We start from the raw sequence: 115,343 nt of genomic DNA on the forward strand, positions 1-115,343 counted from the left end.
TCGAACCCACCGAAATCGAAACCGTCCTCACCACCCACCCCCACATCACCCAAGCCACCCTGTCGACCCACCTCGACCACCACAACACCCCGCAGCTCAGCGCGTACGTGGTCGCCACGGACCCCGAGCTGGGCCCGCAGGACGTGCGGCTGTGGCTGCGCACCCTGCTGCCCGACCACATGGTCCCGGCCTTCGTCGTCCTGCTCGACCGGCTGCCGCTGACCCCCAACGGAAAGATAGACAAGCGTGCCCTCCCCGCCCCGCAGGCGGTGTTGAAGGCCGGCGGCCGCACCCCGCGCACCCCGCTGGAGCAGCAGGTGCACGCGTACTTCACGGACGTGCTGAACACCTCGGCCCCGCTCTCGATCGACGACGGCTTCTTCGACCACGGCGGCCACTCGCTCCTCGCCGCCCGCCTCACCAACCGCATCTCCACCACCCTCGGCGTCACCCTCACCCTCCGCGACGTCTTCCAGCACCCCACCCCCGCCACCCTCGCCCAGCGCATCGAGACCTTGCGGCAGTCGGCGCCCCAGGCGCCCGCGCGGGCCAGGCCGGCGCTGCGCCGCCGCACCCCCGAGCAGGAACGGAGTTCTTCATGAGCCACGACCAGTACGACGCCACCCCCGCACCCGACGACGTGGTCTGGGACCTGCCGGGTGAGGGCCCCCAGCGCACCTCGCTGCTCGTCCTGCCGCACGCGGGCGGCAACGCCCACGCCTACGCCGAATGGCGCGCGTACCTCCCGGCGGACGTACGGCTGCTCATCGGCCAGTACCCGGGCCGCGGCGCCCGCTTCGCCGAGGACCTGCCGCGTGACGTCACCGACCTGGCCGGCCCCGTCGTGGCCGCCCTGCCCGCCGGGGCCACCGACGACCTGGTGGTCCTGGGGCACAGCATGGGCTCGCTGGTGGCGTTCGAGGTCGTACGGGCCCTCCAGGCGTCCGGCCGCACCCCCCGGGCTCTCGTCGCCTCGGCCTGCCGGGCCCCGTACCTGGCCAACCCGTGCGCCGTGTACCCGGAGCGGCTGGACGACGACGAGCTGGTCGCCGCCATCAAGGAGCGCGGCGGCACCGACGACGGCATCCTCGACGAGCCGGAGCTGCGCGAGATCATCCTGCCCTCCATCCGCGCGGACTTCGCCATCGACGACGTCTACCGCTGCGAGGAGTCGGCGGCACGGGTGGACTGCCCCGTGACGGTGATCGGCGGGGACGCCGACCCGGTCGCGCCGGCCGCCTCGCTGGGCCGCTGGGCGCAGATCACCGACCACGCGTTCGCCTCGTACGTCCTGCCCGGCGGGCACTTCTACTTCCAGCAGCAGCTGCCGGAGTTCTTCGCCGTACTGGCCCAGGTGGTCGGCGCGCCCGCCACCGCCGCCGTCTGAGCCGCTCGTCCGGGCCGCTTGGCCGAGCCGCTCGTCCGGGCCGCTCGTCCGGGCCGCTCGCCACTTTCCCGACTCCGCACCGTCCTAAGGAGCTTCCCATGACCGCTTTCGCTGACGCACCCGCCACGACCGGCATCGACCCGGTCCGCGAGCCCGGCAAGCCCGTCGTCGTCCACACCCCGGCCGGCGCCGACCTCGCGTCGGCCGTGGACTGGCTCACCTCCCACCGTGCCGCGATCCAGGCCGAGTTGCGCCGCAGTGGCGCCGTGCTCCTGCGGGGGCTGCCGGTCGATGACGCCGCTTCCTTCGCCGCGGCCCGCGACGCCCTGATCGAGCGGCGCGCCGGCTACAAGGAGAAGGCCACCCCGCGGACCGACTTCGGCGAGGGCGTGTTCTCCTCCACCGACCTGCCGGCCGTGCAGCCGATCCGGCTCCACAACGAGAACAGCTACACCCTCGACTTCCCGGGCGTGCTCCTCTTCGGCTGCGTGATCGCCCCCGAGGAGGGTGGCGCGACCACCGTCGGCGACATGCGCGAGGCCTTGCGCCTGCTGCCGACGGAGCTGGTGGAACGCTTCGCGCGGGCCGGCTGGCTGCTCGTGCGCAACTACTCGGAGCTGGCCGGGCTGCCCTGGTACAAGACCTTCGCGACGCAGGACAAGGCCGTCGCCGAGGCGTACTGCGAGGAGAACACGGTCGGCTACGAGTGGGTGGACGAGGACGACTCGATGATCACCCGGCAGCGCCGCTCCGCGATCGTCACGCACCCGGTGACGGGCGAGAAGACCTGGTTCAACCACTTCGCCTTCTGGAACAGCCGCACCCTGGACCCGGACGTCCGCGAGGTGCTCGTGGAGACGTACGGGGAGGACGGCCTGCCGTTCAACACCTACCTGGGTGACGGCTCCCGGCTGACCGACGCCGAGGTCGACGCGATCAACGCCGTCTACGACCGGGTGACCGTACGGGAGACCTGGCAGCAGGGTGACCTGATGCTGGTGGACAACATCCTGTGCGCGCACGGCCGCGAGGCGTACAAGGGCGACCGGAAGATCCTCGTCGCCATGGGCGAGCCGGTCGCGCTCGCCGACTGCTCCCCCGAGACCCAGCCGTCCACCACCGTCTTCGCCGGGGAGTGACCACCATGACCGCCGTACTTCCCGAGCGTTCCCGTACCCACGAGGGCCCTGACGCCCCCGCCGATCTGCTGGCCCGGCTCGCGCTGGCCCCCGCCGCGCGCCCCGCCGTGGTGGCCGGGGACCGTGAACTGACCTTCGCCGCACTGCGCGCGGAGGCCATGCGCATCGCCGGGCGGCTCGCCGCCCGCGGTATCGGGCCGGAGAGCGTGGTCGCGCTGTGCCTGCCCCGTGGTGCCTCGCTGGTGGCCGCCCTGATCGGCACCCTGACCGCGGGGGCGGCCTACCTGCCCGTCGACCCGAAGCTGCCGGCCGAACGGCGCCGCTACCTGGTGGAGGACTCGGGCGCCGACCTGGTGGTCGTGGCCGATGCGGCGGCCCAGTCGCCGGCGCCCGGCGTGGCGGCCGTGACGGTGGCCGAACTGACCGCGCCGGAGGGGGCGGAGGCGGCCTTCGCCCCCGTGCCCGTGACCGGTGACACCCTGGCGTACGTCATCTACACCTCCGGCTCCACGGGCCGGCCCAAGGGCGTCGAGATCGGCCGGGCGGCCGCCTCCGCGCTGCTGGCCGAGCTGGAGGGCGCGGGCATCGCCGCCACCGAGGGCGGCCGGGTCGGCTGGAACGCCTCGCCGTCCTTCGACGCTTCCGTGCAGCAGTGGGTCCGGGTGTGCCGGGGTGACACCCTGGTGATGATCGACGACGAGACCCGCGCGGACCCGGCGCTGCTGGCCGCGCTGATCGACGAGCAGGCGCTGACCGATCTGGACATCACGCCCTCCCACGCCGACCCGCTGCTGGACCTGCTCACCGCCGACGGCGGTCCGCGCCCGCTGACGCTGCTGGTCGGCGGTGAGGCGATCAGCCCCGCGCTGTGGCGGCGTCTCGGCGAGCGCGGGGCGCAGGGGGTGCTGCGTACGGTCAACCTGTACGGGCCCACCGAGTGCACCGTCGACTCCACCGCGGGCTGGGTGGACCCGGCCGACGCGCCGCACATCGGGAGCGTGCTGCCGGGCCTGCGGATGCGGGTGCTGGACGAAAAGCTCGGCCCGGTGGCGGAAGGTGAGAGCGGCGAGCTGTACCTGGCGGGCCCGCGCGTGGGCCGCGGTTACCGGCGCCGTCCGGGGCTCACGGCGGAGCGGTTCGTGGCGGACTCCGGGGAGGCGGCCGCGTACGGCGGCCGGATGTACCGTACGGGTGACCTCGTGCGGCTTCTGCCGGGCGGCCGGCTGGCCTATCTGGGCCGGGCCGACGGGCAGGTCAAGCTCCGCGGCCACCGGATCGAACTCCCCGAGATCGAAGCGGCGTTGACCGCGATGCCGGAGATAGCCGAAGCGGCCGTCGTGCTGCGGGACGACGTCCACGGAGCGCCCGGTCTGGTCGCCTACCACCGCGGTTCCGTCAGCGGGTCCGAGCTGCGCTCCCGGCTGACCGCCGCGCTTCCGGCCTACATGGTCCCGGCGGCCTTCGTCGCCCTGGGCCGCTTCCCCACCACGACCAACGGCAAGCTGGACCGGGCCGCGCTGCCCGCCCCTGCCGCGACCGCTGCGGACCGGACCGCCCCGACGGCCGCCGAGGGGATGACGCGTTCGCAGGAGCTGATCGCCGGGGTGTGGGCGAGCGTCCTGGGCGCCTCGCGCATCGGAGCGGACGACAACTTCTTCAAGCTGGGCGGCCATTCGCTGCTCGCGATCAAGCTGGTGTCGCGGGTCCGCGCCGAACTGCGGGTGGCGCTCCCGGTGAAGGCCGTGTACGCCAACCCCCGGCTGCGGGACCTCGCCGCACACATCGACACCCTCGTGGAGGCGACCGCAGCGGCGGCCGCCGAGCGCCAGGACGGATGAGGACATGACCGTGATCCCGTTGTCGTTCGCCCAGCGGCGGCTGTGGTTCCTGGGCCGGCTGCACGGCCCGTCCGCCGCCTACAACGCCCCCGTCGTCCTGCGCCTCGACGCGGAACCCGACGTCGAAGCCCTCGGTGCGGCCCTCGCCGACGTGGTGGAGCGGCACGAGGTGCTGCGCACCGTCCTGCCCGCCGGCGCGGACGCGGAGCCCTGTCAGCGGGTGCTGGACGCGGCCGCCGTGCCGGGGCTCGCGGCGGTACGGTGCGCGACGGCCGAACGGGACACGGCCGTGGCCGCGTTCGTCCGCGAGACGATCGACATCAGCGCCGAACCGCCGGTGCGGGCACGGCTGTTCACCTCCGGGGACGGGAGCCCGGTCCTGGCGCTGCTGATCCACCACGTGGCCACCGACGGGCTGTCCGTACGGCCGCTGCTGCGTGACCTGGCACGGGCGTACGAGGCCCGGCTCGCCGGGCGGCCGCCGGGCTGGGAGCCGCTGCCCGTGCAGTACACGGACTACAGCCTCTGGCAGCACGAACTGCTCGGGGACCCCGCCGACCCGGACAGCCTGGCCCGGGAGCAGTTGGACCACTGGCGGGCCGCCCTCGACGGCGCTCCGGCCGTGATCGACCTGCCCGCCGACCGGCCACGGCCCGCCGAGCCTTCGGGCCGGGGAGCCCTGGTGGGCGGCCGCCTCGACGCGGCGGCGCACGGCGGCCTGCTCGCCCTGGCGCGCGGGCGGCGGGCGAGCCTGACCATGGTGGCCCGGGCGGCGCTGGCGGCCGCGCTGTCCGCCTGCGGGGCGGGCCAGGACGTGGTGATCGGCGCGCCCGTGGCGGGGCGCCCGGACGAGGACCTGTACGAGCTGGTCGGCTTCTTCGTCAACTCCCTCGCGCTGCGCACCGACCTGTCGGGCGATCCGACCGTCGGGGAGCTGGTGGGGCGCGTCCGGGACGCGGACCTGGCGGCGTTCGAGCACCAGGAGCTGCCCTTCGACCTGCTGGTGGAGCACCTGGCTCCCGAACGGGCCCTGGGGCACCACCCGTTCTTCCAGGTGATGCTCACCGTCGAGGCGGGCGGCGAGACATCCGGTGAGGTGGCGCTCGGCGGCGGTGTCGGCTCCCGGCTCACTGATGTCGGCCTGGACTCCGCGAAGTTCGACCTGACCTGGTACTGCGCCGAGCGGTATACGGCGGACGGGCGCCCGGACGGTGTCGACGTCTCGCTCCAGTACGCCTGCGACCTCTTCGACGAGGCCACGGCACGGCTGCTGCTGGAGACGTACCTGAGGGCCCTGGAGGCCTTCGCCGCCGACCCGCTGCGGCACCTGGGCGGGGCGGCCCTGCTGGGGGCCGAGGAGTCGGCGGCCCTGACCGGGCGGCCCGCGCGGACGGCCGCCGTCTCCCGCCCGGAGAGCGGCCCTGCGGCGCCGGCGCGGCGGGACGTGCTGTCCCCCCGGGAGGAGATCCTGTGCGGGCTGTTCGCGGAGGTACTGGGCCGGGAGGGGCTGGCCGCCGACGCCAACTTCTTCCGCAACGGCGGGCATTCGCTGCTCGCGGGCAAACTGGTCAACCGGATCCGCGGCGCGCTCGGCCTGGAGCTCGGTATCCGTGACCTGTTCCTCGCCCCCACCCCGTCCGCTCTGCACCGGCGCCTGGCCGAGCGGGGCGCGGTGGCGGCGGCCCGGCCCGCACTGGCCGCCGTCGCGCACCGGCCGGAGCGGATCCCGCTGTCCGCCGCGCAGCGCGCACTGTGGCTGGTCGGCCGGATCGAGGGCCCCGCGGCCACGTACAACGCCCCGCTGGTGCTGCGCCTGAACGGCGTGCCCGGGCGGGAGGCCCTCGGCGCCGCGCTGGGCGACGTCGTGGAGCGGCACGAGGTGCTGCGCACCGTGTACGGGGCCGAGGGCGGTCAGCCGTACCAGCGGGTCCTGGACGCCCCGGCGGGGCTGCTGGAGAGCGTCGATTGCACCCCGGGCGACCTGGAGGAGCGGGTGGCCCGCTTCGGCCGGGAAACCCTCGACCTGGCGGGGCCGCCACCGCTGCGGGCGCGGCTCTTCCTTCCGGGCGACGGCACCAGCGTGCTGGTCCTGCTCGTCCACCACATCGCCGTCGACGGCTGGTCTCTGGCCCCGCTGCTGCGGGATCTGGGCGAGGCCTACGAGGCCCGGTGCGCGGGCCGGTCACCCGGGTGGCGCCCGCTGCCGGTGCAGTACGCCGACTACGCGCTCTGGCAGGCGGACCTGCTGGCCGATCCGGCCGCCCTGCTGGACCACTGGAAGACGGCCCTGGACGGGATGCCCGCCCGCACCCGGCTGCCCGCCGACCGGCCGCGGCCCGCCGAACCCTCGGGACGGGGCGCCACGCTGACGGCCCGGCTCGACGCGCAGGCGCACCGCGGGCTGGCGGCACTGGCCCGCACCCGGCGGGCGAGCCTGTTCATGGTGGCCCGTTCCGCGCTGGCGGCGGCCCTGTCCGCCGCCGGCGCCGGCCCGGACCTGGCGATCGGCACACCTGTGGCCGGCCGCCCCGACCAGGGCCTGCACGAGCTGGTCGGTTGCTTCGTCAACTCCCTCGTCCTGCGGACCGATCTGTCCGGTGACCCGGCGGTCGGTGAACTGGTCGAGCGGGTCCGGGACGCGGACCTCGCGGCCTTCGACCACCAGGACCTGCCGTTCGGCATGCTGGTGGAGCACCTGTCCGAGGAAGGCGGCCGCACCCTGGGCGAGCACCCCTTCTTCCAGGTGATGCTGACGGTGCAGGAGGCGGCGGACGACGCGGTGCGGCTCGGCGCGCTCACCGGGAGGGCCACGAGCACCGACCTCGGCGCCGCGAAGTTCGACCTCTCCTTCCACTGCGCGGAGCGCCGGTCGGCGGACGGCGGGCCGGACGGGCTCGACGTGTACGTCCAGTACGCGCAGGACCTGTTCGACGAAGCCACCGCGCGGCTGCTGCTGGAGGTGTACGTGCGGGCGCTCGGCGCGTTCGCCGCCTCCGCGGACGCCCGGCTGGGCGAGCTGGAGCTGCTCACGGAGCCGGAGCGGCAGGGGATCGCCGAGCGCCGGGCCCGGCTCGCGGCCGCCGCGGCCGCGGCGCCCGCACCGGCTCCCGGGGCGGGGGGACCCTCGCCGCGCGAGGAGATCCTGTGCGGCCTCTTCGCGGAGGTGCTCGGCCGGGACCGGTTCGGCCCGGCGGAGAACTTCTTCAAGGCCGGCGGGCACTCCCTGCTCGCCAGCAAGCTCGTGAACCGCATCAGGTCCGTACTGGGCGTCGAGGCGGGGATCCGGGACCTGTTCCTGGCCCCGGCTCCGGCCGCCCTGCACCGCCGGCTCGGCTCCGCGTCGGGGACCTCGCGTCCCGCGCCCGCGCCGGTACCCGAGGAGCGGCGGCCCGAGCGGATCCCGCTCTCGTACGCGCAGCGCCGGCTGTGGTTCACGGACCAGCTGGAGGGCCCCTCCCCCACCTACAACATCGCGCTGGTCCGGCGGCTGGAGCGGCCGCTCGACCCGGCGGCGCTTGCCGGGGCGCTGGCCGACGTGGCCGCCCGGCACGAGGTACTGCGCACGGTGTACGGGGCCGAGGGCGGGGAGCCGTACCAGACGGCATTGGAGGGCGCCCGGCCCCAGTTGGAGCTGGCCCGGCCCGCGGACGTGTCGGCGGCGGTGGACGAGGCGGCCGGGTACGTCTTCGACCTGACCCGCGAACTGCCCTTCCGTGCCTGGCTCTTCCTCCCCGAGGGGGACGGCCGGCAGACGCTGGTCCTGCTGCTGCACCACATCGCGGCGGACGGCTGGTCGACGGGGCCGCTGCTCGCGGACCTGGCGGCGGCCTACGAGGCCCGCCTCGCCGGGTGCGCGCCCCGCTGGGAGCCGCTGCCGGTGCAGTACGCCGACTACGCGCTGTGGCAGCGGGAGCTGCCCACGGAGGGCGAGTTCGGCCACTGGGAGCGGGCGTTGGCCGGACTGCCGCCGCTGATCGACCTGCCGACGGAGCGGGAGCGGCCGGCCGAGCCCTCGGGCCGGGGCGCGGTCACCGGTTTCGCGGTGACCCCGGACACGCACCGGCGACTGGCCCGGGTGGCGCACGCGCACGGAGCCACCCTGTTCATGGTGGTGCAGGCCGCGCTCACCGCCGCGCTGACCCGGCTCGGCGCGGGTACCGACCTCGCGGTGGGAACGGCGGTCGCGGGCCGGTCCGACGAGGTGCTGTCGGGGCTGGTCGGCTTCTTCGTGAACACGTTGGTGCTGCGCACCGACACCTCAGGGGACCCGGACTTCGGTGAGCTGCTGCGCCGGGTGCGGGACGCGGACCTGGCCGCGTACGAGCACCAGGACCTGCCCTTCGACCGGCTGGTGGAGCACCTCAACCCGCACCGGTCGGCCGCCCACGAGGCGCTGGTGCAGGTCATGCTCCAGGTGAGCCCGGTGGGTGCGGCCCCGCACGCCGGAGGCGGCCCGCTGGCGGGCGAGGAACTCAACCACCGGACCGGATCGGCCAAGTCCGACCTCACCTTCGCCCTGACGGAGAACGCGGACGGCGGGATGTCCGGGGTCCTGGAATACGCGACCGACCTGTACGGCCCCTCGGGTGCCCGGCGCCTGGCCGACCTGCTGGTGACGGCGCTGGACCTGTTCGCAGCGGACCCCTCGCTGCGGATCGGGGACCTTCCCGCGCCGGCCGGCCGGCGTCCCGCCGAGCGGCCCCTGGTCGGGGGCTACCGCATCGACCCGGGGCACGTCGCGGCGGTGCTCGCGGAGCACCCGGCGGTGACCCGGGCGCGGGCCGAGGTGGTGGACGGCCGGCTGGTCGCGCACGCCGAGGGGGCCGTCGCGGAGGCGGAACTCCAGGCCTGGGCGGCGGAGCGGTTGCCGGAGTACGCGGTGCCGTCGGCGGTCCACCTCCCCTCGGCCGCGCCACGGCCGCAGACCCAGGCGGACGAGGGCCTCACGACGGCCCTGCTGCGGCTGTTCGCGGAGGTTCTGGAGAACGGCCGGGTCACCCCGGACGCCAACTTCTTCAAGTCGGGCGGGCATTCACTGCTCGCGGTCCGGCTGGTCAACCGGGTGCGGGCGGAGCTGGGCCGGGAGCTCACCATCCGGGAGGTCTTCCGCCACCCGACCCCGGCGAAACTGGCGGCCCTGCTGGCGGCAGCCTCTCCGGCCGCCGCCGCCCCGGCCCTGCGCCGCCGCACCCACTCGGGAGCGCGGGTGCGCTGAGGCGCCCCCGCGGGGCCGGCCGGCGTGCCGCGCGTACCCGCCACCGGACGGCGAGCTGCGCGGGGGACCCCGGTCGACGGACCGCAGGCGGGCACGACGGCAGCGGGTCCGGGCGGCCCCGTACCCGCTGCCGGTCCGGCACCGTCGCGGCCCGCGGGGCATCGGAACCGCGCGGCGCAGCGGCGGCAGTTGCGGGCGGCAGGAGCAGGGTCGGGAGCTGCCGCGGGGACTGCCCGCCGGGGGCCCGCGGGGTGCCTAGCGTGGAGGCCACGGAGTCCTCTCCGCACCCTTCCCCTCGCCTGGAGGCCCCGCGATGCCCTCGACCGCCCCCACCGCCTCCGCCGTCCTGGACGGCGGACCGGCGATCACCCCCGCACCCGGTGTCCTCGACCGGATCGCCGCCCAGGACGCCGAGCACGTCGCGCTGGTGCACGGCGAGCGCCGGCTGACCTACGGACAGCTCGCCCTCGCGGTGGCCTTCCGCGCCGACGAGCTGGCGGCTGCGGGCGCCGGCCCGGGGCGGCTGGTGGCCGTGCACCGGCCCCGGGGCGTCGACGCCGTGGTGGGTCTGCTGGCGGCCCTGCGGACCGGAGCCGCGTACCTGCCCCTGGACCCGGGTGCGCCGGCCGCCCGCAACGCCTCGATCCTGGCCGACTGCACCGGAGCGGAAGTGCGGCTGACCGACGGCGAGTCGGTGCTGCCCGGGCCGGGAGTCACCGAGGACGCCGCGTACGTGATCTACACCTCGGGCTCCACCGGCACGCCCAACGGCGTCGTCGTCGGCCGCGAGGCCCTGGCCCACTTCGTCGCCGGGGCCACCGTCCGGTACGGCATCACCGCCGAGGACCGGGTCCTGCAGTTCGCGCCGCTGCACTTCGACGCGAGCGTCGAGGAGGTATTCCTCACCCTCGGCGCCGGCGGCACGCTCGTCCTGCGCGACGAGGACATGCTCGACGTCCCCGGGCTGCTGGCCGGATGCGTCGCGCACGCGATCACGGTCCTGGACCTGCCCACCGCCTACTGGCACGAGCTGGCCCACGCCCTCGCCACCGGAGTCGCCGAACTCCCGCCGACGCTGCGGACCGTGGTCATCGGCGGGGAGGCGGCGCTGCCCGAACGGGTCGCGCAGTGGTGCCGGGCCGTGGACCCGGAGCGGGTGCGGCTGCTGAACACCTACGGCCCCACCGAGGCGACGGTGGTGGCGACCGTGGCCGACCTGTCCCGTCACCCGGGCGGCCCGGTCCCGATCGGCCTGCCCCTGCCCGGGGTCCGGGCGGCCGTGGTCGACGGCGAACTGTGGCTGCTGGGCGGCGGGCTGGCGCACGGCTACCTGGGCCGGCCCGAGCTGACCGCTGCCCGCTTCGCCGCCCTGGAGGGGCGGACGGCCTACCGGACCGGTGACCTGGTCCACGTACGCGGGGAGGACGGTCAGCTCGGCTTCCAGGGCCGCGCCGACGACGAGGTGAAGATCAACGGGCACCGGGTGGACCCGGCGTCCGTGGAGTCGGTCCTCACCGGCCACCCGGGCGTGCGCGAGGCCGCCGTCGTCCCGCAGGAGACGTCCGACGGCGTCAAGCGGCTCGTGGCGTACGTGGTCGCCGACGCCGGGGTGAGCGCCACCGCGCTGCGCTCCCGCGTACGGGCCGAGCTGCCGGCGGCGGCCGTGCCGAGCGCCGTGAACCTGGTCGACGCCCTGCCCCGGACCTCCTCGGGGAAGATCGATCGCAAGGTGCTCAAAGCGCCGGAGGGCGACGGCGGCGCCGACCGCGTCTTCGACGGCGTCGTACTGCCCGCCGGGGACCGGGTGCCGCTCTCCTTCGCCCAGCGTCGCCTGTGGTTCCTGGCCGGTCTGGAGGGGCCGTCGGCCACTTACAACCTACCGCTCGTCCTGCGGCTGGACACCGTCCCCGACCGGCAGGCGCTGGCGGCGGCCCTCGCCGATGTCGTGGAGCGGCACGAGGTGCTGCGCACCGTGTACCCGGCCGTGGACTCCGAGCCCTACCAGCACGTCCTGGCGGCGCCCCGGGTGCCGCTGACCGTACGGGAGTGCACGCCGCAGCAACTGCCCTTGCTGGTCTCCCGCTTCACCGCCGGCACCTTCGACCTGAGCGCCCATCTACCCTTGCGCGCCCGGCTGTTCCTGCCCGGGGACGGCTCCGCCACCCTCGCGCTGCTGACCCACCACATCGCCACCGACGGATGGTCGGTCCCGCCGCTGCTGCGCGACCTCCGACAGGCCTACGAGGCCCGGCTGGGCGCAGGCGCGCCGCAGTGGGAGCCGCTGCCGGTGCAGTACGCCGACTACACCCTGTGGCAGCAGGAACTCCTGGCCGATCCGTCCCCGTTGCTGGCCCACTGGCGGGACGCCCTCGACGGGATGCCGACCGTCCTGGACCTGCCCGCCGACCGGCCCCGGCCGGCCGAGCCGACCGGCGCCGGCGCCACCCTGGTCGCCCGGCTGGACGCGGACGCGCACCGGCGGCTGTCGAAGCTCGCCGAGGAGCGCGGCGCCAGCATGCTGATGGCCCTCCAGCCGGCCCTCGCCCTGGCCCTGGCCGCCGCCGGGGCCGGTACGGACATCGCGATCGGTACCCCGGTGGCCGGGCGGGGCGACGAGGCCCTCTCCGATCTGGTCGGCTTCTTCGTCAACACCCTCGTCCTGCGCACCGACGTCTCCGGCGGCGCCTCCTACGCGGAGCTCGTGGACCGGGCTCGCGACGCCGATCTCGCGGCCTACGCCCACCAGGAACTCCCCTTCGACCTGCTGGTGGAGCACCTCAACCCGGAACGCGGCCTGGCCGTGAACCCGTTCTTCCAGGTGATGCTGACCGTGCAGGAGGAGGACGGCACGGACCTGGCCCCCGGCGGCGGCCTGACGGGACGCTTCGTCGAACCGGGACTGGAGGCGGCCAAGTTCGACCTCAGCGCCTCCTGCGTGGAGCTCGCCGACGGCGGCCTGGAGGTGTGGTGGCAGTACGCGGCGGACCTCTTCGACGCCCCGACGGCACAGCTGCTGCTGGACGCGTTCCTGCGGGCCCTGTCCCGGGCGGCGCAAGACCCCCACGGCCCGACCGGCGACGCCGCGCCCGCGCTGCTCACCGAGGAGGAGGCCTCGGGCCTGGCGGAGCGCCGGGAAGGGCTCGCCCGGGCCCGCGCCCTGGAGCCGGCGCCTGCGGCCGCGGCCGGGGACCCCGCCGTCACGGAGGTCCTGTGCACGCTCTTCGCGGAGGTGATCGGCCTCGGCCGGGTGGCCCCCGACGAGAACTTCTTCTCGGTGGGCGGACATTCGATGATGGGTGTGCGCCTGGTCAACCGGATCCGGGCCACGCTCGGCGTCGAGGCCCGGATCCGCGACCTGTTCCTCGCCCCGACCCCCGCGGAGCTGGCCGTGCGCCTGCTGCGGGAGACGGCGCCCGCCGGGCGGCCCGCACTGGTTCCCGTACCGCTCCAGGAGCGGCCCGAGTCGCTCCCGCTGTCGTACGCGCAGCGCCGGCTGTGGTTCGTGGACCAGCTGGAGGGCCCGAGCGGCTCCTACACCATCCCGTTCGCGCTGCGGCTGGAGCGGCCGCTTGATCCGGCGGTGCTGGCCGAGGCCCTCGCCGATGTCGCCGGGCGGCACGAGGTGCTGCGCACCGTGTACCCGGCCGTGGACGGTCAGCCGTACCAGCGGGTGGTGGAAGCGGCCCGGCCCGTGCTGGACCTGGTGACCGCCGGGCCGGGCGGGCTCGACGCCGCGGTGGACGAGGCCGCCGGACACGTCTTCGACCTCGCCGCCGAACTCCCCTTCCGCGCTTCGCTGATCAGCACGGATGACGCGCAGGCGCTGGTACTGCTCGTCCACCACATCGCGGCCGACGGCTGGTCCACCGGTCCCCTGCTGGCCGACCTGGCCGCCGCCTACGAGGCCCGGCTGGCCGGCGCGGCCCCCGCCTGGCTGCCGCTGCCGGTGCAGTACGCGGACTACACGCTGTGGGAGCGGGCCGCGCTCGACGGGGAGGCCTCCGCCGCACACCTCGCGTACTGGCAGCAGACCCTGGGCGACGCGCCGCCGGTGCTGGAGCTGACCTCCTCGCGCACCCGGCCGGCCGACGCCTCGCACCGCGGCGCGGCGACCCCCGTCGACCTGGACGCCGCGACGCACGCCCGGCTGGAGGAACTCGCCCTGGAGCACGGGACCACGCTGTTCACGGTGGTCCAGGCGGCCTTCGCGGCCCTGCTGACCCGGCACGGCGCGGGCACCGACCTGCCGCTGGGCACGGTGACCGCCGGCCGGGACGACGAGGCGCTCAGCGATCTGGTCGGCTTCTTCGTCAACACCCTCGTCCTGCGCTGCGACACCTCCGGCGACCCGCGCTTCTCGGAGCTGCTGCGCCGGGTCAAGGAGACCGACCTCGCGGCCTACGCCCACCAGGACGTGCCCTTCGACCTGGTGGTGGAGCGGCTGAACCCGGTGCGCTCCACCGCCCACCACCCGCTGGTGCAGGCGATCGTCCAGGTCCATCCGGCCGAACCGGAGACGCCGCCCGGGGCCGCGCTGGCCGGGACCCCGCTGGGCACCACCTCGGGGTTCACCAAGTTCGACCTCACGGTGTCCCTGCGGGAGGTGCGGGACGCCGACGGGGCGCCCGGCGGGCTTGCCGGCGTACTGGAGTACGCGACGGACCTCTACGACGCGGACACCGCGGCCCTGCTGGCGACGCATCTGGCCCGCGTCCTGCGGGCGGTGGCCGAGGATCCCGGGCAGCGGATCGGTGACGTACGGCTCATGAGCGCCGAGGAGGAGTTCCGGCTGGTCACCGAGTACAACGACACGGCGACCCCGCAGGCGCCGTGCGGGCTGGTGCACGAGCGGTTCGCGGCGCAGGCCCGGCGGACCCCCGACCGCATCGCGCTCTCGTACGGGGAGGAGACCCTCACCTTCGCCGAGCTGGACCGCCGCGCGAACGCGCTGGCCCACCGGCTGATCGGGGCGGGGGTGGCACGGGACGGGGCGGTCGCGGTCCTGATGGACCGCACGCCGCACCTGCTGGTTGCGGCGCTGGCGGTGCTCAAGTGCGGCGCCGCGTACGTACCGCTGGATCCGCGGCTGCCCGACCCCCGCGTCCGCATGATCACCGAGGACGTGGCGGCGACGGTCCTGCTGACGCAGGAGGCGCACCTGGGCCGGACGGCGGTGGAGCAGGAACGCGCCGCCGGTGTGCGGGTCCTGGCCGTGGACACCCTCGGCTTGGAGGGGGACGCCACCGACCCGGGGATCTCGGTCGGCGAGGACGCCCTGATGTACGTGATGTTCACCTCCGGCTCCACCGGCCGGCCCAAGGGCGTCGGCGTGACCCACCGCAACGTGGTCGAGCTCGTCACCGACCGGTGCTGGAACCTCGCCAACCACCGGCGGATGCTGGTCCATTCGGCGATCGGGTTCGACGCCTCCACCTACGAGCTGTGGGTGCCGCTGCTGGGCGGCGGACAGCTCGTCATCGCCCCGGGCGACGGCACAGACGTCGCCGAACTCGACCACACCATCCGCACCTACGACGTCACCGCCGCCTACTTCACGATGGGCCTGTTCCACGTCATGGCCGACGAGGGACTGGACACCCTCAAGCTCCTGCGCGAGGTCTGGACGGGCGGCGACGTGGCCTCGCCCAGCGCCCTCCAGCGGGTCCTGACCCACTGCCCCGAGACCGTGCTCGTCCACTCGTACGGTCCGACGGAGACGACCTTCGCCTCCCACCAGCAGCGGTTCCCGCTCGCGGAGCGCACCCTGGAAGGGGTGTACCTCGGATCGGCGCTCGACAACACCCGGGTCCACGTCCTGGACGAGCGGCTGCGGCCCGTCCCGCCCGGGGTCGCCGGCGAGATGTACATCGCTGGGACCCAGGTGGCCCGGGGCTACATCGGCCGGCCCGGGCTGACGGCGGAGCGGTTCGTCGCCGACCCCTTCGGCGGCGACGGCGGGCGGATGTACCGCACTGGAGACCTGGTGCACTGGACCGCGGACGGGCAACTGCGGTTCATCGGGCGGGCCGACGGCCAGATCAAGCTGCGCGGCTTCCGGATCGAACCCGGCGAGATCGAGGAGACCCTGGCCCGGCACCCCGGGGTCGGGCAGGTCGCCGTGGTCGTCTTCGAGGACGGTCCCGGCGGCAAGCGGCTCGTCGCGTACGCGGTCCCGCGCGCCGGTCACACCCTCACCGAGGCCGGGCTGCTGCGCTGGGCGGCCGGTGAACTCCCCGAGCACATGGTGCCGTCGGCGGCCGTCCTGCTCGACGCCATCCCGCTGACCGTCAACGGCAAACCCGACCGCGGGGCCCTGCCCGCACCCGCCCCTGCCGCACGGCCCTCCGGGCGGCCCCCGCGCACCCCGCGCGAGGAGATCCTGTGCGGACTGTTCGCCGAGGTGCTGGGCGTCGAAGGCGTCGGCATCGACGACAGCTTCTTCGGCTTGGGCGGGCATTCGCTGCTCGGGGTGCGCCTGGTCAGCCGGATGCGGACGGTTCTCGGCCTGGAGCGCGGGGTCCGTGACCTGTTCCGGACCCCGACCGTGGCCGGGCTGCTGGGTGACGAACCCACGGGCTTCGACCCGATGGGTGTGCTGCTGCCCCTCAACGCCCGTGGCGCGCGAGCCCCGTTGTTCTGCGTCCACCCCGGTACGGGGGTGGGCTGGCCCTACGCCGGCCTCACCCAGCACCTGGGGCCCGACCAGCCGTTGTACGCGATCCAGGCGCGGGCGCTGAGCGAACTGGGCCACTCCCCGGAGTCGGTGGAGGAGATGGTCGAGGACTACCTGCCGCTGATCCGGGAGGTCCAGCCGCACGGCCCCTACCGCTTCCTCGGCTGGTCCTTCGGCGGGACGGTCGCACACGCGCTCGCCGTGCGGCTGGCGGAGCTGGGCGAACGCACCGACCTGCTGGCCATGATGGACGTCCATCTGCTGCCCACCGAACCGGTGCGGCGCCGGATGACGCCCGCGCAGAAGCGGGACATGCTCGTCGGGGACGCCTCGGACGAGCCGGCGGACGCGCCGTTCGACGTCGACGCTTTGATCGGCCTGGTCCGGTTGAAGGACCCGGTGCTCGGGGCGTTCTCCGACGCGGAGATCCGCTCGGTGATCGGTGCCTCCATCAACCACGCCGAAATCATGAACCTGTACGCCCCGCGCCCGGTCGCCACGGACCTGATCTTCCTGGCGGCCATCGAGGACGGGGAAACGGAAAACACCCTCGCGCAGCACTGGATTCCCTATGTCGAGGGCCGCGTGGAAAATCACGTCATCGGGGTTCCGCACACCAGAATGGGTGAACCGGAACCGCTCGCTTTGATCGGCCGTATCCTTTCCGAGAAATTGAGGAGTCTGTCATGACCAATCCGTTCGACGACAACGAGGGCACCTTCCACGTCGTGGTGAACGCCGAGGGCCAGCACGCCCTGTGGCCGGTCTTCGCCGACGTTCCCGCAGGCTGGGACGTGGTGTGGGGAGAGGGGACGAGGGCGGACGCGCTCGCGTACGTGGAGCAGAACTGGACTGACATCCGCCCGAAGAGCCTGCTCGCGCAGTACGCCTAGACAATATCCGGTAATCGAGGAGCCGTGTCCCGCATCGCGGGGCGCGGCTTCTCGCGTGCCCGGGTTCAGCAGGTCTTCCGGAATTCCTCCATACTGCCGCAGGAACTTCCCCTCGACCGGTCCGGCGCTTTCTATATTTCTCGGTATGCGACGACGGAATTTGAACATCCTGCTGACCGGTACGGCGTCCGATTCCCACACCTGGAATCTCGTCTACCTCCAGCTCTTCCTGGAGGAGCTGGGGCACCGGGTCCACAACCTGGGGCCCTGCGTACCGGAAGACCTGCTGGCCTGTGTCTGCGCCGACCGCGGCCCGGACCTCGTCGTGGTCAGCAGCGTCAACGGCCACGGCTACCGGGACGGGCTCGGCGCCGTGCGGGCCCTGCGGGGCTCCGGGTCGACGGTGCCGGTCGTCATCGGCGGAAAGCTCGGCGTGGCGGGCGAGGCCGACCCGCGGCAGCGGGCCCGGCTCCTCGACGCGGGCGCCGACGCCGTATTCGACGACGGCGACGCCGGGCGGCTGCGCGCCTATCTCGGCTCCGTGGCGGCACCTCCCGCCCGGGCCGGCTCCATGGCCGGCGACGCCAGGGCCGGGGCCGGTGTCATGGCCGGGGCCGGCGCCAGGGCCGGTGCCGGGGCCGGGGTGGGCGCCGGGGCCGGGGTGGGCGCCAGGGCCGGTGCCGGGGCCGGGGTGGGCGCCGGGGCCGGGGTGGGCGCGGGTGTCGGTGGGCGGGCCGTCGCATGACCGCCGCCACGCTCGCCGCACCGAACGTGGCCGCCCCCTCACCCGCCACCCCCGCAGGCTTCGGCGCCTTCGTCGGCGCCTGCGCCGCCGCCGGGCAGCTCGTCGTCCAGCCCCGGATGGGTTTCAGCGATCCGCGCCGGATGCGGGAGGGGCTGGAGCGGACCAAGTCCGCGGTCGCCACAACCGTCGGCACCCTCACCATCGACAGCTACACCCGGGTCGGCGCCCACGCAGCCGCACGCGCCGCCCTGGCCGAAGGCACACCGCTCAACGGCTACCCGATCGCCACCCACCCCACGGAGCGCACCCGGTCCCTCCTCGACGGGGTCCTGGACGCCGGGTTCCCCGTCCAGGTCCGGCACGGCTCCTCCCGCCCCGAAGCCATCGTCCGCGCGCTCGCCGCCGCCGGACTGGACGCCACCGAGGGCGGCCCGGTCTCCTACTGCCTGCCCTACGGCCGCACCCCGCTCGCCGAGTCCGTGGACAACTGGGCCCGCTGCTGCGAACTGCTCGCGGCACTGGCGCCGGCCCCGCGAACGCCGCACCTGGAGAGTTTCGGCGGCTGCATGCTCGGGCAACTGTGCCCGCCCGGGCTGCTGGTGGCGCTGAGCCTGCTGGAGGGGATGTTCTTCGCGCAGCACGGCATCCGGTCCGTCTCCCTCAGCTACGCGCAGCAGACCGACCCCGCCCAGGACACCGAGGCGGTACGCGCCCTGGGCCGGCTGGCCGAGGAGTTCCTGCCGCCCTCGGTGGACCGGCACGTGGTCCTCTACACGTACATGGGGGTGTTCCCGTACACCGCCAGGGGAGCCGCCCGGCTGCTGGAAGCCTCCGCGCGGCTGGCCGTGCGCGCGGGAGCGCAGCGCCTGATCGTGAAGACCGCCGCGGAGGCGCACCGGATCCCGACCGTGCAGGAGAACGTACGGGCGCTGGAGACGGCGGCGGCGACCGCCGCGCTGACCGAGCGGCCGTCCCGGACCGGGGACCCGGCGGACAGCGAGGTCTACCGCGAGGCGCGAGCCTTCGTGGAGGCCGTGCTGGAGTTCGGCGAGGACCTCGGGCGCTCGCTGCGGACCGCCTTCGCGCGCGGCGTGCTGGACGTCCCGTACTGCCTGCACCCGGACAACGCGGGCCGTTCGCGCAGCTTCGTCGGCCCGGACGGGCGGCTTCGGTGGTCCGAGGCCGGTGCGATGCCGGTCGCACCGTACGCCGGGGCCGGCGGGCGCACACCGATGACCTCGGACGGGCTGCTCAGGGCCCTCCACGGGCTGGCCCGGCGCCACGACGAGGACGGGGCCGCCGCGTGAGCCGGCCCGTGCACGGCCCCTTCCCACCCTTCGACACCCCAACGCACCCGATTTCGACAGGAGTCGACATGGAGATCCAGACCCCTCCCCCGCTCGGTGAGCACCTGCGCTCGCCACAGCTGCGCTCCGCGATGCTGGTGCAGCAGGAAGCCCTGTACGCGGCGCGGGAGTTCCTGCGCGGCGAGGGCTTCGTGGAACTGCTGCCGCCGCTGGTCGGCCCGGTCACGGACCCGGGCGGGCGCGGCGCCAAGGCCCTGGACGTCGACTACTACGGCGAGCCGTACAAACTGATGACCAGCGCGATCCTCTACAAGCAGGCATCGCTGAGGGGGTTCCCGCGGCTGTTCTACATCGCGCCGAACGTCCGCGTGGAGCCGCCGGAGACGGCTTCCACCGGGCGTCACCTGGTGGAGTTCCACCAGATCGACGTGGAGGTGGCCGGGGCCACGCGCCACCAGGTCCAGGAGATCGCGGCGCGGCTGCTGACCCGCGTGGTGGACCACGTGTGGACGGCGGTACCGGACGTACTGCGCGGACTGGGCCGCGACGAGCTGGACTTCGCCGAACTGCGGCAGGGCAAGTTCGACTCCTGCACCCACGAGGAGGCCGTGGCCCGGCTGCTCGGCCGGGGCCACCCGCAGAACCCCGACGCCGAGATCGACTGGGCGGGCGAGAAGGTGCTCTCGCTGGAGGCCGACCGTCCGTTCTTCATCGACGACTACCCGAAGGGTTCGCGCGGCTTCTACGACCGCGAGGACCCCGAACGCCCGGGCGTGCTGCGCAACTTCGACCTGATCGCCCACGGCGGCTACGGGGAGCTGGTCAGCGGCAGCGAGCGCGAATCCGACTACGCGGCGATCGTCACGCGGATGCGGGAGAGCGGGGAGAACCCGGCGAAGTACGCCTGGTACCTGGAGCTCGCCCGCGAGGGCATCGAGGCCAGCGCCGGCTTCGGCATGGGCCTCCAGCGCCTGGTCCGGTTCCTGACCGGGCTGGACGCCCTGTGGCAGGTCAGCGCGTACCCGAAGCTGCCGGGGGTGATCGCGCCGTGAGCGGGGCGTTGGGAGCGACGGGCTTCCCCGAGCAGGCGGTACGGGCCCGGGCCAGGGCGGGAACGGCCGAGGTGTTCCCGCCCGCGGACTCCTACGGCAGTCGGCTGTACGGGGCCACGGCGCGGGAACCGGAGGACGCGCTGGACGAACTGCGGCTCGTACCGCCGGTGTTCATGCCGCGGCGGCTGGAGAAACTCATAGAACTGGGCCGCGAGCCCTCCTACGAGGACGTGGACCTGCACACGACCGTCGGCGGCTTCGCGGCCGAACTTCCGCTCTACCTCTCGGCGTTCGGATCCACCCGCGCGGGCAGCGGAGACCTCGGGGTGGCGGCGGGCAGGCAGGCGGCGCGGCTCGGCATCCCGATGGTGATCGGCGAGAACATGGTGCCGGTGCACGGGTACTCCCGCGGCGGCGACGGCATGCGGTCTGCGCTGCTGGAGCGGATCGCGGCGTACACGGAGAGCGTCGCGGACGGCGTCGGCGGGGTGGTGGTGCAGCAGTCCACCGAGGACGCCGACTCGGAGGTGTGGAACCTCCTCTACAGCGACCCGGGCACGCGGGCGCTGCGGGACTCCGGCCGGCTGGGCTTCGAGCTGAAGGTGGGCCAGGGGGCGAAGCCGGGGCTAGGCGGGATGACGGTGGTCGGCGCCGACGAAGGCGAGCGGCTGGCCGGGCAGTTCACGGTAAGGGACCTGCTGGGCGAGCGCGGGCGGCTGCTGCGGTGCGCGACCCCGGGCACCTTCACCGAGGAGATCGTCCGCCAGCAGTTGCGGTTCATGCGGAACAACTTTCCGCTGGCCCGCACCTGGGTGAAGTTCCATCCCGGCCGGGACATCGCGCGGGCCGCGGCCACCGCGTGGGCGGCGGGCGCCGACGCGGTGACGGTGGACGGCGCCGAGGGCGGCACCGGCTGGGCGCCCCGGGTCTTCCTCGACCAGGTCGGCCTGCCGCTCGGGGAATGCCTGCGCCGGATCGGCCCCCCGGCCGGGGACCTGCTCGCCACGGGCCGGATCTGGGAAGGGGGCCGGGCGGTGCGGGCGCTGGCGCTCGGGGCGACGGCCGTGGGCCTGGGACGGGCGGCGCTGCTCGCGGTCGACGAGGACCCGCGCGAGGGCCTGGTCCGGCTGGCGCGGGCGCTGGCGCTGGAAACCCGGCTGCTGGTGAGCGCGGTCGGCAAGTACCGGGTCGCGGACCTGGACCCGGAGGACCTGTGGTCGCCGAACGCCCCGGCCCCGGCGCCCCCGCCCCTCGAAGCCCCCGCCCCCGCAACCCCACCGGCCGGATCCCGGACCGCCGGGACCCCGGCCGCGGGAACCACGCCGCTCCGCCCCCCGCCAGTCAGGCCGGCAGCCGCCGGGGCCACGTCGGTCAGGGGGCGGGCGTGACGGGGCGGGGCGGGGGTCGGTCCTGCGGGCGGCGGCCCCGCGGCCGTGGGGCGGGCGGGAACCGGCCTCGCGGGTGCCGGCCGTGCCCGGTGCGGGCGCGGTTCCGGCTCTCCGACCTCCCCGGGGTCACGGCCGCCTCGGCCACCGGCGCCGCCGCCGCTTCCCGGGCCCTGGCCCGGGCCGGGCTCGGCCACCTCGGCGGCCACCTCGCCCTGCGCGGCCGCGCCGGGGCCCGCCCGGCCGATCTGGCCCGGGCGGCGGAACGCGCCGTCGCCGCCGCCCTGCGCCGCGCCCGCTGACCCGGGCCACGGCCACAGCCCGCGCACGTGGTCCCGTACCGCTCACCCACCCCACACCGAGAACAGGTGCACCATGGAAACCCCCGTACAGACACCCACCGCGGCCCCCACGGTCCAGTGGGGCCGCGTGAGCTCCCTGGTCGGTGGCCAGGCCGCCGTCCAGCTCGGCAGCTTCGCCCTGCTCATCGCCATGAACTGGACCGCCGTCCAGCTCGGCGGCACCGGCGCGGTCACCCTGCTGACCCTGGCCGCCACCGTCCCCCGGGCCCTGATGCTGATCTTCGGCGGGGCGGTCGCCGACACCCTCGGCCCGCGCTTCGTCCTGCTGCGGACCACCTCCGCCCGCGTCGCGGTCCTCGGCGCCGGGGCAGTGGTCACCGCGACGACCCACCAGCTGTGGCCGCTCGTGGTGATCGCCCTCGTCGAGGGGATCCTCCTCGGCCTCGCCGGTCCGGCCTCCGGGGTGCTGCTGCCGATGTTCGCCCGCGGCGACCAGCTCGCCCGGGCCAACTCCCTCTACTCCATGGTGCTGCGGGTCGCGCCGATCCTCGGGGCGCCGGCCGGCGCGTTCCTGATCACCGTCGGGGAGCTGTGGCTGGCGATGCTCGTCGGAGCCGTCACCGGCGCGATCTGGCTCGGCTGCCTGCTGCACGTCACGCACGGCTTCGTCCGGCCCGCGCCCGAGCCCGGCGTCTCCCTGGTCAAGCGCTCCGGAGACGGTTTCCGGCTGCTGGCCCGCCACCCCCGTCTGCGCTGGATGTTCGTGGCCGCCCTGTGCCTGGACATGGCGTTCAGCTGGCCGGCCGAGGTCGCCCTGCCGCTGCTGGTCTCCGAGCGCGGCTGGGGGGTCGGCGCGGTGGGTGTGGTCCTGGCCGCGTTCAGCGTGGGCGCCCTCGGCTCCAGCGCGGTGGGCGCGGCCATGGCGCACCGGATCCCGATGTTCGTACGGCTCGTCCTGACCGGTGCCGGCCTGGCCGCCGGGATCCTGGTGATGGCCCTGATGCCGTCCGTGGCCTCCCTCACCGCGGTCGCCGCAGGGGTAGGCCTGCTGTCCGGCCTGAACGGCCCGGCCATCGTCACGCTGTACCAGCAGTCGGCCCCCGAGGAACGGATGGGCGCCGCGATGTCGACGCTCTCCCTCGCCGGGATCGGCACCGCCCCGATCTCCATCGCCGTGTTCAGCTCGTTGTCCCTGGCCCTCGGTGTCCAGACCACCTGGCTGCTGTGCGGGGCCATCGCGTTCGTCTCGCCGCTCGCGGCCGTCCTGGCGCTGCGGCACCCCGCCGAGGAGGAGGAGCCCGCCCCGGTGGAGCTCCCCGTCCCCGCGGCCGCCTGAGGAGGTTGTTGCCATGGAACCGGGCACTGCTCGACTTCTCGTACCGACCCCGCTGTCGGGTCCCGGGCCGGGACCGGCCGAGACCGTGCTGGTGGCGGCGAGTCCGCAGCTGTGGCTCGTGGACACCACCGCCTACCGGGTGCACGCGGCCCGGCACGCGCCCGGCACCCTCGACGCCCAGGAGCTGGCCCGCGCGGCCGAGTTCGTCCGGGCGGCGGACCGCGACAGCTACGTCTGCGCCCACGTGGCGCTGCGCCGGCTGCTCGGCGCGTACCTGGGCATGCCGGCGCGGGAGGTGGTCGTGGAACGGGCGCCCTGCACGCACTGCGACGAGCCGCACGGACGGCCCGTGCTGCCGGGCGGGGCCCTGCACTTCTCCCTCTCGCACTGCACGGGGATCAGCCTGCTGGCCTTCGCGACGGCCCCCGTCGGGGTGGACGTGGAGGAGCTGGTCCTGCCGCAGTCGATCGCGGAGACGGCCGACGTCCTGCACCCGAGGGAGGCGGCCGAGCTGGCCGCCCTCCCGCCGGGCGACCGCTCGCTGGCCTTCACCAGGGTGTGGACCCGCAAGGAGGCGTACCTCAAGGGGCTCGGGGTGGGTCTGTCGGAGAACCCGGCGGCGGACTACGTGGGCACGGGCCCCGTGCCGGCCGGCCTGCCGGGCTGGTCCCTGACGGACGCCCTGGTCCCGGAGGGCCACTGCGCGGCGGTGGCCCTGCGGGATCCGTGAAGGCCGCCGGCCCTGTCGGTGCCGGTGGTTACCCTGCACGGATGACCACGACGACCGACGACGACCGCGGTTTCCCGCCCGCCCTCGCCGAGGTGGCGGCGACGGAGTTCGACCACGACGAGGGCAACGGGATCGACTTCGAGCCCTACGCCGCCTTCGACTCCGCCGAGGAGACCACCGACTGGCTGCGGAGCTGGACGGGCAACCCCGACCTGGACGGCGGCGCGTACCGCGTCTTCGGCCAGGACGGCACGGGCGGGCTCGCCGCCCTGTGGTGCGTGCGGCCCGGACGTCCCCTCGTCGAGCAGCCCGTGGTGTTCATGGGGTCGGAGGGGGCGTGCGGTGTCGTGGCCGGAGGCGTGTCCGACTTCCTGTGGGTGCTGGCGGACGGCATCGGGCCGATGGAGGCGGTGGAGTACGACGACCTCTCGGGCCGTGCGGACCCCGTCCTCGCCTCGCTCGCCGAGCGGTACGCGACCACGCCGCGCCGGCCGGCCCGCGAGATCGTGCTCGGCGCGCGGGCCGACTTCCCCGCGTACGTGCAGGACATCGAGGCCCTCTGCCGCTGAGCGGTCCGCCGGTCCCGGGGCGGAGCCGCGGTCCCGGAGCTGTGCCGCGGTCCCGGGGCGGGCGTGTCCGGCGGGCCGGTGAATCGTTTGCGCAGGCATGACGACGACGCACTCCACGCCCACCACCTCGGCGCGGCACCGGGCTGCGGACGACGGCGTCCGCAGCCTTTTCGTGCCCCGCCAGCCGTCGCACGCCGCCGGTTCCGCCCCGCTGTTCGATGAACTCGCCCTGGAGTGGGCGGCGCGCGGTGCCACCGTGCCCAACCGGCCTGATCCGACGTGGCTGCGGCTGGTGTCCTGGGAGCACTTCCAGCGGGAGACCGCGGCCACGGTCCGCGACCTGCACCTGCGTGGCCACCGCCCCGAGCCGGCGCCCGAGCCGGCGCCCGAGCCCGCCGCCGCAGACGGCCGCCCCCGCTGGCTGCGCGCGTGAGGGCGGTCCGTTCCGGCGGCGAGGCGTGCGGACGCCGATTCACTCCTCGGTGGTGACGGTGAGCTTCCCCCGTACGTGACCGGCGGTGGAGTCGGCGTAGACCTCCCCCATCGCGGAGAACGGGTACGTGGTGGTCTCGGGGACCCGGAGCCGGCCCGAAGTTACGAGCCGGGCGAGTTCCTCCATGTCCGAGACGGTGGCGTCGTAGTTGAAGTTGACGGCGCGCACGCCCCGGGCCGCCACGGCGTCCGGGTCGGCGGCGAAGAGCGTGCTGGCCAGCCGGCCGCCGTCACGCAGCAGCGGGGCGATCCGCCCGGCCACCAGGTCCCGGCCGTCCACCAGGTCGAGTGCGGCGTCGACTCCGCCGGGATGACCCGCGCGGACGGCCTCGGCCACGTCGGCGGTGCGGTAGTCGATCACCTCGGCGGCGCCGAGGCCGCGGACGTAGTCGTGGTCCTGGCCGGCGGCGACCGCGATCACCCGGGCCCCGCGGGACGCGGCCAGCTGCACCACGTAGGAGCCGACACCACCGGCCGCCCCGACCACGAGCAGGGATTCGCCCTCCCGGGGGTCCAGCCAGCGGGTGAGGGCGAGCGCGGTACCGCCGGTCATGGGGAGCGCCGCCGCCGGGACCGGGCCCAAGTCCTCGGGGCGCTCGGCGAGGGCGGCGGTCTCGATGGAGGCGGTCATGTAAGGGGCGTAGGAGCCGTACGGGTGCTCCGCGATGGTCGCGGGGCGGCGCATGCCGAAGACCTCCGCGCCGACCTCGAACGGGGCGCCGTCACCGGCCGCGGCCACCTGGCCGGCCACGTCGAACCCGAGGACCAGCGGGAAGGCGAAAGTGGCGCCCGGGCGGGCGAGCTCACCCGCAGCGACCTTCCAGTCGATGGGGTTGACCGAAGCGGCCCGCACCTTGATCAGCACCTCGCCGGGCCCCGGCTCCGGCACGGGCAGTTCCCGCAGGGCGGGTGGCTCACCGAAGGCTTCGACGGCGAATGCGTACATGACGGGTTCCTCCCGGGGTCAGGACGCCACGGCGGACGGTCCCGGCCGCCCGTCGCCGGGATCCATTCCACCCGGGCCCCGGGGGCACCCGCCTGCCGCCGGCCGGGTCACCCGACCGGCCCCCTCCCGGTGTCCGGGCATCGATGGGGGAAGCCGTGCCGCCCCGGGCGGGGGCGGCACGGCCCCTGGCGGCCGTCAGGCGAGGGCGGCGGCGTCGAGCTTGCCCGCCTTCGCGTCCTCGATCAGGGAGCCGAACTGGTCGGCGCTCATCTCCACGCGCTGACCGAAGTCATCGGTGATGACGATGCGCCGCTCGGCGGGCGCGGACTCGTCGACGAACAACTGCGGGCAGCCACAGTCACACTTGCCGCAGAACGTCGCCACGGGTTCCAGCGAGTTGATATCGGTCACGATCCCTTCCTCTCACATCCCGTCCGCGGATCGGCCTCCCGCCCCCGGACGTAAGGGACATGCCCCTGCGGCGGCGTCCGCAAGCGCTCCGGCCGGGCACCGGCCACGCCCCGGCCGCTTCCTCAGTCGCCGACGTGGATGCCCGGGCGCCGGTCCGGGCACGGCTCGTGCTTGCGGATGATCTCGCGGGTGACGGGCGCGGTGTCGCCCCGGCCGAGCAGGAAGTAGCGGAACATGTGCCGCAGCGGGCTGCCTTCCGCCCAGGCGAAGTAGCAGTGCGGCCTGACCCCCGTGGTGTCGCGCAGGGCGAGGAGGATCGCGGCGATGGCGTTCGGCGCGGCCGGCGCTTCGGCGCGCAGGACCCGGTAGCCGTCGACCTCGACACCGCGGACGGTGAGGGTCTCGCTGAAGTCGGAGGGGTCCACGACGTCGATCTCCAGGAAGATGACGTCGGCCGGTCCGGGGACGGGGTTGGTGCCGCGCTGTTCGAGTTCCTTGCCGGCGTACTCGGCCCGGTCCCCCGCCTCACGGCGGTTGGCGATGATGTTGATGGCGTTGTCGTAGGCGAGGGTGTCGGTGACGAACCGGCGCGCCGCGTCGTCGAAGACGATCCGGTCGGCCCTCAGTTCGGTGGTGCGCGAGACGCGGGAGATCAGGGACACGACGATGATGCCGGCGATGAACATCCCCGAGATGGTGATGCCGTCGGGCTTGTCGACGATGTTGGCGACGAGCGCGTAGAGCAGGACCGCGGTCAGCACGGCGAAACCGGCGGTCGTGGCGCGTTGGCGGCGGCGCAGGGCCGAGACGGTGACGGCGAAGGCGCCGGAGACCATCATGGCGAGGATCCCGGTGGCGTAGGCGCCGGCCTGCGCGTTGACGTCGGCGTCGAAGGCGATGGTGATGCCGACGCACAGGGCGGTGTAGACGAGTACGACGGGCCGCACCGCGCGCCCCCATTCGGGGGCCATCCCGTAGTCGGGCAGGTAGCGGGGCACGATGTTGATCAGGCCCGCCATCGCGGACGCGCCCGCGAACCAGAGGATCAGGATGGTGCTGATGTCGTAGACGGTGCCGAAGGCCTCCCCGACGTGTTCGTGCGCGAGCCAGGCCAGTGCACGGCCGTTCGCCGCGCCGCCGGCTTCGAACTCCTTGTGCGGGATGAGGACCGTGGTGACGAAACTCGCGGCCAGCAGGTAGACGCTCATCACGAGCGCCGCGGTGGTCAGGAGCTTGCGGGTGTTGCGGATCCGGGACTGCAGGTGCTCCTCGGGGTCGGCGCCCTCGGCCGCGACGAGCGGCATCATGCTCACCCCGGTCTCGAATCCGGACAGGCCGAGGACGAGCAGGGGGAACGCGAGCAGTGCCGGGCCCGCCAGGTCGCCGAGACCGCCTCCGCCCTCGGCGAGGGCGTCCGTCCAGGCCGACCAGGCGCCGGGGGTGGTGAACACGTCGACCGCTCCGACGCCGATGGTCACCGCGTTCAGCAGCAGGAAGACGGCGACCAGGGGGATGGCCACGCTGACCGCTTCGCTGAACCCGAGCAGGAACACGCCGCCGAGGAGCAGCAGCATCGCGACGGTGATGGCCACCTCGTGGCCGTGCAGGGCCTGCGGGAAGAACGGGTTCTCGACGACGTGAACGGAGGCGTCCGCCGCCGACAGGGTGATGGTGATGACCCACGAGGTCGCGACGAAGCCCAGCAGGACCAGCACGAACAACTTGCCCCGCCAGAAGGGCAGCAGGTCTTCCAGCATGGCCACCGAGCCGGCACCGTGCGGGCTTTCGCGCGTCACCCGCCGGTACATCGGCAGCATGCCGAAGAGGGTCAGCGCGACGATCACCAGCGTGGCCAGCGGTGAGACGGCGCCTGCGGCGAGCGCGGCGATCGCCGGCACGTAGGCCAGGCTGGAGAAGTAGTCGACGCCGGTCAGGCACATCACCTTCCACCAGGCGTGCGGCTCGTTGTGCCCCTCTCCGGCCGCCGGCCCGACCGGCTGTACCCGGTGCCGAAGCAGCCACTGCGCCAGGCCTCCGCTCGGCTGCGGCCGCAGAGCGGGGCTGTCCACCGCTTCCGGTACGGCCAGTTGTTCCGTGTCCTTCATTTCCCCATCACCCTTCCGGCCCGGAGCGCCGGGCATGACCGCCGTCGCGGCCACACACCCGCGACGACGATCACCGAGTATGCGGCCTGCCGCCCGGGACGCTCCGGCCGGGGGGCGTCACTTCGCCGGGTCGGAGCCGGCTGCACGGACGGAGCAGAACGCGGGCGCTCACGGGCAATCTGCCCCCTCCGCCCGTCCCTACGGTTGGGTCCCGCCCGGTTGCTCCCGGCGCCGACCGATCCCCTCCACGAGGAGTTGTGCCATGCCCCACCGCCCCCATGACCCGGCCGCCGCGCCCACCGTCGTCCTGGTGCACGGCGCCTTCGCCGACGCGTCCTCCTTCTCCCGCGTCATCCCCGAGCTGCTGGCCCGCGGCCTGGAGGTGCTCGCCCCGGCGGTTCCCAACCGCAGCCTGCTCGGTGACTGCGCGTACATCGCCTCGGTCGTCCGCCGGATAGCGGGCCCCGTCGTCCTGGTGGGACACTCCTACGGGGGCGCCGTCATCACCGTCGCAGGCGCCGAGGACAACGTCGCCGGGCTGGTCTACCTGGCCGGCTACGCCCTGGAGGAGGGCGAGAGCCTGGGCGAACTCCAGGGCCGCTTCCCCGATTCCGACCTCGCGGGCGCACTGGTCTACGCGCCGTTCCCCGTCGCGGGCTCGGCCACCCCGGGTACCGACGTGTCGGTCCGGGCCGACGCGTTCCCCGCCGTCTTCGCCGCCGACGTCGACCCCGGCCTGGCTTCCGTGCTCGCCGTGTCCCAGCGTCCGCTGGCGGCGCAGGCGTTCGCGGAGGCCGCCCCGGTCGCGGCGTGGCGGACCAAGCCGTCGTGGGGGCTGGTGTCGTCGGCGGACCACACCATCAACCCGGAGGTCCAGCGCTACGGTTACCGGCGGGCCGGCATGACCACCGTCGAGGTCGACTCCTCGCACCTCGTGATGCTCGCCCACCCCGGCCGCGTCGCCGACCTCATCCACGAGGCGGTCCGGGCCGTCACCCGCTGACCCCCATCTCCCCCGCCGGGCCGCCCCCGGCACCGCATACGCGTGCGCGTGCGCGTCGAACTCGCCACCACCTCCGCGTCCCGGCACGCGAAGCCGGTCGCGGCGGGCGCGGGTTGACCCGGCCGGCGGAGTCTGCCTATAACCCGCCATGCCTTCGAGTTCAGCGCAGCAAACCACCGATGATCCCGCGAACACGACCCCTCAGCCCCTCAGGAAACTGAGGGGCTTCCGTTTCTTCTTCCTTTCCAGGACGATCTCCGCACTGGGCTCGGCCGTCACCTCGGTGGTGCTTCCGGTCCTGACGTACCAGCAGACGCGGTCCCCGCTCCTGGTGTCCCTGGTCGCCGCATCGGGCACCCTGCCGTACCTGCTGTTCGGGCTGGTGGCGGGAGCGGTGGCCGACCGGGTCGACCGCCGCCGCCTCATGGTGGCGTCCGACATCCTGAACGCCGTGTGCCTGGCCACCATCCCGATGGCCGCCGCCCTCGGGGTGCTGGGCGGCGTCCAGGTGATCGCAGTGGCGCTGCTTTCGTCCAGTCTGGTGCTGTTCTTCGACGCCGGGGTGTACGGGTTCGTTCCCGAGACGGTGGGCAAGGAGAACCTCGCGCAGGCCAACGGGCTGGTCCACGGCGCGGAGTCCGTCGTCCGGATCACCGGCACCGCGGTCGCCGGCGGTCTGCTGGTCCTGTTGGACCCGGCGGATTCCGTCGTGGTCGACGCCGTCTCCTACATCGCCTCCGCCCTCCTCGTCCGGGCCGTCGCCCGCAAGCCCCGCAGTGGCGCTCCGGCCGGGAGCCGCCCCGGCTTCAAGGAGTCCGTCGGCGAGGGACTGCGGTTCCTGCGGCGGCACCCGGTGCTGCGGATCATGACCGTGGCCGGCACGTTGCAGTCCTTCGCCGGCGGAGCGATCGTCGGCCAGATGGTCGTCTACGCGGACCGCGGACTGGGGATCCACGGCGCGGACACGCGGATCGGCTTCCTCTACGCGGCGTGGAGCGCCGGCGGGATCGGCGGGTCCCTGCTCCTGCCCGGGATCCGGCGCCGGCTCGACGCCTCCCGCATCCTCCTCCTGGCGCTGGGGGCGGGTGTGCTGCTCGGTCCGGTCGTGGTCTTCGCCCACGACTGGCGGGTGGCCGTGGTGGCGCTCGCGGTGTGGGGGTCGGCCTACCTCGTGGTACTCGTCAACACGATGACCTACGCGCAGGAGGTCACCCCGGCGGAGCTCCAGGGCCGGGTGAACACCACGCGCCGGATGCTCTCCTCAGGCCTGGGGGTTCCGCTGGGGGCGCTGGTGGCCGGCGCGGTGACCGTGCGCTTCGGGATCCGTGCCGGGATGTCGACGGCGGTCGTCTCGGTCGCCGTGGCCGCGGCGCTGGTCTGGTCGGCCAACGTCCGGCGGCCCGTCGGGGACCCCACGCGGCGCGCGCTGCGCCGGCACCGCACGGGGTGACACCATCGGGGAGTGATCACCCACCCGTTCCAGGACGTCCGCCACGCCCCGTCCGTCGCTCCCCTGCTCGACGGGCTGGGGACGGTTTTCCGGACGTTCGACGACCAGGACTCGGGCTGCACCTCGTACGGGCTCGCGGCCGGTGGTGGCCGCTGGTTCGTGAAGACCGCTTCGGCGCCGCAGGCCGTCTCGTCGCTGCGCCGGGCGATGGCGGTTCACCGGGCCGTGTCCCATGCGGCGGTCGTGCCGCTGGTGCACTCCTTCACGACGGATACGGGGCCGGCGCTGGTCTACCCGTGGATGAGCGGTGAGGTGCTCTACCACCCGACGCGGTCCCGCCAGGGCGGCCGGACGGCGCCCGGGAGTCCGATGGCCCGGTTCAGGAAGCTGCCGCTGTCGCGGGTGCACGCGGCGCTGGCGTCCCTCCTCAGTGCCCACCTTGCCGTCGAGCGGGCCGGGTTCGTTGCGGTCGACCTCTATGACGGCTGTCTGCTCTACGACTTCGACGCGCACCGCATGGTGCTGTGCGATCTGGACGAGTACCGGCCGGGACCGTTCACCGTCGAGGGCGACCGGCTGCCCGGGTCACGGCGGTACATGGCGCCCGAGGAGTTCGTGCGCGGCGCGGTGATCGACGTACGGACCACGGTGTTCAACCTCGGTCGGGCGCTTCGTCTGCTTCTCGACGCAGGGGACGCCGAGGCGCAGTGGCGCGGCACCCCGGGCCGGCTGGCGGTCATCGAGCGGGCCACCGTGCCGGAGCCGGAGGGCAGGTGGCCCTCGGTCCGTGCCCTCGTCGCCGCCTGGCAGGCCGCGGATGCCGCACCGTGAGCCGCTCGGGCCTCAGCCCCCGGCACGGCCCCAGGCCGTGATCATGCCGGGTGACAGCGCGGCGCAGTCGGGAGAGTCGAGGTAGCGGATCGCCGCGTCGATGTCGGCGTCGTCCACCAGCCCCGTCGCCGTCATCGCCTCCCTCGCCCGGTCCCACGTAACCGCCCAGAAACGGCTGATGGCGGAGCCGGGCACGAGCGGCGGTACGTGGATCTCGGCGGCCACGGCCTCCAGACCGAGGCCGCGCAACAGCTGCGGGTAGCGCGGCGTCCAGGAGACGTCGGTGCCGATCGTGTCGTGCAGGCCCTGCCACATGGCCTGCACGGCCCGGGTGTACGGGCTCGGCGGCGCGGTCTCGGAGTCCGGATCGAACGCGTCGCTGAGCACCAGTGCTCCGCCGGGCAGGAGCAGCCGCGCGAGGCGCGCCATCAGCTGCTGCCGGGCGGGCAGGTGCATCAGTACGAAGCGGGCGTGGACCAGGTGGAAGCGTCCGGGGTCGAAGCCGGGGTCGGCGAGGTCCGCCTCCAGGACGTCGAGGCCGGGCTGCGGGTGGGCGGCGAGGAAGCGGGTGTCGCGGTCCACGGCCAGCACCCTCGTGACGCCGAGCTCCCCCAGCAGTCGTCGGGCCACGCTGCCGGTGCCCGCGCCCACGTCGAGGCAGCTCCAGCCGGGCCCCGCGCCGAGCTCCCGCAGCCGGGCGATCGTGGTGTCGTCGTAGGTGAGCGCCCCGAGGTCGATGCGCTCGTCCTCCCCGGGCCGTCCGGGCTGGAACACGGCCTCGCCGTACTGGCCGGAGGCCGAGGAGCGCTCGGGCCGCCCACCGTCACTCGGATGCATTCGCCCACCGCCTCCCGTATCCGGCGGGCGGCACGGCCCCCGTAGGCCCGTCACTCGAAGTATCGACCAGATGTCGGGGTACCGCAGCGGGGGCGGTCGGCGGCACCCGGCCTCTCCTGTGCCGTCGGCTCCCCGCTGGTACGCCGCCCCGCGGTGCAGCCGCACCGGTATGGACCGGCGGCGTGGGCGACATGAACGGCCCGGGCGCCGTCAGCGACGTGTATGGAGTCGGCCGGTGCCCGTCAAGGCGGCGTCGGGGAGCCGGACGCAAGGCGCTCACACGGGGACGGCTTCGCTTACGAGCCCGGGGGCGGTGATCCGGATGTTCCGCACTCCGCTGGGTGTGTCCGGACGGCCGCCGGTTTCACCTGCGCGGCACGGCCGGCCGCGACCCTCGGCGCGGGCCAGGCCTGCATCCGGCTCTCCGAGGCGTTGCTGCGGGAGCCGTGCGAGCCGCTCGGCGCGGAGCCGGTCACCGTCGACCCGACGCCGTCGGCTCCCGTGGCCGCCGCCGCGACGCACCGGCCGGACCGGCTCACGGCGGTCGCCTTCAGCGACGGGGCCAACGGCTCCGAGACCAAAGACCAGAGCGGCCGGGTCCTCCGGCTCCGGCCTCGACCCGGACGTCTCCCCCGCCTACGCCGAGCCCCAGGTCCGTCGGGTCGCCGAGCGGAACAAGCTGGAGGTCGAGCAGGTCGAGCGACGGGTGGAGAGGCACACCAAGGGCCGCACCTCGGCTTCATGGGCGAACCCCGCGTCAGCGTCCTCCAGTTGCGCACCGACCTCAAGGCCCTCGCCGGGAGTCGGTGGTTGCGGTGACCGGCACGGCACGGCGCGAGGCGGCGGCGAGCAGGCTGGTCGGCCGGCCCAGGTCGTGGCGGGCACCGGCCCACTCGTCACGCAATTCCGAACGACGTGACCGGCGGCGGGCCCCGCACGGGGGGTGGGGGCCCGGGGGCGCGGATGGTGCGGGATCAGGCGGCCGCGAGGGAGATCTCGGTCGACTTGATCAGGGCGACGACGGAGGAGCCGGCGGCCAGGCCCAGCGCGTCGACGGCGTCCTTGGTGATCGCGGCGGTCAGCTCGCCGCCCTCTACGGAGACCTTGACCGATCCCATGGCGCCACCGGTGACGACATCGGTGACGGTGCCGGGGATCTGGTTGCGGATCGAGACGCCGGTGACGGGGCCGGTCGCGAGGGACACCTCGGTGGACTTCACGAGCACCTTGACGGCTGAGCCCTCGGCGAAACCAAGCTCCTTGACGGCGTCCGCGGTGATGGCGGCCGTGATGTCCTGGCCACCGGCCAGGCGTACCTTCACTGCCGCCATGGCTTCGCCGGCCGAAACGGAGGTGACGGTACCGGGGATCTGATTGCGGATGCTCAGGCTCATGCGGGAACGCCTCACAAAGCTCGGGGACGGCAGCGCCGTGCGTGGCCCTGCCCACTGCCGACGCTACTGGAACGACTCGGCCCCGCCCGCTGCATGGCTAAGGTGTCGATCACAGGAACGAACACCGTGTGCACGCTCAGGGGGTCGCACGTGGTGGGGCCGGCCGAACCGCTGCCGATCCGCGTACCGATCGGGGACGGGTCCGGTCGTCGGGTCAGCCGGACGACGCTGCGCCGGGTGCTGCTCGTACCCGCGCGGCAGCGACCGGAGGAGGCATCCAGGTCATACCGACGGGCGACGTCCGGTGTCCGGTGCCAGGCTGAGGTCGTACAGGTCCCGCGAAAGGCACTCACCATGATCACCAAGGATTTCGCCCCCGGCTCCCCCTGCTGGCTCGACCTCGGAACCCCCGATCTGCGGGCCACCGCGGCCTTCTACGGCGCCGTCCTCGGATGGGAGTACGAGTCCATGGGCGAGGGGGAGGACATGGAGGGCGGGATGTTCCGGAAGGACGGGAAGATCGTCGCCGGACTCGGCAAGCTCACCGAGGAGGGCGCCCGCCCGGCCTGGATGATCTACTTCAACGTCACCGACGCGGACGCCACGACCCGGGCGGTGGAGCGCGCGGGCGGCACGGTCCGGGTGGCGACGAGGGACCTCGGCGAGTGGGGCCGGATGGCGCAGTACAGCGACCCGCTCGGGGGACAGTTCGCCGTCTGGCAGCCGGGGAAGGACACGGGCGTCGAGCTGGTGGACGAGCCCGGCTCACTGTCGTGGACCGAGCTGTACACGACCGACGCCGCTGCCGCCAAGGAGTTCTACGGCGGCGTCTTCGGCTGGCAGTTCAACGACACGGAACTGCCCGGCGGCGCAGGCACGTACACCCTCATCACCCCCGCCGGGCTTCCCGAGGAGCGCATGCACGGCGGCCTCATGGAGCTGCCGGCGGAGCACCTGACGCTGACGAACGGACGGCCGTACTGGCACCCCGTCTTCGCCGTCACCGATTGCGATGCGGCGGTCGCCAAGGTCACGGAGAACGGTGGCAGCGTGCAGATGGGACCGGCGGACGCGGAAGGCGTCGGGCGCCTCGCCGTCTGCCTGGACCCGTCGAACGCCGACTTCGTCCTCCTCACCCCGCCTCGCGGCTGACCCCGGCCCGCTGCGGCTGCGGCTGCGGCACCGGGGGCCATGTCCGGATCCTGCCGATGCCCGTCATTGCGAACGCTCGCGCGCGGAGCGGACATCGAGGCCACGCACTCCTCTTCGTCCGGCCCGCACGTGGTCGTGTTCGCGCTGTTCCCCGGTATCCACGCACTCGATGTGACCGGTCCCGCAGAGGTCTTCGCCACGACGAACCACGTGCTCGGGGGCCGACGGCCCCGAGCCGCATGTCGATCGAGCCGTGGTGGCGTGGCTGCGCGAGGCCGGACCGGCGGCGGGCCGGGTCGCTTCGGTGTGCGTGGGCGCCCACGTGACCGCTGCCGCCGGTCTGCTCGACGGCCATCGCACGACGACCCACCGGGCGACGGCCGAACGGCTCGCCGCCGGACATCCGGGGGTCGCAGTCGACCCCGATCCCGTCTTCGTCCGCTCGGGGCGGATGTGGACGAGCGCCGGCACCACCTCGTCCATGGACCTCGCGCCGGCGCTGGTCGCCGAGGACCACGGCCACCAAGTCGCCCTTGAAGTCTCCCGTTTCATGGTCATGTACCTCCAGCGGCCCGGCAGTCAGAGCCGGTTCAGCGTGCCGCTGTCGCAGGAGGCCGGTACCGGTACCCGTTCGGATCCGCGCGAGCTGCGGCAGTGGATCGCCGAGCACCTCGACGCCGATCCGTCGGTGTCCGCGCCGGGCGCCCGCCGGCTGCTGGAGCGCACCTCCCGCCTGACCCTGGCCGTGCGGCGGGCGCGGGGCCAGGTGCGGGCGGGCTCCTACCGGCCGGCGTACGGGAGCAGCGCCATCTCGCGGGCGTTCTTGACGGCGGCGGCGAGCTTGCGCTGCTGCTGTGCGGTGACGCGGGTGACGCGGCGGCTGCGGATCTTGCCGCGGTCGGAGATGAACTTCCGCAGGAGGTCGGTGTCCTTGTAGTCGATGTACGTGATCTTCGCAGCGTCGAGCGGGTTCGGGCGGGACTTCACGGGCTTGCGGGCTTCCTGGCGGCGTGCCACGGGGGTTCTCCTTGCTCGGTGGGTGGGTCGCCGCTCCGCGCGGCGACCCGGGGATTGCTGACCAGGGGGACGTCTCAGACGGCGTCGAGGAGGGAGTCGAAGGCAGCGGGGAGGTGCTTCCAGCCGTCCGGCCCGGCCGCGTACTCCGCGTCCGTCAGCAAGCAGGACTCCAGGAGCCGTTCCAGTCCGTCCCGGTCCAGGCCCGGCGAGGTGAAGACGAGGTGCTGGCAGCAGTCGCCGTGCTCGGGGTGCCAGTCCAGGGCCGCGGCGGCCCGGCGCATCGGCGGGACCATCTCCCAGGCGGCGTCCGGCAGGGACGCCAGCCAGGGGCCGGCGTTCTCCACGCACAGCGCCCCGCCCGCGGCGTCCCACGCGAGCAGCGTGTCGGGCCGGTCGGCCAGCCAGAACCTGCCGCGGCTCCGGGCCGCCGCGCAGCACAGGTCCTCCAGCGCCTGGTAGAGGCGCTCGGGGTGGAAGGAACGACTGCGGTGCCAGACGAGCGTGGTGACGCCGGCGTCGTCGGCGTCCTGGGGCAGCAGTGCGCACGCGGGGTGCTGCGCCGCCGCGGCGGCCTCCACGTCGAAGCCGGCGAACGCCGCTTCGACGAGTTCACCCGAACCGGCTGCCACCCGGCGGGCGGTGGGGTGCAACTGGGCGAGGAGCGCGCGGTCCTCGTCGTCGGCTTCGTCGTTGTCGACGAGGGCGAGGACGGGCGCGTACTCCAGCTGACGGGCCCAGGTGTCCCCCACGGTCCGCCGGTCGGTCGGCGCGGCCGCCAGGCCCGCCTCGGCGAGGTCGTCGCCGTTGGCGAGGCAGGGCAGCACGAGCGCCGGGTCCACGGCGGTGATCACATTGGTGAGCACCATGTCCTCTCCGCCGTGCTCGGCGACGACCTCGGCCATGGCCTTCGGTTCGACCGAGTCCCACAGTTCGACCACGGCGAGCCGGGTCAGGCCGGCGCCGGCCAGCCGCTCCAGCTCGGGTACGAGGTCCGCGCGCAGCGCACAGCACGCGCAGTCGTTGACCAGCGGCGCCCCGCCCTCGGACAGGATCCCGGTGGCGTCGCGGACCAGGCGGCGTACGGTCCCGTCGGCCGCGCCGGTCAGGTCGTGGTGGAGGGCGATGCTGCCGGGGACGGCCCGCAGGAGGCGTTCGACCACCTCCTTGCGGGCGGCGGCGTGGATCCCGGCGACGATGACGACGGGCAGTCGGGCGTCGCGCTCCATCAGCGGCCCCCGTAGCGGCGCTCGAAGCGTTCGACGCGGCCGGCGGTGTCCATGACGCGGGCGGTGCCGGTGTAGAAGGGATGACTCGCGGAGGAGATCTCCACGTCGACGACGGGGTAGGTCTGCCCGTCCTCCCACTCGACGGTCTTGGCGCTGGTGATGGTGGAGCGGGTGAGGAACGCGGTGCCGCTGGCGCTGTCGCGGAAGACGACGGGGCCGTAGGCGGGGTGGATGCCGGGCTTCATGACGGTGTCCTTCGGGTGTCGGGGATGCCGGGGGTGTCGGAGGTCCCGGTCAGCGCTCTTCGCGGAAGTCGACGTGCCGGCGGACGACGGGGTCGTACTTGCTGAGCACCAGCCGGTCGGGGTCGTTGCGCCGGTTCTTGCGGGTGACGTAGGTGAAGCCGGTGCCCGCGGTGGAGCGCAGCTTGATGATCGGGCGGATTTCGTTGCGTGCCATGAGGCTAGTATATGGCAATGGTTTCCATTACCAATACGCGTGATGGCCGCAGCGAGAGGCAGGTAACACACCCATGTCCGCCCACTGCCAACTGACCGGCGCGAAGCCCGGCTTCGGCAACAACATCTCCCGCTCCCACCGGCGCACCTCGCGCCGCTTCGACCCGAACATCCAGCACAAGCGCTACTGGCTGCCGAGCGAGGGCCGCACCGTACGCCTCACCCTGAGCGCCAAGGCGATCAAGACGGTGGACACGATCGGCATCGAGGCGGCCGTGGCCCGTATCCGCGCCCGCGGAGGGAAGGTCTGATGGCGAAGAAGAGCAAGATCGCGCAGAACGAGAAGCGCAAGGAGACCGTCGGGCGGTACGCGGCCCGGCGGGCCGAACTGAAAGAGATCATCCGCCGGCCCTCCTCCACCCCCGAGGAGCGCCGGACCGCGCTGGCGGAACTGCACCGGCAGCCGCGCAACGCGAGCGCCACGCGCGTACGCAACCGCGACGGCGTCGACGGCCGTCCCCGCGGCTACCTGCGCAAGTTCGGCCTCTCCCGGGTGCGCGCCAGGCAGCAGGCGCATGCCGGCTTCCTTCCCGGAGTGACGAAGTCCTCCTGGTGATCGCGCGGGTTGGCGGGTCACCCTGGACGTCCGGGTGACCCGCCGGTCCTGCCTGTGCCCTTGCGGGGGGTCAGCTGACGCTGAGCGCCGTGTCGTCGATCACGAACGAGGTCTGCAGGCTGGAGTCCTCGGTACCGCTGAACTTGACCGTGACCGCCTGTCCCGCGAAGGAGGACAGGTCGAAGGTCTTCTGCGTGTAGCCGGAGTTCTCGTCGAGGTTGGAGTAGCCGGCCAGGGTGGTGGAGTTGGCCGTCACCGTCAGCTTGTCGTAGGCCGTCGTCGTGGTCGTCTCCGCGGTGTCGATGTGCAGGTGGAAGCTGAGGGTGGCGTGGCAGCCGGCCGGGACGGTCACCGACTGCGAGAGCGTGTCGGTGTGGCTGGAGCCGTAGCCGTTGAGCCAGGCCTTCCATGACCCGGAGCGCGGGGCCTCACCGCTGCTGTTGTCGACCACGCCGGTACTGGCGGTCCAGGGGGCGGTGCCGGTCTCGAAGCCCTGGTTGCCGAGGAGCTGGCCCGGGGTGCAGCCGCCACCGGTCGGGGTGACGGTCCAGGTGAAGGAGGCGCTGCCGCTGGCGTTCGTGGTGTCCTTGGCGGTGACCGTCACGTTGTAGCTGCCCGTGGTGGTCGGCGTGCCGCTGATCAGGCCGGTGGAGGCGTTGACCGACAGGCCGGGCGGGAGCCCGGTGGCGCTGTACGTGAGGGTCTGCCCGCTCGCCGAGTCGGTGGCCTGGATCTGCAGCGAGACGACCGTGTTGACGGTGGTGGAGCGGCTGCCGGGGCTGGTGACGGTAACGGTGTTCCCGCCGGTGGAGCCGCCGGTGAAGGCCGCGGTGCCGTTGGGCGTGCCGAGCCCGGTCGGGCCGTCGTAACCGGCCTTGGCGGTGCAGAGGTAACTGCCGGAGCAGGAGCCGTTGGCGCCACTGGTCACGTCGTTGAGCGACGCGGTGCGGGCGTAGGGGTAGGAGGACGGGTAGGAGCCGGCGGCCGGGGTGCCGGCCAGGGCGTAGACGGAGGCGATGATCGGCGCCGAGGCGCTGGTGCCGCCGTAGACGTTCCAGCCGCTGGCCTGGTAGCTGTCGTAGACCGCGAGGCCGGTGGCCGGGTCGGCGACGGCGGAGACGTCGGCGACGGTGCGCTTGGCGCAGCCGCTGTCGGTCTGCCAGGACGGCTTGGTGGTGAAGCCGGAGCAGCCGGAACCGGCGCCGTTGCCGCCGGCGCTGGTGCCCCAGACGCTCTCGGTCCAGCCGCGGGAGGTGCCGCTCGCGCGGCTGAGCGAGGTGCCGCCGACAGCGGTGACGTACTGGGAGGCCGCCGGGTATTCGACGCCGTAGCCGCTGTCACCGGAGCTGACGGTGATGGCGACGCCGGGGTGGTTGAAGTACGAGGCGTCGGAGGCGGGGTCGGTGGAGTCCTCGCCGCCGCCGTAGCTGTTGGAAACGTACCCGGCACCCATGGCCACGGCGCGGTTCACCGCGGCGCCGAGGTCCTCCATGCTGGGCTGGTTCGCCTCGACGAGCAGGATGTGGCACTGCGGGCAGACCGCGCTGACCATGTCCACGTCGAGGGATATCTCACCGGCCCAGCCGGCGTCGGCGGTCGGGTAGCTGGTGCCGCCGTTCTGGTCGACCTTGCGGAAGCAGCCGTTGGCCGTGGTGCAGGCCGGCAGTCCGTACTGGGAGCGGTAGGCCGCCAGGTCGGATTCGGCCTTCGGGTCGTCGTAGGCGTCGATGATGGCGACCGTCGCGCCGGCGCCGGCGGAAGCCGACAGGGCGTACGCGCTCTGCAGGTCGGTGGGGCCGTAGCCGGAGGGCAGGATGCCGGGGGCCAGGCCGAGGTGCTGCTGTACGTCGGTGCGGGCCAGCGCGTGGCAGGCCATGTGGCCGGCCTTGGCGGGCTCCGAGCAGAGCCGCTGGGTGTGCACGGCGGCGGGGGCGGTGCCGGCTGCTGCCTCGGGTCCGGCCGAGGCGACCGACGGGGCGGCGAAGGCGAGCATTCCGCCGGATATCAAGGCGACCGCCGACAGTAAGGCAGTCGTGCCGCGCCGGCTCGGCCGGGCGGCACGGTGGGACAGGGCGTTGCGCAATGAACTGCCCTCCATGGGGGGTTGTTTTGCCGCGCCGGGGGATCCCGTCAAGGAATGTCAGGTACATGACACACGCCTTGACGCTTCTGCGTCAGGGCATGTCGGACGGAGGGTCGACGCGGGTGGCGAGTGGCACGAGTTCATCAGTGCGGACTGCCACCACGAGCAGTGGTGGTGGCCACCGATGAAGGTATTTCAAGCCGGGCCAAGGGACTACCCGCCGAAAGCAAAGGCTTGCTTTCGGTCGGTGATGTCCGCGTATACGGTGTCGTGCCATGGAGTTGGACGACGGCGCGGTCAACGACCTGGTGTCCCTGGGGCTTTCGCGGTACGAGGCGCGGGTGTACCTGGCCCTGGTCCGGCGGGAGTCGTACACCGCCGCCGAAGCGGCCCGCGCCGCGGACGTCCCCCGCCAGCGCGTGTACGACGTGCTGGACGCCCTCGTGCGACGACGCCTCGCCGTCCTGCGCCCCGGGCGGGTGGCGGCCTTCTCCGCGGTGGCCCCCGAACTGGCGCTGGCCCGCCTGATGGCCCTGCAACGGGAGTCCCTGGAACGGTTGGACGGGGTGTCGGCCGCGCTCGCCACGGCGCTGCTTCCGGTCTGGACGGACGGGCGGACGCACACGGATCCGCTCGACTACATCGAGGTACTGCGCGATCCCCGGGCGATAGCCGAGCGGTTCGACAGCATCCAGGAGCAGGCCTCCCGGGAGCTCCTCAGTTTCTGCAAGCCGCCGTTCGTCGCTCCCCCGGCCAACAACGAGGGCATCAAGGCGGTCCGCCGACTGCGCCGGGCAGGGGGTTCGGCCCGCGCCGTGTACACCCACGACGCCCTCGGTGATCCCGGAGTACTGGAGAACGTACGCCGGTTCGCCGAGGCGGGCGAGGAGTCCCGCTTCGCTCCGGACCTTCCGCTCAAACTGATCGTCGCGGATGCGTCGCTGGTGCTGTGCGACATGCCCGACCCGGTGGCCGGGACGCGCGCGACCACCGCCCTCTACATCGAACACCCGGCACTGGCAGGGTGCTTGAGGCTGGCCTTCCTGGCGGTGTGGGACCAGGCGCGGACCGCACCCGGACCGGGCGGCGGCTGACCACCGCGGGGAGCAGCCGCCAGGCTTTGTGGAAATGGATTCCATTACGAAAAAGGCCTCCCCGTCGACCGGCTTCTGGCACGCTGAGTCCCATGAGTTCCATGAGGACCGAGGACACGCCAGGTTTCGCGCAGGCCAGTCGGCCGTGGGAGGTGACCGCAGAGCTCAGGGGTCAACTCGTCGACTGTTGGGTACGGGTGATCAACTCGGGCGGCGCCGTCATCCACGGCGAACTGCCCATGCCGCCCGTGAGCACGGCACAGGCCGATCCGGTCATGGGCCGGCTCATCGACGGGCTCGACCCGCACCGCGCCCGGTTGCTGGTCGCCACCGTCCGAGGAAGCCTCGCGGGATGGCTGATTCTGCGCCGTGACCCGCATCCGCTCGTCGCGCACTGCGGCGTCGTCAACCACGTCATGACCCACCCCGGCTTCCGCGGCCGCGGCATCGGCACGGCGCTGATGCACCACGTCCGCGAGCTCGCCCGGCAGGAGATGGGAGTGGAACAGATGCACATCGCCGTCCGGGCCGGCCTGGGGCTGGAGGAGTTCTACGGCCGTCTGGGCTGGCGCGAGATCGGGCGCTGGCCCGGCGGCCTGCGGGTCGCGCCGGGGGACGACCGCGACGAGATCCTCATGCACCTGACGCTCTGACGGACCGCCGGGTTTCGGCCATCTCCCGCCACCAGGCGTCCAAACCATGCCAGCAGGGCAGGAACAGGGCCGCGAGGGATATCGACGTACGATCGGCGCGCGGGAGGAAGCTGGGATGGACACCGCCCCCCTGTACCTGGAACCCCGGCTGGCGCCCCGGCTCGCCGCGCTGCTCGGCGCGGCCCCTTTCCTGCACGCCCTCGTGGACGCCCTCGGCTCGCCCCTCAACGTCCTCGTGCCCGAACAGATCGCGGAGAACGCCGCGGGCTTCCGCTCCGTCTACCGCCGCCACCACCTCGGCGGGCAGGTCTACTTCGCCCACAAGGCCAACCGGTCCCGCTCGCTCGTCCGGCGCCTCACCACGGCGGACGCGGCCGTGGACGTGGCCTCGCTCGGCGAACTGCAGCGCGCACTCGGCGCCGGATTCACCGCGGACCGCATCATGGCGACCGGCCCCAAGGACCCGGCGTTCCTCTGGCTCGCCGCCCGGTCGGGGATCACGGTGAACGCCGACGGCCCGGGCGAGCTGGAGGCCCTGGCGGCCCTCGTACGCCGCTACGCGCTGCCGCGCCCGCGCGTGCTGCTCCGCCTGCGCGAGTTCGAGACCTCGGGTCCCAGGACGCTTTCCCGGCGGAGCCGCTTCGGTACGTCCGTGAAGGCCCTCGGCCCGCTGCTGGACCTGCTCGAACGCCACCGGGACTCCCTCGACCCGGTCGGCGTCGGGTACCACCTGGACACCACGAGCCCGGACGAGAAGGCCATCGCCCTCGAAGGCTGCCTGCGTGCCATGGACGACCTGCGGTCACGGGGGTTCCAGCCGCGCGCCCTGGACGTCGGCGGCGGCTTCGGGGTCGGCTACCTCGCCCACGCCGCCCAGTGGGACCGCTACACCAGCGAGCTCACCGCAGCCGTGATGGGCCGCCGCCCGCCCCTGACCTGGGGCGGTCACGGGTACGGGCTGCACGCCGAGGGCGGTACGCTGCGCGGCGCCCTGAGCCTGTACCCCGCCCACCGCCCGGTCGCCGGCGCCGCCTACCTGGACGCGCTCCTTTCGCAGCCCGCCCGCACCCTGGGCCGGCCGCTGGGCACCCTCCTGCTGGAGAGCCTCTACGACCTGTACACGGAGCCGGGCCGCGCCCTGGCCGACCAGTGCGGACTGACCCTGGCCCGGGTGCTGGAGGTTCGGCACCAGGACGCGGGCCCCGCCCTCGTCCGCCTCGGCATGAACGCGAACGACGTCACCCTGGAGGACCACGGCATCCTCGTGGACCCCGTGCTCCTGCCCCGCAACGGCGGGAGCACCGGCCCGCCGGAACCGGCCGCCGTCCACCTCATGGGGAACCTCTGCCTGGAGGCCGACCTGATCACCCGCAGAACCGTGTTCCTGCCCCGGCGGCCGCAGCCGGGCGATGTGCTCGCCTTCGCCAACACGGCCGGGTACTGCATGGACTTCGGTGCGACCCGCGCCCAGCAGCAGCCGGTGGCACGCGCGGTGGCCGTACACCGGGAGGGAGGCGAGGGCACCTGGCGCTGGTGTCTGGACGAGGAGTACTGGCCGGTCCAGGAGTACGGGCCGATCAACGATCCGGGGGGACAGTCATGAGGTACGACAGCATCACCGAGGCCATCGGCAACACCCCGCTGGTCCGCATCGACCCGGCCGTCCACGGCCTGAGCCGCATCGATCTGTACGCGAAGCTCGAAATGCTCAACCCCTTCGGCTCCGTGAAGGACCGGGCCGCCTGGAACATGGCCCGGGCCGGCCTGCCCGGCGCGCGGGAGCGCCGCGAGACGATCGTGGAGCTGTCCAGCGGCAATACGGCCAAGGCGCTGGCCGTCATCGCGGGCATGCACGGCCTGCCGTTCAAGAGCGTCACCAACCGGATGCGCATACCGGAGGTCAAGGACCTGCTCCTGCTGCTGGGTGCCGAGATCGAGGAGCTGCCGGGCCGCAGCGAATGCCTGGACCCGATGGACACCGAGGATCCGCTCACGCTCTTCCACCAGCGGCTCAACCAGTCCGGCAGTGCCCACCTGCACACCGACCAGTACTTCAACGACCTGAACACCGAGGCACACGAGAGGGGTACGGGTCCGGAGATCGTGGCGGACCTCGACGGCCGGGCCCCGGACTGGTTCCTCGCCTGCGTCGGCACGGCCGGTTCCTCCACGGGCGTCGCCCGGGCACTGCGCGCACACGATCCGGCCGTCAGAGTGATCGGGCTGGTGGGCGAGAAGTCGGACTTCATCCCCGGGATCCGCAACATCGACGAGGTCCACGAGGTCGGCCTCTTCGACCCGGCGACGTACGACGAGATCGAGCCGGTCAGCGCCGACGACGCCATCGACGGCATGCTCACCCTGGTCCGGCGCTGCGGCATCCTGGCCGGACCCACGGGCGGCGCCGCGTACCGCGGAGCCGTCCGCCACCTGACGGCGCTCGACGCCGGGCTGACCGAGCGGAAGACGGCCGTGTTCATCGTCTGCGACCGGGTGGAGAGCTATCTCGGCTACGTCAAACAGCGCCGCCCGGAGCTGCTGGGGCGCCCGCGGGTACGGAACTCCGTGACCGCGCTGAGCGACACCGAGGTACGGGCGGCCCGGGTCATCGAGGTGGCCGACGCGCAGAAGTGGCTGGCTTCGGAGCGGCCGCTGTTGATCGATCTGCGCAGCTCCTTCGCCTACGCGGCGCTGCACATCGACGGATCGGTGAACATCGTGGACGAGCTCTTCGACGAACTCCTGCGGGGAGGGCTGCCGTTCGGCAAGCGGCAGCCCGTGCTGCTGGCGTGCCCGGTCGGCGAGCAGTCGGCGCGCTACGCCGCCCTGCTGACCCGGATGGGACACCCGGACGTACGCAGCCTCGCGGGCGGGATCATCGCCTGGCGGGACGCGGGCGCGCCGCTGGTACGCGACTGACATGGCGGACGCTCTGGAGGAGCTGCGTTCCTGGCAGCGCCGGCTGCGCGCACAGTTCCCGATCATCGTGGCCGACCCGGCGCTGGCCTACCTGGACAGCGCGGCGACCGCGCAGAAACCGCAGGCGGTACTGGACGCCGTACAGCACTACCTCACCACCTCCAACGCCAACGCGGGCCGTGGCTCGTACCCCTGGGCCAACGCCACCACGGCGCTGGTGGAACGGGCCCGCGACCGGGTCAAGACGTTCCTGCGCGACCCCGAGCCGGACCGCTCGTCGGTGCACTTCACCAGCGGGTCTTCCGAGGGGCTGCGGACCGTCGCCCGGGACTGGCTGGCGGGCCTGCTCACCGACGGGGACGAGATCGTCGTCCCGTTCGCCGACCACGAGGCGAATCTCGCGCCGTGGCTGGAGGTGCGGGAGCTGCTGGCCCGGCAGGGCGTGAAGGTCCTGGTCCGGGAGCTGCCGTACCAGGAGGGCTCCGGCGACTACGACCCGGCGGCGCTCGCCGCCTCGGTCGGCCCGCGTACCCGTTTCGTGGCGGCCACCCACGTACACCACGTCTACGGGGCGGACATGAACGTGCACCGCATCCGCGAGGCGGTCGGGCCGGACGTGCCGATCTGCCTCGATGCCGCGCAGAGCATCGGCCACCTGCCGTTCTCGGCCGATCGGCTCGACGTGGACTTCGTGGTGTTCTCCGGGCACAAGGCGCTGGCGCTGCCGGGTACGGGCGCGGTCTGGGCCCGTGGCCGGCGGGGGCCGCAGTTCCGGCCGGGCGGCTGGGCCGGTACGCCGAACACCGTCGGCATCGCGAGCCTGGCAGCGGCCCTGGACTGGCTCGACGCGGCCGGCACGGAGCGGATCGAGGCGTGGACGGTGGCGCTGGCCGCCCGGCTGACGGACGGCCTGAGTCGCATGGGCGCGTACGAAGTGCTCGGCTGCCGCTCCAGCCTCGCGGCCGGCTCGCAGGTCCAGCGCCGCCGGAGCATCGTGGCGTTCCGGCACCGCGAGATCGAGTCCCGCGATCTCGGTTTCGTCCTCTACAGCCACGGCTTCATGGTCCGCTCCGACGGACACTGCCAGGCCGGCGCCGGGGCGGGGGACGGATCGGTGCGGGTGAGCCTGCACGTGCACAACACGTGCGAGGAGATCGAGAAGTTGCTCACCACCCTGACCACTCTGCAATGATTTTCATGTGGGGTTCAGGGCCGTGAGAACGGCAGGAGCACGAGCGGATACGAACATGAACGTGCGTACGGTGGCGGCCACGCGGTGGGTGGAACGCTGGGAGCGGCAGCAGCAGCGCTACGCGGTCGACCGCGAGGAACGGTTCACGGTCATCTCCGACGTGGTCGAGCGCGTGACGGCGGGGCACGCGGCTCCGCTGCTCCTCGACCTGGGGTGCGGACCGGGATCGCTGGCCGCCCGCCTGGCGGAACGCATGCCGGAGGCCGAGGTCGTGGGCGTCGACGCCGATCCGCTGCTGCTGGAGCTCGGGCGGGCGCACCACGGGACGGCCCTGCGCTTCGCCGAGGCCTCGATCGGCGAGCCGGGCTGGCTCGACGCGCTCGCGCTGGACCGCCCGGTGGACGCCGCCGTGTCGACGACGGCCCTGCACTACCTCGGCGAGGACGCGCTGCGGCGGACGTACGAGGGGCTGGCGGGGCGAATCCGCCCGGGCGGGGTCCTCGTCAACGGCGACCATTTGGAACCGGACTCCCCCAAGGTCCACGAACTCGCCGTCGACATCGGGCGGCGACGCGCCGAGCGCCAGCAGGCGCTCACGCACGAGGACTGGGAGTCGTGGTGGTCGGGCGTCCGGGCGGACCCCGAGCTGACCCCCCTCCTCGCCGCCCGCGACCGCCGCACCCACCCGCGCTGCGAGGGCAACGACCTGACCCTCACCGACCACCTCGCACTGCTGCGCGAGGCCGGGTTCGAGCACGTCGGAACGGTCTGGCAGTTCGGCAAGAGCCATGTGGTGGTCGCGGTCCGCTGAACCGGCGCGCCACCCCCGACCGTGGGCGATCACCCCTCGAACCCGCGCCGCGGCCGGGCGGGAAGCGCGGAATTCTGAGGGGTGTTTGATCCGGGTATGCTCCGGACAGCGCCGTCCGCACTCACGTACGAACGGCGGATGCAGCTACGGGTGAGAAGGTGCCGGGAATACCGTGTTGATCGGGCGTCAAGAAGAACGGGCGGCCATCGGCGCCGCACTGTCACCGGGAGCCGCACCGGCCTCGATACTGCTGCTGCTCGGCGAACCCGGGGTCGGCAAGACGGTGCTCCTGGACACGGCGGTCGAGGAGGCCGTACGGGGCGGGACCAAAGTGCTGCGGGTACGGGGCAACGCCGCCGAGACCGAACTGGCCTTCGCCGGACTGCACCAGCTGCTGCTGCCGGTCCTGGACCGGGTGGACGGCCTGCCGGCCCGTCAGCGGGCGGCCCTGCTCAGCGCCTTCGGGCTGGGCGAGGACCCGAGCCCGCCCGACCACATGATGATGAGCCTGGCCGTCCTCACCCTCGCCTCCCAGACCGCCTCGGCGCAGCGCCTGCTGCTCGCCGTCGACGACGCCCAGTGGATCGACCCGGGCAGCTGCCAGGTGCTGGGCTTCGTCGCCCGGCGACTGGCAGGTGAACCGATCGGCCTGCTCGTCGCGGCACGCGGCACGCACCGGCCCGAGTGGCTGGACCCGTCGACCCCGCAGCTCGTGGTGCCCCCGCTGTCGCCGGACGACGCGGACGCACTGCTCAGCACCCAGCCGGATCCGCCCCTCGGCTCCACCCGCCGCCGGGTGCTGGCCACCGCCGCGGGCAATCCGCTGGCCCTGGTGGAGCTGGCGCGTTCGGCGGCGCGGGACGGGGCCCTCCCGGCCACCGGGCACGTACCCGTCACCGACCTGCTGGAGCGGACCTTCACCGACCAGGTCGACGCGATGCCCGCGGCGACCCGCCAGGCACTGCTGGTCGCGGCGGCGGCCGAGGGCGCGGGGCTGGCCGATGTGGTGGCCGCCCTGCCGCCGGGCACGGACATGGAGGTGTGGCTGCCGGCGGAGACGGCGGGGCTGATCCGCGTCCAGGCGGACCGCATCAGCTTCCGGCATCCCCTGATCCGCTCGGCGATCTACGGAGCCGCGCCCTTCGCCGAGCGCCGTCAGACGCACCTGGCGCTGGCCGCCGTGCTCGTCGGCGATCCCGACCGCCGGGCCTGGCAGCTGTCGGCCGCGACGGTGGCACCGGACGCGTCGGTGTCGGCCGCACTGGAGGCCACCGCCATGCGCGCCCACGCGCGGGGTGCCATGGCCGAGGCCGTGGCCGGGCTGGAGCGGGCCGCACAGCTGAACTCCTCGGCCGCGGAGCAGACCCGCCTGCTGTCCACGGCCGCGTACGCCGCCGTCCTGGTCGGCGACATCGCCCAGGCGGAGGCACTGGCGGCGAGAGCCACCGAACTCAACACCGATCCGGCGGCACTGGTGTGGATCTCGGGCCTGACCGGGCTGGTGGAGATGCTGATGATGCGCATGGAGCGCGCGTTCGCCCTGGTGGTCCCGGCCGCGCCGCCCGGCCCCGCGGACGTCCACACCGGCATGTCCACGATCGCCACCGGGGTCGCCTACCACTCGGGCAACCCAGCGCAGCGGGAACGGCTCGTACGGTGGCTGGCCGACCGGGTGACGGACGAGGCGCAGCCCCACCCCTTCCACCTCTGGGACGCGGGCGTGATGGACCCCTTCGGCCGGGGCAACGCCATCCGGGCCGTGCTGCCCACGGTGACCTCGGCCGCGGGACAGCCGCCGACGCACGTCCACACGCTGGGCGTACTGTGCATGCTGCTCGACGAGACCGAGGCCGCAGTGAGCCTGCTCGGGGAGGTGGCGAACCCGCAGTGGGAGCACGCCGACGCCTTCCACGGCGGGATGACCGCGGCCGACCTGGCCTGGGCCAACCTCGACAGCGGTCAGTGGGCCGACGCCCGGCTCGGGGTGGAGCGGCTCGCACAGCGGTTCCTGGCCGGTGAGCGCACCCTCGGAGCCACCCGCGCGCTCACCGTCCTGGCGACCCTGTACGCCCTCACCGGCGAGCCCCGACTCGCCCTGGGCCACGCCACTGCCGCGCTGGCCGCGACCGAGCCCGGCTGTGTGCTCGCCACCGTCGCCCGCGCCCGCCGCGCCGCGGGCCTGGCGGCCGTGGCCCTGGGCGACCACGCGTCGGCCTTCCGGCATCTGCGGGCGCTGTTCGACGGGGCGGGCGCGCCGGTCCACTTCCACCTGTCGTGCTATGCCGTCGCGGACTTCGCCGCCGCCGCAGTGCTCGTCGGCCGCGCCGAGGACGCCGAGGCAGTCCTGAGGTGCGTGAACTCCGAAGTCGGTGACGGGGCCTCACCCCGTCTGCGGCAGATCCTGCACCGGGCCGCCGCGCTGCTCGCCGAGCCTGCCGAGGCCGGACCGTCCTTCCGGCGCGCCCTGGAGGACCCGGTGGGCCGGCGCTGGCCGTTCGAGCACGCCCAGGTCTGGCTGGAGTACGGGGAGTGGCTGCGCCGGCAGCGGCAGATCGCCGAGGCGCGGGAGTGCCTGACCAAGGCCCGCGAGATCTTCGACGGGCTCGGCGCGGTGCAGTGGAGCGACCGGGCCCAGGCGGAGCTCCGGGCCGCCGGCGTCGCCGTCGAATCCTCCACGCGCAGCGCGTTCAGGTCCCTGACCCCGCAGCGGCAGCGGATCGTCCGGCTGGCCGCACAGGGCCTGACCAACCGTGAGATCGGGGAGCGCCTCTTCCTGTCGCCGCGCACCGTGGGCACCCATCTCTACCAGGCGTTCCCGGTGCTGGGGGTCGCCTCGCGCAGTCAGCTGCGCGACGTGGTCGAGCAGGAAACGGCGGGCTGAAACCGCAGGCCGGGCAGAGCGCAAGTCATGTGACGGATGGCTGCGCAGGCAGGTGAACCAAGACTGGACGAAGGAGACAGTCACTTCGCCCCAGGAGGCCCCGTGAGCCCGACCTCACCCTCGTCCGCCGCACGCCCAGGATTCCCCTCCGGCGGGGCCGTCGTGGTGTCCACCTCGCCGCTGTCGCCGCACGAGCGGGCGGACTACTGGCACCACGCCGTCTCCGACACCTTCATCCCGCTGGACGTCACGCTCCACGAACGTGAGCCCTCGGCCGGGACGATCGTCAGCGACCGCCTCGGCCCCCTCCAGATATCCGTGGTCGAGGCGGGCCCCCAGACCGTCCGGCGCGACAAGCGCCTGATCGCGCGGGGCGGGGACGAGTACATCACCGTCACCCTCCAGCACAGCGGAACCGGCAAGCTCACCCAGGACGGGCGCCAGGCCCTGGTCGGGCCGGGGACGTTCACCTGCTCGGACGCCGGCCGGCCCTACCAGAGGGAACAGCCGGGCCCCTTCCGCTTCACCGCGATCCGGGTGCCCAAGCAGCGCCTGGGGGTGACGGACACCGACCTGCGGGCCGTCACGGGGACCGTTTTCGGCAACGATCGCGGCCTCGCCGGCCTGGTGACCGGGTACCTGTCCCGCCTTGCCGAACACGCCGCCGGATTCGACCCGTACACGGGCGGGCAGCTCGCCCTGACCACCTCGGACCTGCTGGCCCTGCTCGTGCGTGAACGGCAGGGCCGGCTGGACCCGCAGGCGCCGGAGGCCGCCCGCGGCATGCTGGCGCGGATCAAGGAGTACGTCCTGCGCCACCTGGCCGACCCGGACCTGTCCCCCCACCGGATCGCCGCCGCCCACCACGTGTCGGTGCGGTACCTCCACAAGCTCTTCCAGTCCCAGGGGTGCTCGGTCGGCGCCTGGGTCCGGCGCGAGCGCCTGGAGCGGTGCCGCCGTGATCTGGCACGCGGGCCGGCGGCCGCGCCGTCCGTGTCGGTGGTCGCCCACCGGTGGGGGTTCGCCAACGCCTCCCACTTCAGCCGGGCCTTCCGCGCCGCCTACGACATGTCGCCCCGCGAATGGCAGTCCCTGGCCCGCACTCCGTGAGCACGTACTGCGTGGACGCTCCTGCGTGAGCACTCACCGCGGACCGGTCCGCAGCGCCTCCAGTTGCCGGTCGAACGGCACCACCTCCTCGTCCGCGGCCGGCTCCGGCCGGGGGGCGGCCGCCAGCGCGGCGAGTTCCGCGGCGGCCCGCCCGATGCGCCCGGCGAGCGCCGCGGTACGGGAGTCGCCCGCCGAGCCCCAGTCCTCCGGGGCCGCGAAGACGGCGGTCGGGGTGACGGCGGCCCGCAGATGGGCGAAGAGCGGCCGCAGGGCGTACTCCAGGGCCAGCGAGTGCCGTGCCGTGCCGCCGGTGGCGGCGGCCAGTACCGGCTTGCCGACGAGCGCGTCCCGGTCGAGGACGTCGAAGAAGGACTTGAACAGGCCGCTGTAGGAGGCGCTGAAGACCGGGGTGACGGCGATCAGGGCGTCCGCCCGCGTCACGGCCTCCACTGCCCGGCGGAGCGTGGGGGCCGGAAAACCGGTGACGAGGTTGCCCGCAATGTCCACGGCCAGTTCCCGCAGTTCGACCGTCTCCACCTCGACGCCCCGTCCGGCTTGCGCCAGTCGGCGACCGGCCGCCTCGGCGAGGCGGTCGGCGAGCAGCCGCGTCGAGGACGGGACGCTCAGGCCGGAGCTGACGACCGCCAGCCGCACCGGGTTCACCGCTGCTCCCCGGCGCCGCGTGCGGCCCGGGCGGCGTGGGTGGGGCCGGCCGGGACCTCTGCGGGGCGGCCGACCGCGAACTCCTTGCGCAGCACCGGGACGACTTCCTCGCCCAGCAGGTCCAGTTGTTCCAGGACCGTCTTGAGGGGCAGGCCCGCGTGGTCCATCAGGAACAGCTGCCGCTGGTAGTGGCCGAAGCTCTCCCGGAACTCCAGGGTCTTCTCGATGACCTCCTGGGGGCTGCCCACGGTCAGCGGGGTCTGCTCGGTGAACTCCTCCAGCGACGGGCCGTGTCCGTAGACCGGCGCGTTGTCGAAGTAGGGCCGGAACTCGCGCACCGCGTCCTGGGAGTTGCGGCGGATGAACGCCTGGCCGCCGAGACCCACCACGGCCTGCTCGGGAGTGCCGTGGCCGTGGTGTGCGAAACGCCGCCGGTAGAGGTCGATCAGCCGCCGGAAGTGGTCCTTGGGCCAGAAGATGTTGTTCGCGAAGAAGCCGTCACCGTAGAAGGCGGCCTGCTCGGCGATCTCGGGGCTGCGGATCGAGCCGTGCCAGACGAAGGGTGCTACGCCGTCCAGCGGACGCGGCGTCGAGGTGAAGCCCTGGAGCGGGGTGCGGAACTTCCCCTCCCAGTCGACCACGTCCTCCTGCCACAGCCGGCGCAGCAGCGCGTAGTTCTCCACGGCCAGCGGGATGCCGTCGCGGATGTCCTTGCCGAACCAGGGGTAGACCGGGCCGGTGTTGCCGCGTCCCATCATCAGGTCGACGCGTCCGTCGGCCAGGTGCTGGAGCATCGCGTAGTCCTCGGCGATCTTCACCGGGTCGTTGGTCGTGATGAGGGTGGTGGAGGTGGAGAGGATCAGCCGCTCGGTGCGCGCGGCGATGTAGCCGAGCATCGTGGTCGGCGAGGAGGGCACGAACGGCGGGTTGTGGTGCTCGCCCGTCGCGAAGACGTCCAGCCCCACCTCCTCCGCCTTGAGGGCGATGGCCACCATCGCCTTGATCCGCTCGTGTTCGGTGGGGGTCCGCGCCGAGGTCGGATCGGGCGTGACGTCGCCCACCGTGAATATGCCGAACTGCACAGGAGTCTCTTTCTTCGTCTTCATCGTCTTGTGCCCCAGGGGCGTGCGAGGCGGGGCGCCGGCTCACAGGGTGCGTCGCACGCCCGCCTGCCGTTCCAGGTTGCGCAGCTGCACCGCGAGGTCGCCCTCGACCGCGGTGTGGGCCGGGCCGCTGCGGCCGATGGGCAGCACCTCCTCGCTGCGCATGTCCTCCAGCATCAGTGCGTAGGCCGCGTACGTGGCCACGAGCGCCACCAGGAGGCCGAGGGCTCCGGCGGTGTACGTCAGCCAGTGCGCCCCGGTCAGCCCCGCCAGCCCGGTCGCCGCCCACCTCGGCAGCGATACCACCAGGACCAGCCACAGGGCCCGCTTGGGCCGGGTCACGGCCGCCATCAGCGCCCCGAAGCACAGGAAGGCCAGGTTGAACACGCCCAGCACCCGGGCTCCGCCGGCGGCGCCGGTCCCGATGACCAGGCCGTAGGCGAGCCAGCTGCCGGCGAAGGTGCCCATGAGGGTGGCCGCGATCACGTCCCGCGCCCCGAAGGCCAGGAAGCTCACCAGGAGTTGCAGGGCGAAGGCGGGCAGGACGCACAGGGCGACCGCCGTGCGGTCGGCGGCCTCAAAGACCCCGAGCTGGAGGCAGGCCGTCATCACCGAGGCGATGGCCACCGTGAAGAAGCCGAGCGGCATCGGCGACGCGATGGGCCGCAGGTTGATCCGCGTCATCGACCGCAGGTCGGGTTCGAAACGGCGTACGGGGGCCGGTCCGGGCGATGTGGAGGGCGGTGTGGAGGGCGGTGTGCCGGGCGATGTGGGGGCGCCCTCGCCGGGAACGGTGCTCATCGGTGGGTCCCCCCGTTCAGTGCGCGAAGCACGGGTCGGTGAAGGGCGCGGGCGTCACGGGCCCGGAGCCCCTCGCGGCGCGCCACAGCCGGTGCTCCTCGGACTCGGCGACGGCCTCGGCCATGGCCAGGGCCTGGTGGGCGCCGCGCGAGCGGTACCCGCCGAAATGGGCCACCGGGCTCCACTGCGGGCTGACGGGCGGGACGGCCTCGTCGAGGCCCTCGTACTCGGCGCTCGCCCAGACGATCCGGCCGCCGACTACGGTGAGCACGGATTCGATGTCGGGGATGGCGGCCTCGGGCACGGTGAAGTAGTCCTCCGAGAGGACCGCGAGGTCGCCGTAGCAGCCTTCGCGCAGTACGCCCTTGACGTCCTGCTCGCCGGTGAGCCGCGCGCCGCCCGTGGTGTAGAGGCCGAGCGCGGTCTCCCGGTCGATCAGGTTCGATGCCGGATACAGCTCCGTACCGCCGACGGTGCGGCCGGTGACCAGCCAGTGCAGCGAGACCCACGGGTTGTAGGAGGACACGCGGGTGGCGTCGGTGCCCGCGGCGACGGTCAGCCCCCGGTCGAGCATGGCGCGGACCGGCGGGGTGTGGGCGGTGGCCGCGGCCCCGTACCGGGCGAGGAAGGCGGAGCCCTGGAACGACATCCGGTTCTGCACGGACACGGCGCCGCCTAGGGCCGCGATCCGCTCCAGGCTGTCGGCGGTGACGGTCTCGGCGTGGTCGAAGAGCCAGCGGTTGCCGCCGGGGAAGAGCCCTTCTGCCGCGAGCTTCTCGAAGACGGCCAGGTCGCGGCGGATCGTCTCGTCGTAGGTGGCGTGCAGCCGGAAGCCCCAGCCGTTCTCCATCAGCAGCCTGACCGCCTGTTCGAACTCCGCCTCGTAGCCTTCGGCGAGTTCGGGCCGCGGCTCGGTGAAGTTCTCGAAGTCGGCGGCGGCCCAGGTCAGGTTCTCACCCGCGCCGTTGAGGCGGAGCCACTCGTCGCCGTCCCCGGGCTCGACCGTCTCCGTCCAGCGCCTGAGGTCGGCGAGCTCCTGCCCGGCCGTCTGCGGGAACAGGTGGTAGGCGATCCGCAGCGACAGCTCTCCGGAGCGCGCCAGGTCGATGACGGTCGCGTAGTCGTCGGGGAAGTTCTGGAACCCGCCCGCCGCGTCCACCGCCGAGGTCAGCCCGAAGCGGTTGAGTTCGCGCAGGAAGTGCCGCGTCGAGGTGCGCTTGCCGGACGCGTCCAGGGCCGGCGCCTTGGCCAGGGTGGAGTACAGGATGAGCGCGCTCGGCGCCGCGAGCAGCACCCCGTTCGGTTCGCCGTCCCGGTTCCGTACGATCTGGCCCCCGCGCGGGTCGGGGGTCTCGCGGGTGTACCCGGCCGCCCGGACGGCGGCCCGGTTCATCAGCGCCGACTGGTAGAGGTGCAGGACGAACACGGGGGTGTCGGGTGCGGCGGCGTTCAGTTCGGCCACGGTCGGCATCCGCCGTTCGGCGAACTGCTCGGCGGTCCAGCCTCCCACGACCCGGATCCACTGCCCCTTGGGGGTGCGGCCCGCCTGCTCGCGGAGCATGGCCAGGGCCTGGCGCAGGCTCCGGACGCCGTCCCAGCGCAGCTCCAGCACGTAGTTGAGGCCGCCCCGGATGACGTGCAGGTGCGAGTCGTTCAGGCCGGGGACCACCCGGCGGCCGAGGGCGTCGACGACCTTCGTCGCCGGGCCCACCAGCGCGGCGACGTCGTGGTCGTCGCCGAGGCCCACGACGCGGCCGTCGCGGATGGCGACGGCACGGGCCGTGGGGCGGCCGGGATCGCCCGTGAACACCTTGGCGTTGCGGACGAGCAGGTCGGCCGCCGGCTGCTGCGGGTGCGCGGCGGGGACGACGCCGGCCACGGGCATCCCCGGTCCGGCGGCCGCACCGGGTGTCGCGGTGTTCCCCGTCACGCGAGGGCCTCGCGCAGGGTGGCGGCGGCGAGCGTGATGGCGAGCTCGGCCGCGCGCGTCCCGCGGAGCGGGTTCAGCATGACGAAGTCGTGGATGGTGCCCAGCACGCGCAGGGCGGTCACCGGGACCCCGGCGGCGCGGAGCTTGGCGGCGTACGCCTCGCCCTCGTCGCGCAGCACGTCGGCCTCGGCGGTGATGACCAGGGCGGGCGGCAGTCCGGTGAGCTCATCGGTGGAGGCCCGCAGCGGGGAGGCGGTGATCCGGGCACGTTCGGCCTCGTCGGCCGTGTACTGGTCCCAGAACCACCGCATGGCCTCGCGGCGCAGGAAGTAGCCCTCGGCGAACTGCCGGTAGGACCCGGTGTCGAAGGCGGCGTCGGTGACCGGGTAGAAGAGGACCTGGTGGACGATGCGCAGGTCACCGCGTTCCTTGGCCATGAGGGTGAGGGCGGCGCTCATGTTGCCGCCGACCGAGTCGCCCGCGACGGCGATCCGGGTGCCGTCGAGCTCCTTGTGGTGTCCCTCGCGGGCCACCCACTGGGCGACGCTGTAGTTCTGCTCGATGGCGACGGGGTAGCGGGCCCCGGGCGAGAGGTCGTACTCGGGGAAGACCACGGCCGCCCCGGCGCCGACGGCCAGTTCGCGCACGAGACGGTCGTGGGTGTGCGCGTTGCCGAACACCCAGCCCGCGCCGTGGATGTAGAGGATGACGGGGAGCGGGCCGGCAAGGCCGCTGGGGCGGACGATCCGGGCCCGGACGTCCCCGGTGGGGCCGCCCTGGACGGTGATCCATTCCTCGTCGACGGCGGGCAGGGCGACGCCTTCGCCGCTCTGCACGTCGTCCACGGCCTTGCGGCCGTCGGCGACGGGGATCTGGTAGAGGAACGGCGGCTGGGCGGTGGCGTCGGCGAAGGCCTGGGCTGCGGGTTCGAGGACGGGCCGGTTGGGCACGGTGGGCTCTCCTTCTGGGGGGTGGGGTCGGGGGCCGGGGGCCGGGTGGCTTTCGCGCCTCAGGCGAGGAAGTCGAGGAGCGCCGCGTTGACCTCGTCGGCGTGGGTCCAGGTCAGGCCGTGCGGTCCACCGGGCACGATCGTGAGCCGGGCGCCGCTGATGTGCTGGGCCAGCGGGATCGCGGTGGCGTCGATGGGCAGCGTACGGTCGGCGTCGCCGTGGATGATCAGTGTGGGAACGTCGATGCGCGGCAGGTCGGCGCGGAAGTCCGTGAGCCAGGCCTGGACGCAGTCGAGGGTGCCCTTGGCGGAGGCGCCGACGGCGACGTTCCAGCTCGCCTGGACGGCCTGCTCGGTGATGCGGTCGCCGCCCAGCACGTCGACGTTGTAGAAGTCGGCGAGGAAGGCGGTCATGAACGCGAACCGGTCGGCGGTGATGGCCTCTTCGATGCCCTTGAAGACACTCGCGTCGACGCCGCCCGGGTTGTCGTCCGTCTTGAGGAGGTACGGCGGGACCACGCCGATCATGACGGCCTTGGTGATGCGCTCGGATCCGTACGTGCCGAGGTAGCGGGCGACCTCACCGGTGCCCATGGAGAAGCCGACGAGGACGGCGTCGCGCAGGTCCAGCGCGGTGAGGACCTCGTTCAGGTCGCGGGCGAAGGTGTCGTAGTCGTAGCCGTCGGCGGGCTGGTCGGAGCGGCCGAAGCCGCGCCGGTCATAGGTGACGACCCTGTGGCCCGCGGCGAGCAGCGCTGCGGTCTGCTTCTCCCAGGAGGCCCCGTTCAGGGGCCAGCCGTGGATCAGCACGACGGGCCGTCCGGTGCCGTGGTCCTCGTAGTAGAGCTCGACGGGGGCGGAGTTGCCTTCTGCGACCTTGATGAACGGCATGTGTGTGTTCCTCTTCCTGTTCTTCGGGTTCAGACCCGCACCAGCGGGGTGTCGACGAGGTGTTCGGCGAGGAACCACACCTGGGCCTCGCCGGTGCGGACGACCTCGGATATCAGCAGGTCGTTGCTGCCTTCGTCACCCTGGGCGGAGATGCGGGCGGCGGCGTCCCGGGCGTCGGTCAGGATGCGCTCGTGCGCATCGAGGAGCCGGGACAGCATGACGGGCACCTGCTCGACCCCGTCGGGCGGACGGGGTACGCAGGTCAGTTCGGCGACGTGGCGCGGGTCTGCGACCGCCACCCCGCCGAGGCTCTGGATGCGCTCGGCCAGCACGTCGACCAGGGCGAGTTGCTCGGCGGCGTGCTTGTCCAGCAGCAGGTGGAGCGAGTAGAAGGTCGCCCCGCGGACGAGCCAGTGGTGCTTCTTGTAGAGGGCGTGGAGGATCTGCGTGTCGGCGAGCACGTGGTTCAGGCGCTGGCAGGCGTACATGCGGGTGTCGTGGGCCAGGCCGATCGGGAGCTGCTTGAGGGTTCCGAACGGCTGGGTCTCCCCGCCCCTTTGGTGCAGCAGCGGCTGGCTTCCGCCGCGTACGGGTTCGTCGGCGGGTGCGGATTGCATCGAGTACTCCTGGTCACAGCCCTGTTGGGCGGTCGGGTATCGGGCGGGACGGGTGGACCCGGCCGGCCGCGAGTAGGGGGATGCGCGGCCGGCCGGGCCCGGTCTGCGGGGCGGGTCGGTGCGGGAGGACGGGCGCTCAGCGCGGGGCGGCCGGGGATGCGGCGGCCGGAGCGCGGTGCAGGACGAGCCGGGTCAGCAGTCCGCTGCCCAGGCCCGCCGCGAGGACGACGGCCGTCCACCACAGGGGGTACGGCGTCAGGTCGAACGCGGCGTCCAGCGACCAGGCGCCGGGGCCGGTGGCGGCCAGGGCCGCAGCGGCGCCGATCAGGAACAGGGGGTACTCGTACCCGTCGTTCTGCACCCAGAGGCCGTTGTGCCGCTTCACGGTGAGGGCGACGGTCATGACCCCGATGACCCCGGTCGCGGCGAGCGGCGTCAGGAACCCGGCGGCCAGCAGGAGGCCCGATCCGATCTGGCCGCCGCCCGCCGCGAGGGCGGTGAGGACGCCGCCGCGGAACCCGTCCGCACGGAACTCCTCCGCGCCGCCGTCGAGTCCCTTGCCACCCAGGTGCCGGCTGACCTTCTGCACCCCGTGGGCCGCGATGAGCACACCCACCAGCAGACGCAGGATCAGGATGCCGGTGTCCAAGGCGGTCAGCCGGCCGCGTGCTCGCCGATGACGGACTGCGCGTAGACGACGCCCAGGCCGTACGCGCCCGCGTGCGCCTTCACCACCTCCATCACGGCGGGGTACGTCTCCTGGCGCGCCCAGTCACGCTGGAGCTCCAGCAGCACCTGCACCCAGGTCACGGGCACGGCGCCGGCGGCCAGCATCCGCTGGAGGGCGTGCTCGTGCGCGGCCGGGGTGACGCCGCCGGAGGCGTCGGCGACCACGTAGACCTCGTAGCCCTGCTCCAGCGCGGACAGCGCGGGCAGGACGAGGCACACCTCGGTCCACAGACCGGACAGGATGATCTTCTTGCGGCCGGTGGCCTTGACCGCGGCGACGAGGGCCTCGTCCTCCCAGGCGTTCATGCTGGTGCGGTCGATGACCTCGTGTCCGAGGAACACGTCGGCGAGCTGCGGCAGCAGCGGCCCGGAGAAGGATTCGGCGGCCACCGTGGTCAGGACGACCGGCACGTCGAAGGCCAGGGCCGCCTTGGCGAGGCCGACAGTGCTGTTGATGATCGAGGCGCGGTCGCCGCTCCCGGTGCCGAAGAACATCTGCGGCTGGTGGTCGACGAAGACCATCACCGAGTTGTCGGGCGTGAGCAGGTCCCGGCTCGGGGCGGCCTGGACCTTGGCGATGTCGAACATGAGGGGCGTCCTCCCGGAGCGGGTCACGAGGTTCACCGGCCGCGTTTCCCCCGCGGCCCGGCACACCCCGAAACTACGACCGGCCCGGCGGCCCGTTTTTGCTTCGAGGGCACGGGAACTGACACGACAGCGCACCGGGCGTGTCCGCGGGTCAGGCCTGTTCGGTCGGGCGGACGAGCAGCCACGCCATACACATGCCCATGGGTGACAGCCATGTCATGGACGGCTGAGGCGCTCGGTACCCATCGCTCTCCGAACGCATGGAACACCCGTGTCCCGGGCACGCGACTGCACCAGATCAGCCCCGCCCAGAACCAGGAGACCCGATGATCCGCAACGCCGTGACCTGCGACCGTGAGGACTGCCTCGCCCTCTGCCTGGAGCCCCGGGAGCCGGAGAACGCCCGGTTCGGGGAAATGATCGTGGAGGCCGGGTGGGTGGTGCGTCCGGCGGCCGCCGTCCTGCCGGGATACCCGGCCGCGCCCGACGTCCTCGCACACCTCTGCCCCGCCTGCGCGGCCGGACGAGGTCCGGTCCTCGAACGCGGGGAGTGCCCCGCCTGTGCCGGCAAGACCGAGGACCTGGAATCCGGTTCCACCTGCCACTACTGCCGGAAGGTCGTCCCCCACCTGGCCGACAAATGGTGCTGACACAAAGCTCAGCGGCTCGCCTCGACCTCTGCGGGCTTGGCGGCAGCCCGCCGCTTTGATGTGGAAGACCCCGAACCCACCCTCGCCGCCCCGGATCTGCACGTGGTGATGTGCTGTGCGGTGTACACCTTTACCTGTACGCGGTGCTGAGCTGCGCTGTCGGTGGGGAGTCGAACCCCGCGTTGCTCTTCACGCGCCAAGGAGTGGGCCGGAAAACCGCCGGCCCTCGGTGTGTGCACGCCTCCGAAACCGCTACCTGCTCCACATCGTGCCGGCCCGCCGGCAGCATGCCTGTCGGGCTTCCGGCCTACCGGGCTGCCGGCCTGTCGAAATGTTCAGTCCAGCAGATCGACTTCCCAGTTCGTCCGCTGGATCCGCACGTCGATCTCTCGGATGTCCCGGGCGAGTTGATCCGCCTGACCGCGCAGCTCCGCTACCGGAAGCGCGGAAAGCATCATCAACTCGGACCGAAGCTGCCGACCGTATCCCCGCTCCCCCTTGCCCGCCGCCGCGTCCGCCGCCGCGGTGACCACGGAGTGGCGCAACCGCAGGACGTCCCGGCGCGCGAGAGCATCGGTGAGCGTGCCGTCCGGACCCATCTCCACGGTGGCGTTGGTCCGGTTGATCCGTCGAATCAACGCTTCCAGGGCGTCGAGCACCTCACCGGCGTCAGCCAGCAGCTGAGTCGCGTCCTCGGCGGGTGTCTCCCCTTCCTGGTACCGCGCGCTGCTGATGACGCGGGCCCGAAGCTGTTCCACACGGCGCGTGGCTTCCGCACGTTCCGCCAGTGCCTCGGCAAGTTTCATTCTCTCCACCTCCTCCCCATGAGCTCGCACAAGCATCGAACGGGGATCACCTCTTGCGCACGCGATTTTTACGTGCTCCGCGTGCCGCCCCGCGACTGCGGGTGCGGGCCGAGTCCGGACGCGGTGGCCCTGCCGCTCAGCGGCAACGCCACGTCCAGGACGTACGGTCGGCCAACAGTGCTCCATGGCGCCCAGCCGTCGGCGCAGTGGCCGGCACTCCGGCTCAGGCAGGGGCGGTCAGGCGGAACCCGCCGAGGCATCGTCGGCCGCCGCAGTCGGCCGGCGCCGGCCGGGGCGGCCGTCGATCTTCGGAGGTGAGCAGGTTCCCTGCTGCGTCACGGCGACCGCCCCGGTTGTACCCGGATACCCCCGGCGTCCGCTTTCACCCGGTACCGGCCCCGCGTACCCGCCCGACCGCGACGACATGGCTGTGGCCCGCGCCCCTTGAGGGGTGCGGGCCACAGCCGCGCGCGGTGTCAGATCGCGCGTGTCGGGCGGCTACCAGCGGTACCAGCGGCCGCTACCGCCCTTGGGACGGGCGACGAAACCGATCAACCACAGAACCAGAACCGCGATGGCGACCCACCAAAGGACCTTCACCGCGAAACCGGCACCGAAGAGGATCAGAGCGAGCAGAAGAACGAGAAGCAGGGGAACCATAGTTATCAACCTCCAAAGCGCCTACTGCCCGACAACCCCCCACCCATGCGTGCGAATTTATGCGTTTCTTATCCGGCGCTGCGGGCAAGGGAACACGTCCGCATGTCACGAGACGCCAAGACGCCCTCCCGCGCACCTGCCGCCGTCGACCCGGAGGACCGTGCCGACATCCGACGGGCCTTCCTCGGCCCGCACCGGCCGGGTCGCGCTCGCTACCCCGACGACTGGGCGGTGACCGGACTGGTCGGGTGAATCCTTCGTGGAGCGCGGAGTTCGCCGGACTGTGAGCCAGGCGCGGGCACCGCCTCTGCTGTCCGCGGTCGGCACCGGCCGCACGGACGGACGCACCAGGCCACCACCATGAACGCGCTTGATCTCACCGCTGGTTCAGGTAGGTGAGGACCGCGCGGACACGGCGGTTGGTGTCGTCGTCGTCCGTGACCCCGAGCTTGCCGAACAGGGAGGTCGTGTACTTGCTGATGGCGCCCTCGCTGAGGAAGAGCCGGCGCGCGATGGCATGGTTGGACAGGCCTTCGGCCATCAGGCCCAGCACCGAGTACTCGCGTTCGGTGAGCCGTCCGAGCCCACGGTCGGGGGCGCTGCCGGACAGCAGCTTCGCGATCACGACCGGGTCCATGGCGGTGCCGCCCGCCGCGACGCGTTCCAGGGAGCCGATGAACTGCCCGGCGTCGAACACGCTCTCCTTGAGGAGGTAACCGACGCCGCCGGAGCCGTCGGCCAGCAGTTCGCGGGCGTACAACTGCTCGACGTGCTGGGAGAGGACCAGGACCGGCAGGCCGGGGATCTCCGCGCGGGCGGTGAGGGCCGCGCGGAGACCCTCGTCCGACTGCGTCGGGGGCATGCGCACGTCCACGACGGACACGTCCGGGCGGTGTGTGCGCAGCGCTTCGAGCGTCTCGGGCCCGGTGGCGGCAGTGGCCACCACCTCGTGCCCGAACGCCTCGATCAGGCGGACCATCCCGTCGCGCAGGAGGTACAGGTCTTCGGCTACGACTATTCGCATGGCTACTCGCATGGCACGGTCATCGTGGCACGGGTCGGCCCGCCCCGGGGGCTGCTGATCACGAGCGTGCCGTCGAAGGCGGCCAGGCGGCGGCGCAGGCCGGCGAGCCCGCCGCCGGGGCGGAGTTCGGCCCCGCCCCGGCCGTCGTCCTCGACCTCCACGACGATGCCCGTGCCGTCCCGTGTGAGGCGGACGTGCGCCCGGGCCGCCCCGGCGTGCTTGACCGCGTTGGTGAGGAGTTCGGCGACGCCGAAGTAGACGGCGGACTCGATCGACGGGTCCAGGCGCAGCGGGCCGCCGCCGGCGCTGACGGACACGCCGAGCGGTACGTCCAGCGCGAGCGCGCGGACCGCGTCGACCAGCCCGCGCTCGCTGAGGACGGGCGGGCTGATGCCCCTGATCAGTTCACGGAGTTCGGTCAGTGAGGCGGCGGCGCCGGCCCGCGCCTCTCCCATCAGCGCCTTGGCCTGCTCGGGGTCGCGGTCCATCAGCTGCTCGGCGGTGGCCAAGGAGAGCCCGAGTGCGACGAGGCGGGCCTGGGCGCCGTCGTGGAGGTCCCGCTCGATGCGGCGGATCTCGGCGGCCTGCGCGACGGTGGCGTCGGCACGCTGGGAGGTCAGCTCGTCGACGCGCTCCGCCAGCGCCATCGCCGGCGAGGGCCGAAGGAAGCGGACGGCCACCCGGTGGACGGCCCGCCAGGCGTACGGGGCGCTACCGGCGGCCAGGACGAGGGCACAAGCTCCGACGGTACGAGCGGCGGTCTCGGGCCGCGCGACGGTCTCGGGCCTGGCGAGCCCGAGGACGGCGACGGCCAGCGCGGCCGGCGGAAGGGCGGCCACCACCCCCGCCGAGAACGGGGCGATGACGGCGAACCGCAGGTCACGCCAGGTGGCGGGGTCGCTCCACCACAACCGCATCCGCTGGTCCATGACGGCGTCCCGGCGACTGCGCTCGTAACTGAAGCCGTTCCACCAGTAGCCGGTGGACAGTTGCACCACCGGCCCGGCCTCCCGGCGCCCGGCGGGGATGTCGGTGCCGGTCCACCGCGCGACGAGGAACCTGACCGCGCGGCAGACGGTCTGCGCCAGGGTGAGCGTGCCCGCGCACACGATCACGACGGGCCCGATCCACGACCACGGGTGCTCCGCCCCGCACCACACCCCCAACCCCACGGCGGCGGCCCACACCACCGGCACCAGCATGCAGACGGCGGCGCCGACGCACGCCCGCCCGAACCCCACCCCGGCGTGCACCGCCCAGGAACCGACCCGTTCCATGACTCCCCCTCGTCCGTTGGTCGTTGCACCACTGTGCACCGCCCGGAGTCCGCAACGCCCCGGCTCGGCCGGGGAGTGGGTCCAGACCCACCCCCGTGTGGGGCCAGGCCGATACCGCGTCGTAGGGCTGCTCCGTAGCGTCATGGCCATGGAAACCAACGCGCACACCACGACCGCGGACGCCTCCGTCCTCAACTCACTACCGATCAGTGCTGCGTTCGGCGCGACCCAGGGCAGCGTGAAGATCTACGGCGCGCTGACCGCGGCCGCCCTCCTGGCGGTCATCGCGGTCGCGAGCACGGGCCACGTGGTGAACCCGTTCATGTGGGTCCGCGCGATCCTGCTGCCCGTGATCGCGGTGTTGCTCCACCGCCTGGCCGTCTCCGCCTTCGAGGGATCCCGACGCGCCTTCGAGCGCCTGCGCGGCATCTCGGCCGTCTTCCCGATCGGGATCGTCGGCGTGGACCTGATCCCGGGCGTGTGCCCATGGTGGTACGCGGCGATGCAGGTGCTCTGCGTGCTCCCGGTCATCCGGATCGCCTTCGTGCTGCGCGGGGCGGCCCTGCGAGCGGCGTTCCCGAAGGCGCGCTGACGCCGCGCCGCCCCGACGACCTGGGTTCCCCTGTGCGGTCGGCCCGAGCGCAACGGTGTCCACAGCGTCAGGCGAGTTCTCGGACGTCGAGCGGCAGCCGCCAGGAGTTGCGCCGGTGGGCCGCTTCGTACTCGGCCCGGAGCGGGGACGGGGGCACGGTCAGAACAGGACAGGCCGCGTGGGCGAGGACGTAGCGGGCTACCGACGGACGGAACAGGCGGCGCAGCGGGCCGCGTGGGCCCGCGCCCACCACGAGCAGGTCGTCCGGGTCGCGTGCGACGTCGACGAGCGCGGCACCCGCCGTGCCCCGCACCGTGAGGCCCGTGAGGGTGACGGGCGGGGTCCGGCCGCCGAAAGTCGCGTCGAGTACCTCCCGCAGCCGGTCCGCCGCGGCCGACCGGCACAGCGCCAGGACCGGCACCCCGCAGGAAGTGCGGCTGCCGGGCCCGCCGCCCGGAGCCTGCCATGCCAGAACCGCGCACAGCTCCACCCGCCTCAGCCGAGCCTCGGTCACAGCTCGGTGAAGTGCTCCGAGGCCGCCCAGACCTCCACTGACACCGACGACCACCTTCGGCACGCTTCCTCCCTCGTCGATCCGTCCGGGGGACTCATCCAACGGCAGGGAAGCGCTCCGAGGCCGATTCGCTGACGGTCCTCTGACACGGCCGGGGTCGATTCCGACGCGTTCCTGACGCCTTCCGCCCCCGGCCGTCAGTACCCCGTATGGACTCCGGCGTACGGCATCAGGATCCCGTCAGGGGCAGACCACAGGGGCACCAGCCCGGGGATAGCTTTCGTGTGGCCGCCCCGGAACGCCTCCCCGCACCCGGGGCGCCGACACTCGTCCACGGCTCCCCCAGGAGGGCCCCATGTGCCTTTTCCAGTACGACGACGACCCCGAGCCCGAGGAACGCGTCCCGGCCGGACTCCTCTACGTCCCCGTCCGGCCGGGAGCGGCGGAGGTGGCGGTACGCATGTTCCGCACCCCGCTGGGCGCTCGTACCGCCGTCGGCTTCACCGATCCCGGGCTGCTGGCCGCCGTGTTCGGCGCGCAGCAGCCCTGCATCCGGCTCTCGGAGCAGGCTCTGCGGGCGCTGGCCGAGCCCCTCGGGGTGGAACTGCTGACCGTCGACCCGACGTTCACCGCACCCGCCGTCACCCGGTCCGTGACCCGGTCCGTCACCGGTGGGTCCCCCGTGCTCGCCCCGGACCCGCGGCGGGCCTCTTCGGCTCCGGCCGCGTGAGAAGGGGGACCGCGCGATGACCACCGCTGTCATTCCGGCCTCGGAACCGGGCACGGGCGACCTCTCCGTCTGGCCGGCGTCCACCACCCGGCTCCCGCACGGCGGCCTGGCCGTGGGCGGCGTCGACCTCGTCGAGGTGGCGGAGCGCTTCGGGACCCCCGTCTACGTCCTGGACGAGGGTGAGGTGCGCGGGCGCTGCCGGACGTACAAGGACGCCTTCCCCGAGGCCGAGGTCCACTACGCGGCCAAGGCGTTCCTCTCCCGGGCCATGGTGCGCTGGGTGCAGGAGGAGGGCCTGGGCCTGGACGTCTGCTCGGCGGGGGAACTGGAACTGGCCGTCACGGCGGGGTTCCCGCCCGACCGGATCGTGCTCCACGGCAACGCCAAGTCTCCGCGCGACCTCGACACGGCGCTGCGCCTGGGGATCGGGCGGATCGTGATCGACAGCCCGTCGGAAATCGCCCGCATCGCCGCCGCCGTCGGGCCGGACGGCCGCCAGAAGGTGATGGTGCGGGTGGTCCCGGGCGTCTCCGCCGGCGGCCACCACAAGATCCGCACGGGTAGCGACGGGCAGAAGTTCGGGCTCTCCCTCAGCGACGGATCCGCACTGCACGCCGTGGCACGGGTCCTCGCCCAGCCGCAGCTGGAGCTGACCGGGCTGCACTGCCACATCGGCTCCCAGATCACCGAGGTCAAGCCCTACCTCACGGCCCTGCGCCGCCTGGTCGGGCTGATGGCCCGCATCCGCGACGCCCACGGCCGCGTCCTCCCCGAGCTCGACATGGGCGGCGGCCACGGCATCGCCTACCGCCCGGGCGAAGCGGCCCTCGACGTCACCACGCTCGCCCGCAGGCTGCGCGGTGAGCTGACCGAGGCCTGTGCCGGGGCCGGGTTGCCCGTCCCGCGGCTGGCCGTCGAGCCCGGCCGGGCGGTCGTCGGGCCGGCGGGGGTCGCCGTATACCGGGTCCTGGCCGTCAAGCACACCGGGGAAACGGTGTTCGTCGCCGTCGACGGCGGTATGAGCGACAACCCCCGGCCTGCTCTGTACGGGGTCCGGTACGCGCCCCGGCTGATCGGCCGGGCCGGGGCGGCTCCCCGTACGGCCACGGTCGTCGGCCGCCACTGCGAGGCCGGGGACGTCCTCGCTGCCGGGGTGGAACTGCCCGGCGACGTCCGACCCGGCGACCTGATCGCCGTACCGGTGTCGGGGGCGTACCAGTTGTCCATGGCGTCCGGCTACAACATGGTGGGCCGGCCGCCAGTGGTCGCCGTGCACGACGGCACCGCCCGGCTCCTCGTCCGGCGCGAGACCCTGGAGGACCTCCGCCTGCGGGACATCGGCGGGTGAGGCCGCCTCGCCGGCCGCCCCGAGGACGAGTACGGTCCGGCGGGATTGTGGTCGGCTTGCTCACGCCGCGCGTCAGCCGGCGTGGACGTGCGGGCGGCGGCTGCGGTCCGGTTCGGCTTCGCGGATGACCTCGCGGGTGACGGGGGCGACCTCGCCCTGGCCGAAGAGGAAGAACCGGAAGAAGTTGGCCATCGGGTTGCCCTCGGTCCACTCGAAGTAGATGTGGGGACGTTGGCCGGTCTCGTCCCGGACGTGGAGCATGAGCGCGGCGAGGGCGTTGGGGATGCTGGAGCTCTCCAGGGTCAGGACGCGGTAGCGGCCGTGGAGGACTTCGCCGCGTACGCGCATGCCGGATTCGAATTCGGAGGCGTCCAGGACGGTGACCTCGACGAAGACGACGTCGTCCTCGGCCGGGATGTCGTTGTCCGCGCGGATCTGCGCCTTCTTCTGCCGGTACTCCTCCAGGTCCCGGTTGTCGGGCTCGTTGGCGATGAACCGGATGGTGCGGTTGGCGGTGTCGCGGATGAACCGCTGCGCCATGTCGTCGAACTCGATGTCCGTGACGCGCAGCTCGAAGACGCGGGCCAGACGCGAGAGGAGGGAGAGCGCCATGATGCCGGCGATGAAGCAGGCGCCGATCTTCACGCCGTCGGGGCGCTCGGCGACGTTGATCGCGGTGGTGTAGATGAAGACGGCCGAGATGATCCCGAAGCCGATGGTCCAGCCGCGCTCCCCGGCCCGCCGGGCCGCGATGGTCACGGCGACCGCCGCCGAGGTGATCAGGACCAGGACGCCCGTGGCGTAGGCGCCGCCCTGGGCGTCGACGTCCGCGTTGAAGAGCCAGGTCACCAGGAAGGCGATCAGCGTGAAGACGATCACCATCGGGCGCAGGGCGCGGGCCCAGTGCGGGGCCATGCCGTAGCGGGGCAGGTAGCGCGGCATCAGGTTCAGCAGGCCGGCCATCGCCGAGGCGCCGGCGAACCACAGGATGCAGATGGTCGAGACGTCGTAGACCGTGCCGAACGCGGAGCCCAGGTACTCGTGGGCCAGATAGGCCAGGGCGCGTCCGTTGGCCTCGCCGCCCGGCTGGAACTGGGCGGCCGGGATCAGCAAGGTGGTGATGAGGCTGGAGCAGATCAGGAAGATGCTCATGATCACGGCCGCCGTGGTCAGCAGCTTCTTGGCTCCGCGGATCCGCCCGGCGGGCTTCTCCTCGGTGTCCGCGGGGTCGCCCTCGACGTGTGGCATGACCGCCACTCCGGTCTCGAAGCCGGACAGGCCCAGCGCGAGCTTGGGGAACACGACGAGCGCGATGGCGATCATCATGAAGGGGTTGCCGTGCTCGGCGGTCAGCGCGGTCGTCCAGTCGGTGATGACCTGCGGCTCGGTGAACACGTTCCACAGCCCGACCGCCACGACGACGACGTTCAGGGTGAGATAGGTGGCCACCAGGACCACGGCGACGCCGATGGCCTCGCTGAAGCCCTTCAGGAAGACGCCGCCGAGCAGTGCGATCAGGATCAGGGTGATCAATACCTCGTGGCCGTGCAGGGTGCTGGTGAGGTGCGGGTTCTCCACCATGTGCGCGGTCGCGTCGGCGGCGGAGAGGGTGATGGTGATGAGGAAGTCGGTCGCCGCGAACCCGAGCAGGGTCAGGACGAACAGCTTCCCTTTCCAGAACGACAGCAGCTTCTCCAGCATGGCGATGGAACCCTCGCCGTGCGGGCTCTCCTCGGCCACCCGCCGGTAGACGGGCAGCGCGCCGAGGAGGGTGAGCAGCACGAGCACGATGGTCGCCAGCGGCGACAGCAGGCCCGCCGCGAGGAAGGCGATGCCGGGCTGGTAGCCGAGGGTGGAGAAGTAGTCGAGACCCGTCAGGCACATCACCCGCCACCACGGCCGGCCGTGCGGCTGGGCCGCCGCCTCCTTGGCTGCGGGCGAACTGGTCTGGGCGGTCAAGCCTTCCAGCATCCACGCGCGCAGGCGCGAAGAGCGGGCAGGGGTGGCCATCGTCGGGCGCTCCTGTCGTACGGCATGGGATTCGGCCATCGGAGTCGACGGCTGGGCCAGCGTACGCAGCGGGAACACAGCCAATACGTCTATATCCTCGCCTGACGGAATCCTGACGCGCTCTTAACGCCTTTCCTTCCGGTGGCGTACCGAACGCGCTCCCTCCGCGGCAGAACCCCGCAGGGTGGGCTCCCGCCGGCCCATGGCTGCCGTCCCGGCCGGGCATCATTGCGGCGAGAAGTCGGGATTCGCCTGCGAAACAGCCGGCAGCTCGGCGAAGCGCCGGTTCTGAGAGGTTCCACCGGCAAGATCGCTCAGCGCGTAGTCCGTGGTCTGGAAGCCGTCTCGGTGTCGGAACTCAGCGCCCCGCATACCGAGCCGGACGGCGCGTGCCTTCGCCCCCGCAAGGGCCGGGATCACATAGCCCGCCGCACGAGCTGCCCCGTCGATCCGCCACACCGACACCGCCCCGGGGCTCGTCGCCCTTGTTCCCGGCCTCCCGAACGACGACGCCGGCGGACAGCACCGGCTTCTTCACCAGTTCGCGCGGTCCGGGACGGTCGGTTGATAGGAGTCCGCGGAGTTCCCCGGCGGCGACACAAGGTATTCATGCCTCCCGCACAACACCCGTCAACGTGCGTCGGCCGTGATGCGGAAGCGCAGTCGGCAGATGACGGCGTCGGTGTCGCGGCGGACGGCGTGGGCGACGACGGAGCCGCGCTGGTTCTGGAGCAGCCGCTGCCACAGGTGGGCGGGTTCGGTCTCCGGGATGAGCACGGTCACCTGGGAGTCGGCGTGAGCCTGCGCCAGCTTCCGCACGTACGCCGACAGCGGGCGGCCGAGCGAGCGGGCCTCCGAGGAGAGCTCGACCAGTTCGACACCGGGCTTCCACAACTCCCAGTCCCGCCGTAAGGCTTCGGCCACCTGACGGTCCTCGGGAGCCGGGTGGGTGACGGTCACGGCGAGGACTTCGTCGCCGAGCGAACGAGCGGCCGTGAGGGCCTGGCTCGTCAGCCGGGACAGACCGGAGACGGGGACCACGACCACGGAGCGGGAGCGCCGCGGGGCCTGCGGGATCCGGCCCAGCTCCAGGCGTTCGCCGATCTCGGTGTACGCACGGTGGACCTTCTCGAAGCCGAGGACGAGCAGCGGCAGCGCGACGACGATCAGCCAGGCGCCCTCGGTGAACTTGGTGGCGGTGACGACGACCGCCGAGACTCCGGTCAGCAGCGCGCCGAAGCCGTTCAGCGCCGCCTTCGCCTGCCAGCCGCGCGGGCGCTCCCCGTACCAGTGCCGGACCATCCCGACCTGGCAGATGGTGAAGCCGATGAACACGCCGATGGCGAAGAGCGGTACGAGGGTGTTGGTGTCACCGCCGGAGAGGACGAGCAGGAGGGCGGAGAGGAGCGCCAGCCAGACCACGCCGTGGCGGTGGACCTGCCGGTCGGCCTTGAGCGCGAACACGTGCGGCAGGTGGTTGTCTCGGGCCAGCAGGCTCATCAGCACGGGCAGCCCGCCGAAGGAGGTGTTCGCGGCGAGCGCGAGCAGCACCATGGTGGCGAACTGGACGACGTAGAAGGCGAGGTCGTGGCCGAAGGACGCGTCCGCGAGCTGAGCGAGGACGGTGACGCCCTCGACGGGCTGGAGGTGGAAGCGCCCGATGAGGACCGACAGGCCGATCAGCATCACGCCCAGGAGCGCGCCGAGCGCGACCTCGGTGCGCTGCGCGCGGCGGGCGGCCGGGGCGCGGAAGGAGGGCACGGCGTTGGCGACTGCCTCGACTCCGGTCAGGGCCGAACAGCCGGCGGCGAAGGCCTTCAACAACAGGAGCGCGCCGACGGTGGTCGCGCCCTCGCCGAGGGCGGAGGCGTGCCCGGCGGCGGAGGCGGTGCTGACGGGAGCGTCACGCAAGAGCCCGACGACGACCATCGCGAGGATCGACCCGACGAAGACGGCGGTGGGGACGAGGAACGCCTTCGCGGATTCCACGAGCCCGCGCAGGTTCACGGCGGTGACCAGGACCAGGACGCCCAGGCAGATCCACACCCGCTCCCCGTACAGCCCGGGGAACGCCGAGGTCAGGGCGGCCACTCCGGCGGTGACGGAGACGGCTACGTTCAGGACGTAGTCCAGGATCAGCGAGGCGGCGGCGACCAGGCTCGTACGCCGGCCCAGATGCCGCTTGGCGACCGCGTACGAGCCACCGCCGTCCGGGAACGCCGCGATGACCTGCCGGTACGAGGCCACCAGCACGGCGAGGAGCGCGGCGATCGCCAGGGTGACGGGGAGCGTGAACCCCATGCCGTAGGCGCCGGCCGCGGCCAGGACCAGCACGACCGATTCCGGCCCGTACGCCACGGACGCCATCGCGTCCAACGACAGCGCGGCCAGCCCCTGGAGGGCGGTCAGCCGGTGCCGGTGCTCCGCCGCCAGCGCGCGGACACCGGTATCAGGAGGTTCCTCCGTGCCCGGAACCTGCCCCGCAGTGCCGGTCTTTCCCATGTCTATCGACATCTCTCGCTGTTCCTCCGTTGGACAAAGTGAGGACAGCGTCGGAATTCCATGGCCGGATCGCCAGGGTCCTTGACGTGGTCCATACGGCCGCCACGCCAGTGTTCACGCGCTCTTGATGCCGAAGCGGGAAAGCCGTATGAGGTGCGTCAAGACCTCGCCGGGGTGCGTGGCCGTGCCTCTGACGGGGGCAGAGTTGAACAGGGGTGCTCCCCAGCCCGTCCCCGGCAAAGGGAGAAGGTTCAGATGGAAGCGGAGGACGTGGTCGGGCTGGTCGTCGCCCTCCCTCTGCTCGGCTATCTCGTGACCGCACTGATCAGGCCCGAGAAGTTCTGATCCAAAGCCCTCGTGTCCGGACAGGAGGCATCACATGTCCGGGTATCGCCACCGCGACGCTGCCGCCCTGTTCGCGGCCCTCGCGGCCCCCTTCCTCGTGGCGCTCGCGCTCGTGCCCTTCCGTACGGACCTTTCGGCGACGAACGCGGCCCTGATCCTCGTCGTCGCGGTGGTCGCGGTCGCCGCCGTCGGCACGCGGACCGCCGGAGCGGTGGCCGCACTGTCGGCGGCCGTCTGGTTCGACTTCTTCCTGACCGAGCCCTACCAACGGTTCGCGATCACGGAACCCGATGACGTCGAGACGGCGGTCCTGCTGCTCGTCGTCGGCCTGATCGTCTCCCAGCTGGCGGTACGTGCACGCCGACTGCGGACAACCGTGATCACCGACGCGGCCCATCTGTCGAGCCTCCAGGGAACCGCCCGGCTGGCCGAGGACGGCCGCTCGCCGGAGGCGGTCGTCGAGTACGTGCGCCGGGAGCTCGTCGGCCTGCTCGGGCTGGGCGGCTGCCGCTTCCAGTACGGGACCCTGATGGGCAGCCTGCCGCGCCTGGAGCACGACGGCGGAGTGTGGCTGAACCGTCCGGGCCGGGTGACGGAGTACGCCGACTGGCCGGACGGCGAGACCGAGTTGCGGGTCATCGGCGGCGGACACTACTACGGCCGCTTCCTGCTGGACCCCCTCCCCGGCCCGCTGCCCCCGGAACAGGACCGCCTGGTGGCCGTCGCACTGGCCGCACAGGCCGGCTCCGCCCTGGACACGGCAGGCCTGGACCACCTGGGCTGACCGGGCCTTCCCGTCCCTTCCCGTCCCTTGCCGTAAGGGTGACGTTAAGAGTTCCCCCGCGCCCGTATGGACACCGTCAAGGCGTCTCAACGCCGGGATGAAGACACGGTTATCTCGTCATCGGCCATCTGGCCGATTCATTACTTCCCACTTCACTCAGGAGCTCACGATGGCCGATCTGGCCTTCGTCGTCACCACGGTCGCGGTGTTCGCGCTGGTGGCTCTCATCGCCAAGGGGGTGACCAAGCTGTGAACGCCGAGAACATCGTCGGCCTCGTCGTGGCCGTCGCCCTGCTGGGCTACCTCGTCCTCGCCCTCGTCAAGCCGGAGAGGTTCTAGCCACCGATGAGTCCCGTTCTCGCTGGTGTGCTCCAGCTCCTCGCACTGATCGCCGCGCTCGCGCTGGCCTACCGCCCCCTGGGCGACTACATGGCCCGCGTCTACTCCTCCGAGAAGCACTACAAGCCGGAGAAGTGGATATACAAGGCCATCGGCGCCAACCCGTCCGCCGAGATGCGCTGGCCCGCCTACCTGCGCGGCGTCCTCGCCTTCTCCGCGGTCAGTGTCCTGTTCCTGTACGCCCTGCAGCGCGCCCAGGGCGTCCTGCCCGGCTCGCTCGGCTTCCAAGCCATCGACCCGGACCAGGCTTTCAACACCGCCGCGTCGTTCGTGGCCAACACCAACTGGCAGTCGTACTCCGGCGAACAGGCCATGGGCCACGTCGTGCAGACCGGTGGCCTGGCGGTGCAGAACTTCGTGTCCGCCGCGGTCGGCATGGCCGTCGCGGTCGCACTCGTACGGGGGTTCGCGCGCTCCCGTACCGGTGAGCTGGGCAATTTCTGGGCGGACCTGGTCCGCGGCACTGTCCGGATCCTCCTGCCGATCGCCGTGATCGGCGCGATCGTCCTGGTCGCCTGCGGTGTGATCCAGAACTTCGCCGGGATCCACGAGGTCGGCCAGTTCTTGGGCGGCTCGCAGCAGTGGAACGGCGGTGCGGTCGCCTCGCAGGAGGTCATCAAGGAGCTCGGGACGAACGGCGGCGGCTACTTCAACGCCAACTCCGCCCACCCCTTCGAGAACCCGACCCCGTTCTCCAACCTCTTCGAGATCTTCCTGATCCTCGTCATCCCCTTCGCGCTGACCCGCACGTTCGGCCGCATGGTCGGGAGCCTGCGCCAGGGTTACGCAATCCTCGCCACCATGGCCACCATCTGGATCGGCTTCACCGCGCTGATGATGTGGACCGAGTTCGCGCACCACGGCCCGGCCTTCGACGTCGCGGGCGGCGCGATGGAGGGCAAGGAGACCCGTTTCGGCGTCGGCGCCTCCGCGATCTTCTCGGTCGCCACGACCCTGACCTCGACCGGCGCGGTCAACTCCTTCCACTCCTCCTACACCGGCCTCGGCGGCGGCATCCAGCTGCTGGGCATGCAGCTGGGCGAGATCGCCCCCGGCGGTGTCGGCTCGGGCCTCTACGGCATGCTCGTCATGGCGATCATCGCGGTGTTCATCGCCGGTCTGATGGTCGGCCGGACGCCCGAGTACCTGGGCAAGAAGATCGGCACCCGCGAGATCAAGTTCGCGGCCTGCTACATCCTCGTCACCCCGGCCCTGGCCCTCGGCTTCACCGCCGCGGCCATGGCCCTGCCCACCCCGCCCCACTCGATGCTGAACTCCGGGGCGCACGGCTTCTCCGAGGTCCTGTACGCCTACACCTCGGGCGCCAACAACAACGGCTCCGCCTTCGGCGGCCTCAACGCCGACACCCAGTGGTTCAACTCGACCATCGGCATCGCCATGCTGCTGGGGCGCTTCCTTCCCATGGTGTTCGTCCTCGCCCTGGCCGGCTCCCTCGCCGGGCAGAAGCCCGTCCCCGAGACCGCGGGCACCCTCCGTACCGACAAGCCGCTCTACACCGGCCTCCTCGTCGGCACGATCCTCATCGTCACCGGTCTGACCTACTTCCCCGCCCTCGCGCTGGGACCGCTCGCCGAAGGGCTCGCATCATGAGCACCGCCACTGAGACCCGTGCTCCGCACGAGGACCTGCCCACGGACCACAAGCCGCCTGCCGGCCGCGTTGGCGGCGGCCTGTTCGACCCCAAGCAGCTGGTCAAGTCCTTCCCCGACGCGGTCCGCAAGCTCGACCCCCGCGTGATGGTCAAGTCGCCGGTCATGTTCGTCGTCCTGATCGGCTCGGTGGTCACCACCGTGCTCGCGCTCATGGACCCGAGGGACTGGTTCGGCTGGGCCATCACCGCCTGGCTGTGGCTGACCACGATCTTCGCCAATCTCGCCGAGGCCGTGGCCGAGGGCCGCGGGAAGGCGCAGGCCGACACGCTGCGCAAGGCCAAGACCGACTCCGTCGCCCGCCGCCTGACCAAGCACGGCGGCGAGGAGTCCGTACCGGGCACCGAGCTGAAGATCGGCGACCTGGTGGTCTGCGAGGCCGGGGACGTCATCCCCGGTGACGGTGACGTCGTCGAGGGCGTGGCCTCGGTCGACGAGTCCGCCATCACCGGCGAGTCCGCTCCCGTCATCCGGGAGTCCGGCGGCGACCGCTCGGCCGTCACCGGCGGCACGAAGGTCCTCTCCGACCGGATCGTCATCAAGATCACTACGAAGCCGGGCGAGACCTTCATCGACCGGATGATCGCTCTCGTGGAGGGTGCGGCCCGACAGAAGACGCCCAACGAGATCGCGCTCAACATCCTGCTGGCGTCCCTCACCATCGTCTTCCTGCTGGCCGTGGTCACCCTGCAGCCCTTCGCGATCTACGCCGGCGCCGAGCAGTCGATGATCGTGCTCACCGCTCTCCTCGTCTGCCTGATCCCGACCACCATCGGCGCCCTGCTCTCCGCGATCGGCATCGCCGGCATGGACCGCCTGGTCCAGCGCAACGTCCTGGCCATGTCGGGCCGGGCCGTCGAGGCCGCGGGCGACGTCTCGACCCTGCTGCTCGACAAGACCGGCACCATCACCCTCGGCAACCGCCAGGCCTCGGAGTTCGTCCCGGTCAAGGGCACCACCGAGGCCGAGCTGGCCGACGCCGCCCAGCTGTCCTCGCTGGCCGACGAGACCCCCGAGGGTCGTTCCATCGTCGTCCTGGCGAAGGAGGAGTACGGGCTCCGCGAACGTCACCAGGGCGAGCTGGAGCACGCCGAGTGGATCGCCTTCACCGCCCAGACCCGTATGTCGGGCGTGGACGTGGACGGCAAGCAGACCCGCAAGGGCGCTGCCGGTTCGGTCATCACCTGGGTCAAGGAACAAGGCGGCCAGGTCGCCGACGACGCCGACCTCCTCGCGAACGAGATCTCGGAAGCCGGCGGCACCCCGCTCCTCGTCGCCGTCGACGACGAGAAGGGCGCCCGCATCCTCGGTGTCATCCACCTCAAGGACGTCGTCAAGGAGGGCATGCGCGAGCGGTTCGACGAGCTGCGCCGCATGGGCATCAAGACCGTCATGATCACGGGCGACAACCCGCTGACGGCCAAGGCGATCGCGGAGGAGGCGGGTGTCGACGACTTCCTCGCCGAGGCGACGCCCGAGGACAAGATGGCCCTGATCAAGCGGGAGCAGGCCGGTGGCAAGCTCGTCGCGATGACCGGCGACGGTACGAACGACGCCCCGGCACTGGCCCAGGCGGACGTCGGCGTGGCGATGAACACCGGCACCTCGGCCGCCAAGGAGGCCGGGAACATGGTCGACCTGGACTCCAATCCCACCAAGCTCATCGAGATCGTCGAGATCGGCAAGCAACTCCTCATCACCCGGGGCGCGCTGACCACCTTCTCCATCGCCAACGACGTCGCGAAGTACTTCGCGATCATCCCGGCCATGTTCGCCGTGGTCTACCCCGGCCTCGACAAGCTCAACATCATGAGCCTGCACTCGCCCGAGTCGGCGATCCTCTCCGCCGTCGTCTTCAACGCGCTGATCATCATCGCGCTCGTTCCGCTCGCCCTCAAGGGCGTGCAGTACAAGCCGACCAGCGCCGACAAGATGCTCCGACGCAACCTGGGGCTGTACGGCGTGGGCGGCCTGATCGCCCCGTTCATCGGCATCAAGATCATCGACCTCCTCATCACCCTCATCCCCGGAATCGGCTGAGACGACATGAACAACTCTGTAGGCAACACAGCACGGTTGATCGGGGCCGGCCTGCGCGCCCTGCTCGTCCTGACCGTGATCTGCGGGGTCCTCTACCCGCTCGCCGTCACCGGCATCGCCCAGGCCCTGTTCAACGACAAGGCCAACGGCTCCGAGATCAAGGACAAGAGCGGCCAGGTCGTCGGGTCCTCCCTCATCGGGCAGACCTACGACCTCCCGAAGCAGGCCCCTTCTGATCCGACTGCGGGCGACGACGCCGAAGAGGCCGCGAAGCCGGACCTGCGGTGGTTCCAGCCCCGCCCCTCCAACGGCCTCGGCGCCAACAGCGTCAACACCCGGTACTCGCTGATCCTTTCCGGCGCCACCAACCGCTCCGCGGACAACGGGGCCGTGAACGGCAAGTGCACCAAGGATTCCGAGGAAGGCAGCCTCTGCGCGCAGGTAGTCGCTGCCAAGGAGGCGGTCATCGCGGAGAACTCCACCGCCTCCTACAAGGTCGAGCCCGAGGACGTGCCGGCCGACGCCGTCACCTCCTCCGGCTCGGGCCTGGACCCGGACATCTCTCCCGAGTACGCCAAGCTCCAGGTTCACCGGGTCGCCGAGCAGAGCAAGCTCGACGTCAAGCAGGTCGAGAAGCTCGTCGCGGACCACACCACCGGCCGGACCCTCGGCTTCATGGGCGAGCCCCGTGTCAACGTCCTCGAGCTCAACACCGCCCTCAAGGCACTGACCAAGAGCTGATGTTCCCCCATCGCACGGACCGGGAGCCGGCGGGGCGCGGGACTCCCCCAGCCAACGCCGGGAGGGTGCCCGAGCGCCCCGCCGGCTCCTCACCGTGCCCGTAACGAAGGAAAGGCTGCACACCGATGACCCGGGTGCTGGTGGTGGAGGACGATCCCCGCCTCGTCCGCGCGCTGAAGATCACCCTTCAAGCGCGCAAGTTCGAGGTCGAGGAGGCCGCCGATGGCGGCTCGGCCCTGCGGCTCGCGGCCGCACGCAAGCCGGACGTCATAGTGCTGGACCTCGGGCTGCCCGACATGGACGGCGTCGACGTGATCAAGAACGTCCGTGGCTGGAGTCGCGTGCCCATCCTGGTCCTCTCCGCCCGGCACACCTCGGAGGACAAGATCCGGGCCTTGGACGCCGGCGCGGACGACTACGTGACGAAACCGTTCAGCATGGACGAGCTCCTGGCCCGCCTGCGGGCAGCCGCTCGGAGGCACGAGGCCCCGGCGGCATCTCAGCCCGACGAGGTCGCCGTCGTGACGACTGAGGAGTTCACCGTCGACCTCGTCGCACGGAAGGTGCGGCGGGGAGACCGCACCGTACGCCTGACTCCCACGGAGTGGCACCTGTTGGAGATCCTCATCACCCACCCGGGCCGACTGATCACGCAGGCTCGCCTGCTGCTGGAGGTCTGGGGTCCGACGTACGGGGAGAACACCAACTACCTGCGCGTCTACATGGCCCAGCTACGGCGCAAACTGGAAGCGGACCCCTCGCACCCCCGCTACCTCATCACCGAACCGGGCATGGGCTACCGCTTCGAACCCTGATCATCCGCCCGATCGTCAACAGAGAAGAAGAGTCTGAACATGGGACGCGGCAAGCTCCGCATCTATCTTGGTGCGGCACCGGGCGTCGGCAAGACGTACGCGATGCTCTCCGAGGCGCACCGGCGGGTCGAGCGGGGCACCGACTGCGTCGTCGGCTTCGTCGAGCACCACAACCGTCCGCGGACGGAGGTGATGCTGCACGGCCTCGAGCTCGTCGAGCGACGCGAGCTGGAGTACCGCGGGTCCACCTTCACCGAGATGGACGTGGACGCGATCCTCGCCCGCCGCCCCGCCGTCGCCCTGGTGGACGAGCTCGCCCACACCAACGTGCCCGGCTCGCGCAATGCCAAGCGCTGGCAGGACGTGGAGGAGCTGCTCCAGGCGGGCATCGACGTCGTCTCGACGGTGAACATCCAGCACCTGGAATCGCTGGGTGACGTGGTCGAGACGATCACCGGGGTGCGCCAGCGCGAGACCGTGCCGGACGAGGTGGCCCGGCGGGCGGACCAGATCGAGCTGGTGGACATGTCCCCGCAGGCGCTGCGCCGCCGCATGGCCCACGGCAACGTCTACAAGCCGGACAAGGTCGACGCGGCCCTCTCGAACTACTTCCGCCCCGGCAATCTGACCGCGCTGCGTGAGCTGGCGCTGTTGTGGGTGGCCGACCGGGTCGACGAGTACCTCCAGCAGTACCGGGGCGAGCACAACATCCGCTCGACCTGGCAGGCGCGCGAGCGGATCGTCGTGGGTCTCACCGGCGGTCCCGAGGGCCGTACGCTCGTCCGCCGCGCCGTCCGCCTCGCCGAGAAGGGCGCGGGCGGCGAGGTCCTCGCCGTCTACATCGCCGCGAGCGACGGGCTCACCTCCGCCTCGCCCAAGGAGCTGGCTGTTCAGCGCACGCTGGTCGAGGACCTCGGCGGCACCTTCCACCACGTCATAGGCGATGATGTCTCGGACGCCCTGCTGGAGTTCGCCCGGGGGGTCAACGCCACGCAGATCGTGCTGGGGGTGAGCCGCCGCCGCTCCTGGCAGTACGTCCTCAGCCCCGGCGTCAGCGCCACCGTGGCCCGCGAATCGGGCCCGGACCTCGACGTCCACATCGTCACCCACGACGAGGCCGCCAAGGGCCGCGGGCTGCCCGTCGCCCGCGGCGCGCGGCTCGGCCGGTCCCGCATCATCTGGGGCTGGCTGACCGGCATCGCCGGCCCCGCCGTGCTCTCCGTGCTGCTCAGCCAGCTCGTCCCCGAGCTCGGGCTCGCGAACGACATGCTGCTCTTCCTCACGTTCACGGTGGCGGCGGCGCTGCTCGGCGGGCTGCTCCCCGCGCTCGCCTCGGCGGCCTTCGGGTCCCTGCTGCTGAACTACTACTTCACCCCGCCACTGCACGAGTTCACGATCTCCGACCCGAAGAACATCGTGGCCATCGCGATCTTCGTCGGCGTGGCGGTGTCCGTGGCCTCCGTGGTCGACCTCGCCGCCCGGCGCACCCACCAAGCCGCCCGCCTGCGCGCCGAGTCCGAGATCCTCTCCTTCCTCGCCGGCAGTGTCCTGCGCGGCGAGGACTCCCTCAGCGCCCTCCTCGAACGGCTGCGCGAGACCTTCGCGATGCAGTCGGTGGCCCTCCTGGAACGCACCAGTGAGGTCGACCCCTGGACCACTGCGGCATCCGTCGGCACCGGCCCTGTCAGCCGGCCCGAGGACGCGGACGTGGACCTGCCCATCGGCGACAACATGGCGCTCGCCCTGACCGGCCGAGTCCTGCCCGCCGAGGACCGCCGCGTCCTGGGCGCCTTCGCCGCTCAGGCCGCAGTCGTGCTCGACCGCCAGCGCCTCGTCGACGAGGCCGAGAAATCCCGCGAACTCGCCGAGGCCAACCGCATCCGTACAGCGTTGCTCGCCGCGGTCAGCCACGACCTGCGCACCCCGCTCGCCGGCATCAAGGCCTCCGTCACCTCGCTGCGCTCCGACGACGTCGCATGGTCCGAGGAGGACAGGGCCGAACTCCTCGAAGGCATCGAGGACGGCGCCGACCGCCTCGCCGCCCTGATCGGCAACCTCCTCGACATGTCCCGTCTCAACACCGGCACCGTCGTCCCGCTGATCCGGGAGACCGACCTCGACGAGATCGTCCCCATGGCCCTGGGCGGCGTACCGGAGGACAGCGTCGAACTCGACATCCCCGAGACCTTGCCGATGGTCGCCGTCGACCGGGGCCTGCTGGAGCGCGCCGTCGCCAACATCGTCGAGAACGCCGTCAAGTACAGCCCCGCCGGCCGACCCGTCAGCGTCTCTGCCAGCGCCCTGGCCAACCGCGTCGAGGTCCGCGTCGTCGACCGCGGACCCGGAGTCCCCGACGAGGCCAAGGTAAGGATCTTCGAACCCTTCCAGCGCCACGGGGACGCGCCGCGCGGAGCGGGAGTGGGCCTCGGCCTCGCGGTCGCCCGCGGCTTCACCGAGGCCATCGGCGGCACCCTGGCAGCCGAGGACACCCCGGGCGGCGGCCTCACCATGGTCCTCACCCTGCCCAGAGCGGGGTACGGTCCTCCGGTATCACCGCAGATCCCGACGTCCGCCGTTACCTGACGTCGAGGCGACCGACCGAAACACGCGAGCCGTCCGGCCCCGGTATCCCCACAACGGAGGGCCGGACGGCTCATGTGTTGTGCGACGGGTGACCGGCACGCGGTCGCATCGGTCCGTACCCCCACGGCGGGACCCTGCGCTGTTTCGGCGGTGTTCAGGTCACCACCCGCCGGCCGCGTGCCGCCGGTCCGTCGTCCGGCTCCGTCGCCACACCAGTCTGCGCACGGCGAGCGGCCCCGGCAGCACTCCTTGACGGGTTCCTTCCGCGTGGAAGTCGATCTTTGATGCGGTCCTGACGCAGCGGCATCAGAAGGCCGCGCGCACCTGCCACCAGCCCCTGACCAAGGGCGCTGACCGAGGAGGCCCAGACGGTCACCGACCGGCTGATCGCCGCCGCCGGCATCAGCAGTGCCCAGCTCCGGCCGCCCGCCGCCGACTTCACCCTCCTGGAGGAGGTCGAGAACCTCACCCACGCCGTCGTACACGACCACGCGCGCCCATCAGCCATTGGCCGCGCACGGGCGTTGTCGGTGGGCTGGCCGCCGTACGCCCTGGCGGTCGCCGCGACGCCCGGCCACGACTACCGTGGGAGCCGGTACGCGGAGCTGGACCGCGAAACGCCGCTGGCCAGGCGGCCGCAGGTGGTGCTGACCGACCAGGCCCGTCGTCGGCGGCGCCGCGCAGCGCGGCGTTGACGCCCTCGCAATCAACGGGGCCGCCTTCGAAGGAGTACGCGGTACCCGGCGATGTGTGCGGCGTCGAGGTCCACTCCGCTCTGCTGAAACCGCTGCTTCCGCCGGGTGGTTCGGTCAAGCAGGGCGACACCGTCGCGCGCGGTGAAGACATCACCGGTCGCGGGATGGAGGTCGACAAGCGCCGCGAGCTGACGTTCCGGGCAAGCATGGTGGCTGCTGATGTGGACCCTCTGCGGGTCAAGACCGTAACCTCCTGGGCGTTGGGAAACCTCAGGAGGCCGGCGTCGGCACCGATGCCCGGATCGCGGGCAGCGCGGCGATGGCGTACAGCGCCTGCACGTACAAGGGTGTGCCACGCCGGTACGTGGTGGAGGTCTGGGCACAAAGGCTCCGACCGACGTCAACGAACGCCGCGAGGACCTCGCGCGCTTCGTCGCCGCCTACCTTCCGGCCGCGCAGAAGCGAGCCGGCTGCACCCCGTGATCAGAAGCACCATCCCCTGCAATCCGAGGAGACGGCTGTGCCGTACGACGACGAACCGGTCTTCAAACGGAGCAAGTGGGGTACGAACCGCTACTCCTACAACCCCTACAACCCCGTCGGGCTCGCCCTCATCATCGTCACCCTGCTCTTCGCCGGGACGATGCTCATCCTCATGGCGAACCGGGCAGGTCCCTTCAAGCCCTCGCCCGCCCCCGCACCTTGGAGCCCGCCGCCGTACGACTACTCCCGGCCAACGCCTTCGATCAGCCCACCGGGCCCTTGAAGCCGGTGGCGTTCCGTCGGGCAGTCCCATCAAGATGGCGTAGCCATCACATCAGAGGTGCGTCAGCGTCCGACTCCAAAGCCGCTACCAGCCCTAACGTCGCTCTCATGGAACGACGTTTCACACATGCCGCGACCGGCGCACACGGTGCCGCAGCGGCATCTCCCGGGCCCTTCGCACACGACGTCCACTGGACCGGTGAGCGGCGCTCCGCGATCGGTGTCGCGTTCCTCCTCTTCACGGCTCTGTTCGGCATGGACGCCGGTTTCGGGAGCCTCGATCTGACACGTGGCGCCCTGTGGAGCGGCCTCGCCGGCCTGGCCTTCGTGATCTTGTACCCGTCCCGGGTCTCCGTACGTCCTGGACTGCTGAGCGCCTGCGGACTGCTCATGACGGACACGGTCCGTACCGACCGCCTCGTCTCAGTCCGGTGGTCCGACGGGGTGGCCCAGCGGATGATCCTTCGCGACACGGACGGAAGTCAGGTCGAGATCGACCCCACCGTGCTGGTCCGCAACCCGGCGATGTGGCACCTCCTCGACACGGACACGCGCGCGTCGATCCAGCGCGGCACCCTGCTCTCCAGCGTGACCGTCCTGCGACAGCTGGCGCAGCGCATCGACCGCGAGACGGCCCAAACGGTCTTCAAGGTCTCCGGCTTGGAATGACCGCCCACGCCCTCTCGCCAGTCAGTGGTCCCCGCTTGCGTGCTGCTGCCGCAAGCGTGAGCATCACCGCGAACCCGGTCCCGTCGGTTGCGGGTTCGAGAGTGCCGCCCGTGCTCTCCGTGAGGTCACGGGACGTCCGCAGGGCCAGACCGTCGGCGGCGCGGCTCTCCGACCGCATGGATGCGGTCACCCGGTTCCCCGAAGAGGGCACTCCCCTGGGCGTCGGGCGCAGGGGTTACGGCCCGCGGGCCGAGGTCACGCGGTAGACAGCTGCAAGCGTCACCCCCAGCCCGACCACGCGAAGCAGCAGGTCAGCGGACCCTTCCCCTGGGCTTCAAACGAGTTGGCGGGAGTTGCGGAGCAGGGATCGGAGGGCCGTCGTAGCCCGTGACCTCGCCGTGGCGGGTGCCGTTCGTCCAGTCCTGCGGAACTGTTCGATGTCCTCCTGGGACCGCCCGATCCAGTTCCAGAACGTAACACGAGATATCCGTCTTCGTGCAGGTCAGGAACGTGGTGGACCCCGAGGACGTAGACGTACGGCGACGCGTGCTCGGAGCGATTCCGGTCCCCTTGTGTCATCGTCTACCTCCACGGCGCGGGCTGGGTGTTAGGCAACGCCCGCACCCACGACCGGCTCGTACGCGAACTCGCCGTCGGCGCGGACGCGGCCGTGGTCTTCCCCGAATACGACCTCGCGCCCGAACACCGCTACCCCGTCGCCATCGAGCAGAACTGGACGGTGGCCCGCTGGACCGTCACCGACGGCTCCGCCCACCACCTCGATGCCACCCGCATCGCGGTGGCAGGAGACTCCGTCGGCGGCAACATGAGCGCGGCCCTCACCCTGACGGCCAAGGAACGCGGCGGCCTGGACCTGCGCCGGCAGGTCCTCTTCTACCCGTCACCGACGCCGCCTTCGACACCGGCTCCTACCACCAGTTCGCCGAAGGCTACTACCTGCGCCGCGACGGCATGCAGCGGTTCTGGGACCAGTACACCACCGATGAAGCCGACCGCGACCGGATCACCGCCTCCCCGCTGCGCGCCACCACCGACCAGCTCGCCGGCCTGCCCCCGGCCCTCGTCATCACCGCCGAGGCCGACGTCCTGCGCGACGAGGGCGAGGCCTACGTCAACAAACTCCGCACCGCCGGAGTCCCCGTCACCGCCGTCCGCTTCCAGGGCGTCATCCACGACTTCGTCATGCTCGACGCCCTGCGCGCGACGCCCGCCGCCGACGCCGCCATCGCCATGGCCGCGGTCACCCTGCGCACCGCGCTCCAATCCGACCGGTAGGAGCGGGCGGACCCCGGCCGGCATCAGGAACGTTGGAAGAACTCCACTTCCGCCAGGGCGAGATGGCGGCCCTGGTCCAGTCCGGCGGGTGCGTCGAGGGTCAGCCGGATCGACGTGGCGTCGCTGATGCCGGTGGGGAAGGTCTGCGGGCCCGGTTTGTCGCTGAGGGCGAGGCTCTTGTGGTGCTTCCCGCCGTCCCGCGCCGTCACCTCCATCTCGATCTGGAGCGCCCGGCCCTGGCGCGCGTACTCCTCCGGGGAGGGCGAGGCGCCATTGGTGACGATCACGCCGACCAGCCGGAAGGGCTTGGCGAAGGTGTACGTCACCGAGGCGCCGGGGCCGGGCGCGCCCCAGTAGCGGTTGCTGAGCCCGTCGGTGGTGCTGTCCGGCGGGTGCCCGGGCAGCTCGGCGGTCGCCTCGACGCGGGTCGGGGTCACCGCCTTGCTCTTGCCGAGCTTGTCCCGGGTGTCCTCGATCAGCTGCCGGCCGGCCGGCAGCAGCAGGAAGCCGCCGGCGCACAGGGCCAGTACGACGGCCAGGATCACGAGGAAGCGCACCAGCCGGCCGGAGCCGGCGCGGGTGCGGCGGCGCAGCGGCCAGATCGTCCGCCACCATGGAAGCGCCGGCGCGACGGTGCCGGGCGTCAGCGGCGTCGCACAGCGGCGGCAGAAGCGCCGGTCGGGCGGGTTGGGCGTACCGCAGGAGGGGCACGGCACCCCGGACACGTCCTCGCCGACCGGGGGCGCGTTGACGACCGGCCGCGGAGCGACGGCCCTCGCCGGGCGCACGGGCACCGGATCGGCGGCCGCCCGCCCCGCGGGCGGCGCGGCGGCGGGCCCCGGACCGGCGGGGGGCACGGGGTCGGCGGGGGGCACGGGGTCGGCCGGCGGGGTGGTGCGCCGCGGCGGCGCGGGGCTGTCGGGCGGCGCGGGGGCGTTCGAGGCGCCGTCGGCCGGTTCCGCGGTCGACGCGGAACCGGCCGGGGCAGAACCGGCCGGGGCAGAACCGGCCGGGGCAGAACCGGTCGACGGCGGCGCGGGATCCGGGGTGGCCGCAGTGGCCGGGGTGGCCCGGCTCGGTTGCGGGGGCGGCGTCTCCCGCGTCGCGGCGGCGTCCGACCAGCCGAGGTAGGAACCGCAGTTGCCGCAGAAGTCGTCCGTCGGTTCGTTCGAGGCACCGCACACGGGGCACGCGCGCATCGCCGTCACCTTCCTTCACCCGCGGGCGGGCCCGGCAGGACCTCGACCCGGCAGACCGTGTGCACCGGACAGAGGGACCGGACCAGCGCGCGCACCCGGTCCGCGTCCACCTCGTGGGCGCCTCCCCCGGCGGGCGGCCACACCCGTACCAGGACCTCCCCGGCCGGCGCGGGCGGCGGCTCCGCACCCGCCGTACGGGACCACGCGGCCCCGCCGTCCCCGCTGACCTCGGCGACGACGCCCAGGACCAGCCGCAGCGCCTCGACCAGGCCGCGCCGGGTACCGCGCCGGCGGTGCAGTTCCACCGCCCGGGCCACCGCCTCGCGGCGCAGCTCGACCGGCCACCGGGGGTCGTCCACGCCGCCGACCCAAGTGGCCAGCCAGGACAGGAAGTCGGCCGGGGCCAGCCGGGGGTCGAAGTACGCGGGCAGGTTGTCGAGAGTCGCGAACACCGGGGCCAGGACGGTGTCCAGGCCCGCGGTGAACCGCTGCGCGAAGTCGTCCTCGGCGTACAGCGCGGGCAGTTGCCCGCCGATCGGGTACCGGCTGGGCAGGCCCGGGACAGCGGCCCGGCTCATCCGCGCACCTCCGGCTCGCGCGCCGTCACGACCACCTGGTGCTGGTAGGAGAAGACCAGCGCGCCCGGTCCGATGTCGATCCGGTCGACCGGGGCGCCGCGCCGCCCTGTGATCGGGTCGGCGGCGAACAGCCGGATCTCCTCCACCAGCACGTCCCCGATGGCGCGTTGCAGCACGCCGAACACCTCGCCGTACTGCACCGGCCGCCCGAACGGCCAGCCGGTGCCGTCCGGCCCGCCGCGCAGCGGGTTGAGGTGGCGGAACAGCGCGGCGAGCGCCGCGTCCCGCACCCGGTCGGCGTCCGCCTCGGGCGCCGACAGCCGGGCCACCACGGTGACGCCCTGGTAGACGGGCGGCTCCACGATCAGCCGGGTGCCGATCAGACGCCGTTCGTCCAGGGTCGTGGTGACCGCCGTGAGCACCTGGTCGGAGGGGATCAGCTGCTCGAAGCGCAGCCGGTCGCCCTCGTCGGCCACCGCGTCCGGCACCACGAGGACCCGCACCGCGCCCGGGCCTCCCCCGCCGTCCCGGTCGGGCAGGCAGCGGACGCGGCGCACCGAGGGCGCCGCCTGGCGGGCGATGATCTCGTAGTCCTCGGCGGTCACCGCGCGCTCCTGCATGCGCAGCGTCTCCGGCGCCCGCAGCTTGGCGTTGTCGATGCTCTCCCCCGCGACGCCGCCGCGCGCCGCCTCCCGGTTGACGACCCGGGCGACGTACGGAACGGAGCTGCGCAGGACGGAGATCGCCCCGCGGGAGACGTTGCCCGCCGGGCCACCGCCGGTGCGGTAGCGGGCCACGCGGACCTGGGAACCCTTGGGCGGTACGGCGCCGCAGGGGCGCAGCGTGCCGTCAGCCTCGCGCAGCACCGGCGGAAACAGGAACTCGCCGTTCGTGGCGTCCACCCGGACGTGCCGGTCCGTGGGTCCCGAGCGGCCGAAGTGCTCCACCACCTCCCAGCGCTGCCATCCCTCCGGGGAGGACACCTCCACCACCGGGGGCTCCCCGTCGAGCAGTACGGGCGGCCGGCCGAGGCGGAACGTCTGCCCGGCCACCCCCTCCGACGCGCCGAGCGGTACGTCGGCCACGCGCTCGGCGTGCTCCACGGCCATGGTGCCGCCGACGGTGAACACTTCGGCCTCGCGCACGGTCGGGGACTCCGAGTAGAACGGCTGGCCGGGTTCGGCCTCGGTGACCCGGCAGCGCAGCCAGCCCGCGCGGATCCCGCTGATCAGCGACGCGGTGTGCCCGGCGGGCACGTACACGATGACCTCGCCGGGCCGGTTCAGGCCGCCGGTGCTGTCGTCGCCGGTCTCGCAGCGCTGCCACCGGCCGCCGTCCCACGCCTCCCACACCAGCGGGGGCTGGCGCGGGTCGACGCCGACGCCCTCGACACGGCTGTCGAGGCGGACCGCGACCACACAGCGCGGTACCGCCGTCGGCAGGCCGAACAGCAGCGCGTCACCCGGCTCGGGCGCCGCCTGGAAGCACGGGATGTCCAGGCCCTCGGCGAGCGCCCCCGTCCGGTCGGTCACGTCACCGCTACGGGGCGCGGTGACCAGGCGCGTCAGCTCGCTCGGCACGATCCGCAGGTCGTCGGTGGTGGCGAAAACCACCGCCTCGGTGTCGGTCTGCGGATCGCTCTCGCCGGCCGCGGTCGTCACCTCGGTGCCGGCGGGCAGCGTCACCGTCTCCGGCTGCGGGGCCGACAGCCAGAAGTCGACATCGGCGACGGCGGCCGACGGCGGGTACAGCTGGATGCCCAACAGGTCCAGGAACGCCAGGTAGTTCTTGTCCGGCACCCGGTTCAGCCGGTACAGCAGCTGGTCCACGAGGTACGCGAACGTCTCGATCAGGGTGACGCCCGGGTCGGAGACGTTGTGGTCGGTCCACTCCGGGGCGCGCTGCTGCACGTACCGCTTCGCCTCGTCGACGAGTTGCTGGAACCGCCGGTCGTCCAGGTTGGGGGAGGGCAGGGCCATCAGTCCGCGACCATTTCCTCGGCCCCCTCCTCGGAGGGGATCGTGTAGAAGGGGAAGACCAGGTTGCGCCGGTCATTGGTGGTGCGCACCGTGTAGTGCACATCGATGTAGAGGGTGCCCGCCTCGACGGCGTCGAAGGCCACGACGACCTCGTCCACCGCGATCCGGGGCTCCCACCGCTCCAGCGCCTCGCGCACCTGCTGGGCGACCCGCCCGGCGGTGTCGCCGTCGCCGGGGGCGAAGACGTACTCGTGGATGCCGCAGCCGAACTCGGGCCGCATCGGCCGCTCGCCGGGCGCGGTGCCGAGCACGAGCCGGATGGCCTCCTCCAGCTCCCGTTCCCGCTCGACCATGGCGATCCCGCCGGTCGGCCCGACCCGCAGGGGGAAGGCCCAGCCGCGTCCGATGAACCGCTCGCTCATCACACACCGCCGATCAGGACGGTGGGGGCGCCGGTCAGGACCATCGCGCCGCAGGCGGTCTGGTCGCGGGCCCTGGCGGCGGGCAGCCCGCCGATGAGCACCACCCCCGCGGTGGCCGCGGCCGGGTTCGGTACGAGTACGTTGGCCGGCCCCAGGGCCGCGTGCGGCACGACCGGGCAGACGTGCAGGCTGCCCACGACAGCCGCGGGCAGGCCGCCGATCAGCACCGTCGCCACCGTCGCGGCGGCGCCGGGCGGGGGCGTGCCGATCCGGCCACCGTGGTTGGTGGGGTCGCCGGTACGCGCTGCGGCTGGCATCGGGTGCTCCTAGGGGAAAGCGGTAGCGGGAGGAGAGCGGGAGGGGTCAGTTGATGCGGATGAGGCGGGCCTTGAGGACGCCGAGCAGGCCGCCGTTGATGGTGACGTCGGACGTTCCGTTCACCTGCACCGACCGGCCGCCGATGGTGACCCCGGCGGTGCCGTCGATGTCCACCTGCCGGCCGGACACCTTCACGGTGCCCCGCCGGGCATCCAGCGTGATGCCGTTCTTGTCCAGGAGGACGGAGGTCAGCGGGCGGCCCCGGCCCGCGTACACGGTGAGCTCGATCCGGTCCCGGCGGTCGTCCATGCGTACTTCGAGCCGCTCGTCCCCGGTCACCAGCCGCAGCCCGGAGGGCCCCGGCGCCCGCGCGTCCAGCAGCTCCACCCGGTGGCCGGAACGGGACACCACCGAGCGGCGGTTGACCTTGCCGCTGGTCTTGTCGATCAGCGGCACGTCGTGCGGGGAGGGCTGGTCCACCCCGTTGTACAGGCCGCCGATGACGTACGGACTGTCAAGCAGCCCCTGCTCGAAGCCGACCAGCACCTCGTCGTTGACCTCGGGACTCACCACACCGCCACCGCCCTTGCCGCCCCACTGGACGGTGCGCACCCAGTCGGTGACGTACGTGTCGTCCAGCCAGGGGAACTGCAGCCGGACCGCGCCGCGTTGGGAGCCGTTCGGCTCGCGCACGTCCGTCACCACGCCGATCGCCAGACCGGGGATGCGCGGGCCGCGCCCGGGCGCGTTGGCGCCGGTCACCAGGCCGGCCAGGGAGCGGTCCGGGCTGGCGCTGACCCACACGGTGGTGCGGTAGCCGCCGTGCGGTTCCAGCACGTGCTGCACGGCAGTCGCCGTGTACCGGCCGGAGAACGCCTGCCCGACGTTGCCGAGCGCCACCGGCTTGCCCGCCCGCAGCATCGGATTGCCCTCGGCCACCGCCTCCAGCTCGCCGAACCCGGCGCTGACCTGGCCGGCCGCCGCCTTCGCGACAGCCGTCGTCTCGGCCTGCGTACGGTACGGAGTGTCCGTGACGGCCACCGCCGACGTCCCGAACCGGGCGCCGAGCTGGGGGCTGAGACCCGGCGCCACGGTGTCGCTGACCACGGACGGCTGCTCCGCGACCAGCGGCCGCTTCGTGGTCACGTCCCAGCCGCGCACCTGCACCTTCGAGGCGCCGTCGGCGGCCGACAGGGCGGCGCGCAGGGCGAGGAGGTTGCGTCCGTACTCCAGGACCATCGGGTTGCGCGCGGCCGACGTCGACGGGGCGGGTGCCCCGGAGGCCTTGGTGGGCTTGGTGAACTGGAGCAGGCCCTGGTCGTCGACGCGCACCAGCGCGCCGCTCTCGGCCGCGAGGTACTGCAGGAAGTCCCAGTCGGAGACGTTCGCTTGCGACAGCTGCTTGTACGTCACCGGCGCCGCCTCCACCTTCCCGACGGCGAGCCCGGCGCCCGCGGCCACCTTGCGCACGATCGCGGCGGCCGTCATGTTCCGGTACGCCACGACCTTGCGGCCGCGCTGGAGGCGGTGCGCCTTGGAGTAGGCGCGTACCACGGTGAACGAGCCGGTCCGGTCCCGGTCGATCTCCAGGGCGGTGACCTCGCCGTTGAACAGCCGCTCCCGGGCCTGCCCCTTCACCGTCATCACCGACACCCGCAGCGGGCTGCCGATGGTGATGCCGGTGGCGCGCAGGAACTCGTGATCGGGGTCGCGGTAGGTGAGCACCGCCGTGTCCGGCAGGCCCACGTTCTCGTCCACCACGCAGCTCACCAGCTGCGCCGCCCAGATCGGCGCGAGTTCGCCGGGCGCTTCCACGATCGGGTCCGCCGCGAACGACCGGCCCCCGGATTCGGCTCCGCTCACCGCTGCTCCTCCTCGCCGTGGGTGTCCTGCAGGCCCGGCACCACGAGTTCGGATCCGGGGACGAGCGCCATCGGGTCGTCGATGCGGTTGGCCTCCGCGATGGCCCGCCAGGCCGTCGCGTCGCCGTACTCGCGCCAGGCCAGCATCGCCAGGCTGTCCCCCGCCACGACGGTGTGCGTACTGCGGGCGGTGCGCGCGCCCGACGTGGGGTTCTGGCCGGGCGGATCGACGCTCGCTTCCTCGATGGACAGCGAGCAGGTGGCCCGCAGCGGCTTGCCGTCCACGTCGAAGAGCGTGTACGAGACCGAGAGGTTCGACAGCACCCCGTCGAAGGACGTCGTGCGTGCGCTACCCCACTCGAAACGCACCCAGGGGCTCGCCGGCTTCTTCCGGCCGAGGCTGGCGGGCGTCGGCACGCAGGCCTTCATCAGCTTCTCCACCGCCTGCTCCACCGAGTTGTCGTGTTTGGCGGTGGCATCCAGGAACACGTCCAGGCTCAGCGTGCGCGGGCCGCTGCCCACGAACTCGGGCAGGGCCGACTGGCCGGCCATCCGGGAGGGGGTGCGCCGCCACTCGGTGGTCTTGCCCAGCTGGAGGGTGGAGGGGTTGAACTGCAGGTCGAGCTTCGCGATCGTCCCGCCGGGCCTGGCCCCGACCGAGGCCGGGGGCTCTTTGAGGGTGAGCTGGGCCCGGGCGCGGCTGGCGCGTGCCGATGAGGCCATGGCCGTGGGGTTCCTTCCGGAGGGGGGTTGCGGGGGCGGGGCGGGCGGTCAGGAGGGGAGCAGGCCCTCGTGGGCGATCTCCAGCGTCTCCACCGCCGCTTCGGAGTGGGCCGGGTCGAAGGACGGGCCCTGCCAGCGCACCGGGACGATCCCGAACACCTGCCAGCTGATGATCCGGCTCAGATCGGGGCGCAGGGCGACGATCTCCCCGTCCTTGGGCTCGACCCGCCGCAGCGTCTCGTCCAGCCAGCGGCCGATCTTCGCCGTGTCGGCGGTGACGGGCCGGGTGAGGGTGATGTTCGACCAGGTCACACGGCCGGGCAGTTGGTGGGTGAAGCCGTTGTTGCCGCCTTCGGCGTAGCTCTCCATCTCGACCTCGGCGCCCATGCCGGAGCAGGTGTGGAAGGCGCCGAGGTCGTTGCCGCCGATCGCCAGCCGGAAGAACACGCTGGTCGCGAAGATGTTGTCCGTCATCGTTTCTCGTTCCTGGTTGGTCCGGTGCTCAGCGGCGGCCGTCGAAGGGCCTGCCCGCGCGTTCGCGGCCGCGCCGCAGCTCGGTGCGGAGCAGGCGGGCGACCGGGTCGAGCAGTCGGCGGGCCAGATCGTCCAGATCGAGGTCGCCGCCGCCGCTGCCGCTGCCTTGTGGTGGGGGGCCGGCTGCCGGGGTCGGTGCGGGTGTGCCGTTGCCCCGGCTGCGGGCCGGCTCGCGCTGCACCGACGGCGGGTCCGCCGGCCGGGCGGCGGGGGGCGCCGCCCCGGGCCGCACCACGGGGACGGGGTGCGCTGCCGGCCCGGCCGGGGCGGGCTGGACCACGAGCGGCGGCGCCTGCGGGGCGGTCACGGGCAGCCGGGTGGCGGGCGCCGCGACCGGCGCGGGCGCTGGGCGGGGCCCGGGCGCCGGCCGTACGACGGGGGCGGCGCGCGGGGTGGGCACGGGGGGCGCGGACGTCGGTCCGGGCCGGCCGGCCGCTGCCCGCTGGAGCGGTGGGGCGGTGGGCGAGCCGGGCCAGCGTGCCGCGACGACGGGACGGCTTGCCGCCGGGCGGGGTGCGGGGGCGGCCGCGCTCCCCATGTCACCGGTGCTGCCGAGGGTCAGGGGCCGGGCCGCCAGGAGCTGGACGGTGCGGCGGTGGGGCGGAGTTCCGCTCCGCTCGCTGCCTGCGGGGGTGACGACGGGCGGGACGGGCCGGTCGGCGCGCCGGACCCCGGCGGGGCCGCCCGGGTGGCCCGCGAGGTGCGGGGCCGTGGGCTCGGTGCCGGTGCCGGTGCCGGTGGCCTGCGGTGTGGTGGCCCGCTGGACGAGCGGGGGCGCGGCCGGGGAGGCCGGGGCGGTGGAGGCCGGGGCGGTGGAGGGTTCGGCGGTGCGGCGCTGTACGCCGCTCCCCTCCCCCAGCAGCGACGCGTGCTCAGGTGCGAGCGCGCGCTGTACGTCGGCACGGGAGAGGGGCCGAGCGGCAGCGGGCACCGAGGCGGTCGGCGGCAGCGAGGGCAACGGCGCCCCCAGCCCGCTCCGGACGCGCGGCTTGGCGCCGCCCGGGCCGCCGGGCCCGCGAGGCGCCTCGGGCCGGTCCGCGTGGCGCCGCGCCCCGTTGTCGGGCTCGGCCTGGCGCTGGACCACGGGCATCGCCGGGGCGGGCGCGGAGCCGGCTGCGGCTGCGGCTGCGCCGGGGGCCGACGGCACTGCGGTGGGCGGCAGTTCGGCCAGGGGGGCGCCGAGCGGTGCGCGGCTGCCCGCACGCTGCACGGGCGGCGTGACCACCGGGGGGACGGCGGGACGCACGACGGCCACGCGCCGCGCGGGCGTCGCGGGCCGCCGGGCGACGGTCAGCAACCGGCCGACGGCGCGCGCCCGCACCACGGCGGGCGCCTCCGGGGCGGCCCCGGATCCTGCTCGGCCGGGGGCTCGCGTGGATCGCGATGTGCCCGCCGGAGCAGGCCGGTCCGATGGAGCTCCGGCCGTACGGCCGGGACGGGCCCCGGCGTCGGCCGGGACGGCCCCGGACGCCGCGGCCCGCTGGGCAGACGTGTCCCCGCCCGTACGGCCGGGTGCCCGCGTGGGTCCCGATGTGCCCGCCGAAGCGGGCCGGCCCGATGGGGCTGCGTCGGCCGGGACGGAACGGGACCCGGTTCTTGCGGCGGAGGCGGGGCCGGGACCGGCGGACGCGCCCCGGGCCGGGGTGCCCTCGGCGGTCGCTCCGGGGACCACCGCGATACGGCGCACCAGCGGGAACCGCGCGGGCGTCGGCGTACGGCCGGGCGCGTCCGGGGACCCGGCGGTGCTGTCGCCGGCCCGCTGTACGGCGGCCGGGGGCGTGCCGAGCACCGCTGCGGAGTGCGTGGGCGTGAGACCACGGGTACCCGCCTCCCCCGCGCCGCCACGACCGGGGGCCCGCCCGCCGGAGGCGGACGGAACGGAACCCGGCAGGGAGCCGTCTGCGGACGCGGCCGCGCGGTCGGCGCCGCGCGCTGGCGAGGCGGAGTCCGGCACCGTCCGCCGCTGTGCGGGCGTCGGCGTACCGGGGGTCCCGGCCCCCGCGCCACCACGGCCGGATGCCTGCCCGACGACCGGACCGGGCGCGCCGCCACGGGTGCCGATGGCAGAGGCAGGCGGTACGGAACCCGGCCCGGGCCAGCCGGGGCCGGAGACGACCGGGCCCGGCGTGGCCCCGGCACTGCCACCCGACGGCGAGCCGGAACCCGGCACGGCACGGGGTGCGGGCGTCGGCGTACCCGGGGTCGCGGAGCCCGCGCCGCCACGGGAGACGACCGGGCCCGGCGTGGCCCCGGCAGCGCCACCCGAGCGGACACCGCCGGAGGCAGGCGGTACGGCGCCCGGCCCGGAAACGTCCCCCGCGCCGCCACGCACCGAGGCCCGCCCGACGACCGGACCCGGCGTGGTGCCCGCCCGGCCACCCGAGCGGTCGGAGGCGGAGCCCAGCAGTGGCCGCCCCGCACCCGGCGCCCCTGAGGGGGCCCGCTGTGCGGGCGTCGCCGTACCCGGCGTCCCGGACCCCGCGCCGCCACGGGCGACGACCGGACCCGGCGCGACGCCGGCAGCGCCACCCGGACGGTCCGAGGCCGAGTCCGGCACGGCCCGCCCCGCACCCGGCGCGGTCGGGTGTGCGGGCGTCGCCGTGCCCGGGGTCGCGGACCCCGCACCGCCACGGGCCGAGGCCCGCGCGACGACGGGACCCGGCGCGCCGCTGCCGCGCACCGGTTCGGCGGAGCCCCGCACGGCTCGGGTCCGGCTCGGCGAGCCCGACGCGGAGGGCTCCGTGGCCGCCGACCGGCCGCCACGCGTGGTGGCACGGGCAACCGCCGCCGCGTCGGTCCGCCGTACCGGCTCGGCCGGCGGCTGCGCCCCCGGCGCGGGTTCCGCTTCGTCCGGGCGGCGCAGCGCGCGCAGCAGCAGCGGGCCGCCGTCGGTGCGGGTGGGGTGGCCGGTGGCGGGGCGGGCCACGCCGCGTACGAGTCCGGCCGGGGCGGTCGGCAGCACGGCGTGGGCGAGCCCGGTGTCGAACGACGGGTCGCGCCACGCGGCCAGGCCGGCCCGGAAGGCGAGCCCGTCACTGACGCCCATCGGCGCGCGGGACACGGTCAGCACGGGCGGCGCCGTCCGGCGCCAGCCGCCGTCCCAGTCGCCGGGCACGCCGGGAACCGGCACGCCGACGGCCGGCCCGGCGGCAGCCGTGGCCGACGCCGTACCGGAGGCCGTCACGGCCCGCCGGCGCAGCCTGTCCCGCCATGCCATCTACTCAACCGCCTTCGTTCACCCGGGTGTTGATACGTGCGATCTCGGTGACCCACTCCTGCCGTTCACCGTGGGTCAGGTCGAGGATCTCGTCGCGCTGCCAGTGGAAGTGGTAGGCGATGTACGCGATCTCCTCCTTCAGCCGGGGGAGCGCGTACGTCACGATTCCCCCAGGCGCCCACCGGACAGGTCGACCTCGAAGCCGCCTTCGCAATGCGGACAGGTGACCGCCGCGCGGGTGTGGCCCTCGCTGTTGACGCGCCGGTAGAAGTCCTGCAGGAACGCCACGTCGGTCGCGTACATCCGCTCCACGACCCCGGCGTGCACGTCGGTGATGGTGCCGAGCCGGGTGATCACCTGGCTGAGCAGCACCACGCTCAGGTACGCCGGGTTCTCCTTGACCCGCAGGTCGATCTGCGGGCGCAGTTCGTCGCGGGCGGTGGCCAGCCGCATCGACCCGTGCCGGTGCACGGTGCCCGCCTCGTCCACGTACCCGCGCGGCAGCTCGAACTCGAACTCCGTGCGCAGCCCGTGGTCCTGCCGCGCCGCCGCCGGAGCGGCGGCGGCCGGGGGTGGCGCCGGCTGCTCCGGGGCCGTGGCGGGAGCCGTCACCTGGAGGATCTCCTCCAGGCTGCCCGCCGTCACCGTACGCCGCCTCATTCGACGACGATCTCCTCGAACACGATGGTCACGGACTCGGTGGCCGCGGCGGACTCGCCGGCCTTGAGGGAGGGGCCCTCCCACTTGGAGGCCCACCCGTTCATCAGCTGGATGCGGCGGACGGTCTCGCCCGTGGAGTCCTTGATCTCGATGGTGAGGTTCTGCCGCGCGGTGTCGACTGCCCCGTTGTTCAGGGTTTCCTTGATCCACTTGGTGAACTCGCTGCTCTTGTCGAGTCCCCGGGTGATCGTGACCTCGCCGGCCTGGCGGGCGCCGGGCTGCTTGCGGATGATCTGCTTGCCGTCCTTGCTGACCTGACGGACCTCGACCACCTCCTCCTCGACGGTCATGCCGCTGATCTCCTGGACCGATTCGACCAGGTAGCCACCGAGCTGTACGCCGAAGATGTGGGTGGAAAGAGCATCGCCCTCTGCCATGACTGTCTGTCACCTCTCCTTGCTGGAAACGAATGTGATGAACGCGCGGGTCACTCGTCGACGAGGCTGGTGCTGTCGGAGAACTGGGCCAGCCGGAACACCACGAACTCGGCGGGCTTGACGGGCGACACGCCGATCTCACAGATCACCCGGCCCAGGTCGATCGACTCCTGCGGGTTGTTGTCCCGGTCGCACTTGACGTAGAACGCCTCCGCCGCCGTACGCCCGAACAGCGCGCCGTTGCGCCACTCCTCGGTGAGGAACGCGGTCACGTTGCGCCGGATGCTCGACCAGAGCCGGTCGTCGTTGGGCTCGAAGACCACCCACTGGGTGCCCAGGAGGATCGACTCCTCCAGGTAGTTGAAGAGGCGGCGCACGTTCAGGTAGCGCCAGGCCGGGTCGGAGGACAGGGTGCGGGCGCCCCAGATCCGGATGCCCCGGCCGGGGAAGGCGCGTACGCAGTTCACCCCGATGGGGTTCAGCAGGTCCTGCTCGCCCTTGCTCAGGCGCAGTTCCAGGTCCACGGCACCGCGGATCACCTCGTTGGCGGGGGCCTTGTGGACACCGCGCTCGGCGTCACTGCGCGCCCACACGCCGGCGATGTGACCGCTCGGCGGGACGGTCGCGTTGCGCCCGGCGGCCGGGTCGAAGACGCGGATCCACGGGTAGTACAGGGCGGCGTAGCGGGAGTCGTAGCCCGCCTCGTCGTTGCGCCAGCTGCGGACCTGCTGCGCGGAGAGCCCGGGCGGGCTGTCGAGGACGGCCACCCGGTCGCCCATCTGCTCGCAGTGCGAGATCACCGCGAGCTGCACCGTGCGCACGCCCTCGGAGTCGATGTCGCCGCGCTCGTAGGCGCTCATCAGGTCCGGCACCGCGACCATGGTGATCTCGTCGATGGTCTCCAGGCCGGCGAACCCGGTACGGGCCCCCGCGTCACCGACGTACTCGGCCGGGTCGAGCCGGGCCACGTCGCCGCCCTGGCCGGCCGGAGCGGGCGCTGCGGCCGCGGCGTCCGGGACGGCAACGGTCTGGCCGGCGGGCCGGGTCTGGGCCGCGCCGCGCTGCTCGGTGACCTCGATCAGCTTCGAGGCGCGGGCCACGGAGACGAGGTAGCCCTTGACGTTCTTGCGGGCGGACGCCTCGTAGGTCTCGGCGACCTGGTCGCCCTGCCGGACTACGATCTTGAAGCGGTCCTCGGGCGGGTTCTCGCCGTCCGCGTCGGCGATCTCCACGGACACGCCGGTGACGCCCGGCCGGGCCGCGACCAGGAAGCCGCCGAGCTCGACCGGGTCCACGGAGCGGGGCTGGGGGCGTCCGCCGGTGGCGGCCGGTGCGGAGGCCCCCGCACCGGACCCGCCGATGCGGACGACGTACGCGGCGCCGCCGCCGTTGGCGAAGTACCCGTACACGGAGTGGGGCAGGTAGGCGCCCTCGGTGAAGCCGCCGAAGTGCTGGGTGTACTGGTCCCAGCTGGTGACCAGCGTCGGCTCGTGGAAGGGCCCGCTCTGGGCGAAGCCGACGAACGCGGCGACGGCGGTGCCGACCCCTTCGATGGGGCGGGCACCGGACTGCACCTCCTCCACGTACACGCCCGGGGTGAGGTACGTCGCCATTGATCGCTCCTTCGTATAACGGCCAGTGCATCAGGTCCGTCCACAGCCTTTCCGGCGGAGATCACCGACGGGAGGTGCGTTCGGACCTGGCCGGGGGCAGGTGCGCTGCCCTCCCGGTCGCCACCGCGGGACCTTCCAGGCAGCGCGGCCGTCCCGTCCGGCTCACACGTGGGCGACCTGGTCCGCGTACGGCCCGAACTCGCCGGCCAGGACCAGCCGGCCGAGCTTGCGGTACTCCTGGGCGACGGCCGTCACCACCTGCCCCATGGTCAGCGGTTCCCCCGAAGCGGCCGCGAAGTAGGCGGCGGTCACCGCGCAGGCCCGGATCGAGCCTCCGGCCAGTTCGAACCGGTCCGCGCAGAAGGCGAGATCGAGGTCGTCGGCCCTGGGCACCGGGCTGCCCAGGCAGCGCTCCCACAGGGCCAGGCGCTGGGTGGCGTCGGGCACCGGGAAGTCCGCGACCACGTCCAGGCGGCGGGTGAACGCCTCGTCGAGGTTGGCCCGCAGGTTGGTGGTCAGGATGGCGATGCCGTCGAAGGACTCCATCCGCTGCAACAGGTAGGCCGACTCCATGTTGGCGTGCTTGTCGTGGGCGCCCTTCACCTCTGAGCGCTTGCCGAAGATCGCGTCGGCCTCGTCGAACAGCAGCACCGCGTTGACGGCCGACGCCTCGGTGAAGATCCGCTCCAGGTTCTTCTCGGTCTCGCCGACGTATTTGTCGACGACCGTCGACAGGTCCACCACGTACAGGTCCATGCCCAGGTCGGCCGCCACGACTTCGGCCGACATGGTCTTTCCGGTGCCGGAGGAGCCCGCGAACAGCGCGATCACCCCGCGTCCGCGCCCGCCGCCGGGCCGCATGCCCCACTGGCCGAGCACCTGGTCGCGGTGGCGGGCGCGCACCGCGAGGTCCCGTAGCCGGCGGTGGGTGGGGGCGGGCAGCACCAGGTCGTCCCAGCCCACCGCGGGCTCCACCCGGCGGGCGAGGCGGGCGAGGCCCGCGCCGTTCTGGGCGCGTACGGCGGTGCGCAGGTCGGCGGCGGAGAGCGGGCGGCCGTCGAGCGCGGCCGTACGCGTCGCGGCGCCGGCGGCGCGGCGCAGCTGCCCGGCGTCGAGGCGGTGCGCGGCCACGGACCGGGCGAGCGCGTCGGCCCCGGCGGCGGCCCCGGCCGGTCCGCCCTCCTCGGCGTGCTCCGCGGCGGCCCGCTCCAGCGCGTGCCGCCAGCGCGCGGCCTGCCGTTCGGGAGTGGGGGCCGCCACCGTCAGGGTGACGGGGGTGTCGGCGGCCCAGGCGGGTTCCCAGCCGCTCGTGCCGTAGGTGAACAGGGGGATGTCCCGCAGCACCGTGCACAGGGTGCGCAGGACGCGGGCCCGTTCGTCGGGCTTGTCGGACAGTTCCTCGACCGGTCCGAGCAGCACGCCGCCGCCCATCAGCCGGGCCTCGCGGGCCACGGCCCGGACGAGGCCGGGCACGGTGCGGGTGTCGTGCGCCAGCGCCGCCGCGGCCAGGCCCAGGGGGCGCAGTCCGCGCGCGCGGAGCGCGGCGGCGGCCAGGCCCTCGGCGTCGCCGCCGCGGGTCCGCAGGTGGACGTGGCCGGTGCCGCTGCCGGCCGCGGCGGAGGCCCGGTGCAGCTCGGCCGGGTCGACGGCGGGGTCGTCGGCGGGGTCGCCGAGCACGTCGGCCAGTCTGGGGTCGGGCGAGGCGCTGCCGAGCAGGTGGGCGGTGACCCGGTCGGGAACGACCAGCACCCGGGACAGGGGCGGCCGTTCGGGCTCGGTGACCTCCAGCAGGCCGCCCGCGACGAGCGGCGCGGTCGGGGCGAGCCGGAACCGCGCCGCCGCCGTCCCGGTGCGGCCGCACAGTTCCAGGGCCAGTCCGACGGTCGGCCGACGGCGCGTCAGGTCGTCGTTGAGGTAGCCGTAGAGCCGCTCGAAGCGGGCGTCCAGGTCCGGCGCGAGGGCGATCAGGAGCAGGTCCACGTCCAGCGGCGCCAGCGCGAAGCGCCTGGCCAGGACGTCGAGCGGGGAGCCGAGCGGGGGACCGTCCGGGTCGAGCGGGGGCAGGTCGGCCTGGTGCCCCGGGTCCAGGATCCGGGCGACCGCCTCAGGGGTGAGGTACTGGCCCCGGTACGGGTCGTCCGGATCGGGATCGACGGCGCGGCGCAGCGCGACGGCCTGCCGTACCCGCTCCTCGACGAGCCGCAGCCGTGTCCACAGGTACGGGACCGGGTGGGCCGCAGCCCGTACGGTGTGCGTCACGGCTGCCGTTCCCCCCGCCGCCGGCGGGCCGGGGCCTGCGCCCGTTCCCGAGTGCCGCCGAAGCCCTCCCGGCCCGGCTCGGCCACCTCCACGTAGCGCAGCCGGCGCAGGGCCTCCGGGGTTTCCCGCTCGTCCGGTCCGGGCGGGCCGGTGCGCTGCCCGGAGCGGACGGCGAGCCCCTCGGTCACCGGCGGGGCGACGGCCGTGGTCGCCCCGGCCAGCGGCGCCCGTACGCGCAGTCCCAGCGACGGCTTCAGTTCCCCGCCCAGCGCCGACCACACGTCGGAGGCGGCGGGCGCGTCGAGCCCGGTGCCGCCGCCGTCCATGCCCACGATCAGGCCGAGTTCGGCGAGCGAGCCGGTGAGCAGGCGCGGGGGCAGCGAGTCGGTCGACACGAGGCAGGCCAGCACCTGGGAGAGCAGCCGGTGTTCGTCCTGCGGCCGGCTCGCCCATGCGGTGACCAGGTACGTCAGCTCGAACCACCGCGCCGGGGCGCGGCGCGCGGCGAGGAACCCGTCCGCGTCGTACACCTCGCCCCCGCCGCTCGCGCGCCGGGTGTGGTCCTCGCGCACGTCGTACAGGAACACGCAGACCGTGGGGGCGCTGCGGCGCGCTGCCCAGTCCCGCGTCGGCGCGTCGAACACCACCTCGACGCCCGACGCCTCCAGGCCGGACTCCGCCAGCAGTTGGCGGAGCCCTTCGTCGACCTCGTGGATCACCGGCGGACCGTCTCGTTGGGCGGCTGGATGGTGCCGCTGACGACCAGGAAGCCGGTCTGCACCGGGGAGAAGCCGGGGCCGCTCGCGGTGATGGTGCGGGGGCCGGTCTGGTCCTTGGCGAGGATCAGCAGCTGGCCGATGAACCGGCCGTCCCGACCGGGCCGGGTCGGCGCGGCCGCGGCCGTGATGCCCGGCTGCCACGTGAACCGCACCGGCGCGCCGGGCGGGAAGTCCTCGCCGCGCACCGAGGTGACGAAGCCGGGCTTGCCGATCGGCGGCACCGCGACGATGCGCGGCTGGAGGATGCGCAGCTGCTGGCGGGCGTTGTTGTCGCCGGGGTCGGCGTCGGTGCCGGTCGTGGTGAGGGCGCCGGTCAGCAGGCCGGTGAGCGCCTTGTCGGGGCTGAGGACGACCTGGATGACGGTCCGGGCGCCCGGGGCCAGGTCCGGCAGCGCGCACGTCCAGGCCTGGTCGCAGCCGGGCGGCGGCCCGCCGTGCGGGACGCCCTCGGGGAGTCCGATGCGCAGCCGCAGGCCGGTGGCGAGGGCGTTGCGGCCGTTGCGGACGGTGTACGTGACCACGACGCGGCCCCCCACGTAGCCGGGGTTCGGCTGCGCCGTGAGGCTCAGCCCGGGCCCGGCCGGCGGCGCGGGCGGCGCGGGCGTGGTGGTCGGCGGGGCCGGGGTGGGCGGCTGCGAGGTGGTCGGCGGGGTGGGTGTGGGGGTGGGCGACGTCGGGGGTTCGGGCGCCGCGCGCACCGGCACCACGGTCCGGTCGGCATTGTCCGTGGGGCGGGGGTCGAGCACCGTACCGGTGACGGACCAGTCCACGGGCTGGTCGCCGGGGGTGACGCCGGTGAGGGTGGCGGTCACCGGGACGGTGGCGCCGGGGGGCACCACGCCGAGGGCGCAGGTCAGCGCCGCCGCGTCACAGGTGGCGCCGGGCGCGGTGAGCCCGGTCACGGTGAGGCCGGCCGGCGGCGCGACGGTCAGCCGGGTGCCCGGTGAGGCCGCCGGGCCGTGGTTGACGACGTCGACCCGGACGCTGGCGGAGTCGCCGACGGTGAGCGGCGCGGCCTTGTCGGGCGCCTGGACGGCGAGGTCCACCGACTGCTGCACACCGGGTTCCTTCTGCCGGCCCGGCAGGCCGCTGACGAGCAGCCGGTGCGCACCTGAGGCCACGTCCACCAACTTCAGCTTCTCCGGGCTGTTGGCCGCCCGGGAGCCGCGGGCGCTGAGCACCAGGCTCTTGCCGTCGGCCGTCCAGGCGGCGTCGCGGGGCTGGAACGGGCCGCCGGCCGGGGTGTCCGGCAGGTCCCGGCCGCAGGCCCCGGGTACGTCGCGGGCGGCGGCGGGCAGCAGGACCCGGCAGGAGCCGCCGGTCGCCGAGGCCAGCAGGATGCCTCCGCTTTCGTCGAGGCGGCCGCCGCCCTTCTTGCGGTTGAAGGCGAGGGTGACGCCGTCCGGCGAGAACGCCGGGCTGTCGTCGATGACCTCGCAGGCACCGGGGCAGATACCGGCGCTCAGGTCGCGCTGCCGGTCGAGGTGGTCCACCGGAACGGTCCAGACGTGCTTGTTGCCGCCACCGCCGTTGATCACGTGGTTACGGGTGAAGGCCAGGGTCGTGCCGTCGGAGGACCAGGTGGGCTGGGCGTCACCGGTCCAGGCCTGGCCCTCCGGCGAGCGGACTTCGCCGCGCAGCGCCCCGGTCGCGGCGTCCGCGATCAGGATCCGCCCCCGGCCCGAGGCCCCGCCGACCCCGCCCGGCGAGGTCCGGGTGAAGGCCAGCAGCCTGCCGTCGGGGGAGAACGTCGGGTCGGTGTCCCAGTCCTTGGGGCCGCGGCCCGCGAGCGGCAGGGGCGCCGCGTTGGCGCCGTCGGCGTCGGCCGTCCAGATCCGCTCGATGCGGCCGTCGGGCGTGTCCTCGAAGCGGGTCAGCACGATCCGCCGGCCGTCGGGTGTGTAGTTCTGCCGCTCGGTCCACGGGTCGGACCCGGCGGCGGGCTGGAACAGGGGGTCCTTGGCCGGGTCCGTGTTCGTGTCGGCGGCCGGGTCCTCCTTGAGGATGGTCAGGCCCAGGTCGCGGGGGTCGGAGCCGTCCATCCGGGCGTCCTGCAGGGTCACCACGTGCGGCCCGGCCGCCGAGGTGCGCTCGACCACCGTTCCGCCGCCGTTCAGCGGACCGAGCCAGGTCGGCGAGCCGACCTCGCGGTCCTCGCTGAGCACCACGTCTGGGGTCTTGTCCGAGTGCGCGGGCACCCGGAACACGTGGTCCCAGTCGCCCTCGCAGGTACAGGTCCGGTCCGGGCTGAGGAAGAGCAGCCCGTCCCCGTCGGGCAGCCAGGCTGCCCCGCGGGTACGCCAGCCCGCCTGAGCACCCGACAGCAGCGGCCCGCCGCCGCGCCCGTCGGTCCACCAAAGGCGCGGCCCGTTCGGCCCGGTGGCGGTGTACGCGATCACCTCCCGGTTCTCCGCGTCGTCCACCGGGTTCCACACCGGCTCGGTGGCCGTGCCGTTGGCGGGGTCGGAGACGCGGGTGGCCGGGCCGCCCCGCAGGGCGCGTACGTACACCTGCCGTCCGGCGGTCCGGTCGTCGTCGGAGGAGTACGCCAGCCGTGCGCCGTCCGGCGAGACCGTCGGGTGCTCCTCGTTCGCGGGGGTGTCGGTCAGCCGGGTGAGCCCGGTGCCGTCGGTCTGCACCCGCCACAGGTCGCGTTGGACGCCGCCGCCGGGCCCGGCCGGCCCGGCCGCGTCGAAGACGACCGACCGGCCGTCCGGGGTCAGCCGCGGGTTCGCCGCGTCCAGGCCGCTGGTCAGACGGCGGACCGAGCCGTCCGCGGACCGCAGGTAGACCTGCGGGGCCGGCTCGTCCCGGCGGCTCGCGAAGACCAGTCGGTCGCCCAGCGCGGCGGGCTGGACGTCCTGGTGGGCCGGGCCCTCCCCGAACAGCGGGGGGCTGTCCTTGCCGGTCGCCCCCACCCGGCCCAGGCTCCGGTGGCGGGTACCGGCGTACACGACCCGGCTGTCGCCGGCGTCGGCCGCGACGGTCCGTGCCGTCGCGCCGCCCGGGCCGGCCGCCGCCGTCACCGCGAGCAGGGGGACCAGCAGCAGCAGCGGAGCGCCGGCCCTCCCCCAGCGGTGTCGCCGACTGCCGGAGTCACCCGTGCCCATAACGGTCCACCTCACAGTCCGGTACAGCTCTACGTATGACTCCGCCACCCTCCCGGCCGGCAGGACCGGCCGGGAGGGCCGCGGGGCCGGACCCGGGGGAAGTACCGGCTGCGCTTTCGGGCAGCCGGTGGGCGGCCGCCGGGGCCGTACGGTCAGATCAGCCCGTTGCGCAGGGCGTACCCGACCGCGTGCGTACGGTTGCGCAGGTGCAGCCGCGTGATGATCTCGTGCAGCACGTTCTTGACGGTCCGTTCGGAGTACGAGGTCTTGCGCGCGATCTCCGCGGTGTCCAGCCCTTCCGACACCAGGCGCAGCATGTCCGCCTCGCGTGCGGTCAGGGTGGACAGGGACACCGCGCGCGGGTCGAGCGAGGACCGTTGCAGGACGCCGACGTGGTCGAGGAGCTTCGCGAGCAGGTCACCGGGCAGCACGCCCTCGCCGTTCGCTATCGCCAGGACCAGCCGCAGCAGCCGGTCCTGGTCGGCCTCGGTGCGCCGCAGCACCGCGGTGACCCCGCATTCGATGGCCCGCTGCAAGGCGTCGCCCGATTCGAACGTGCCGACCACGAGCCCGGTGCGGGTCTCGGGGTTGTGCCGCAGCCGGTACAGCAGCGCGGCCGTCTCGTCGTCCACGCTGTCCACGGCCACGAGCGACACCTGGGCGCGGTGCGCGCCGGCGTCGTCGACGAACTCGATCTCGGGACGTTGGCGCAGTTGGTGGACTATCCCGACGTGCAGGACCGGATCCGACGCGTATACGGCGACGGTGACCCGCCGGCCGGGGCCGGCGGGAGGCGTTCCGGGTGGATTCCCGGCCGGGACCGGCGCCTGGGGCGCGGTGGTGCCGAACGCGGGGGCGGGTCGGTTGTGGTCAACGCAGGTCATGTGTCGTACCTGTTCTGTGATGCGTCAATGGGAATGCGTCGGGGCCGGCTTCCGCGGGTGAAAGCCAACCGATGTAGCGGAGAAAGGAGTTGGGGGGAGACCGCAGGGGCACCGGAGCTGCCCGGGGCATTGCCCTCGCGACCGTGGAGGCGGCCGGACCGGCGCCGTAGCGTCGCCGTGTGACATCCCCAGCAGCCTCTCCCAGCCCTGGCGCGCCCGGCCTCGACATCCCGCCGGTGTCGGTGATGCCGGGAGGCACCGCCTCCACCAGCCTGACCGTTCGCAACGACAGCGACATCGTCGAGGCGTACCGCCTGGAAGTCGTCGGCGACTGCGCTGCCTGGACCACGGTGGAGCCCGACCGCGTCTCCCTCTATCCCGGCACCTCGGAGACGGTGACGATCCGTTTGGCGCCGCCGCGCTCGCCGCAGGTGCGGGCCGGCGAGGTGCCGCTCGCCGTGCGCCTGCTGCCCACCGAGCACCCCGAAGCCGTACGGGTCCCCGAGACCACCGTGCACATCGGGGAATTCCGGGAACTGCGCGCCGAGAGCGCTCCCAGACGCCGCCGCGGATGGCTGCGCGGGCGCTACCGGCTGGCCGTGCGCAACGAGGGCAACAGCCCCGTGAAGGTGGGCTTCACCCCCGCGCAGCCCGGCGAGGAGCTGAGGTTCGACGTCCGCCCCACCGGGCTGGAGCTGGAGCCGGGCGAGTCCTCGCAGGTGCGGCTGCGCGTCCGCACCGGCCGGCCGGTGTGGTTCGGATCCCCGGTGACCTGGCCCTTCACCGTGGACGTCGCCGAAACCGCCGCCGCCGAGGCCGACGGGGCACGCCCGGAGCCGGACGTCGTCCGGGCTCCGCTGGACGTGGAGTTCGTCCAGATCCCGATCTTCCCGAAGTGGCTGCTCGCGGTCCTGGCCGCGCTGCTCGCGCTGCTGCTCGCCTGGTTCATGCTGGTCCGCCCGGCCGTGCGCAGCACCGCCAAGGAGGCCGCCGACGAGGTGGCCCAGAAGCGGCCGGTGCCCGGGGCGGACGTGAACGGGCAGAATCCCGCGACAGGCGGCGCCCAGCAGACGGGCGGCGGGGGCAAGAGCCCCCAGCCCGGGGCGGGAGCGGGCGGCACCGGAACCGGAACCGGGACGGGGAGCGGCACGGGCACGGGCACCGGCGGGGGCGGCGGGCAGCAGGGTTCCGCCACCATCGACCTGCAGACCGGCGGCGGCGAGACCAAGACCGGCACCTACACCGTGCCCAAGGGCAAGACCTTCGGGATCACGGACATCGTCGTCGCCAACTTCCAGGGCGACGAAGGCGTGGTGACCATCAACTTCGGCGAACGCAAGGTCACGACGATCGCGCTGGAGACGTTCCGCAACCAGGACTATCACTGGGTCACCCCCATCAGGATCACCGAGAACGAGACGGTGACCGTCCAGGTGACGTGCGCGAAGCCGGGCACCCCGGCCACCGGCCGTCAGGCACAGGAATGCCATGAAGTCCTCAACGTGAGCGGTGTACTGAGCGACCTCAGGTGAATCAAGCAGTACGGACATCGTCTGTCAGGTTTCCCCCGGAACAAAGGTGAGCCTTCGCTTCCCCGTCCGAAAGCAGCTTCCCGGGCCGGCGGCGCGACCTCCCCGTTACCCGCCGTACGATCCCCTGACGCCACGGTCCGAACAGCCCTCGCCGCTCTCCGGACCGCTCTCGGGAGAGGGTCGAAGATGACTTGATCTTGACCCTCTCCCCGCCCGCGACCGGTCAGCTCGTGGGGACCGCGAGCTGCTGCCCGGACGCCGTGACCACGCGGGCGTTGCTGAGGTCGACCGTGTTCGGCAGCATCACCTGCGGTCGCAGGAGGTCCTTGAGCAGGTAACGCATCAGCTCGTCCCCGGACATCGCCTTGAGCCGGGCCGCGAGCTGCGGGTTCACCTCCCCGATGCGCTGGATCTCCACGATCCCCCGCTCTGCCAGACCCGGCACGATGTCCCGGCCCATCAGGGTGTTGGACCGCAGCCGCTCGGGGCGGACCTGCTCCTGCTGACCGGACCCGTAGGTCATGGTGCTGTGCGGGTCCGCCAGCGCCTGGGTCATGGCGAACATGACCTGGCCCCGGCGCTCCGAATCCTGCTCCGCCTCCATCGCCTCCATCATCTTCTCCGTGTCCGGCAGTTCCGCCTTCCCCGCCCCGACGTCGAAGTTCCGCACCGGCAGGGAGAATTCGTCCGAGAAGGTGTCCAGTCGGGTGCCCAGCCGGCTCTGCGTCTGCGCCGGGTCCCCGGGCTTCGCGCGCACGGTGGGGTACTCGCGCTGCGCGAAGTCGCTCAGCATCAGCCAGCCCTGGCTCATCAGGGGGGACCGGGTGAGGGGGATCTCGATCCGGGCCGGCTCGTCATCGGCGTCGCCGGTGAACCTCGTCTCCCGGAACGGGCTGCCCGGTACCTCCAGGAAGAAGAAGACGAAGCCCTCGTTGGCCAGGACGTGCTTGTCGTAGGCCTCCGAGGTGTTCGGCGCGTCGGGATCCGCCTTGAGCAGTTCGGTCTTGGACTTCATCTGCCCCTGGCCGAGCATCGTCGCGGCCCGTGACGTGCCCGTGTAGTGGCACAGCACGCTCTGCTGGAGCGCGGTCGTCAGCTTGTTCCTGACGTCGCCCACCCAGTTCCGCTCGCCCCCTCCTCCGGCGATCTCCTTGCCCATTCCGGCCCGGTTGAGCTCCGACAGCTCGCGGAAGTAGCTGGCCCCGTGCATCTGGAACGCGGCCGCGCTGTCGGCCCACTGCTGCTGCTGCCACAGCATGCCGTTCTCGGTCATCGCGGTGAACGGGGCCCGAGCCTCGTCGGGCAACGCGTCATCGCGGGTGAGCTGGTCGTTCACCAGCTGCAGTTCGTCCTTGACCGCACGGAGCGCGGCATCCAGCCAGGGCTTGACGGCTTCGGGGGCGTCGTCCCGCTCCGGGGCGAAGGCCATCTGCAGGTTCGTCAGCGCCATCATGCAGTGCATGGGGTCCCGGTTGGGATCGTTGTCGTACGCCGTGATGGCCGACCGCACCCGCGTCACCAGGTCGTTCTGGGGCTCCGGCTGCTTGCGGGTCATCGACTTGAACCGGCCCAGCAGCCCTCCGCCGCTCGCCGGGTCGGCCGGCAGCGAGGGGCCGAGCTCATCGAACCCCTTGCGCTGGACGACCGCCGACGCGCCCGGCCCGCGCGTGTGCGCGTGTGCGCCGTGCGTCTCGCAGGCGTCCCGCTGTACGGGGGCGGGGCCGTTCATCACCCGCCTCGCATTGGCCTCGGCCGCCCGCTCGAACCGGTCGCCGGGGTCACTGACCCGCAGCCCGTCGCCGGTGTCCGTCCCGGTGACGGGCCCTTGCCGCTGCTGGATGACGTGGGTCAGCTCGTGCGCGAGGGTGTGCTTGTCCCCGCCCCCGGCCCCGATGACGACGTCGCTGCCGGAGGTGTAGGCCCGCGCCCCGATCTCGGCGGCGGACCGCTGGGCCGTCGGCCCGCTGTGCACCCGTACGTCGGAGAAATCGGCGCCGAGCCGGCTCTCCATCTCCTCCCGCAGGGGCCCGTCGAGCGGGCGCCCGGCCGAGCGGAGCACCTGGTGCGCGGTAGCCCGCTGCACGGCCGCGGCATCCCGCCCGGACGCGAGCATGCGCGTCACCGCCGCGTTGCCGACGGTCCGCTGGAGCGCCATCGGCGCCCCGGGCGCGGGCGCTTCAACGGCCCGCTCCTCCGCGGGGGACACCTGCCGGACCCGGCCGGAGCCGTCCTTGGCGGCGTCGCCTGCTGCCTTGTCTCGGGCGGGGATGCGCATGGGCTGCCTCTCGGATATGGCGGTGGGACGCTTCCTGCTTACCCCCGAACCCCCCTCGCCGCCATGCCCCTTCGTGCACACCAAAGGGAACCCGCCCTGCTCCCACCGCACCCCGGCCGCCGCCGGAGACCGGAGACCGCGCCCAGCACCACCGCCGGACCCGTGACCCGCCCCGGTGCGCGTGGAGCGCCTCGCCCGGGCCGGGCGGGCCCGGGCCGCCGCCTGACGGCGCCGGGTCAGGGCCGGTCGCCGTGGTCGTCCTGGAGCATGTGGCGACGTTCCTGTTCGCGTTTGGAATACGCGGCGGCCCGGATCGCCTCGTCGCTCTCCAGGGCCTGATCCCAGCGCACCGCCCACGGTGGCGACCGAAGCGACGAAGGCGTTCCCCGATGCGCAACGGGTCGGCCTGTTACCCAGCCGCTGGCTCTCAACACCGACGACCCGCCCCGCCCGTCTGATGCGCCGTGCGGCGAACGCGACCGCCGCGCCTTCGAGTTTGTTCTCGACCACTTGCACCGGCACGGTGTCGACGTCGAGCGCGTGCGCGTCATCGCCCCCCTCCGGGCCCTCGTCGCCGAATGCCAGAAGATCTGCCGCGGCCGTGACGGCTGGACGTCCGAACTGATCGAGGAGCGCTGCGACGCCATCCACCGGGCCCAGGGGAAGGAAGCCGACGTCGTCGCCCTCGTGCTCGGCGGCGGTCGGCGAGTAACCGCCGCCGAAACGGAGGGCTATACCCGTCAAGACGCGCCGTCACAAGCCACCGGCCGAGCTCATGGCGCTGTCTCACCCGAGACCGCCTCGCGAGTGTGGTCGCCGACGCTACGCCGTCCTGGGGCGGAGCTTCCAGACAGGGGCCGCCAGCCCCTCAGCGTAGCCATGGGCTGCCCGATACCGCTGACGGTTCAAAACGCCTCAAACTCATCGCCCGGACCCGAGTGAGCCTTCGAACCGCTTCCAGTCCACAAGAAGGAACCTAGACGGACACCCACAGGAAATCAACTACAGATGCGTCCTCTAAACCGTGGTTGATTACGGGGGTTTCAGCCACTAGGGTCTCGTTCCAGCGATCACCCAGCCCCACTTGAGACGCACCGGTAACGACCGGTCAAAGGTGCCTGCTCGACCAGCCGTCACTCCTCATCGCAGGCCGCGCAGCGGGGCTCGGCACCGCAGGCCGAGATGCCGGGCCGTCGCTCTCCGAAGAGCACGTCACCAGGCGGAAGCCCTCAGCACCGAGGCAGCGCAGCGAAACTGACCATTCTTTAGGGGGAAGAGCTTGAGCACCATCACGCACAGGAGTCATTTGCAGACTCGTCCATGGGCCCGTCTCGGCACCGGCGCCTGCGCCCCTCCGAGCGGTCACGTCCACGAGGCGGCGGAAGACCTGTGCGAAGCGGTCCTGAGCTCGCTGCGGCGCCGGGACCAGCGGGAGAAGGGACTGCAATACGTGCAGGGGCTGCTCGCGACGCCCGGCCGCAAGTCGATCCGCAATATCGCGCAGCAGATCGGAGGCTCCGCCACCGATCAGAGCCTGCACCACTTCATAGCGGGTTCCACCTGGGACTGGCGGCCGATCCGCATCGCACTGTCCCGGTATCTGGAGCAGTCCTGCCCGTTGACCGCGTGGGTGATCCAGCCGATGACCATCCCGAAGGGCGGCGAGCACTCCGTCGGCGTGGGGCGGCAGTACGACCCGCAGCGCCGGCAGATGTTCCGGGGGCAGCAAGCCTTCGGAATCTGGTTCACCTCCGCCCATGTCGTCACTCCGGTCGGATGGCGCCTCCACCTCCCGGACGAGGAGGCGAGTGACGGCTCCGGAGAGACGTACGAGGAGTGCGCGGTGACCGGCATCCTTGAGGCCGTACGACAAGTCGGACTGCCGCCCCGGCCGGTTCTGCTGGACATTCCCAGCATCGGCACCCGCTCCACGATGAACCGTTTCGCCGACGCGAAGCTCCCGGTGCTGGCCCGGATCAGCCCGGACACCCGGCTGCTGGTGACCGATCCGGCGCTGCCCGGCCACGGCGCGGGCGCCCTGGCCGCCTCGGAGGTGCTGCAGAAGGTACGAGCGCTGCGCACTCCCGCCGTATGGGCCGACCCGGCACACCCGGGGCGGCGCCGCGCCACGCTGGTGGCCGCCGTACGCGTGATGATGCCGGACCCCGCGCCCACGCGGCGTCGGCACCTGACCCTCCTCGGCGAATGGACCGACCCGCACCAACCGCCCTCGCAGCTGTGGGTGACCGACCTGTCCCAGCCCGCCCCGCCCAACCCGGTGGCGCTGCTGCGGCTGACGAAGCAGATGGGGAGGGTTTCGGCAACCTCCGCGAACAGCGTGCAGGAGGTGGGGCTGCGGGACTTCGCGGGGCGGTCGCTGTCCGGGTGGCACCGACACGTGACGATGGCCTCGGTGGCGCACGCGGCGCGCTGCCTGTCCGAAAGCGGCGTTTCGGCCGGGGCGGCCCTTGCCTAGCACCGCCGGGTAGCTCCCGGGTTCCGGCCCCGGCTCTTCCGAGCCGCCGCCTCCGGTGATATCCCGCCTGTGCCGCTGACCGCAGCCTCCCGGTGACCGCCGCCGTCCCCGCGGCCCCGGCCGACACCAGCGGTGTGCTGCTGGGCCTCGCGGTTCTCCTCGCCGTCGCCTACGTGTTCGGCAGGCTCGCCCAGCGGTCCCACCAGCCGGTCGTGATCGGGGAGATCGTCGCCGGTATCGCCCTGGGGCCCAGTCTGCTCGGGCTGTTGCCGGGCGACCTCTCCCAGCTGTTCTTTCCCCCCGCCGTCAGGCCGTTCCTGCAGATCGTCGCCCAACTCGGGCTGGTGCTCTTCATGTTCGGAGTGGGTTACCGGCTCGAGGCCTCGCACCTGCGGGGTGCCGGCCGTCAGGTCACGGCCGTTTCCCTGAGTTCGGTGACCCTGCCGTTCCTCCTGGGCATGGGCCTGGCGGTGGTCATCTCACCGTGGTTCATCGCCTCGGAAATGGACGGTGACAGTCTGCTGGAGCCGGCCCTCTTCCTGGGTGTCGCGATGTCCATCACCGCGTTCCCCGTACTGGCGCGGATCATCGACGAGCGCGGTCTGCACAAGAGCCGGCTCGGCTCGATCGCGCTCACCAGCGCGGCGGTCCAGGACTTCCTCGCATGGTGCGTGCTCGCCGTGATCGTCGCCCTCGTGCACTCCACCGGCTCGGTGTCGTTGGCGTGGATGGCCGTCGAGGCGGCAGCATTCGTACTCGGCCTGCTCTACGTCGTACGGCCCGCCCTGCGGTGGCTGCTGGCACCCGGGCGGCGCTGGGCGGGCGGTGCCGTCACCCATGCCGCGCTGGTCGTCGGTCTACTGATGTGCGCGTGGACGACCGAGAAGATCGGCCTGCACGCCGTGTTCGGCGCCTTCGCCTTCGGCGCGGTGGCCCCGCGCGAGCACATCGGCACTCTCGCTCCGGAGGTGCCAGAGCGCATCGACCAGACCAGCCTCTTCCTGCTGCCCGCCTTCTTCACCGTGACCGGGCTCTCGGTGAACCTTGGTGGTCTCGGCCGACAGGGCACGCTCATACTGCTGGCCGCGGTCGTGGTGGCGTGCGTGGGCAAGTTCGCGGGCGCGTTCGGCGCTGCCCTGCTCACCGGCGCATCGGCTCGTGAGTCGACCGCACTGGGTGTCCTCCTCAACGCGCGCGGCCTGACAGAACTGGTCATCCTCAATGTCGGCCTGTCCTTGAAGATCCTGGACTCCAGGTTGTTCACCGCCATGGTCTTCATGGCTGTGATCACCACCATCATGACGGGGCCCCTCTTGCAACGGCTCTATCCGCTGGAGGGGCCGGTGACGACGCGGGAGCGCATACCCGACCCGGTCGGCGCCCCGCGGTGAACCGGAGGTCAGCCCTCCAGTGATGCCCATATGCGTCCGGCCACCCCGGACGCGGGAGCCTTGCCGAGGCGCATCGCTTCCAAGGGCGAGCGGAACTTCGCGGCCAGCATGCGCCCGAACTTCTCCGCCCTCCGCTCTTCGTCGAGATTGAAATCGGTGCGGGCGGCGACGTGGGCGACGGCCTCGGCAAGGCCCCACCGGTCCCCGATCATGCGCGCCGCGACCTTCTTACCGGCGCCGCCGGCGTGCTGCCCGCAGGTTCCTTCCTTGCGGTGCCACAGTTCGTGCCCAACGATCACCATCTGGTGCAGCGACGAGGTGTTCTTCTCGACCGCGATCACCTCGAAGTCACCCATGTCGAGCCACAGGCCGCTGACGGTGTCGGGCGGGAACGGTTCGAGCATCAGGCGCACCTCGCGCTCGCCGGTCTGTGTCACGTAGGCACAGAGCGCCCGGAACAGCTCGACCGGAGTGGTCGGCGACGAACCGGCCACACCCGCGAAGAGCTCGTCGCGATGCTTCTTCATATATCGGTGCGTCCCCACCGTGGCCCCCATGCATCACATCCGTACCGACCCCGCGGGTGGGGTCTATTCGCCCCGGGCCTCCCGGGCCCGCTCCTCACGTGCCCGCCGGGCGACCGATTCGATCAGCGCGATGAGCGGCTGGGCCGTGTCGTCGGGCACCTCGGCCAGGGCGCGCGCCGCATAGCCGACCACTCCGAGTTCTGGGTCCAGGTCGGGTCCGGCGCCCCTGTCCTTCAGGCGCTGGAGGTCCTGGTCCTGGCGCTCGAAGGCCCGTTCCAAGAGCTCGTTGTGGATTTCGCGCAGGACCCGGTCCAGGGCCTCCGCGGGTTCGGCCACCAGAAACTCGATCCGCTCCCCGAAGAACTGCGCGATCCCCGCGGCGTGGTCCAGGTTCGGAGCCTTGCCCGTCTTGATCATTTTGTCGAGCCACTGAGGGCTCGTACCCGCCCCGGCCGCGATCTCCGCCAGCGAGTAGACGCGTCGCTGCCCGTCGGTGGAGGGGCGCAGCCGTGTGGCGCGCAGGAAGAGGATCCGGTCCAGCACCCGCCGGTGGCGCGCTTCCACCGCGTCCGCAACGCTCTCGGCGGCGGATGCCACCGGTTCGCCGCGCAGCAGCGCCTCCACTTCCGCCACGGGGAGGCCGGAAGCGTGGGACAGGCCTCCTTCGCCCTCGACCCTCAGCACTTCCCGGCGGTCATCGCCCAACCGCTTGAGGAGGGCCGTGATGCGCTGGAGCGTGCGCACAGGATCAGCGGCAGGCCTGTCACTCAACGCTTGCTCCCACGGACTCCGACGGCCTTGACGCTTCGAGCAGTGACCGTAGCCGCTCACGCAACGTAAGAGCAATGGCGAACGATCTACCCTCTCGGTGGGAGATCCTACGTGGGAGGCCGCCGTGCCCCTGACATAGGTACCGCGCCGCGGCGGTGCGACTGGCACCGGGGCTGCAGGGCCCGGGAGACGCGCACCATGAGGTCCCCGTACTCGGTCTCGGCCGAGCGCAGGGCGTGGGCGGCACGGCGGCTCTCCCCCTCGTCGGCGGGTGTGGAGCGTGCGCGGGCGTCAGCGGCCGCCCGCAGCATGGCGGCGAGGCCGGCCGCTACGGCGTCCGGCCGGCATGCACCCTTCTGAACCGCCTCGCGATGTGCCAGTTCACGTATGGCTTCGGCGCAGTAGGGGCGCAGTTGGAGCAGCCAGTCCTGAATGTTCGTCATGCGGTTGACCAGGCGCTGTTCGGGGTCCGCGTACCAGGGTGTGGTCAGTGCGAGGGAGTCCGTGCCGCTGGTGACGGACGGGCGCACGACCCGCATCAGTGGGGCGAGCGCGAGGTAGGTCCGCCCGGGCTTGACGAGGCGTTCGGTGAGCCAGGGGCCGAATACCGGAAGGAGGAAGCCAAGGGTGACGATCATGGCTCCGAGGGGGGCGTACTCGCAGACCAAGTCGTTGAGCACGTCCCAGTTCCGTCCGTTCCAGCGGGCGGCGATGGCGAGGAGTTTGAGGGATCCGGAGATGAAGTGCGACAGGAATCCGGCACCGAGCACGTAGAGGCTGGCCCGCAGCCACCCGTCGGCCGTCGCCGAGCCGTTCGTGCGTATCTCTTTGCGGATGTTGCGCGACCATCTCCAGCACACGACCGTGGCGCCGCCCGCGGCCACGACGTTCGAGGACAGGTAGAACACCAGCATCTCCCCGATGAAGGGGGCGTTGGCGTAGTAGGTGTCGAAGTCGGTCGGTCTCTCGTCCGGCACGTCACCCAGGACGAAGCAGACGATGACCGCCATGACGACGAGGCAGTGCCCCACGATCCAGACGCGGACCCGCCACCTGGTGTGGTGCCTTCCCGCCTTGTCCCCCCTCCAGTTCTCCATCAGCGCCAGACAAGTGCAGGCGTACGCGCACAGGATGCAGTGGACGAGCAGGGCCGAGAAATTGGAGACGCCGCTGAGCCGATTGACCACCGTCACCGTCGGCGGGGCGGCGAAGAAGAAGCCTGCGCAGTGCAGGAGGATCATAGCGTTGACGGTGCGGACCAGTGGGCTGCGCCAACCCCGGACCAGGGAAGGCAGCTTCACCAGCAGTACGGCGCCCAGCGCGGCTGTGGCTATGTAAAAGGTGACGCCTTGCTGCATG

Annotated in this window: 97 protein-coding genes and 4 pseudogenes; 53 read left to right on the forward strand and 48 right to left on the reverse strand. The window is 72.9% G+C overall.

Annotation, left to right across the window (positions count from 1 at the left end; all coding sequences use genetic code 11):
• From IE207_RS15305 to IE207_RS15380, 16 genes are all read left to right on the forward strand, one after another.
• Positions 1-602, forward strand: a 602-nt coding sequence (locus tag IE207_RS15305; RefSeq protein ID WP_190184756.1) for a phosphopantetheine-binding protein, incomplete at its 5' end; no start/stop codon positions are given.
• Positions 599-1,387, forward strand: coding sequence for a thioesterase II family protein (locus tag IE207_RS15310; RefSeq protein ID WP_190184757.1), 789 nt, complete (start codon positions 599-601; stop codon positions 1,385-1,387). The genes IE207_RS15305 and IE207_RS15310, both read left to right, overlap by 4 nt.
• A 98-nt stretch (positions 1,388-1,485) precedes the next feature.
• Positions 1,486-2,526: a TauD/TfdA family dioxygenase gene (locus tag IE207_RS15315; RefSeq protein ID WP_190184758.1), complete on the forward strand. Its 1,041-nt coding sequence runs from the start codon at positions 1,486-1,488 to the stop codon at positions 2,524-2,526.
• A gap of 5 nt (positions 2,527-2,531) precedes the next feature.
• Positions 2,532-4,364, forward strand: coding sequence for a non-ribosomal peptide synthetase (locus tag IE207_RS15320; protein ID WP_190184759.1), 1,833 nt, complete (start codon positions 2,532-2,534; stop codon positions 4,362-4,364).
• A gap of 10 nt (positions 4,365-4,374) precedes the next feature.
• Positions 4,375-9,579, forward strand: a complete 5,205-nt coding sequence (locus IE207_RS15325; RefSeq protein WP_381353839.1) for a condensation domain-containing protein — start codon at positions 4,375-4,377, stop codon at positions 9,577-9,579.
• Between the two features lie 313 nt (positions 9,580-9,892).
• Positions 9,893-16,942, forward strand: coding sequence for a non-ribosomal peptide synthetase (locus tag IE207_RS15330; RefSeq protein WP_190184761.1), 7,050 nt, complete (start codon positions 9,893-9,895; stop codon positions 16,940-16,942).
• The gene (locus IE207_RS15335) at positions 16,939-17,145 is read left to right on the forward strand and encodes an MbtH family protein (RefSeq protein ID WP_190184762.1); all 207 of its coding nucleotides are present in this window, start codon (positions 16,939-16,941) and stop codon (positions 17,143-17,145) included. Before IE207_RS15330 ends, IE207_RS15335 begins: the two co-directional genes overlap by 4 nt.
• Positions 17,146-17,290: 145 nt before the next feature.
• Positions 17,291-17,890, forward strand: a complete 600-nt coding sequence (locus tag IE207_RS33975; RefSeq protein WP_190184763.1) for a cobalamin B12-binding domain-containing protein — start codon at positions 17,291-17,293, stop codon at positions 17,888-17,890.
• Complete coding sequence (locus tag IE207_RS15345) at positions 17,887-19,197, forward strand: methylaspartate mutase (RefSeq protein WP_190184764.1); 1,311 nt, start codon at positions 17,887-17,889, stop codon at positions 19,195-19,197. The genes IE207_RS33975 and IE207_RS15345 overlap by 4 nt, the downstream gene beginning before the upstream one ends.
• A gap of 68 nt (positions 19,198-19,265) precedes the next feature.
• Positions 19,266-20,249 (forward strand): asparagine synthetase A, encoded by a 984-nt coding sequence (locus IE207_RS15350; RefSeq protein WP_190184765.1) that lies wholly within the window; start codon positions 19,266-19,268, stop codon positions 20,247-20,249.
• Positions 20,246-21,637: a glutamate synthase-related protein gene (locus tag IE207_RS15355; protein WP_190184766.1), complete on the forward strand. Its 1,392-nt coding sequence runs from the start codon at positions 20,246-20,248 to the stop codon at positions 21,635-21,637. The genes IE207_RS15350 and IE207_RS15355 overlap by 4 nt, the downstream gene beginning before the upstream one ends.
• An 89-nt stretch (positions 21,638-21,726) precedes the next feature.
• Positions 21,727-21,936 (forward strand): hypothetical protein, encoded by a 210-nt coding sequence (locus IE207_RS15360; protein ID WP_190184767.1) that lies wholly within the window; start codon positions 21,727-21,729, stop codon positions 21,934-21,936.
• A 73-nt stretch (positions 21,937-22,009) separates the two neighbouring features.
• Entirely contained in the window at positions 22,010-23,272 is a 1,263-nt protein-coding gene (locus IE207_RS15365) for an MFS transporter (protein WP_190184768.1), read from the forward strand.
• A gap of 13 nt (positions 23,273-23,285) precedes the next feature.
• Entirely contained in the window at positions 23,286-24,002 is a 717-nt protein-coding gene (locus IE207_RS15370) for a 4'-phosphopantetheinyl transferase family protein (RefSeq protein ID WP_190184769.1), read from the forward strand.
• 41 nt (positions 24,003-24,043) lie between these two features.
• Positions 24,044-24,571, forward strand: a complete 528-nt coding sequence (locus IE207_RS15375; protein WP_190184770.1) for an SMI1/KNR4 family protein — start codon at positions 24,044-24,046, stop codon at positions 24,569-24,571.
• Positions 24,572-24,668: 97 nt separating this feature from the next.
• Positions 24,669-25,004 carry a hypothetical protein gene (locus IE207_RS15380; protein WP_190184771.1) on the forward strand — a complete coding sequence of 112 codons (336 nt, stop codon included), beginning with the start codon at positions 24,669-24,671 and terminating at the stop codon, positions 25,002-25,004.
• 39 nt (positions 25,005-25,043) lie between these two features.
• Here IE207_RS15380 and IE207_RS15385 read toward each other — a convergent pair whose 3' ends face one another.
• The 3 genes from IE207_RS15385 to IE207_RS15395 all read right to left on the reverse strand — a co-directional run bounded on the left by IE207_RS15385 (position 25,044) and on the right by IE207_RS15395 (position 28,525).
• Positions 25,044-26,009, reverse strand: a complete 966-nt coding sequence (locus tag IE207_RS15385) for an NADP-dependent oxidoreductase (protein WP_190184772.1) — start codon at positions 26,007-26,009, stop codon at positions 25,044-25,046.
• A gap of 195 nt (positions 26,010-26,204) precedes the next feature.
• A complete protein-coding gene (locus tag IE207_RS15390) occupies positions 26,205-26,420 on the reverse strand; it encodes a hypothetical protein (RefSeq protein ID WP_190184773.1) in 216 nt (71 codons plus the stop codon).
• A gap of 122 nt (positions 26,421-26,542) precedes the next feature.
• Positions 26,543-28,525 (reverse strand): APC family permease, encoded by a 1,983-nt coding sequence (locus tag IE207_RS15395; RefSeq protein ID WP_190184774.1) that lies wholly within the window; start codon positions 28,523-28,525, stop codon positions 26,543-26,545.
• Positions 28,526-28,787: 262 nt separating this feature from the next.
• Between IE207_RS15395 and IE207_RS15400 the strand changes: the two genes are divergently transcribed.
• The 3 genes from IE207_RS15400 (at position 28,788) to IE207_RS15410 (ending at position 31,809) form a co-directional block, all read left to right on the forward strand.
• A complete protein-coding gene (locus IE207_RS15400) occupies positions 28,788-29,528 on the forward strand; it encodes an alpha/beta fold hydrolase (protein WP_190184775.1) in 741 nt (246 codons plus the stop codon).
• 148 nt (positions 29,529-29,676) lie between these two features.
• Positions 29,677-30,978, forward strand: coding sequence for an MFS transporter (locus IE207_RS15405; protein WP_190184776.1), 1,302 nt, complete (start codon positions 29,677-29,679; stop codon positions 30,976-30,978).
• Positions 30,979-30,990: 12 nt separating this feature from the next.
• Positions 30,991-31,809, forward strand: coding sequence for a protein kinase family protein (locus IE207_RS15410; protein WP_229873757.1), 819 nt, complete (start codon positions 30,991-30,993; stop codon positions 31,807-31,809).
• A gap of 12 nt (positions 31,810-31,821) precedes the next feature.
• On the opposite strand, the gene IE207_RS15415 is transcribed toward IE207_RS15410, so the two are convergent.
• Entirely contained in the window at positions 31,822-32,646 is an 825-nt protein-coding gene (locus IE207_RS15415) for a class I SAM-dependent methyltransferase (RefSeq protein WP_190184777.1), read from the reverse strand.
• A 589-nt stretch (positions 32,647-33,235) separates the two neighbouring features.
• Here IE207_RS15415 and IE207_RS15420 point away from each other — a divergent pair.
• Positions 33,236-33,465: pseudogene (locus IE207_RS15420) on the forward strand (potassium-transporting ATPase subunit C); the annotation flags it as partial.
• A gap of 155 nt (positions 33,466-33,620) precedes the next feature.
• On the opposite strand, the gene IE207_RS15425 reads toward IE207_RS15420, so the two are convergent.
• Positions 33,621-34,040: a TOBE domain-containing protein gene (locus IE207_RS15425; RefSeq protein WP_190184778.1), complete on the reverse strand. Its 420-nt coding sequence runs from the start codon at positions 34,038-34,040 to the stop codon at positions 33,621-33,623.
• A gap of 354 nt (positions 34,041-34,394) precedes the next feature.
• Between IE207_RS15425 and IE207_RS15430 the strand changes: the two genes are divergently transcribed.
• Both IE207_RS15430 and IE207_RS33980 read left to right on the forward strand, forming a co-directional pair.
• On the forward strand, positions 34,395-35,192 hold the full coding sequence (locus tag IE207_RS15430) for a VOC family protein (protein ID WP_190184779.1): 798 nt from the start codon (positions 34,395-34,397) through the stop codon (positions 35,190-35,192).
• 256 nt (positions 35,193-35,448) lie between these two features.
• Positions 35,449-35,640 (forward strand): annotated as a pseudogene (locus IE207_RS33980) (DJ-1/PfpI family protein); the annotation flags it as partial.
• Between the two features lie 332 nt (positions 35,641-35,972).
• Here the strand turns inward: IE207_RS33980 and rpsR are convergent.
• From rpsR to rpmG, 4 genes are all read right to left on the reverse strand, one after another.
• Entirely contained in the window at positions 35,973-36,209 is a 237-nt protein-coding gene (gene rpsR, locus IE207_RS15440; RefSeq protein ID WP_190184780.1) for a 30S ribosomal protein S18, read from the reverse strand.
• Between the two features lie 74 nt (positions 36,210-36,283).
• Entirely contained in the window at positions 36,284-37,435 is a 1,152-nt protein-coding gene (locus tag IE207_RS15445; protein ID WP_190184781.1) for a CobW family GTP-binding protein, read from the reverse strand.
• The gene (locus tag IE207_RS15450) at positions 37,435-37,680 is read right to left on the reverse strand and encodes a type B 50S ribosomal protein L31 (RefSeq protein WP_190184782.1); all 246 of its coding nucleotides are present in this window, start codon (positions 37,678-37,680) and stop codon (positions 37,435-37,437) included. The genes IE207_RS15445 and IE207_RS15450 overlap by 1 nt, the downstream gene beginning before the upstream one ends.
• A 49-nt stretch (positions 37,681-37,729) precedes the next feature.
• The gene (gene rpmG / locus IE207_RS15455) at positions 37,730-37,894 is read right to left on the reverse strand and encodes a 50S ribosomal protein L33 (protein WP_190184783.1); all 165 of its coding nucleotides are present in this window, start codon (positions 37,892-37,894) and stop codon (positions 37,730-37,732) included.
• 73 nt (positions 37,895-37,967) lie between these two features.
• Between rpmG and rpmB the strand changes: the two genes are divergently transcribed.
• Both rpmB and rpsN read left to right on the forward strand, forming a co-directional pair.
• Positions 37,968-38,204 carry a 50S ribosomal protein L28 gene (rpmB, locus tag IE207_RS15460; RefSeq protein WP_190184784.1) on the forward strand — a complete coding sequence of 79 codons (237 nt, stop codon included), beginning with the start codon at positions 37,968-37,970 and terminating at the stop codon, positions 38,202-38,204.
• Entirely contained in the window at positions 38,204-38,509 is a 306-nt protein-coding gene (gene rpsN, locus IE207_RS15465; RefSeq protein WP_190184785.1) for a 30S ribosomal protein S14, read from the forward strand. Before rpmB ends, rpsN begins: the two co-directional genes overlap by 1 nt.
• Positions 38,510-38,579: 70 nt before the next feature.
• On the opposite strand, the gene IE207_RS15470 is transcribed toward rpsN, so the two are convergent.
• Positions 38,580-40,607, reverse strand: coding sequence for a putative Ig domain-containing protein (locus tag IE207_RS15470; protein ID WP_268250188.1), 2,028 nt, complete (start codon positions 40,605-40,607; stop codon positions 38,580-38,582).
• A gap of 260 nt (positions 40,608-40,867) precedes the next feature.
• On the opposite strand from IE207_RS15470, the gene IE207_RS15475 reads away from it, so the two are divergent.
• From IE207_RS15475 to IE207_RS15510, 8 genes are all read left to right on the forward strand, one after another.
• On the forward strand, positions 40,868-41,686 hold the full coding sequence (locus IE207_RS15475) for a TrmB family transcriptional regulator (RefSeq protein WP_190184786.1): 819 nt from the start codon (positions 40,868-40,870) through the stop codon (positions 41,684-41,686).
• A 92-nt stretch (positions 41,687-41,778) separates the two neighbouring features.
• Positions 41,779-42,339 carry a GNAT family N-acetyltransferase gene (locus IE207_RS15480; RefSeq protein WP_190184787.1) on the forward strand — a complete coding sequence of 187 codons (561 nt, stop codon included), beginning with the start codon at positions 41,779-41,781 and terminating at the stop codon, positions 42,337-42,339.
• A 115-nt stretch (positions 42,340-42,454) separates the two neighbouring features.
• On the forward strand, positions 42,455-43,942 hold the full coding sequence (locus tag IE207_RS15485) for a Y4yA family PLP-dependent enzyme (protein ID WP_190184788.1): 1,488 nt from the start codon (positions 42,455-42,457) through the stop codon (positions 43,940-43,942).
• On the forward strand, positions 43,939-45,258 hold the full coding sequence (locus tag IE207_RS15490; protein ID WP_190184789.1) for a pyridoxal-phosphate dependent enzyme: 1,320 nt from the start codon (positions 43,939-43,941) through the stop codon (positions 45,256-45,258). The genes IE207_RS15485 and IE207_RS15490 overlap by 4 nt, the downstream gene beginning before the upstream one ends.
• 1 nt (position 45,259) lies before the next feature.
• Positions 45,260-46,450, forward strand: a complete 1,191-nt coding sequence (locus IE207_RS15495) for an aminotransferase class V-fold PLP-dependent enzyme (RefSeq protein WP_190184790.1) — start codon at positions 45,260-45,262, stop codon at positions 46,448-46,450.
• A 55-nt stretch (positions 46,451-46,505) separates the two neighbouring features.
• A complete protein-coding gene (locus tag IE207_RS15500) occupies positions 46,506-47,261 on the forward strand; it encodes a class I SAM-dependent methyltransferase (protein WP_190184791.1) in 756 nt (251 codons plus the stop codon).
• 172 nt (positions 47,262-47,433) lie between these two features.
• A complete protein-coding gene (locus IE207_RS15505; protein ID WP_190184792.1) occupies positions 47,434-50,142 on the forward strand; it encodes a helix-turn-helix transcriptional regulator in 2,709 nt (902 codons plus the stop codon).
• Between the two features lie 162 nt (positions 50,143-50,304).
• Positions 50,305-51,252: an AraC-like ligand-binding domain-containing protein gene (locus tag IE207_RS15510; RefSeq protein WP_444544998.1), complete on the forward strand. Its 948-nt coding sequence runs from the start codon at positions 50,305-50,307 to the stop codon at positions 51,250-51,252.
• Positions 51,253-51,285: 33 nt separating this feature from the next.
• On the opposite strand, the gene IE207_RS15515 is transcribed toward IE207_RS15510, so the two are convergent.
• From IE207_RS15515 to IE207_RS15555, 9 genes are all read right to left on the reverse strand, one after another.
• Positions 51,286-51,915 (reverse strand): CE1759 family FMN reductase, encoded by a 630-nt coding sequence (locus IE207_RS15515; RefSeq protein WP_190184794.1) that lies wholly within the window; start codon positions 51,913-51,915, stop codon positions 51,286-51,288.
• Positions 51,912-52,997: an LLM class flavin-dependent oxidoreductase gene (locus IE207_RS15520; protein ID WP_190184795.1), complete on the reverse strand. Its 1,086-nt coding sequence runs from the start codon at positions 52,995-52,997 to the stop codon at positions 51,912-51,914. The genes IE207_RS15515 and IE207_RS15520 overlap by 4 nt, the downstream gene beginning before the upstream one ends.
• A gap of 63 nt (positions 52,998-53,060) precedes the next feature.
• Positions 53,061-53,819 (reverse strand): GPR1/FUN34/YaaH family transporter, encoded by a 759-nt coding sequence (locus IE207_RS15525; protein WP_190184796.1) that lies wholly within the window; start codon positions 53,817-53,819, stop codon positions 53,061-53,063.
• A gap of 16 nt (positions 53,820-53,835) precedes the next feature.
• Positions 53,836-55,704 (reverse strand): amidohydrolase, encoded by a 1,869-nt coding sequence (locus IE207_RS15530; protein ID WP_190185103.1) that lies wholly within the window; start codon positions 55,702-55,704, stop codon positions 53,836-53,838.
• 41 nt (positions 55,705-55,745) lie between these two features.
• Entirely contained in the window at positions 55,746-56,699 is a 954-nt protein-coding gene (locus IE207_RS15535) for an alpha/beta hydrolase (protein WP_190184797.1), read from the reverse strand.
• 59 nt (positions 56,700-56,758) lie between these two features.
• On the reverse strand, positions 56,759-57,589 hold the full coding sequence (locus tag IE207_RS15540; RefSeq protein WP_190184798.1) for an alpha/beta fold hydrolase: 831 nt from the start codon (positions 57,587-57,589) through the stop codon (positions 56,759-56,761).
• 29 nt (positions 57,590-57,618) lie between these two features.
• A complete protein-coding gene (locus tag IE207_RS15545; RefSeq protein ID WP_190184799.1) occupies positions 57,619-58,206 on the reverse strand; it encodes a Dps family protein in 588 nt (195 codons plus the stop codon).
• Between the two features lie 136 nt (positions 58,207-58,342).
• Positions 58,343-58,855, reverse strand: coding sequence for a DoxX family protein (locus tag IE207_RS15550; RefSeq protein ID WP_190184800.1), 513 nt, complete (start codon positions 58,853-58,855; stop codon positions 58,343-58,345).
• 5 nt (positions 58,856-58,860) lie between these two features.
• Positions 58,861-59,523 (reverse strand): hydrolase, encoded by a 663-nt coding sequence (locus tag IE207_RS15555; protein ID WP_190184801.1) that lies wholly within the window; start codon positions 59,521-59,523, stop codon positions 58,861-58,863.
• Positions 59,524-59,849: 326 nt separating this feature from the next.
• Here IE207_RS15555 and IE207_RS15560 point away from each other — a divergent pair, with 326 nt between their 5' ends.
• Complete coding sequence (locus tag IE207_RS15560) at positions 59,850-60,173, forward strand: hypothetical protein (RefSeq protein WP_190184802.1); 324 nt, start codon at positions 59,850-59,852, stop codon at positions 60,171-60,173.
• A 335-nt stretch (positions 60,174-60,508) separates the two neighbouring features.
• Here the strand turns inward: IE207_RS15560 and IE207_RS15565 are convergent, their stop codons facing one another.
• Both IE207_RS15565 and IE207_RS15570 read right to left on the reverse strand, forming a co-directional pair.
• Positions 60,509-60,979, reverse strand: coding sequence for a DIP1984 family protein (locus IE207_RS15565; protein ID WP_190184803.1), 471 nt, complete (start codon positions 60,977-60,979; stop codon positions 60,509-60,511).
• Between the two features lie 498 nt (positions 60,980-61,477).
• The gene (locus tag IE207_RS15570; protein ID WP_046495796.1) at positions 61,478-61,639 is read right to left on the reverse strand and encodes a hypothetical protein; all 162 of its coding nucleotides are present in this window, start codon (positions 61,637-61,639) and stop codon (positions 61,478-61,480) included.
• A 102-nt stretch (positions 61,640-61,741) separates the two neighbouring features.
• Between IE207_RS15570 and IE207_RS15575 the strand changes: the two genes are divergently transcribed.
• Positions 61,742-61,891 (forward strand): hypothetical protein, encoded by a 150-nt coding sequence (locus tag IE207_RS15575; RefSeq protein ID WP_190184804.1) that lies wholly within the window; start codon positions 61,742-61,744, stop codon positions 61,889-61,891.
• A 124-nt stretch (positions 61,892-62,015) separates the two neighbouring features.
• On the opposite strand, the gene IE207_RS15580 is transcribed toward IE207_RS15575, so the two are convergent.
• Both IE207_RS15580 and IE207_RS15585 read right to left on the reverse strand, forming a co-directional pair.
• Positions 62,016-62,663, reverse strand: a complete 648-nt coding sequence (locus IE207_RS15580; RefSeq protein ID WP_190184805.1) for a response regulator transcription factor — start codon at positions 62,661-62,663, stop codon at positions 62,016-62,018.
• A gap of 2 nt (positions 62,664-62,665) precedes the next feature.
• The gene (locus IE207_RS15585) at positions 62,666-63,940 is read right to left on the reverse strand and encodes a sensor histidine kinase (RefSeq protein WP_190184806.1); all 1,275 of its coding nucleotides are present in this window, start codon (positions 63,938-63,940) and stop codon (positions 62,666-62,668) included.
• Positions 63,941-64,088: 148 nt separating this feature from the next.
• Between IE207_RS15585 and IE207_RS15590 the strand changes: the two genes are divergently transcribed.
• On the forward strand, positions 64,089-64,532 hold the full coding sequence (locus IE207_RS15590; protein ID WP_229873759.1) for a hypothetical protein: 444 nt from the start codon (positions 64,089-64,091) through the stop codon (positions 64,530-64,532).
• Positions 64,533-64,599: 67 nt separating this feature from the next.
• On the opposite strand, the gene IE207_RS15595 is transcribed toward IE207_RS15590, so the two are convergent.
• Positions 64,600-65,109 (reverse strand): universal stress protein, encoded by a 510-nt coding sequence (locus IE207_RS15595; protein WP_308433604.1) that lies wholly within the window; start codon positions 65,107-65,109, stop codon positions 64,600-64,602.
• Between the two features lie 292 nt (positions 65,110-65,401).
• On the opposite strand from IE207_RS15595, the gene IE207_RS15600 reads away from it, so the two are divergent.
• A complete protein-coding gene (locus IE207_RS15600; RefSeq protein WP_190184807.1) occupies positions 65,402-65,776 on the forward strand; it encodes an SAV_915 family protein in 375 nt (124 codons plus the stop codon).
• Positions 65,777-65,792: 16 nt separating this feature from the next.
• Entirely contained in the window at positions 65,793-67,124 is a 1,332-nt protein-coding gene (lysA, locus tag IE207_RS15605; RefSeq protein WP_190184808.1) for a diaminopimelate decarboxylase, read from the forward strand.
• A gap of 72 nt (positions 67,125-67,196) precedes the next feature.
• Here lysA and IE207_RS15610 read toward each other — a convergent pair whose 3' ends face one another.
• Both IE207_RS15610 and IE207_RS15615 read right to left on the reverse strand, forming a co-directional pair.
• On the reverse strand, positions 67,197-69,134 hold the full coding sequence (locus IE207_RS15610) for an APC family permease (protein ID WP_190184809.1): 1,938 nt from the start codon (positions 69,132-69,134) through the stop codon (positions 67,197-67,199).
• A 630-nt stretch (positions 69,135-69,764) separates the two neighbouring features.
• Positions 69,765-71,648: an APC family permease gene (locus IE207_RS15615; RefSeq protein WP_190184810.1), complete on the reverse strand. Its 1,884-nt coding sequence runs from the start codon at positions 71,646-71,648 to the stop codon at positions 69,765-69,767.
• A gap of 243 nt (positions 71,649-71,891) precedes the next feature.
• Here IE207_RS15615 and kdpF (IE207_RS15620) point away from each other — a divergent pair, with 243 nt between their 5' ends.
• The 12 genes from kdpF (IE207_RS15620) (at position 71,892) to IE207_RS15675 (ending at position 83,142) form a co-directional block, all read left to right on the forward strand.
• Positions 71,892-71,981, forward strand: a complete 90-nt coding sequence (gene kdpF / locus IE207_RS15620) for a K(+)-transporting ATPase subunit F (RefSeq protein ID WP_190184811.1) — start codon at positions 71,892-71,894, stop codon at positions 71,979-71,981.
• A 34-nt stretch (positions 71,982-72,015) separates the two neighbouring features.
• Complete coding sequence (locus tag IE207_RS15625; RefSeq protein WP_190184812.1) at positions 72,016-72,765, forward strand: DUF4118 domain-containing protein; 750 nt, start codon at positions 72,016-72,018, stop codon at positions 72,763-72,765.
• A 97-nt stretch (positions 72,766-72,862) separates the two neighbouring features.
• Positions 72,863-73,018 carry a hypothetical protein gene (locus IE207_RS15630; protein ID WP_190184813.1) on the forward strand — a complete coding sequence of 52 codons (156 nt, stop codon included), beginning with the start codon at positions 72,863-72,865 and terminating at the stop codon, positions 73,016-73,018.
• The gene (gene kdpF / locus IE207_RS15635; RefSeq protein ID WP_037884112.1) at positions 73,015-73,104 is read left to right on the forward strand and encodes a K(+)-transporting ATPase subunit F; all 90 of its coding nucleotides are present in this window, start codon (positions 73,015-73,017) and stop codon (positions 73,102-73,104) included. The genes IE207_RS15630 and kdpF (IE207_RS15635) overlap by 4 nt, the downstream gene beginning before the upstream one ends.
• A 6-nt stretch (positions 73,105-73,110) precedes the next feature.
• Entirely contained in the window at positions 73,111-74,775 is a 1,665-nt protein-coding gene (kdpA, locus tag IE207_RS15640) for a potassium-transporting ATPase subunit KdpA (protein ID WP_190184814.1), read from the forward strand.
• Positions 74,772-76,874, forward strand: a complete 2,103-nt coding sequence (gene kdpB, locus IE207_RS15645; RefSeq protein ID WP_190184815.1) for a potassium-transporting ATPase subunit KdpB — start codon at positions 74,772-74,774, stop codon at positions 76,872-76,874. The genes kdpA and kdpB overlap by 4 nt, the downstream gene beginning before the upstream one ends.
• Before the next feature lie 6 nt (positions 76,875-76,880).
• Positions 76,881-77,615: a potassium-transporting ATPase subunit C gene (locus IE207_RS15650; RefSeq protein ID WP_190184816.1), complete on the forward strand. Its 735-nt coding sequence runs from the start codon at positions 76,881-76,883 to the stop codon at positions 77,613-77,615.
• 125 nt (positions 77,616-77,740) lie between these two features.
• Positions 77,741-78,430, forward strand: coding sequence for a response regulator (locus IE207_RS15655; protein WP_190184817.1), 690 nt, complete (start codon positions 77,741-77,743; stop codon positions 78,428-78,430).
• A 39-nt stretch (positions 78,431-78,469) separates the two neighbouring features.
• Positions 78,470-81,013, forward strand: a complete 2,544-nt coding sequence (locus IE207_RS15660; RefSeq protein WP_190184818.1) for a DUF4118 domain-containing protein — start codon at positions 78,470-78,472, stop codon at positions 81,011-81,013.
• A 530-nt stretch (positions 81,014-81,543) separates the two neighbouring features.
• Positions 81,544-81,708: a hypothetical protein gene (locus IE207_RS15665; protein ID WP_190184819.1), complete on the forward strand. Its 165-nt coding sequence runs from the start codon at positions 81,544-81,546 to the stop codon at positions 81,706-81,708.
• Between the two features lie 520 nt (positions 81,709-82,228).
• A complete protein-coding gene (locus IE207_RS15670) occupies positions 82,229-82,474 on the forward strand; it encodes a hypothetical protein (RefSeq protein WP_190184820.1) in 246 nt (81 codons plus the stop codon).
• Between the two features lie 107 nt (positions 82,475-82,581).
• On the forward strand, positions 82,582-83,142 hold the full coding sequence (locus IE207_RS15675; protein WP_190184821.1) for a hypothetical protein: 561 nt from the start codon (positions 82,582-82,584) through the stop codon (positions 83,140-83,142).
• A gap of 311 nt (positions 83,143-83,453) precedes the next feature.
• Here IE207_RS15675 and IE207_RS33185 read toward each other — a convergent pair.
• Positions 83,454-83,620 (reverse strand): annotated as a pseudogene (locus tag IE207_RS33185) (pirin family protein); the annotation flags it as partial.
• A 126-nt stretch (positions 83,621-83,746) separates the two neighbouring features.
• On the opposite strand from IE207_RS33185, the pseudogene IE207_RS15680 reads away from it, so the two are divergent.
• Positions 83,747-84,438: pseudogene (locus IE207_RS15680) on the forward strand (alpha/beta hydrolase).
• A gap of 23 nt (positions 84,439-84,461) precedes the next feature.
• Here the strand turns inward: IE207_RS15680 and IE207_RS15685 are convergent.
• From IE207_RS15685 to IE207_RS15765, 17 genes are all read right to left on the reverse strand, one after another.
• Positions 84,462-85,637, reverse strand: coding sequence for an NADase-type glycan-binding domain-containing protein (locus IE207_RS15685; protein WP_190184822.1), 1,176 nt, complete (start codon positions 85,635-85,637; stop codon positions 84,462-84,464).
• Positions 85,638-85,642: 5 nt separating this feature from the next.
• Complete coding sequence (locus IE207_RS15690) at positions 85,643-86,215, reverse strand: phage tail protein I (RefSeq protein WP_190184823.1); 573 nt, start codon at positions 86,213-86,215, stop codon at positions 85,643-85,645.
• A complete protein-coding gene (locus IE207_RS15695; RefSeq protein WP_190184824.1) occupies positions 86,212-88,194 on the reverse strand; it encodes a putative baseplate assembly protein in 1,983 nt (660 codons plus the stop codon). The genes IE207_RS15690 and IE207_RS15695 overlap by 4 nt, the downstream gene beginning before the upstream one ends.
• On the reverse strand, positions 88,194-88,616 hold the full coding sequence (locus IE207_RS15700) for a GPW/gp25 family protein (protein ID WP_190184825.1): 423 nt from the start codon (positions 88,614-88,616) through the stop codon (positions 88,194-88,196). The genes IE207_RS15695 and IE207_RS15700 overlap by 1 nt, the downstream gene beginning before the upstream one ends.
• Positions 88,616-88,933 (reverse strand): PAAR domain-containing protein, encoded by a 318-nt coding sequence (locus IE207_RS15705; protein WP_190184826.1) that lies wholly within the window; start codon positions 88,931-88,933, stop codon positions 88,616-88,618. The genes IE207_RS15700 and IE207_RS15705 overlap by 1 nt, the downstream gene beginning before the upstream one ends.
• A gap of 46 nt (positions 88,934-88,979) precedes the next feature.
• Entirely contained in the window at positions 88,980-90,797 is a 1,818-nt protein-coding gene (locus tag IE207_RS15710) for a VgrG-related protein (RefSeq protein WP_190184827.1), read from the reverse strand.
• On the reverse strand, positions 90,794-91,519 hold the full coding sequence (locus tag IE207_RS15715) for a CIS tube protein (protein WP_190184828.1): 726 nt from the start codon (positions 91,517-91,519) through the stop codon (positions 90,794-90,796). The genes IE207_RS15710 and IE207_RS15715 overlap by 4 nt, the downstream gene beginning before the upstream one ends.
• A 48-nt stretch (positions 91,520-91,567) precedes the next feature.
• Positions 91,568-91,993 carry a phage tail protein gene (locus IE207_RS15720; RefSeq protein WP_190184829.1) on the reverse strand — a complete coding sequence of 142 codons (426 nt, stop codon included), beginning with the start codon at positions 91,991-91,993 and terminating at the stop codon, positions 91,568-91,570.
• Between the two features lie 28 nt (positions 91,994-92,021).
• Positions 92,022-95,270 carry a hypothetical protein gene (locus IE207_RS15725; RefSeq protein WP_190184830.1) on the reverse strand — a complete coding sequence of 1,083 codons (3,249 nt, stop codon included), beginning with the start codon at positions 95,268-95,270 and terminating at the stop codon, positions 92,022-92,024.
• Positions 95,271-95,274: 4 nt separating this feature from the next.
• A complete protein-coding gene (locus IE207_RS15730) occupies positions 95,275-95,433 on the reverse strand; it encodes a DUF6760 family protein (RefSeq protein ID WP_190184831.1) in 159 nt (52 codons plus the stop codon).
• Positions 95,430-95,930 (reverse strand): zinc-ribbon domain-containing protein, encoded by a 501-nt coding sequence (locus tag IE207_RS15735; RefSeq protein WP_190184832.1) that lies wholly within the window; start codon positions 95,928-95,930, stop codon positions 95,430-95,432. The genes IE207_RS15730 and IE207_RS15735 overlap by 4 nt, the downstream gene beginning before the upstream one ends.
• Entirely contained in the window at positions 95,927-96,367 is a 441-nt protein-coding gene (locus IE207_RS15740; RefSeq protein WP_190184833.1) for a phage tail protein, read from the reverse strand. Before IE207_RS15740 ends, IE207_RS15735 begins: the two co-directional genes overlap by 4 nt.
• A gap of 50 nt (positions 96,368-96,417) precedes the next feature.
• A complete protein-coding gene (locus tag IE207_RS15745; protein WP_190184834.1) occupies positions 96,418-97,980 on the reverse strand; it encodes a phage tail sheath family protein in 1,563 nt (520 codons plus the stop codon).
• 162 nt (positions 97,981-98,142) lie between these two features.
• The gene (locus IE207_RS15750) at positions 98,143-100,239 is read right to left on the reverse strand and encodes an ATP-binding protein (protein WP_190184835.1); all 2,097 of its coding nucleotides are present in this window, start codon (positions 100,237-100,239) and stop codon (positions 98,143-98,145) included.
• Positions 100,236-100,958: a Pvc16 family protein gene (locus IE207_RS15755; protein WP_190184836.1), complete on the reverse strand. Its 723-nt coding sequence runs from the start codon at positions 100,956-100,958 to the stop codon at positions 100,236-100,238. Before IE207_RS15755 ends, IE207_RS15750 begins: the two co-directional genes overlap by 4 nt.
• On the reverse strand, positions 100,955-104,128 hold the full coding sequence (locus IE207_RS15760) for a DUF11 domain-containing protein (protein ID WP_190184837.1): 3,174 nt from the start codon (positions 104,126-104,128) through the stop codon (positions 100,955-100,957). Before IE207_RS15760 ends, IE207_RS15755 begins: the two co-directional genes overlap by 4 nt.
• A 152-nt stretch (positions 104,129-104,280) precedes the next feature.
• Positions 104,281-105,012, reverse strand: coding sequence for a helix-turn-helix transcriptional regulator (locus IE207_RS15765; RefSeq protein WP_190184838.1), 732 nt, complete (start codon positions 105,010-105,012; stop codon positions 104,281-104,283).
• 179 nt (positions 105,013-105,191) lie between these two features.
• On the opposite strand from IE207_RS15765, the gene IE207_RS15770 reads away from it, so the two are divergent.
• Positions 105,192-106,544: a COG1470 family protein gene (locus IE207_RS15770; protein ID WP_308433605.1), complete on the forward strand. Its 1,353-nt coding sequence runs from the start codon at positions 105,192-105,194 to the stop codon at positions 106,542-106,544.
• A 223-nt stretch (positions 106,545-106,767) separates the two neighbouring features.
• Here IE207_RS15770 and IE207_RS34105 read toward each other — a convergent pair whose 3' ends face one another.
• Entirely contained in the window at positions 106,768-108,819 is a 2,052-nt protein-coding gene (locus IE207_RS34105) for an eCIS core domain-containing protein (RefSeq protein ID WP_373304712.1), read from the reverse strand.
• Positions 108,820-110,125: 1,306 nt separating this feature from the next.
• Between IE207_RS34105 and IE207_RS15780 the strand changes: the two genes are divergently transcribed.
• Entirely contained in the window at positions 110,126-111,295 is a 1,170-nt protein-coding gene (locus IE207_RS15780) for an IS701 family transposase (RefSeq protein WP_229873761.1), read from the forward strand.
• A gap of 92 nt (positions 111,296-111,387) precedes the next feature.
• The gene (locus IE207_RS15785) at positions 111,388-112,686 is read left to right on the forward strand and encodes a cation:proton antiporter (protein WP_190184839.1); all 1,299 of its coding nucleotides are present in this window, start codon (positions 111,388-111,390) and stop codon (positions 112,684-112,686) included.
• A gap of 8 nt (positions 112,687-112,694) precedes the next feature.
• On the opposite strand, the gene IE207_RS15790 is transcribed toward IE207_RS15785, so the two are convergent.
• From IE207_RS15790 to IE207_RS15800, 3 genes are all read right to left on the reverse strand, one after another.
• The gene (locus IE207_RS15790; RefSeq protein ID WP_190184840.1) at positions 112,695-113,243 is read right to left on the reverse strand and encodes a toxin-antitoxin system, toxin component; all 549 of its coding nucleotides are present in this window, start codon (positions 113,241-113,243) and stop codon (positions 112,695-112,697) included.
• 33 nt (positions 113,244-113,276) lie between these two features.
• The gene (locus IE207_RS15795; RefSeq protein ID WP_190184841.1) at positions 113,277-113,957 is read right to left on the reverse strand and encodes a hypothetical protein; all 681 of its coding nucleotides are present in this window, start codon (positions 113,955-113,957) and stop codon (positions 113,277-113,279) included.
• Between the two features lie 134 nt (positions 113,958-114,091).
• Positions 114,092-115,342, reverse strand: coding sequence for an MAB_1171c family putative transporter (locus IE207_RS15800; RefSeq protein ID WP_190184842.1), 1,251 nt, complete (start codon positions 115,340-115,342; stop codon positions 114,092-114,094).
• Between the last annotated feature and the right edge of the window lies 1 nt (position 115,343).

Origin of the sequence: Streptomyces cirratus, from assembly GCF_014650775.1 — a bacterium.
Taxonomy (GTDB): Bacteria; Actinomycetota; Actinomycetes; order Streptomycetales; family Streptomycetaceae; genus Streptomyces; species Streptomyces cirratus.

Bases quoted from the DNA above. Each gene is read 5' to 3' on its own strand.
- IE207_RS15310 (WP_190184757.1), top strand. From the start codon at position 599: ATGAGCCACGACCAGTACGACGCCACCCCCGCACCCGACGACGTGGTC.
- IE207_RS15315 (WP_190184758.1), top strand. From the start codon at position 1,486: ATGACCGCTTTCGCTGACGCACCCGCCACGACCGGCATCGACCCGGTC.
- IE207_RS15320 (WP_190184759.1), top strand. From the start codon at position 2,532: ATGACCGCCGTACTTCCCGAGCGTTCCCGTACCCACGAGGGCCCTGAC.
- IE207_RS15330 (WP_190184761.1), top strand. From the start codon at position 9,893: ATGCCCTCGACCGCCCCCACCGCCTCCGCCGTCCTGGACGGCGGACCG.
- IE207_RS15335 (WP_190184762.1), top strand. From the start codon at position 16,939: ATGACCAATCCGTTCGACGACAACGAGGGCACCTTCCACGTCGTGGTG.
- IE207_RS33975 (WP_190184763.1), top strand. From the start codon at position 17,291: ATGCGACGACGGAATTTGAACATCCTGCTGACCGGTACGGCGTCCGAT.
- IE207_RS15345 (WP_190184764.1), top strand. From the start codon at position 17,887: ATGACCGCCGCCACGCTCGCCGCACCGAACGTGGCCGCCCCCTCACCC.
- IE207_RS15350 (WP_190184765.1), top strand. From the start codon at position 19,266: ATGGAGATCCAGACCCCTCCCCCGCTCGGTGAGCACCTGCGCTCGCCA.
- IE207_RS15365 (WP_190184768.1), top strand. From the start codon at position 22,010: ATGGAAACCCCCGTACAGACACCCACCGCGGCCCCCACGGTCCAGTGG.
- IE207_RS15370 (WP_190184769.1), top strand. From the start codon at position 23,286: ATGGAACCGGGCACTGCTCGACTTCTCGTACCGACCCCGCTGTCGGGT.
- IE207_RS15375 (WP_190184770.1), top strand. From the start codon at position 24,044: ATGACCACGACGACCGACGACGACCGCGGTTTCCCGCCCGCCCTCGCC.
- IE207_RS15380 (WP_190184771.1), top strand. From the start codon at position 24,669: ATGACGACGACGCACTCCACGCCCACCACCTCGGCGCGGCACCGGGCT.
- IE207_RS15385 (WP_190184772.1), bottom strand. From the start codon at position 26,009: ATGTACGCATTCGCCGTCGAAGCCTTCGGTGAGCCACCCGCCCTGCGG.
- IE207_RS15395 (WP_190184774.1), bottom strand. From the start codon at position 28,525: ATGAAGGACACGGAACAACTGGCCGTACCGGAAGCGGTGGACAGCCCC.
- IE207_RS15400 (WP_190184775.1), top strand. From the start codon at position 28,788: ATGCCCCACCGCCCCCATGACCCGGCCGCCGCGCCCACCGTCGTCCTG.
- IE207_RS15405 (WP_190184776.1), top strand. From the start codon at position 29,677: ATGCCTTCGAGTTCAGCGCAGCAAACCACCGATGATCCCGCGAACACG.
- IE207_RS15415 (WP_190184777.1), bottom strand. From the start codon at position 32,646: ATGCATCCGAGTGACGGTGGGCGGCCCGAGCGCTCCTCGGCCTCCGGC.
- IE207_RS15425 (WP_190184778.1), bottom strand. From the start codon at position 34,040: ATGAGCCTGAGCATCCGCAATCAGATCCCCGGTACCGTCACCTCCGTT.
- IE207_RS15430 (WP_190184779.1), top strand. From the start codon at position 34,395: ATGATCACCAAGGATTTCGCCCCCGGCTCCCCCTGCTGGCTCGACCTC.
- IE207_RS15445 (WP_190184781.1), bottom strand. From the start codon at position 37,435: ATGGAGCGCGACGCCCGACTGCCCGTCGTCATCGTCGCCGGGATCCAC.
- IE207_RS15450 (WP_190184782.1), bottom strand. From the start codon at position 37,680: ATGAAGCCCGGCATCCACCCCGCCTACGGCCCCGTCGTCTTCCGCGAC.
- rpmG (WP_190184783.1), bottom strand. From the start codon at position 37,894: ATGGCACGCAACGAAATCCGCCCGATCATCAAGCTGCGCTCCACCGCG.
- rpmB (WP_190184784.1), top strand. From the start codon at position 37,968: ATGTCCGCCCACTGCCAACTGACCGGCGCGAAGCCCGGCTTCGGCAAC.
- rpsN (WP_190184785.1), top strand. From the start codon at position 38,204: ATGGCGAAGAAGAGCAAGATCGCGCAGAACGAGAAGCGCAAGGAGACC.
- IE207_RS15470 (WP_268250188.1), bottom strand. From the start codon at position 40,607: ATGGAGGGCAGTTCATTGCGCAACGCCCTGTCCCACCGTGCCGCCCGG.
- IE207_RS15475 (WP_190184786.1), top strand. From the start codon at position 40,868: ATGGAGTTGGACGACGGCGCGGTCAACGACCTGGTGTCCCTGGGGCTT.
- IE207_RS15480 (WP_190184787.1), top strand. From the start codon at position 41,779: ATGAGTTCCATGAGGACCGAGGACACGCCAGGTTTCGCGCAGGCCAGT.
- IE207_RS15485 (WP_190184788.1), top strand. From the start codon at position 42,455: ATGGACACCGCCCCCCTGTACCTGGAACCCCGGCTGGCGCCCCGGCTC.
- IE207_RS15490 (WP_190184789.1), top strand. From the start codon at position 43,939: ATGAGGTACGACAGCATCACCGAGGCCATCGGCAACACCCCGCTGGTC.
- IE207_RS15495 (WP_190184790.1), top strand. From the start codon at position 45,260: ATGGCGGACGCTCTGGAGGAGCTGCGTTCCTGGCAGCGCCGGCTGCGC.
- IE207_RS15500 (WP_190184791.1), top strand. From the start codon at position 46,506: ATGAACGTGCGTACGGTGGCGGCCACGCGGTGGGTGGAACGCTGGGAG.
- IE207_RS15525 (WP_190184796.1), bottom strand. From the start codon at position 53,819: ATGAGCACCGTTCCCGGCGAGGGCGCCCCCACATCGCCCGGCACACCG.
- IE207_RS15530 (WP_190185103.1), bottom strand. From the start codon at position 55,704: ATGCCCGTGGCCGGCGTCGTCCCCGCCGCGCACCCGCAGCAGCCGGCG.
- IE207_RS15540 (WP_190184798.1), bottom strand. From the start codon at position 57,589: ATGCCGTTCATCAAGGTCGCAGAAGGCAACTCCGCCCCCGTCGAGCTC.
- IE207_RS15545 (WP_190184799.1), bottom strand. From the start codon at position 58,206: ATGCAATCCGCACCCGCCGACGAACCCGTACGCGGCGGAAGCCAGCCG.
- IE207_RS15555 (WP_190184801.1), bottom strand. From the start codon at position 59,523: ATGTTCGACATCGCCAAGGTCCAGGCCGCCCCGAGCCGGGACCTGCTC.
- IE207_RS15560 (WP_190184802.1), top strand. From the start codon at position 59,850: ATGATCCGCAACGCCGTGACCTGCGACCGTGAGGACTGCCTCGCCCTC.
- IE207_RS15565 (WP_190184803.1), bottom strand. From the start codon at position 60,979: ATGAAACTTGCCGAGGCACTGGCGGAACGTGCGGAAGCCACGCGCCGT.
- IE207_RS15570 (WP_046495796.1), bottom strand. From the start codon at position 61,639: ATGGTTCCCCTGCTTCTCGTTCTTCTGCTCGCTCTGATCCTCTTCGGT.
- IE207_RS15575 (WP_190184804.1), top strand. From the start codon at position 61,742: ATGTCACGAGACGCCAAGACGCCCTCCCGCGCACCTGCCGCCGTCGAC.
- IE207_RS15580 (WP_190184805.1), bottom strand. From the start codon at position 62,663: ATGCGAATAGTCGTAGCCGAAGACCTGTACCTCCTGCGCGACGGGATG.
- IE207_RS15585 (WP_190184806.1), bottom strand. From the start codon at position 63,940: ATGGAACGGGTCGGTTCCTGGGCGGTGCACGCCGGGGTGGGGTTCGGG.
- IE207_RS15590 (WP_229873759.1), top strand. From the start codon at position 64,089: ATGGAAACCAACGCGCACACCACGACCGCGGACGCCTCCGTCCTCAAC.
- IE207_RS15600 (WP_190184807.1), top strand. From the start codon at position 65,402: ATGTGCCTTTTCCAGTACGACGACGACCCCGAGCCCGAGGAACGCGTC.
- lysA (WP_190184808.1), top strand. From the start codon at position 65,793: ATGACCACCGCTGTCATTCCGGCCTCGGAACCGGGCACGGGCGACCTC.
- IE207_RS15610 (WP_190184809.1), bottom strand. From the start codon at position 69,134: ATGGCCACCCCTGCCCGCTCTTCGCGCCTGCGCGCGTGGATGCTGGAA.
- IE207_RS15615 (WP_190184810.1), bottom strand. From the start codon at position 71,648: ATGTCGATAGACATGGGAAAGACCGGCACTGCGGGGCAGGTTCCGGGC.
- kdpF (WP_190184811.1), top strand. From the start codon at position 71,892: ATGGAAGCGGAGGACGTGGTCGGGCTGGTCGTCGCCCTCCCTCTGCTC.
- IE207_RS15625 (WP_190184812.1), top strand. From the start codon at position 72,016: ATGTCCGGGTATCGCCACCGCGACGCTGCCGCCCTGTTCGCGGCCCTC.
- IE207_RS15630 (WP_190184813.1), top strand. From the start codon at position 72,863: ATGAAGACACGGTTATCTCGTCATCGGCCATCTGGCCGATTCATTACT.
- kdpA (WP_190184814.1), top strand. From the start codon at position 73,111: ATGAGTCCCGTTCTCGCTGGTGTGCTCCAGCTCCTCGCACTGATCGCC.
- kdpB (WP_190184815.1), top strand. From the start codon at position 74,772: ATGAGCACCGCCACTGAGACCCGTGCTCCGCACGAGGACCTGCCCACG.
- IE207_RS15650 (WP_190184816.1), top strand. From the start codon at position 76,881: ATGAACAACTCTGTAGGCAACACAGCACGGTTGATCGGGGCCGGCCTG.
- IE207_RS15655 (WP_190184817.1), top strand. From the start codon at position 77,741: ATGACCCGGGTGCTGGTGGTGGAGGACGATCCCCGCCTCGTCCGCGCG.
- IE207_RS15660 (WP_190184818.1), top strand. From the start codon at position 78,470: ATGGGACGCGGCAAGCTCCGCATCTATCTTGGTGCGGCACCGGGCGTC.
- IE207_RS15675 (WP_190184821.1), top strand. From the start codon at position 82,582: ATGGAACGACGTTTCACACATGCCGCGACCGGCGCACACGGTGCCGCA.
- IE207_RS15685 (WP_190184822.1), bottom strand. From the start codon at position 85,637: ATGCGCGCGTGCCCCGTGTGCGGTGCCTCGAACGAACCGACGGACGAC.
- IE207_RS15690 (WP_190184823.1), bottom strand. From the start codon at position 86,215: ATGAGCCGGGCCGCTGTCCCGGGCCTGCCCAGCCGGTACCCGATCGGC.
- IE207_RS15695 (WP_190184824.1), bottom strand. From the start codon at position 88,194: ATGGCCCTGCCCTCCCCCAACCTGGACGACCGGCGGTTCCAGCAACTC.
- IE207_RS15700 (WP_190184825.1), bottom strand. From the start codon at position 88,616: ATGAGCGAGCGGTTCATCGGACGCGGCTGGGCCTTCCCCCTGCGGGTC.
- IE207_RS15705 (WP_190184826.1), bottom strand. From the start codon at position 88,933: ATGCCAGCCGCAGCGCGTACCGGCGACCCCACCAACCACGGTGGCCGG.
- IE207_RS15715 (WP_190184828.1), bottom strand. From the start codon at position 91,519: ATGGCCTCATCGGCACGCGCCAGCCGCGCCCGGGCCCAGCTCACCCTC.
- IE207_RS15720 (WP_190184829.1), bottom strand. From the start codon at position 91,993: ATGACGGACAACATCTTCGCGACCAGCGTGTTCTTCCGGCTGGCGATC.
- IE207_RS15725 (WP_190184830.1), bottom strand. From the start codon at position 95,270: ATGGCATGGCGGGACAGGCTGCGCCGGCGGGCCGTGACGGCCTCCGGT.
- IE207_RS15735 (WP_190184832.1), bottom strand. From the start codon at position 95,930: ATGAGGCGGCGTACGGTGACGGCGGGCAGCCTGGAGGAGATCCTCCAG.
- IE207_RS15740 (WP_190184833.1), bottom strand. From the start codon at position 96,367: ATGGCAGAGGGCGATGCTCTTTCCACCCACATCTTCGGCGTACAGCTC.
- IE207_RS15745 (WP_190184834.1), bottom strand. From the start codon at position 97,980: ATGGCGACGTACCTCACCCCGGGCGTGTACGTGGAGGAGGTGCAGTCC.
- IE207_RS15760 (WP_190184837.1), bottom strand. From the start codon at position 104,128: ATGGGCACGGGTGACTCCGGCAGTCGGCGACACCGCTGGGGGAGGGCC.
- IE207_RS15765 (WP_190184838.1), bottom strand. From the start codon at position 105,012: ATGACCTGCGTTGACCACAACCGACCCGCCCCCGCGTTCGGCACCACC.
- IE207_RS34105 (WP_373304712.1), bottom strand. From the start codon at position 108,819: ATGCGCATCCCCGCCCGAGACAAGGCAGCAGGCGACGCCGCCAAGGAC.
- IE207_RS15790 (WP_190184840.1), bottom strand. From the start codon at position 113,243: ATGGGGGCCACGGTGGGGACGCACCGATATATGAAGAAGCATCGCGAC.
- IE207_RS15800 (WP_190184842.1), bottom strand. From the start codon at position 115,342: ATGCAGCAAGGCGTCACCTTTTACATAGCCACAGCCGCGCTGGGCGCC.